Here is a 110,875-nt window from a genome sequence, read left to right on the forward strand (position 1 = left end):
GCGCGGTCACCGACCGGGACTGCGGCGACTTTGCCACCCAGGCGGCCGCCCAGACCTTCTTCCTCGCGCACAGCCCGGGCAGCGACCCGCACCGCCTCGACGCCGACGGGGACGGCATCGCCTGCGACTCCAACCCGTGCCCGTGCTCGACCCGCCGGACGTCCCCCGCGGGAGCGGCCGCGGCGGCGGTCCGCGCGACCGTCGTGCAGCACGCCCGGGTGGCGAGCGTCGCGGACGGGGACACGGTCGACGTCCACCTCGTCGGCGGTGCCTACCGCCGGGTCCGGCTGGTCGGCATCGACACCCCCGAGGTCTACGGCGGCGTCCAGTGCGGCGGCCCGGAGGCGTCCGCGGCGATGAAGCGGATGCTGCCGGTGAGCACCCGCGTGCGGCTGGTCTCGGACCCTACCCAGGCGAGCGTCGACCGCTACGGCCGGCTGCTCCGCTACGTCAGCCGGGTCTCCGACGGCCGGCAGGTGAACCGCGCACAGGTGTACCTCGGCAACGCCCGGGTCTACGTGTACGGCGGGGTGCCGTTCCAGCGCACCCACGAGTTCCGGGTCGCCCAGGCCGCCGCGAAGGCCGCGCCGCGAGGTCTCTGGCGCACCTGCCGCTGAGCCGGAGGCAAGGGCGAGGGATGAGCCGGCCTGTAGGCCGGGTTCTGTCTCCGCGCGCCTCGCGGCGCCACGGTCGGCGACCATCCATCTAGGGCTGCCGTTGCCGACAGCCTCGTGCGGTCTACCCGTGAGCTCGGGCGGGCCGCCCTCGAACGCTCACGCGGGAAGCGAGCTTCCCTTCTTGACCTTGCTCCAGGTGGGGTTTACCGAGCCGCTCCGGTCGCCCGGAGCGCTGGTGGTCTCTTACACCACCGTTTCACCCTTACCACCGTGCAGGCACGGTGGCGGTCTGTTCTCTGTGGCACTGTCCCGCGGGTCACCCCGGGTGGGAGTTACCCACCACCTTGCCCTGTGGAGCCCGGACCTTCCTCGACGAGTCTCCTCGCCGCGGCCGCCCGGCCGGCTCATCCGAGAGCAGTCTAGGGGGCGCGGGGAGTGGTGCCGACACGCTCGACCCGCCGGAGGTCCGGCTCGACCTGTACCCAGGCCCGGGTCGAGGTTCACTTGGGCCCGGGTCGAGGTTCACTTGGGCCCGGGTCGAGGTTCACTTGGGCCCGGGTCGGGGTGTGCTCAGAGCTCGAAGCGGACGGTCCTGCTGGCGATGTCGGCCTGGACCAGGCGGACCTCGACGTCGGTGCCCAGCGGCAGCGCGGCGGCCGAGGTCACGTGCGCCTCGATCGCGGGCTGCTGCACCACCACGTCGCCCCGCTTCGGGTCCTCGTCGTCGACCTGCACCACGACCCCCGGGAAGGTCTGCCCGACGTTGGGGTGCAGGACGGCGGCCTCCACCAGGTCGAGCACCGCGCGCTCGTACTGGTGTGCCCGGCGGCCCGAGTCCTGCAACGTCCGGGGCAGCGCCTCGAGCCGCTCGAGCACCCACGGGGGGCACCTCGGTCCCGGCGCACAGCGCGAGGCAGACCTCGCCGGCGTACCGGTCGCCGAGCCGGCGCAGCGGGGCGGTCACGTGGGCGTACTCCGAGGCGAGCGCGGAGTGCTCGGGCTGCTCGGGGGTCTCGCCGTTGAAGGCCACGTATCCGGACCCGCGCAGCAGCCGGGTGCTGGCCACGATCATCGCGGCGTGGCTGGGCTCCTCGGGGTGCAGGGAGCGGATGAAGTCGGGGTAGAGCAGCTCGGCGGGCCACTCGATGTGCAGCGCCTTGGCGGTGCGGTGCATCCGCTGCAGGTCGCGCGGGTCCGGCGGCGGCAGCGTGCGCAGCAGGCCGACCCGGGCGTAGACCATCAGGGACGCGGCGGCCATCCCGGTGAGCAGGGAGATCTGCGCGTTCCACTCCTCGACCGGGAGCATCCGTCGGAAGGTCAGCGACCACCGCTCGCCGTCGATGTCGATCTCCTGCTCGGGCAGCGGCAGGGACACCCCACCGCGCGCGGCCTCCCGCTTCCGGCGCAGCTCGCCGACCTCGCCCAGCAGCACGAACAGCTCGTCGGCGGTCCCGGCGTCGAGGTCCTTCTGGATGCCGGCGTAGTCGAGCTTGGCCCGGCTGCGGACCACCGCGCGGACCACGTCGACGTCGGTGCCCTCGCCGTCGGCGTCCACCTTGATCGTCCAGAGCAGCGCCGGGCGGTCCTGGTCGGGCAGCAGCGAGGCAGCGGCCTCGGACAGCACCTTGGGGTGCAGCGGGATCTTGGAGTCGGCGGCGTAGAACGTCTCGCCCCGCCGGTTGGCCTCCTCGTCGACCGGGTCGCCCGGGGTCACGAAGGCCGCGACGTCGGCGATCGCGTAGTGCACGACGTACCCGGTCCCGTCACGCTCGATGTGCAGCGCCTGGTCGAGGTCCATCGACGTCTCGGGGTCGATCGTCACGAACGGGATGTCGGTGCGGTCCAGGTCGGGCAGCCGCGGGGAGCTGGCCGCCGCCTGCGCCGCCTGCTCGACCTCGGCCGGGAACTCCGGGTGCACCCCGAGGTCCTGCTGGATGGCGGTGATCCCGGCGCGCAGCGTGTCGCCGTCTGCGTGCAGGACCCTCACGACTCGTCTCGGCACAGCTGGTCACCCCTCGCACGTGTAGGTGCCGGCCAGCATAAGGTGACGCGGTGCTGATCCTGCTGCCCCCGTCGGAGGGGAAGACCTCCCCGCGCCGCGGCAAGCCCCTCGACCTGGCCTCACTGTCGTTCCCCGAGCTGGAGCAGCACCGCGCGGAGGTCCTCGACGCCCTCGTCGCCCTGTGTACGACGGACGTGCCGGCCGACGCGGCCCGGGTGCTCGGGCTCGGCACCACCCAGACCGCCGACGTCGCGGCGAACGCGCGGCTGCCGACGGCCCCGACGGCGCGCGCGGACACGGTCTACAGCGGCGTGCTCTACGAGGCGCTCGGGCTCGGCTCGCTGACCGGTGCGGCGCGCCGGCGGGCCACGTCCTGGCTCGCGGTGACCTCCGGCCTGTTCGGGCTGCTCCGCCCGGCGGACCGGGTCCCGGCCTACCGGCTCTCCGGCGACGTGTCGCTGCCCGGTACTGGCACCGTGTCGACGTACTGGAGCCGGCGGCTCGACGAGAGCGTGCGCGCGGTCGCCGGTCGTGGCCTGGTGGTGGACCTGCGCTCCTCGACGTACGCGTCGTTCTGGCGGCCGGCGCCCGACCTGGCCCGCAAGGTCGTGACGCTGCGCGTGCTGCACGAGGTCGATGGCACCCGCAAGGCGGTCTCGCACTTCAACAAGGCGACCAAGGGCCGCCTCGTGCGCGCGCTGCTGGAGGACGGCACCGCCCCCGCCACCCCGGCCCGGTTCGCCGCGCACCTGCGCGCGCTCGGCTGGACCGTCGAGGAGGGCCCGGCCGGACGGCACGGCACCCAGCTCGACGTGGTCGTCAGCGACCTGTGAACGCGGCGTCCGTCGGGCGCGCGTTGAACATCCGCAGCGCGGCGTTGCCGTCGGCGAAGTAGGACAGCACCGTCACCGACGCCGGAGCCATCTCCATCCGGTAGACCGACTCCAGCGGGGCGCCCAGCGCGTGCGCGACGAGCACCTTGATCGGCGTGACGTGGCTGACCGCGAGGACCGTGCGGCCGCCGTACTCGGCGAGCAGCCGCTCGAGCCCGGCGAGCACCCGCTTCTCCACGACCCGGAACGACTCGCCCCCGCCGGGCGCGTGGTCGAGCGAGCCCAGCCAGGCGTCCAGGTCGTCGGGGTGCCGCTCGCGGATCTCCGCGAAGGTCATCCCGTCCCAGCTCCCGAACTCCATCTCCGCGAGCCCGGGCTCCACGACCAGCGGCTTGTCGAGCCGCTCGGCGAGGATCTCGGCGGACTCCCGTGTGCGGCGGACGGGCGAGGCCACGACCGTGTCGATCTCGCCGGCCAGCGGGGCGAGCCAGTCGCCGGTGGCCCGGACCTGCGCCCGGCCCTCCTCGACGAGGCCGGGGTCGCTGCCGCCGAGACCGCCGGAGAAGCGCTTGTCCAGGGTGTGCCCGGTGACGCCGTGCCGGACCAGCACCAGGGTGGTGGCGGCACCGCCGGGCGACCAGCCGCGCTGCTCGGTGGCCGACGCGGCCGGTGCCTGCGCCGGGGCCTGCGCCTCGACGGCGGTTTGCGCGGGCCGGCCGGACGCCTGCGCGTCGAGCGCCGCGTTGAGGATCCGGTCCGCGTGCTTGTTCTGCTCGCGCGGGATCCAGGTGTACGTCGTCCCGGCCGGCGCCAGCGCACGGGCCCGCTCGGCCAGCGCGCGCATGTCCTGGTGCTTGATCTTCCAGCGTCCCGACATCTGCTCGACGACCAGCTTGGAGTCCATCCGCACCTCGAGCCGCGCGCCGGGGGTGTGCTCCCGGTAGAGCTCGAGGCCGGCGACCAGGCCGGAGTACTCCGCGACGTTGTTGGTCGCGACCCCGAGGTACTCCGCCCGCTCGGCGATCACCTCACGGGTCTCCGCGTCGAGCAGCACGGCGCCGTACGCCGCCGCCCCGGGGTTGCCGCGCGAACCGCCGTCGGCCTCGATCAGGACGGAGCGGGACACCATCAGATGCCGGACTCCGCGGTGCGCACCAGGATCCGGTTGCACTCCTCGCAGCGGATCACCTCGTCGAGCGGCGCCTTGGCGATCACGCCCAGGTCGTGGGCGTTGAGCTGCAGGCTGCAGCCGGTGCACTGCCGGGCCCGCAGCACGGCGGCCCCGACGCCGCCCTTCTGGGCGCGCACCTTCTCGTAGAGCGCGAGCAGGTCGGCCGGCACGCCGGTCGCGGTGACCTTCCGCTCGGCGGTCACGGACTCGGCCTCCCGGGTGATCTCGGCGGCGGCGGCGTCCCGGCTGGTGACCAGCGCGGCCGACCGGGCGTCGATCTCCGCGAGCCGGTCGGCGATCCGGGACTGCTCGGCCTGCGCGGCCTCGAGCTGCTCCATCACGTCGAGCTCGGTGTCCTCGAGCTCGCTGATGCGGCGGGTCAGCGAGACCAGCTCCTGCTGCATGTGCGCGAGGTCCTTGGGGTTGGTGATCAGCCCCTGGTCCATGCGCTCCTGGTCGCGCTTGCGCCGGGTCTTGACCTGCTCCACGTCGGAGTCGGCTTTGCGCTGCTCGCGGGTCAGGTCCTCGACCTTGATGGTGGCGTCGCGACCGTGGTCGACGAGCTCGGCCCGCTCGGCGGCGAGGGTGGCGATCTCCTGCGTCTCCGGGAGGCTGCGCAGCCGGTGCCCCAGCAGGTCGATCCGGGCGTCGAGCTCCTGGACGTCCAGGAGCTTCAGCTGGGAGAAAGCGTCGGCCTTCAGGGTGTTCTCCTCGTATGGAAGTGGGGTGTGCGTCCAGATGGTCTCACCGGCGGGCCGGTCGATCCACCCGGAAGGTCCACGGGTCGGTGACGATGTCGCTGACCCGGGTCTCCACCGTATCCCCCAGCGCTGCCGTGGCCGCCAGCAGTTTGCGCTCGACGACCGGGAGCCAGGTCCACTCCGCGGCCCAGTGCGCCACGTCGACCAGTGCCGGACCGCCGTGCTCGAGGAACTCCCCGGCCCGGTGGTGCCGCAGGTCGGAGGTGAGGTAGACGTCCGCGTCGGTGCCGAGGACGGTGTCGAGCATGAAGTCCCCGGCCCCGCTGCCGACCACCACCGTCTCGACGGTCCGGTCCGGGTCCCCCGCCACGCGGACCCCGTGCGCGGTACCGGGCAGCGCGGCGTCCACCCGGGCCGCGAAGTCCCGCAGCGTGGTGGGTGCGGCCAGCCGGCCGATCCGTCCGTGGCCGCGCGTCGCGCGGCGCTCGTCGGCCGCGGCGCCGTCCTCCTCCACGACCACGCGGGGGTCCACGATCCCGACGGCCCGGGCCAGCGACTCGTTGACCCCGTCGGCGGGGACGTCGGCGTTGGTGTGCGCGGTGAACAGCGCGGTGCCGGACCGGATCAGCCCGTGCAGCACCCGGCCCTTGGGGGTGGTGGCGGCGACGCCGTGCACCGGCGTGAGCAGCAGCGGGTGGTGGCAGACGATCAGGTCGGCACCCCACTCGGCGGCCTCGGCCACCACGGTCGGGGCCGGGTCGACGGCGAGCAGCACCCGCGCGACCGGCTGGTCGGGGTCGCCGCAGACCAGGCCGACCGCGTCCCAGTCCGCGGCCCAGGCCGGGTCGTACCAGCCGTCCAGCAGCGCGGTCAGGTCCGACAGGCGCAGGGTCATGGCGGCGAGCCTAGAGGACCTGTGAGGGTCTTCTGGAGGGAGCGGTGGGCGCAGCAGGGATCGAACCTGCGACCACCTCGTTGTAAGCGAGGTGCTCTACCGCTGAGCTATACGCCCGAGACGCCGGGGACCGGCGAAGCGCGGGTCAGCCTACGCGAGCGCGCGGACCGGCCACAAAAACAAACAACGACCGCTGGCGTCTCGGGTCACCAGCGGTCGTTGCAAGCACTATTCAACTACCCCGGGCCAAGCGGTGTCAGATCTTCGCGGCGATTTCCTTGAAAACTTTACTTACTCCGGCACCAGGAGTTCACTCAGACCACTTCGGTGAGCACCCGTGCCTGCTCGTCGAGGTCGCGGGCGTCCCGCACCGCACTGTGCACCGCCCAGCGCAGCACCCCGTCCCGGTCGACGACGAACGTGGAGCGGTCCGCACAACCGCGCTCCTCGTCGAGGACGTCGTACGCCCGCGCGGTCGCGCCGTGCGGCCAGAAGTCCGAGAGCAGCGGGAAGGTCAGTCCGTCCCGCTCGGCGAACGCCCGCAGCGAGAACATCGGGTCGCAGGAGACCGCGAGCACCTGGACGGTGTCGGACTGGAAGGTCGCCAGGCGGTCCCGCACCCCGCCGAGCTCGCCGGTGCACACCGAGCTGAAGGCGTAGGGGTAGAACATCACCACCACGGCCTTGCGGCCCCGGAACGACGCCAGCGAGACCTGCTGCCCGTGCTGGTCGCGGAGCGTGAACCCGGGCGCCTCCTGGCTGACCTCCAGGGTCACGGCGCGTCCTGCGGGCCGCGCTCGACCAGGTCTCGCTTGAGCACCTTGCCGGTGGCGTTGCGCGGCAGCTCGTCGAGGAACACGATCTCCCGCGGCACCTTGTAGCGCGCGAGGTTCTGCTTCCACGAAGTCCTTGAGCTCGTCCTGCGAGACCTGCGACCCCTCGGTGCGTACGACGAACGCGCGCAGCCGCTTGCCGTAGTCCTCGTCGTCGACCCCGAAGGCCGCCGCCTCCACGACCTGGTCGTGGCGGGACAGGCAGTCCTCGACCTCCTGGGGGAAGACGTTCTCGCCGCCGGACACGATCATGTCGTCGTCGCGGCCCTCGACGATCAGCCGGCCGCCCTCGTCGAACCGCCCGACGTCACCGGTCGCCATCAGGCCGTCGACCAGGTCCTTGCTGCCGCCGCCGGTGTAGCCCTCGAACAGGATGCTGTTGCCGACGAAGATCCGGCCGGCCTCCCCCGCGGGGAGCTCGGCGCCGTCCTCGTCGAGGATCTTCACCACCGTCGCGAACGGCGGCCGGCCCGCCGTACCCGGCGCCTCGCGGAGGTCGTCGGGGCTGGCGACCGTCGCGTAGGCGACCTCGGTGGAGCCGTAGACGTTGAACAGGTGGTCGCCGAACTGGTCCATCCAGGTGGTGCCGAGGTCGCCGGGCAGCGCCGACCCGGACGCGGCGACCACCTTGACGTTCGACAGGTCGTAGCGGTCGAGCGTCTCCTGCGGCAGCTGCATGATCCGCTGCAGCATCACCGGGATCACCACGAGCGAGTCGCAGTCCTCCTCGACCAGGGTCTGCAGGCAGCCCTCGGGGTCGAACCTGCGGCGCAGCACGACGGTGGAGCCGAGCAGCATGGCGAGCGCGAAGTGCGCCCACCCCCAGGTGTGGAACAGCGGGGCGGCCACGTGCGAGCGCCAGCCGGACTTCAGCGGCAGCCGGGACAGCAGCGCCGCGGCGGCCTCGATGCCGGCCTCGCTGCGGGGCGCGCCCTTCGGGGTGCCGGTCGTGCCGGAGGTGAGGATGATGATCCGGCTCTGCCTCGCCGGAGCGGGGTGGTCGCCGGGCGCCCCCTGGGCGATCAGCGACTCCAGGGTGACCCGGTCACCGGTGCCGGCGTCGTCCACCCAGCCGAGCACCCGGTCCCGGGTGCCGGCCTCCTCGAGCATCGCGGTGAACTCCTCGTCGTGCACGACGACCCGGGGCGCCTCGCGCTCCAGCACGTCCACGAGCTGCGGACCGGCGAAGGCGGTGTTCAGGTAGAGGATGTCGGCGCCGAGCTTGGCGGCGGCGATGCTCGCGTCGACGAAGCCGCGGTGGTTGCGGCACATGATCGCGATCCCGTCGCCGGGCCGCACGCCCCGCGAGCGCAGGGCGTCCGCGAGCCGGTTGCTGCGGTCGTGCAGCTCACCGAACGTCAGCGCGCCGAGCTCGTCGACGACCGCGGTCCGGTCGGTCTCCAGGATCGCCATCGCGGCGAAGCCGCCGGCCGGGCCGGTCCCCCACCGCAGCAGGGTCGCGCCGACGCGGGCCAGCTTGAGCGGCGGGTGCAGCCGTACGACGCCTGCGGAGGTGAGCACCCGCAGCAGGGTGGGCGCCTGGCCGAGGAGGCCGAGCCCCTTGGTGACCTTGCTCAACGAGTCCTCCTGAGCCGGGACGGTGCAGGGCTCAGTGCGCGGCCTTGGGAGCCACCAGGCGGGTCGCGGACCAGTCCTGGCTCACCGGCGCGGTCGTGGTCGTGGACAGGCCGGCCACCGGGGCTGCCTCGGCGACGTCGGCGGGGTCCACCGTGCCGGGCCGGCCCACCTTGGGCGTCAGCAGCCAGATCTCGCCGCCGGCCACCAGGTCGGTCAGGGAGTCGACGAGTGCGTCGACGAGGTCGCCGTCGGCCTCGCGCCACCACAGCAGCACGCAGTCCACGACATTGCCGTAGTCACCGTCCACCATGTCGGCGTCGATGGTGTCCTCGATCGAGACGCGCAGGGCGTCGTCGACGTCCTCGTCCCAGCCGAGCTCCTGGACGACCATCCCGGTCTTCAGACCCAGCCGCTCGCCGGCGTTCTGGGTGGCGGTGCCTTCGGGGCCACCCGAGGTCGCGCTCACGTCACTCCTCCACATCTCGAATCTCGTCGTCCGGTCGCCACGGCGTCCGGTGCTGCACTGTTGCGCGTAGTTCATCGGAAGTCGACCCGGCGCGCAAGGCACCGAGACGGGTGCCAGGCTACTGCCATGCACGCCGACCGCTCGCCGAATCCGGTGACTGCGCCCCTGCCGCCCCCGGCACCGGCCGCCCAGCCGCCCCGGGTGGTCGCCGTCGCGGCCAGCGCCGGGCACCGGTTCAGCAAGCAGACGCGGCCGGTCATCCGGCTCGTCGAGGGCCTCGGGGTGGAGGGCGACGCGCACCTCGGGGAGACCGTCCAGCACCGGTCCCGGGTGCGCCGCGACCCCTCGCAGCCCAACCTGCGCCAGGTGCACCTGATCCACGCCGAGCTCTTCGAGGAGGTGCACGGGGACGGCCCGCGGGTGCTCCCCGGCGACCTCGGCGAGAACGTCACCACCTGTGGCGTCGACCTGCTCGCGCTGTCCGCCGGGACCCTGCTGCTGCTCGGCGACACCGCCGAGGTGGTGGTCACCGGGCTCCGCAACCCGTGCGTGCAGATCGACCGCTTCCAGCCCGGTCTCCTCGCACGGGTGGTAGGTCGTGACGCCCAGGGCCGGGTGGTGCGCAAGGCGGGGGTGATGGCCGTCGTACGACGGGGTGGCGAGGTGCGTCCGGGCGACCCGGTGACCGTCGTACCCCCGGACGGGCCGCACCGTCCGCTCGAGGCCGTCTAGGACCGCGGCACGTCGTAGGTCAGGTCGACCATCTGGCCGTTGCGGGCGACGTCGACGAGCCGGAGCCCCTCGATGCGGCGCGGCAGCAGCGGGGCGCCGGACCCCAGCGTCACCGGCGCGACGCTGACGATGACCTGGTCGAGCAGCCCGGCGTCGTGGAACTGGCCCACCAGGTCGCCGCCGCCGACCAGCCACACGTTGCGGTCCCCGGCCGCCGCGACCAGGTCCGGGTGCACGACCGCGACGTCGCCCTGCACGAACCGCAGGTCGGCCCCGGGGATCGGCGTGAGCTCCCGGTGGCTGAACACCCAGGACGGCCGGTCGGCGTAGAACTCCTGCCAGCGTTGGGGGTTCTCCAGCAGGTGCTCGTGGTCGAGCACCCACTGGTACGTCGTCGCGCCCATCGCCATCGCACCGACGCCGGCCAGGAACTCCGCGAACCCGCTGCCCTCGTCCTCGCGCTCGACGGCGAACAGCCAGTCCAGGGAGTTGTCCGCGTCGGCGAGGAAGCCGTCGAGCGTCGTGGCGGTGCAGTACTGGGTGAGCGCCATGCGCTCACCCTAGGCACCGGACGTTCGCTACTGATCGGTAGATTTCCTGCGCGACGCGGGCGTGACACGATGAGCGGGGAACCAGCCCGTGACCCGGGCCGGCTCCCACCACGCAGTGCACACCGAGCACGAGAGCAGAGGAATCGTGGCAACAGGTTCTGAGCAGCAGTCGTCCGAGCTGGCCGCGGAGAAGTCCGCCGAGAAGGAAGCCATGTCGCAGCCCGGCGCTCCCTCGACCCGCGCCGTCGGGCGTCCCCAGGTGATCCACGAGGGGCTGCCCACGCAGCTCCCGGACATCGATCCCGACGAGACCAAGGAGTGGCTCGAGTCGTTCGACTCGATGGTCGACGACCGCGGCCGCAGCCGCGCGCGCTACGTGATGCTCCGCCTGCTGGAGCGAGCCCGCGAGCAGAACGTCGGCGTGCCCGCCCTGCGCAGCACGGACTACATCAACACGATCCCGCCCGAGCGTGAGCCGTGGTTCCCCGGCGACGAGGACATCGAGCGCCGGATCCGCGCCTTCCTGCGCTGGAACGCCGCCGTCACCGTGTCGACCGCGAACCGCAAGGGCCTCGAGGTCGGCGGTCACATCGCGACGTACCAGTCCTCGGCCTCGCTCTACGAGGTCGGCTTCAACCACTTCTTCAGGGGCAAGAACCACGAGGGCGGTGGCGACCAGATCTACATCCAGGGCCACGCCTCCCCCGGCATCTACGCCCGGGCGTTCCTCGAGGGCCGGCTCAACGAGACGCAGCTGTCCCGGTTCCGCCAGGAGGTGCAGCACGGCGTCGGCGAGGGCCTCTCGTCGTACCCGCACCCGCGGCTGATGCCGGACTTCTGGGAGTTCCCGACCGTGTCGATGGGCCTCACCGCCCTGAACGCGATCTACCAGGCCCGGTTCAACCGGTACATGCAGAACCGTGGGATCAAGGACACCAGCCAGCAGCACGTCTGGGCGTTCCTGGGCGACGGCGAGATGGGCGAGCCCGAGTCGCTGGGCGCCATCGGCGTCGCGGCCCGTGAGGAGCTCGACAACCTCACCTTCGTCGTGAACTGCAACCTGCAGCAGCTCGACGGCCCGGTGCGCGGCAACGGCAAGATCATCCAGGAGCTCGAGTCGACCTTCCGGGGCGCGGGCTGGAACGTCATCAAGGTCGTCTGGGGCCGCGAGTGGGACGACCTCCTGGCCCGCGACGTCGACGGCGTGCTGGTCAACAAGATGAACAGCACCCCGGACGGGCAGTTCCAGACCTACTCGGTCGAGAGCGGCGACTACATCCGCAACAACTTCTTCGGCGGCGACCCGCGGCTGCGCAAGATGGTCGAGCACATGACCGACGAGCAGATCGTGAAGCTGCCCCGTGGCGGCCACGACTACCGCAAGGTCTACTCGGCGTTCGACGCGGCGACCAAGCACGTCGGCCAGCCGACCGTGATCCTGGCGCACACCATCAAGGGCTGGACGATCGACGCCCTCGAGGGCAAGAACGCCACGCACCAGATGAAGAAGCTCACCAAGTCCGACCTCAAGAAGTTCCGCGACCGGCTGTACCTGCCGATCAGCGACAAGGAGATCGACGAGTCGGAGATCGCGCCGTTCTTCCACCCCGGCAAGGACTCCCCGGAGATCGAGTACATGCTCGAGCGCCGGCACGCCCTCGGCGGGTCGATCCCGAAGCGCGAGGTGCGCGCCAAGCTGCTCAAGCTGCCCGGCGACGAGGTGTACTCCGAGCTCAAGGCCGGCTCGGGCAAGCAGGCCATCGCCACCACGATGGCGCTGGTCCGGCTGCTCCGCGACCTGATGAAGGACAAGGAGATCGGCCAGCGCATCGTGCCGATCGCGCCGGACGAGTACCGCACGTTCGGCATGGACGGCATGTTCCCGACGGCCAAGGTCTACAACCCGATGGGCCAGCGCTACGAGTCCGTCGACCGCAACATGCTGCTGGCCTACAAGGAGTCCGCGCAGGGCCAGATGCTGCACGAGGGCATCTCCGAGGCGGGCGCGATGGCGTCCGCGACGGCAGCCGGCTCGGCGTACGCCACGCACGGCGAGCACATGATCCCGTTCTACCTGTTCTACTCGATGTTCGGCTTCCAGCGCACCGGTGACTCGATCTGGGCGATGGCCGACCAGTTGGCCAAGGGCTTCCTGATCGGCGCCACCGCGGGCCGCACCACGCTGACCGGCGAGGGGCTGCAGCACGCCGACGGCCACTCCCCGCTGCTCGCGGCGACCAACCCGGCGGTCGTGCACTACGACCCCGCGATGGCCTACGAGCTGAGCCACATCGTCCAGGACGGTCTGCGGCGGATGTACGGCGGCACCGAGAAGGACCCGGACGGCGAGAGCGTCATCTACTACCTGACGGTCTACAACGAGCCGACCGTGCAGCCCAAGGAGCCCGACGACCTCGACGTCGAGGGCCTGCTGCGCGGCATCTACCACGTGGCGACTCCCCCGCCGGTGCAGGGCGAGAAGGTCCCGCGGGTGCAGCTGCTCGCCTCCGGCGTGGGCTTCCCGTGGATCACCGAGGCGGCGAAGCTGCTGGCCGAGGACTGGGGCGTGGCGGCCGACACGTGGTCGGTGACGTCGTGGAACGAGCTGAGCCGCGACGCCGTGGCGTGCGAGGAGTGGAACCTCCTGCACCCCTCGGAGCCGGCCAAGGTCCCCTACATCACCGACAAGCTCAAGGAGGCCGAGGGGCCCGTCGTGGCGGTGAGCGACTACATGCGCGCCGTGCAGAACCAGATCGCCAAGTGGGTCCCCGGCGACTTCCACGCCCTCGGCGCGGACGGCTTCGGCTTCGCGGACACCCGTCCCGCGGCCCGCCGGTTCTTCCACATCGACGCCCAGTCGGTCGTCGTCCAGGCCCTCGCGGCCCTCGCCCAGCGCGGCGAGGTCAAGCCCGAGGTGGTCCAGGAGGCCTTCGACAAGTACCGCATCGACGACCCGACCGCCGTACGCGGCGTCAAGCAGGAGGGCGGCGACGCCTAGCCGACCCGGCGCCTCTGGCGGACGCACGACCGCCGACCCGGCGACTTTGGTGGACGAGCACAGGTGCTCGCCCGCCAGACGCGCCGGGTCGGCGGCTTTCCGGGCGCCAGAGGCGCCGGGTCAGGCGATCTCGGCCTGGCGGACAGGGGTGACCGCCGTGGGCACCGGGACCTGCCGGCCGTTCTTGAGCAGCGACCGCCAGCGGCCGCGGTGGTACGCCGCAGCCGGGTGCGCCCGGATGAACTCGTCGACGATCTTCACGAAGCGCTGCGGGTGGTCCTTGTGCGGGAAGTGGCCGGCGTTCGCGATCACCTCGACGGTGGCGCCGGGCGCGAACTCCGATGCGATCCCCGCGTGCTTGACCGGGATCACCGCGTCCTCGGTCCCCCATATCACGCACATCGGCATCGCCTGGGTGAGGTAGGCCCGGTCCACCATGGTGACGATCTGGCCGCGCCAGTCCACCACCGCGGACACCACGTGCCGGATGGCCCGTCGGGCGCGGGGGTCCTTGAAGGAGTCCACGATCATCGCGACCTCGTCGAGGTCACGGGCCTGCGGCAGCCCGGACGCGGCCAGGGCACGCAGCCCCGCCGTGGTCAGGTGGCGCACGCCGGGCAGGGTGACGACCCCCATCGCCTGGTGGAAGAACGGCAGCGTGATCGCCCGGATCGCCGGCGTCACCTCGGCGCCGAGGCCGCCGGGGGCGACCAGGATCATCCGCTCGGTGCGCTCGGGGAACTGGTAGGCGAACTGCATCGCGACGCCGCCGCCGAAGCTGTGCCCGACCACGGTGACCTTGTCCACGCCCAGGACCGTGAGCAGGTCCCGCATGCCGTTGGCGTAGCCGCCCACGCTGTAGTCCGCGCGCGGCTTGGCCGACCTGCCGTGCCCCAGCAGGTCCGGGGCGATCACGGTGTAGCGGCGCGAGAGCGCGGCGATCACCGGCAGCCAGGTGGTGTGGTCGCAGCCGAGGCCGTGCAGCAGCAGCAGCGCCGGTCCGGTGCCGACCTTGACGTACGCACGCTTGTGCCCGTGGATGGTGAGGTACTGGACCTCGATGGGCTTGGGCATGATGCTCCTGGAGGGACGCTTCGTGGTGACCGGAGTCAGAACACAGGGCTAAATTAGTATGAACCAGCGCCCAGCGGCCCAAACCGACCGTTCGGCCAGGGCTGGACCGGTCAACCGTCCCCGCCGGTGAAATAGGGTCGGGTCATGAGCGGCAGCAGCGAACGCGACCGGGAGCAGATCGCCCGGCGGCTGCAGCGCTCCGTCGGTGCCCTGGCGACCTCCACGGTCACCCGGATGGAGCGGGACATGCCGTGGTTCCGCCGGATGTCGGCCGAGGACCGGTCCTGGATCGGGTTGATCGTGCAGGCCGGCATCACCTCGTTCGTGGAGTGGTACCGCGAACCCGACGGCTCCGCCCCGGTCACCGCCGAGGTCTTCGGGGTGGCACCGCGGGCCCTGACCGGAGTTGTGAGCCTCCACCAAACCGTCGAGATGGTGCGGCTGACCATCGAGGTGGTCGAGGAGAACGTCACCGAGGCGGTCGGGGAGGCCGACGCCGACTCCGTGCGGTACTCGATCGTCCGGTACGCACGGGAGGTCGCGTTCGCCACCGCGGAGGTGTACGCCCGGGCCGCGGAGATGCGGGGCGCGTGGGACGCGCGGCTCGAGGCGCTGGTCGTGGACAGCGTGCTGCGCGCCGAGGCGGACGAGACGGTCCGGTCCCGGGCGAGCGCGCTCGGCTGGGAGTCCAAGGGCGCCGTGATCGTGGTGCTCGGCCGCGTCCCCGACGGCGAGTCCGCCGGCCGGGCCCGCGAGTCCCTCATCGACGACGTACGACGCTCCGCGCGGCACCTCGGGCTGGACGCGCTGTGCGCCATGCAGGGCGACCGGATGGTGGTCGTTCTGGGCGGAGTGGACAACCCGGACAAGGCGGGAGCGGCGGTGGCGGACCACTTCGGGGACGGGCCGGTGGTCGTCGGGCCGGTCGTGCCGGACCTCGTGCACGCGAGCATCTCGGCCCGGGCCGCGACCGCGGGCCTGCGGGCCGCCCCGGGCTGGCCGGACGCCCCGCGCCCGGTGACGAGCGACGACCTGCTGCCCGAGCGGGCGCTGTCCGGCGACGGCCACGCCCGCCGCCAGCTGGTCCAGGAGGTCTACCTCCCGCTCGCCGCGGCGGGCTCGGCGACCATCGAGACGGTGTCGTCGTTCCTGGACCACGGGGGCTCGATCGAGGGCACCGCGCGGGCGATGTTCGTGCACGCCAACACCGTCCGCTACCGGCTCCGGCGGGCCGCCGAGGTGACCGGCCTGACCACCAACGACCCCCGGCACGCCTACACCTACCGGGTGGCGCTGACCCTCGGCCGGCTGGCCCCGCCGGACTCGACGACACCGCCGTCGGTGTAAACGGTCTTTGTAGGGTTCCTACAAGAACACCCCCCGAATCTTCGTGTGCGCCGAGCACGCGGTCCGGGCCCCCGGCGCGACAGAGTTGACCTGTGCTCGCCATCGTTGCTCCCGGCCAAGGTGCCCAGACCCCCGGCTTCCTGACCCCCTGGGTCGAGAACCCGGTCTTCCGCGACCGGCTGACCTGGCTCTCCGCGGTCGCCGGCCTCGATCTCGTCCACTACGGCACGGAGGCCGACGCGGACACGATCCGCGACACCGCGGTGGCCCAGCCGCTGCTGGTCGCCTCCGGCCTGCTGGCCGCGCTCGAGCTGTTCCCGCACCCGGCCGACGCGTTCGACCAGGTCGGCGCGGTCGCCGGGCACAGCGTCGGCGAGCTCACCGCGGCGGCCGGCGCCCGCGCGATCACCGCCGAGCAGGCCATGGTGCTGGTCCGCCAGCGCGGCAACGCGATGGCGGCGGCCGCGCAGCAGACCCCGACCAGCATGACCGCGGTGCTGGGCGGCGACCGCGACGAGGTGCTCGCCAAGCTCGAGCAGCACGGGCTGACCGCGGCCAACGACAACGGCCCCGGCCAGATCGTCGCGGCCGGCACCGTCGAGCAGCTCGCGGCGTTCGCCGAGGACCCGCCGGCCAAGGCCCGCCTGGTCCCGCTGTCGGTCGCCGGCGCGTTCCACACCCAGCACATGGGGCCCGCGGTCGAGGTGCTCGCCGGCCTGGCCCGCTCGGTGTCGACCCACGACGCGCGGATCCCGCTGATCTCCAACCGGGACGGCCAGGTCGTGCACGACGGCCGCGAGGTGCTCAAGCGCATCGTCACCCAGATCAGCTCGCCGGTCCGCTGGGACCTCTGCATGGAGACGATGCTCGACCTCGGCGTCACCGGGATGCTCGAGATGCCGCCGGCCGGCACCCTGACCGGCATCGCCCGGCGGGCGATGAAGGGCGTCGAGACGTTCGCGCTGAAGACCCCCGACCAGCTCGACGACGCCCGCGCGTTCATCGAGAAGCACGGCGGGCGGACGCACCTGGACACCAACCCGACCTGGCGGATGCTCGTCGCCCCCGCGAAGGGCACCTTCCACCAGACCGCCGACCTGCCCGAGGGCAGCTCGATCGCGCCGGACACCCGGGTCGGCGCCGTGCAGGGCCGGCAGGACGAGACCGCGATCACCGCGCCGTACGGCGGCACGATCGTGGAGTGGCTCGTCGAGGACGGCGACCTCGTCTCCCCTGGCCAGCCGTTGATCCGCCTGCACCCGGAAGGGGTGAACGCATGACCACGCTCAACCCGTCCGTCGGCGCCGCACAGTCACGGATCCTCGGGATCGGCACCTACCGTCCCGAGCGCATCGTCCCGAACTCCGAGCTCGTCGAGGCCATCGACTCCAGCGACGAGTGGATCCAGCAGCGCTCGGGCATCAAGGAGCGCCGCTTCGCGGGTCCCGAGGAGACCGTGCAGATGATGTCGGTCGCCGCCTCCCGCCAGGCGCTGGAGCGGGCCGGCATCGACGCCGCGCAGATCGACTGCGTCGTCGTGGCGACCGTCTCCCACATGCTGCAGACCCCGGCGATCGCCACCGCGATCGCGCACGAGCTCGGCACCGACAAGGCGCCGGCCTTCGACATCTCCGCGGCCTGCGCGGGCTTCTGCCACGGCCTCGCGCTGGGCTCTGACATGGTCCGGGCCGGCAGCGCCAAGCACGTGCTGGTGATCGGCGTCGAGCGGCTCACCGACATCACCAGCCTCAACGACCGCGGGACGGCGTTCATCTTCGCCGACGGCGCGGGCGCGGCCGTGATCGGTCCCTCCGAGGAGGTCGGCATCGGCCCGGTCGTCTGGGGCTCCGACGGCGAGCAGTACGACCTGATCCGTCAGGACGAGGACTGGCGCGACGTGCTGGTCCAGGAGAAGCCGACCATGCCGCACCTGATCATGCAGGGCGCCGCGGTGTTCCGCTGGGCGTCGTTCGCGATGGCCAAGATCGCCGAGGCCACCCTGGACAAGGCCGGGATCACCGTCGACGACCTCGACGTGTTCGTGCCGCACCAGGCGAACATGCGGATCATCGACGCGATGGCCCGCTCCATGAAGCTCCCCGCGCACGTCCAGATCGCCCGGGACATCGCCGAGCAGGGCAACACCTCGGCGGCCTCCATCCCGCTGGCGCTCGGCCGGATGATCGACGAGGGCACCGCCAAGAGCGGTGACACCGCGCTGCTGATCGCCTTCGGCGCCGGCCTGGCGTACGCCGCGCAGGTCGTCGTCCTCCCGTAGCCTCCCCCCGAGTTCCCGGCGCCAGACGCGTCCGGGTCACGAGCACCACCCGCAGCACCCACCACCACCCGCAACCTGAAGGAGTTCCCCGCAATGGCAACCACTGAGGAAATCCGCTCCGACCTCGCCGAGATCGTCAACGAGGTCGCCGGCATTCCCGCCGACGACGTCCAGATGGACAAGTCGTTCGTCGACGACCTCGACGTCGACTCGCTGTCCATGGTCGAGGTCGTCGTGGCCGCCGAGGAGAAGTTCGACGTCAAGATCCCCGACGACGAGGTCAAGAACCTCAAGACCGTCGGCGACGCCGTGGCCTTCATCGAGCGCGCCCAGAACGGCTGAGCGAGCCCGTCGTACGGACGGGTTCCTCCGGCATCGGACGCGCACCAGTGACCCCGGGTCACGTCTCGTCACCGATGTCGGAGGACCGTCCACAGCTCGACCTCGCAGCACAGCAGACCAGCAGCACAGCAGCACAGCAGCACAGCAGCACACCGACCACACCGCGGCCGCCCCAGCGCAGCCCGCACGACACCTCTGAGGTGAACAGACCATGAGCGCCACACGCGTCGTCGTGACCGGACTCGGCACGACCTCCCCCGTCGGCGGGGACGTCCCCAGCACCTGGGCCGCCCTGCTCGCCGGCCAGTCCGGCGTCAAGACGCTGCCCTACGACTGGGCCGACCAGATCCCGGTGAAGATCGCCGGCGTCGCCGCGGTCGAGCCCACCGAGGTCCTCGAGCGGGTCAAGGCACGCCGCCTCGACCGCTCCACCCAGTTCGCGCTCGTGGCCGCCATGGAGGCCTGGAAGGACGCCGGCCTCGACGTCTCCCCGCCCGACCCGGAGCGCACCGGCGTCGCGCTGCCCTCGGGCATCGGCGGCGTGCAGACGCTGCTGCAGAACTACGACGTGCTCAAGGAGAAGGGCTACCGCCGCGTCTCCCCGCTCGCGGTCCCGATGCTGATGCCGAACGCGCCGGCCGCGAACGTCGGCCTCTACGTCAACGCCAAGGGCCCCGTGCAGAGCCCGGTCTCGGCCTGCGCGTCGGGCAACGAGGGCGTCGCGCTCGGCGTGGACCAGATCCGGCTGGGCCGCGCGGACGTGGTCGTCGTCGGCGGCACCGAGGCCGCGATCCACCCGCTGCCGATGGCCGCCTTCGGCCAGATGATGGCGCTGTCCAAGCGTGAGGGCGACCCGACCACGGTGTCCCGCCCCTGGGACGTGGGCCGCGACGGGTTCGTGCTCGGCGAGGGCGCGGCCGTGCTGATCCTCGAGTCCGAGGAGCACGCCTTGGCGCGCGGCGCGAGGATCTACGCCGAGGTGAAGGGCGCGGGCCTGACCGACGACTCCCACGACATCGCGCAGCCCGACCCCGCGGGCCGGGGCGGCGCCCGGGCGATCGCCCGCTGCCTGCTGGAGAGCGACCTGTCGGCCACCGACATCCGACACATCAACGCGCACGCCACGTCGACCCCGCAGGGCGACATCGCCGAGGGCCTGATGATCCACGCCACCCTCGGCTCGCACTGGGACCAGGTCGTGGTCACCAGCACCAAGTCGATGACCGGCCACCTGCTCGGCGGTGCCGGGGCGCTCGAGTCGCTGGCCACCGTGCTCGCGGTCTACCACCGGGTCGTCCCGCCGACGATCAACCTCGACGACCAGGACCCCGCCGTGGAGCTCGACATCGCCACCAAGCCGCGCGACCTGCCGGCCGGCGACTTCGCGGCGCTGAACAACTCCTTCGGCTTCGGTGGCTCCAACGTCGCCGTCGCCTTCGCCACCGCCTGACGAGGAGCCCGATGACCCAGGCGCCGGCGGCACCTGTCGCCAAGCCCGCCAAGCTCCCCCGCGAGCAGGACCCCCGCAACCCGAACTTCCGGCTCGCGGCCCTGTTCGACGAGGGCACGCTCGAGCTGATCACCCCCGACGACGGCAGCGGCATGCTGGCCGCCGTCGGCAAGGTGGCCGGCACGCACGTGGTGGCGTTCTGCTCCGACGCCACGGTGATGGGCGGCGCGATGGGCGAGGTCGGCTGCAAGGTCGTCGTGCACGCCTACCAGCGCGCCCTCGCCGACCAGGCCCCGATCGTCGGCCTGTGGCACTCCGGGGGCGCCCGGCTGGCCGAGGGCGTGCTGTCGCTGCACGCCGTCGGTGAGATCTTCCACGCGATGACCCAGGCCTCCGGCAAGGTCCCGCAGATCTCCGTCGTGCTCGGCCCCGCGGCCGGCGGCGCTGCCTACGGCCCGGCGCTGACCGACCTGGTGATCCTCGGCCCGGAGGGCCGGATCTTCGTCACCGGCCCCGACGTGGTCCGCTCCGTCACCGGCGAGGACGTCGACATGCTCCGCCTCGGCGGACCGGAGCCGCACGGCCGCCGCTCGGGCGTCGTGCACATCCTCACCGAGTCCGAGCAGGAGGCCATCGACCGGGCCCGCACGGTCGCGACGCTGCTCGGCGCGCAGGGCACGCTCGACGTGTCCGCGGTCGAGGACGTGGACCTCTCGCAGATGCTGCCGGAGTCCAAGAAGCGGGCGTACGACGTGCACCCGCTCGTCGAGGCGATCCTGGACCGGGGCACCACCCAGGAGGTGCACGCCAAGTGGGCGCCGAACATCGTCACGGCGCTCGGCCGGTTCGGCGGTCGCAGCGTCGGCGTGATCGCCAACAACCCGCTGCGCCTCGGGGGCTGCCTGGACTCGCTGTCCGCCGAGAAGGCGTCCCGGTTCGTGCGGATGTGCGACGCGTTCGGCGTGCCGCTGATCGTCGTGGTCGACGTACCCGGCTACCTTCCCGGCGTCGGCCAGGAGTGGGACGGCGTCGTACGACGCGGGGCGAAGCTGCTGCACGCGTTCGGCGAGGCCGTCGTGCCGCGGGTCACGCTGGTGACGCGCAAGACCTACGGCGGCGCCTACATCGCGATGAACTCCCGCTCGCTCGGCGCCACCAAGGTGTTCGCGTGGCCGGGGGCCGAGGTGGCCGTGATGGGTGCGGTCGCCGCGATCCGGATCCTGCACCGCCGCAAGCTGCTCGAGGTCGCGCCGGACATCCGCCCGCAGGTCGAGGCCGAGCTGGCCGCCGAGCACGAGCGGATCGCCGGCGGCGTCGAGAAGGCCGTGGAGATCGGCGTGGTCGACGAGGTCGTGGAGCCCTCGGCCACCCGCACCGCGCTGGCCAGGGCGATCGCCGGCGCCGGCCTCGTGCACCGCGGGGCGCACGGCAACATCCCGCTCTGACGCGGCCTCAGAGGTTCGCCCGCAGGAAGGCCGTGGTACGGCGCATCGACTGCGGCCACAGCGCGACGAACGCGTGGTCCTCCCCCGGGTAGACGCGCAGCCGGACGTCCACGCCGGCGCGCCTCATCGCCCGCAGGGTGGCCCGGCTCCAGCGCAGCGGGCAGGTCGCGTCCACCGCACCGTGGTGGATCAGCACCGGCTCGGTGATCCGGTCGAAGTACGGCCGCGGGCTGACCTGACGCCAGAACCGCGGGTTCTCGCGCGGATCGCCGTGCCGGCGCAGCAGGAGGTCCGAGAGCGCGCTGCGCCCCGGGTCGTCGCGGATCCAGCGGTCGAAGTTGTCGGCGGTGCGCGAGCTGACCGGCGCGAACACGACCGCGGCGTCGACCAGGCCGGGCCGGGCGACCAGCACGTTGTAGACCACGCCACCGCCCATCGACCGCCCGACCAGCCCCACCCGGTCGTCGTCGACCGCGACCTCGGTCGTGCGGCGCAGCGCGTGCACGGCGTTGACCACGTCGGTCGTGTAGCCGAGCCGCAGCCGGCGCTCGGCGGTCGGGTCCTCGGCGGAGAAGGCGTGGTTGCGGTAGTCGGTGTGCAGCACGACGTAGCCGGCCCGGGCGAGCCAGTCCTGCTCGCGCCGCATGCCCTGACCGTTCACGTAGACCGCCGGGTCGATGTAGCCGTGCGCCAGCACCACCGCCGGGAACGGCTCCCGGCCGCGCGGCACGTCGAGCTTGCCGGAGATCCGCAGACCGTTGCTGCGGTAGGTCACGGAGTACGACGTGTAGGCGTCCGTCCTGGCCAGGGTGCGGCGCAGGGCGAGACCCCGCCCGTCGTACCGGGCGGTGAACAGGGCCGGCACGGAGACCGGGTCGGGAGGCGGCACCGTCCGGGTCGGGGACGGGGAGGCCAGGGCGGGCGACGGCGACGGCGACGGCGACGGGACCGACGGTGTCACGCTCCGGCCGGGCGGGCGTCGGGACTCCTCCGCGCCGGTGCAGGCCGCGAGGACGGCCAGGGCGGCGAGCAGCGCGACCCGGCCGGCGAGACGCCGTCGTCGCGCGAGCACCCGCCCATCATCGCCGCCGCGGACGGGACCGGACCAGGCCCGAGAACCGGTGCCGGCGGACCGGTCAGTCGAGCCGGGCGTGCAGGAACGTCACCGTGCGGTGCATGAACCGCGGCCAGGACCGGTCGAACCGGTGGTCCTCGCCGGGGTACTCGTACAGCGTCACGTCCTTGCCGCGGGCCTCCAGCGCGCGGGTGGTCGCCTCCGACCAGCGCACCGGGCAGACCGGGTCGGCGGTCCCGTGGTCGATCTGCAGGGGCACGTCGATCCGGTCGAGGTAGCTGCGCGAGCTCGCCGACCGCCAGAAGGCGGGCCGCGACGCCGGCGTCCCGAAGGCGCCCTCGACCCGCCGGCGCAGCGCCGGGTCCGGCACCACCCAGCGCCGGTAGTTGTCGGCGGCCAGCGAGCTCACCGGCGAGTAGAGCACCGCCGCCCGGGCGAGGTGCGGGCGGGCGACCAGGGCCTGGAGCACCACGCCGCCGCCCATCGAGCGGCCGAGCAGCCCGATCCGGGAGGCGTCGGCGAACGGCAGTCGCGCCTTCTTCAGGGCGGAGACGGCGTTCACGAGGTCGGCCGGGTAGCCGAGCGGCCGGGCCACCGGGTCCGGGCTCTCCCGCGTCGAGCGGGCGTAGTTGCGGTAGTCGATCTGGAAGGCGACGAAGCCGCTCTGTGCGAGGTAGACCTGCTCGCGCACCAGCATCGAGCCCGACGTGTAGCGGGCCGGGGCGTTGTAGCCGTGCGCGATCACCACGACCGGGTGCCGCCCGGGACGGTTCGGCACCACCAGCACGCCGGTGACGCTGAGCGCGCCGCTGCGGTAGACCACCGCGTAGCGCGTGAACGCGAGCTCGCGCTGGAGCGTGCCGGTGACCCGCAGGCCGTGCCCGTCGTACCGGTGGGTGAGGAGCGCCGGCACCGAGACCAGGTTGAACGGGGTGGAGGTGTCGTTGTGGGCACCGAGGAGGACCGGTGCGGTGCCGGGGACGCCGAGCGTCGTCGAGGAGGCGGGCGCGCACGCGGCGAGGAGGCCCGCCAGGGCGAGCAGCACCAGGAGACGCGCGAGCCGGGATGTCACGCGGAGATTGTCAGGAGGTGGGGGCGCTTCGCGCAGGGGAATACGCGAAGTGCCGCCCGGGCGTGACCGGAGTCTCAGACGACCTGGTGCAGCCAGCGCACCGGAGCGCCGTCGCCGGCGTACCGGAACGTCTCGAGCTCGTCGTCCCACGGCTTGCCGAGGAGCTTGTCGATCTCGTTGTTGAGGGTGGTGTCGCCGAGCGCGGACTTGACCACCGCGGCCTTGAGCCGGTCCTCGGGGATCATGATGTCGCCGTGCACGCCGATCACGGCGTGGAAGACGCCGAGGTCGGGCGTGTAGGAGAACCGGGAGCCCTCGGTGCCGGAGGTCGGCTCCTCGGTCACCTCGAAGCGCAGCTGGTTCCAGCCGCGCAGCGCCGAGGCGATGGCGGCCGCCGTGCCGGCGTCGCCCGCCCAGGAGAACTCGGCGCGGTACGTCCCGGCCTGGGCACCTTGCGGCGTCCAGTCCAGGCTGACGGCGTTGCCGAGCACACCGCCGGCCGCCCACTCGATGTGCGGGCACAGCGCTGACGGCGCAGAGTGGACGTAGAGCACGCCCCGTGTCGCAGTTCGTGTGGTCACCGTGGCCTCCTAGATCCGGCGCGAGATACGCCTTCCCCAGCGGTCTCCGTGGATCTCGAGGTCCTGATCCCTCACGAACAGGTGAAGTTGTGCCCCCATTGTGGCGCAGGATGTGGCTCACGCGCCACATTCGCCTCAATTTTACCTGCAGCCCCGTCGGGGTCGTCCGCGGTCAGGCGGAGCGGCCGCGCGGTTTCAGGCGGGAGTTCGGCATCGGCGGGGCCAGCAGCCGGTCCCCCCTCGAACTCCCGCACCACCCCGAACCGGGGTGGCTCGAAGCCCAGCCCGTCGCCGTTCCAGGCCTCGCGCTGCTCGACGATCTCCTCGTGGCTGCGGCCGATGAAGTTCCACCACATCACGATCTCCTCCTCGAACGGCTCGCCGCCGAGGAGCATCACGATCGTCTCCTCCTCCCCGGTCGCCCGGAACGCCAGCTCGCGCCGCCCGCTGCCGAGGTAGCTCATCGCGTTGCGCTCGATGCCCACGCCGTCGACCTGGACGCCGCCCTGGGCCACCAGGACGCCGTACTCGAAGGACGGGTCGAGCGGCACGGTGGCCTCCGCGCCCGGCTCGAGGGTGATCTCGGCGCCCACGACCGGGGTGTACGTCGGGGCGCTGGACGCCTCACCGGCCAGCGACCCGACCAGCACCCGGAGCCGCACGCCGTGCTCGGTCCAGGTCGGCAGGTCGGCGAGGTGCGTGAAGTCCGGCGGGGTGCGGTCGCGGACGGCGTCGGGGAGGCACACCCACAGCTGGACGCCGTGCAGCAGAGCCGGGGCGTCCGGGGGCGACACCTCGGCGTGGCAGATGCCCGCGCCGGCGGTCATCACGTTGAGCTGGCCGGGGCGGATCAGCTGGTGCGAGCCGAGGCTGTCCGTGTGCAGGCCGGTGCCCTCGAACAGCCAGGTCACTGTCTGCAGCCCGGTGTGCGGGTGCGGCGGCACCCACATGCCGCCGGTCTGCCGGACGTCGTCGGGCCCGTAGTGGTCCAGGAAGCACCAGGCGCCGATCATCCGGCGGGTCTTGTTCGGCACCAGGCGCCGGACGTGGGTGGTCCGCCCGAGCAGGACGTCTCGGGCGACGAGGGGCTCGTGGACGGCCTCGAACGTGCTCACCCTCCCAGTCTGGCAGCGACGTCAAACCACTCTTCGCCTGCCCGAAACACCGTCGTGGTCGATCCGAAACCTCCGTGCCGCACGCTGGGTGGGCATCCACGTGAGTCACGAGAGCCCTGGGAGAACACCGATGACCACCTCGCTGGTCAGGACGCGCTACGCCACGCCGCTGGACGTCGCCGCCGTCACCGACCTGCACGCCCGCTGCTCCCCCACGACGCTGCGCCGCCGGTTCCACGTGCCGGTGACGCACGTGCCCGAGCGGCTGGTCCGCCAGCTCGTCTCGCCGCGCAACGGCTGGAGCGTGCTGGCCGAGCAGTGCGGCGAGGTCGTCGGCCTCGCCTCGGCCGGACCGCTGACCGCCGACCTCCTGGAGGTCGGGCTGATCGTCGAGGACCGGCACCAGGGCAGCGGCGTCGGCTCGCGGATGCTGCGCGACGTGGCCCGCGACGCCCACGAGCGCGGCTACCGGCGGCTGGTCTGCCTGGCCGAGCCCGACAACGACGCGGTCCTGCCGACCGTGCGCCGGGCCGGCCTCGAGGGCGTCCCGGAGCACGTCGACGGCGTCGTCGAGGTCGTCGTGGCGCTTCCCGCGCGTCGCAGGGGGCTCCGCCGGCCCGCCTGAGTCGTACGCTCGGCAGCAACAGTCGTCGAGTGCACCGGGAGCGGTCATGAGCGAGACCTTCGTCGTCGTCGGAGCCGGGCTGGCCGCAGCCAAGGCGGTGGAGGAGCTGCGAGCCTCGGGCTTCGAGGGGGAGGTCGTGGTCTACGGCGCCGAGCACCACCTGCCCTACGAGCGACCGCCGCTGTCCAAGGGCTACCTCCTGGGCAACGACGAGCTCGAGTCGGTCTTCGTGCACGACCCGGACTGGTACGACGAGAACGACGTCGACCTGCGGCTCGGCCAGGAGGTCACCGCGATCGACACCGCCGCGCACCTGGTCCGCACCCGGGACGGCCAGCAGGCCTACGCCCGGCTGCTGCTGGCCACCGGATCGTCCCCGCGGCACCTGCCGATCGCCGACGAGTCCGGCGCCCCGGTGGCCTACCTCCGCACCATCGAGGACAGCCAGCGGCTCAAGGAGGCGTTCACCGACGGCGCCCGGGTCGTGGTCGTCGGCGGTGGCTGGATCGGCCTGGAGACGGCAGCCGCGGCGCGGGAGGCCGGCGCCTCCGTCACGGTCCTCGAGTCGCTGGACCTGCCGCTGCTGCGGGTGCTCGGCCCCGAGGTGGCCCAGGTCTTCGCCGACCTGCACACCGAGCACGGCGTCGACCTGCGCACCGGCGTCGAGGTCTCCGGCGTCGAGAAGAGCCCCTCGACAGGCTCAGGACAAGCGGCGGCCGTCGTACGCCTGGGTGACGGGTCCTCGGTCGAGGCCGACCTGGTGGTGGTCGGCATCGGGGTGGCGCCCAACGTCGAGCTCGCCGAGGCCGCCGGGCTGGCGACCGACAACGGGATCCTGGTCGACGAGCGGCTGGCCAGCTCCGACCCGGACGTGTTCGCCGCCGGAGACGTGGCCAACGCGCAGCACCCGGTGCTGGGGCGGCGGATCCGCGTCGAGCACTGGGACACCGCGATCGAGCAGGGCAAGGCCGCAGCGCACGGCATGCTCGGGCACGACCCGTCCTACGACCGGCTGCCCTACTTCTTCACCGACCAGTACGACCTCGGCATGGAGTACGTCGGCAGCGTCGGCCCCGAGGGCTACGACGAGGTGGTGCTCCGCGGCGACACCAGCGCGGCCGGGGGCCGCACCTTCACCGCGTTCTGGCTGTCCGGGGGCCGGGTGGTCGCCGCGATGCACGCGAACGACTGGGACGCCACCGACCACCTGCACGCGATCGTCGGCACCCGGGCCGACCCCGAGCGGCTGGGTGACGCGTCGACGTCCCTGGAGGACCTGGCGAAGGGCTGACCCGGGTGGTCGTGCGGGTCGGCATCGCGGGGTGGCGCTACCCGGGCTGGCGGGGGGACTTCTACCCCGTCGGCCTGCCCCAGCGCCGCGAGCTCGAGCACGCCTCGCGCCGGCTCACCTCGATCGAGGTCAACGGCTCGTTCTACTCGCTGCAGCGGCCCACCTCGTACGCCGCCTGGCGGGCCGAGACCCCGGATGACTTCGTGTTCTCCGTCAAGGGGCCGCGCTACGTCACCCACCTCAAACGGCTGGTCGACGTGGACACCGCACTGGCGAACTTCTTCGCCTCGGGCGTCCTCGGCCTCGGCCCCAAGCTCGGGCCGGTGCTGTGGCAGCTCCCGGAGACGCTGCGCTTCGACGCGGCCGTGCTGGACGCCTTCCTCGCCGCCCTGCCGCGGACCACGGGCGAGGCGGCCGCCCTGGCGTCGCGGCACGACGACAAGGTCAAGGAGGGCCGCTCGCTCACCGTCACCGAGCGGGACGTCCCGCTGCGGCACGCGCTGGAGTTCCGGAGCACGACGTTCGCCGACGAGGCGGCCTACGAGGTGCTGCGGCGGCACCGCGTGGCCTGCGTGCTCGCCGACACCGCCGGCCGGTGGCCCGCCGTCGAGCAGCTCACCACCGACTTCGTCTACGTCCGGCTGCACGGCGACCGCGAGCTCTACGCCAGCGGCTACACGGACCCGGCGCTCGACGCCTGGGCGGCGAGGTGCCGCGGCTGGGACGCCGACGGCCTCGACGTGTTCGTCTACTTCGACAACGACGCCAAGGGCCGCGCGCCGCACGACGCGATGGCGCTGATCGCCCGGCTCGCCGGGTAGACCGGCGGCCTCCGGCGAGGCGGTAGCGTCACGGCCATGCCGGGTGCCCGTGTCGTCGTCGTGGACCACCACGACTCCTACACCTGGAACCTCGTGCACCTCGTCGCGGCGGTCACCGGCGTGCTCCCGGTCGTCGTGCAGCACGACGAGGTGAGCACAGAGGCCTTGCAGGCAAGGGGGTTCAGCCACATCGTGCTGTCCCCCGGTCCCGGCAGCCCCGAGGACCCGCGGGACTTCTCGCTCGGCCGGGCGGTGTTCGAGCTGGGCGTCCCGGTGCTCGGCGTCTGCCTGGGCATGCAGGCCCTCGTCACGTCGTACGGCGGTCACGTCGGCCAGGTCGAGCCGGCCCACGGGGAGCTGGCCCGGGTCGAGCACGGCGGCACCGACGTGTTCGCGGGGCTGCCGTCCCCGTTCACCGCGGTGCGCTACCACTCGCTCGCCGCCCTGGCGCTGCCCGACGTGCTCACCGCGACGGCCTGGTGCGACGGGGCGGACGGCCGGGTGGTGATGGGGGTCGCGCACCGCGAGAAGCCCTTGTGGGGCGTGCAGTTCCACCCCGAGTCGATCCTCACCGAGCACGGCGAGCAGCTGGTGCGCACGTTCCTGGAGCAGCCGTGAGCGTCGACCCCGCGCAGCGCTTCGTCGAGCTCGCGGCGTCGTACGACCGGATGTTCTGGCTCGACGGCGGCGGGTCGCGGGCCTGGTCCGGGCGCCGGTCGATCCTGGGGTTCCTGCGCGACGAGGACGTCTCCCTGACCTACGACGCCGCCGCGCGGCAGGTGTCGCGGCACCAGCACGGCCGGAGCGAGGTGGTGGGCGACGACGTCTTCGGCGCGCTCGCCGCGGAGGTGGCGCGCGACGGCGGCGACCCGGCGGTCAGCTGGGTCGGCTACCTCGGCTACGCGTGCCGGCCCGACCTGCCGGCACACCGCGGTGGCGGAGCCCCGGACGCCGTGTGGATGCGGGTGCGGGACCCGCTCTTCGTCGACCATCCCCCGGGTCGTCCGGTTGCGGGGGCGCCCCGGCGCGCGCTCGACCGGACGACCCCGGGGTGGTACGTCGACGCCTTCGCCGAGGTGCAGCGCCAGCTCCGGCTCGGCAACAGCTACGAGGTGAACCTGACCTACCGCGAGGCGGTGGCCTCCCCCGTCGACCCGGTCACGGCGTACCTGCGGCTGCGCGCGTCCAGCCCCGCGCCGTACGCCGGGTTCCTGCGGCACCACGGCACGCACCTGCTGTCCTCCAGCCCGGAGCGGTTCGCGCTCGTCGACCGGGACCGGTGGCTGGAGACCAAGCCCATCAAGGGCACCACGCCGCGCGGCGACACCCCGGAGCGGGACGAGGAGATGCGGCACGCACTGGCCACCGACCCGAAGTACCGCGCCGAGAACCTGATGATCGTCGACCTGCTCCGCAACGACCTCTCGATGGTCTGCGACCCCGGCACGGTGACCGTCCCGGTCCTGATGGAGGTCGAGTCCTACGCGTCGGTGCACCAGCTCGTCTCCACCGTGCGCGGCCGGCTGCGTCCCGGGGTCGGCACCGTGGAGGCGCTGCGTGCGCTGTTCCCGGCCGGCTCGATGACCGGCGCCCCCAAGCTGCGCACGATGCAGGTCGTCGAGGACGTCGAGACCTCGCCGCGCGGCCCCTACGCGGGCGCGTTCGGCTGGGTCGGCGCCGACGGCCGGGCGGACCTCGGCGTGGTGATCCGCACCCTGGTCGCGACCCCGGCCGGCGAGCAGTGGCACTACGAGCTCGGCACCGGCGGCGGCATCACGGTCCGCTCCGACGTCGACGAGGAGTACGCCGAGACCCGCTGGAAGGCGGAGCGGCTGCAGTCCGCGCTGGTCCCCGGGAACGACGCGTGAGCGAGGACGAGCTGGTGCTGCGGCTGCGGACGGCCGGCTGCGTGTTCGCCGAGGAGGAGGCCGCGCTGCTGCTCGACGCTGCCGGGTCCCCCGCCGAGCTGGCGGCGATGACCGCCCGCAGGGTCGCCGGCGAGCCCCTGGAGTACGTCGTCGGGTGGGCGGAGTTCTGCGGCGTCCGGATGGTCGTCGAGCCCGGGGTCTTCGTGCCGCGGCACCGCACCGAGCTGCTCGTGGACGAGGCCGGGCGGCTGCTGGACGGGCGGCCCGGTGCGCCCCTGGTGGTCGACCTGTGCTGCGGGTCGGGCGCGCTCGGCGCCGCCCTGGCCGGACGACGCACGGTGCGGCTGTACGCCGCGGACGTCGACGCGGCCGCCGTACGCTGCGCGCGGGTGAACCTCGCGGCGGTCGGGGGCGTGGTCCTCGAGGGCGACCTGTTCGACCCGCTGCCACCGGACCTGCGCGGGCACGTCGAGGTGCTGATGGCCAACGTGCCCTACGTGCCGACCGGTGCGATCACGCTGATGCCGCCCGAGGCCCGCGACCACGAGACCCGGGCCACCCTGGACGGCGGTGCCGACGGGCTCGAGGTGATGCGTCGGGTGGCCGCCGCGGCGCCGCGGTGGCTGGTGGCGGGTGGGACCGTGCTCTTCGAGTCCAGCGAGCGGCAGGCGGTGGCGATGTGCGAGGTGCTCGCCGCCGTCGGCCTCGCCCCGCGGGTGGTGGTGTCCGAGGACCTGGGCGCGACGGTCGTGACGGGACGCCGGGAACCCTGACCGGCGGTGAAGGGCCGACCCCTCCGCGAGGGTTCCGCACGCTTCGCCCGGGTCTGCTGCGGCGCGCCCCGAAGCGCACCGGTCGTCAATAGCGAGACGGGGTGGTTCCGGAGCGCAGACGAACCCGGACGCATGACGTGACAACCACCCCAACTCGTCATGCCGAGGGCCGTGCACGTTCATAGCGTCGGGTACGGCGGCCGCGGGGGCTGGGGGCCGTGGTCACTTAGGGGAGGAACCAGATGAAGTCACGAACCGGCGCGGGCGTGGTCTCGCTCGCCCTCGCTGTCGCCGCCACCGGAGCGGTGAGCGTCGTCCCGGCCGCGTCCGCGGTCGAGGCGCGACCGGCAGCGAGGACCATCACCGCACGGCTGGACGGCCCCTTCGGCCTGCAGCGGTCGGTCGACCACCGCGGGTTCGTGGTGGCCGAGAGCGTCTCCGGCCAGGTCACGCGGGTGTTCCTGGACGGTCGCAAGCGCACCATCATCAACGGCGCGCCCGGTGTCGCCGGCGTCGCGACCGGTCCGCACCGGGTGTTCGCCGTGCTGGGCGGCCCGAACGAGGACGGTCAGGCCCCGGCCGGGAAGTACGGCCCCAGCACGGTCCTGCGCTCGACGTACGACGGCCGCGGGACGAAGGTGATCGCCGACCTCGGCAAGTACGAGCTCGCGCACAACCCCGACGGCCAGGTGCAGTTCGTCGACGGGAAGCCGGTCGACGCGCTGTCCAACCCGTTCGCGATGACCATGTCGCGCTACGGCCTGATCGTCGCCGACGGCGGCGCGAACGACGTGCTCCGGGTCGACCCGCGCAGCGGCCGCGTCTCGACGTTCTTCGTGCCGCACACCGTCACGGACGTGAAGGCCTGCCTGGCCCCCGGCGCCCAGTCGAACCCGGGCACGGTCGGCTGCGACCCGGTGCCCACCGGCGTGGCCGTCTCGCGGGGCAGTGTCTACGTCAGCACCCTCGGTGCCGAGCAGCCGGGCGCGGGGCGGGTCTACAAGCTCGACGAGCGGACCGGCAAGGTGCAGCGGGTCTGGCGCGGACTGACCTCGCCGACCGGCATCGCGGTCCGCGGCGACGGCACGGTCTTCGTCTCCGAGGTGCTGCACGGCGCCCCGGCCGGCGACGGCCCGCCGCCTCCCGGATTCGACCCGCGCAAGGTCGGCCGGATCACCAGGATCAGCCACGGCCGGATCACGCACGCGCAGGTGACGATGCCGACCGGCCTGCTGTACACCCACGGCAACCTGTACTCCACGGCCTGGAGCATCGCCAGCTTCGTCGGCCTCAAGCACAAGGGCCAGGTCGTCCAGGTCCGGCAGAGCGCGTTCCACTGAGCCCGACGGCGAGCGGTGCCCGACCCCCACCGGTCCGGGCACCGCGCCGTCGTGCCCGCCGGGGTTTTCGGATCGGCCGGCGGGGAACGACCTGGGGGTGCAGACACGAGAGATCGGCAATGACCAGGTAGGACGCGTCTCCGTCGGGGCCGTCGGGCTCGGCCTGATGACCTTCGACCAGACCGGGGCCCAGCCCCGCGAGCAGCTCGCCGACACCGTGCGGGCCGCCCTCGACGCGGGCGTGACGCTGTTCGACACGGCGGACGCCTACGGCCCCGGCGATGAGAAGGGCGCCGGCGCCCAGGGGGCCAACGAGCAGCTGATCGCCGGCCTGCTCGACGAGCTCGGGGTGCGCGACCGGGTGCTGCTCGCCACCAAGGGCGGGCACGTCCGCAGCGACGGCGGCGAGTGGGGCCTCGACAGCAGCGCCCGGCACCTCCGCGAGGCCGTCGACGCGAGCCTGCAGCGCCTCGGCGTCGAGCAGATCGCGCTGTGGCAGCACCACCGGCCGGACCCGGAGGTCCCCTACGACGAGGTGATCGGCACGCTGGGCGAGATCCACGCCTCGGGCAAGGTCAAGATGCTCGGCCTGTCCAACGCGAACCCCGACCAGATCCGGGCCGCGCACCGGGCGCTCGGCGGCGCGCTGGTGAGCGTGCAGAACCAGTACTCCCCGGCCTACCGCAGCAGCCGGCCGGAGATCGACGTGTGCGAGGAGCTCGGGCTCGCGTTCCTGCCGTGGAGCCCGCTCGGCGGGCTGTCCGACGCCAAGGCGCTGGCCGAGAAGCACCCCGCCTTCAAGGAGATCGCCGACGAGCGCGGGGTCAGCGCCCAGCAGGTCGCCCTCGCCTGGGAGCTCGCCCAGTCCCCCGTGGTCATCCCGATCCCCGGCGCCAAGCGTCCCCAGTCGATCACCGACTCCGCCGCCGCCGCCGACCTCGAGCTGTCCGACGAGGAGCTCAAGCGCCTCGACGCCAGCTGAGCACCCGGGCCGAGGGCATGCACGTCTTCGACCCGGCGGAGGCGCCGCGCGGACTGGTCCTGCTCGCCCCTGGGGGCGGGCAGGACCACACGTCGCCCGGCGTCGTCGCACGCGCGAGCCGGATGACCGACCGCGGCTACACGGTCGCGGTCGTGCGCTCCCTCTCCGGGGTGCCGGGCCTGCTGGCCGAGCACGCCGGCCCGGTCGGGTTCTGGGGCCTCTCCCAGGGGGCCCGGGTCGGGTTGCCGCTGCTCGCCGCGGAGCCGCGGATCGACGCCGCCGTCCTCGGGCTCGCCGACGGGCCGCTGGGCTCGGCGCCCCTGGTCACCGCCCCGGTGCTGTTCTACGTGCAGTCCGACGACGACCTCGTCGAGCCCGACGCCTGCCGGGCGCTCTTCCACGCGCTGGGCTCGGCCGACAAGACTCTGGTCGAGAACCCCGGTGGTCACCTGGACCTGCCCAGGGCCTCGGTCGAGGAGTCCGCCGCCTGGCTGGACGGACGGCTGGCCGGGCGTCGTACGACGTAGGGCGGGTGGGGCTCGAACCCACGACCCAAGGATTATGAGTCCTCTGCTCTAACCGGCTGAGCTACCGCCCCCGGACCCCGATCGGACCGGGTCCCGCGCGACTCTAGCGTCCCCGCACGGAGTCGGTGGGGCGGGTGGCCCCGGGACGGCCGACGTGACGCACCGCGCGGAACGTCCACAGCTTGTTGGTCACGAAGGACAACGGCGTGACCGCGCAGATCGCGATCAGGTTCGCCCAGGACAGCCGGGAGCGCAGCGCCGAGGAGTCGTCGAAGACGTCGGTGGGCAGCGCGAGCGGCGAGCCGGGGTGCATCAGCACCGTGACGATCAGCAGGTTGAGCACCAGCGCGCCCAGACCAAGCACCAGGAAGGGGACGTACTCCCCCAGCCAGGACGACGAGCTGGCGGCGCTGCGGAAGGTCCAGCCGCGGTTCAGCTGGAAGTTCCAGAGGTTCGCCACCACGAAGGCCCCGGTGATGAACACGTGGTACCAGCGGATGTTGAAGGACGTCGCCGGGAGGTCCAGCCACACCGTGTTGTACGACGGCCCGGCGAGCTCGAACAGCTTCAGCGCGACGAGGTTCACCACCACGCCGGACACGCCGACGACGCCGAAGCGGAGCAGCAGGCCCCAGTTGTGGCGGTGCCGGACGAAGAGGAACTCTAGGAGGCGCGGCACTGCGCTCCTCGGGGGACCGGCTCGCTGCCGGCGCGCTGGTGCCTCATGCCTCCATCGTGCCAGAGGGGGCCAGCAGACCCCGGCAGCGGCGTCCGGCCCGGCTCAGTAGGAGTGCTTGACCGTCATCACGTCGCGGACCGCCGCCTCGTCGAACGGCTCGCCGAGCCACTCGAAGAGACCGGCCAGCGAGCCCGGGTCCGCCACGTAGTCGTCGAAGTGCACCCGGAAGGCGTCGTCGCCGAGCCCGCCGGCGACCTCGAGGATCGACTCCTCGTTGCGCTCGAGGCGGCCGTCGCGGGGCTTGTTGCGCCAGAACTTGCTGGCCAGCACGGCCTCGTGGTCCCGGGTGTTGACGATGAACCGGGCACCGGGGAAGACCGCGCGCAGGAAGTCGACGTACTCCGGGAGGTCCTTCTGGTACCACCGGATCTCCTTGAACCCGGTGACCCGGGTGCCGGCCTCGGGGCGCAGCACGGTGGCCGTCGCGAGCTGGCGGATCCGGTCGAGCGAGACCTCGGTGGAGAAGTCGTCCATCCCGTAGAACGGGTGCGTCACCGGGAGCCGGCTGCCGTCCTCGCGGGTGACCCGCGCGGCCTCCTTCACCAGGGTCTGGTGGTAGGCGAACAGGTGGTGCAGCGCGTCCCGGTTCTCGCCGCGGATCAGGTAGCCCGGGATCGAGTTGAGGATGCCCTGGACGAGCGTGGAGCCCGAGCGGCCGTAGGTCATGATGAACAGGTAGCCGAGCTGGTCGCTGCGCCGCGCGCCGATCCGGCGACGCACCGAGGCGCTCGTCCGTCCGAGCCGTCCACGAGCTCGAGTCACCGCTGGCACTCCCCAGGTCGTCGTCCGCCGCGCGCCGTGACCACGGCGCGCCCGCATCATGTCATCCCACCGGTCGTCGGCGTCCACCCTCACGGTCGTTACGCTCCCTGGGTGCCCGACTCCTCCACGACCGTCGTCGCCATCGTCCCCTGCCTGGACGAGGAGGCCACGGTCGGCGCCGTGGTCCGCGACCTGATCGCCGCGGTCCCCGGCATCACGGTCTACGTCTTCGACAACGGCAGCACCGACCGGACGGTCGAGAGGGCCGCCGAGGCGGGCGCGGTGGTGCGCCACGAGACCCGTCGCGGCAAGGGCAACGTGGTCCGCCGGGCGTTCGGCGACCTGCAGGCCGACGTGTTCGTGCTGATCGACGGCGACGACACCTACGACGTGTCCGCGCTGCCCGGGATGATCGCGCTGTTGCACTCGGGGCCCTACGACCAGGTCGTGGGCGTCCGGCGCGAGGACGGCGCCTCGGCGTACCGGCCGGGACACGCGAGCGGCAACAGCTTCTTCAACGCCGTCGTCAGCCGGCTGTTCGGCGAACCGGTCCAGGACATGCTCACCGGCTACCGGGTGCTGTCCGAGCGCTTCGTGAAGTCCTTCCCGGTGCGCTCGCGCGGCTTCGAGGTGGAGACCGAGATGACCGTGCACTCGGTGGGCCTGCGGGTGCCGACGGTCTACGTCGAGGTCGGCTTCAAGGACCGCCCGCCGGGCAGCGAGAGCAAGCTGCGGACCTACCACGACGGGTTCAGGATCCTGGGGCTGATCCTGCGCCTGGCGCGCTACGAGCGCCCCCAGCCGTTCCACGCCGCGGTCGCCGTGGTGCTCGCGCTGGTCTCGCTGGTGCTCGGCCTGCCGGTGATCCTGGAGTACTTCGACACCGGGCTGGTGCGCCGCTTCCCGACCGCGATCCTGGCCTCGTCGATCGCCGTCATCGCCGTGCTCGCGCTGATCATGGGCATGCTGCTCGAGGCGAACCGCCGGGTGCGCGACGAGGGCGCCCGCCTCGCCTACCTGCGGTTCCCGCCGCCGGAGCACAAGTGAGGCCGCTGGTGCGGCTGGGGGCCCGCCTGCTCGTGCTCGTGGTGCTCCTCCAGCTGCTGTTCGTCGGCCTGCTCGTGGTCGGCGCGGCGGTCCCGGACAAGCCGATCGTGGACCGGCTCAGCGCCGACGCCCGCAGCGGCGCCTACGGGCCCAGCGGCCAGCCGGACGGCCAGGGCGGCCGGGCGACCAGCTTCACCGACTGCGTCGCGGCGGGCACCGGGCTGGGGCTGCCGACGACCTCGGCGTTCGACCGGGCGATCCGCATGCCGCGGCTGGAGAGCTGCACCGAGGGCACCCGGCAGCTCGTGACCCTGCACCGCGGGCAGCGCGTCGACCACCCGCAGGAGTACTTCCGCTACTGGGCCGGCTACACCGTGCTGACCCGCCCGGTCCTCGCGCTCGGCGGCATGGACGCCATGCGGCTGGTCGCGGGCGGGCTGTTCGGGCTGGCCCTGCTGACGATGGCGATGACGCTGTCGCGCGCGCTCGGCACGCCGTACACGCTGGCGCTGCTCGCCCCGCTGCTGCTGTCCTCCAACGTGCTGACGGTGCCCGCGAACGCCTTCAGCCACGCGATCAGCCTGGCGGTGATCTTCGGCGGCGTCGCGTTCGTGACCTGGGCCGCGGCCAGGGAGCGCGGCTGGTCCGTGCTGTACGCCGTGGCCGCGTCGGCCGCCGTGTTCAACTTCGTCGACCTGCTCACCACCCCGACGATCCCGCTCGCGCTGACCGCGGCGGTCACGGCCGCCCTGGCCTACCGGCGGACCGCCTCGGTCCGCGACGCCCTGGTCACCGGCGTGACCGTCTCGGCAGTGTGGACCGTCGCCTACGTCGTTACCTGGGTCAGCCGCTGGCTGATCACCGCGGTGTTCCTCGGCTGGCGCCACACGATGGACGTGGTGACCAACATCGCGAAGTTCCGCATCGACGGCGACTTCGGCACGGTCAGCCACACCTTCGGCGCGGCCGTGCTCAAGAACGGCCGGACCTGGCTGGCGGTGCCGGTGATGCCGGAGCTGGTGCTCGGCGCCGCCCTGGTCGCCGTGGTCGTCTCGCTGGCCCTCGCCTGGCGACGCTTCGGTCCCGGCCGCCTGCTGGCGGCCGCGGTGCTCGCGGCGCCGTCGCTGATCGCGGTGGTCTGGATGCTCGTGCTCAGCAACCACTCCCAGATCCACGACATCTTCGTCTACCGCAACGTGCCGACCTCGATCGGCATCGCGGTGGCCGCCTGCGTGCTGGCCGCCGGCACGCGCCCCGGGACGTCGGGCCTCGAAAACCCACGCACGTCCTTTACCCTCGTCCCGTGACTCGGGTCGGGCGGTGGGCGGCAGCGTCGCTGTGCGCCGCCCTGCTGCCGCTGGTCGGGTGCACCTCGTCGGGCACGACCGACACCCCCGCGGCCGAGGGTACGACGGACCGGCCTGCTCCCACGCCCGCGACCCCGGCCGCTCCCGCGACCTCGACCGGCCCGAGCAGCACCGACGCCCCCTCGGCCGGCTCGATGGACGAGCCCGCCACCTCCTCGGGGCCGCTGTCGAAGCGCTCGTTCCCCGCCCCGAGGCGCCTCGGACCGGGCTGGCGCTACGCCGTCGACCCCGGTGACGCCGAGGAGGGCTACGCCGGCAACGGCACGCCGGCGCTGGCCCGCCGCCCCGAGGAGATCGTGCAGACCGCGGTCCCCTTCGGCTGCGACCGGTCCGCGCCGGTGTCCCCGCCCCGGCACGCGCTCGAGGTCGACTACGCGTACGGCGCCCGGCGGGTCGTCGCGGTCCGCGCGAAGTTCGCCGACGTCCCCACGGCCAGGGCGTTCTTCTACGGTCGTGCCGCCGACCTGCAGGCCTGCGTCGGTCGCTCGGGGAGCCCGGCGATCGGCCCGCTGGTCACCGACCTGGACGTTCCCGCCAGCGGCGCCCTGACGTCGGTCCGCACGCCCCGCTCGGACCCCTACCGCGAGCTCGCGGTGCTCGACCGGGACACCGTCGTGCTGCTCGCCGTCCAGGGCGGCGACGCGCTGACCGCCCGCCAGAACCGCCGACTCGTGGAGGCCTTCCGCTCGTGACCCCGCACCGATCCTCGCGTCCCCGGGCCGGCCGCCGGCTGGCCGTCGCGACGCTCGTGCTGGCGCTGGCCGCGCTGGGCGAGGGCGGCACCGCCCGGGCCGACGGCACCGACCCGACGCCGACGGATCCCCCGTCGGCGACCGACACCCCCACGGCGACTCCCACGCCCACTCCGACGCCCACTCCGACGCCCACGCCGACGCCCACCCCCACCCCCACCCCGACGCCGACGCCGACGCCGACGCCGACGCCGACCCCACCGCCCGCGACCCGCCGGGTCAGCATCACCCTGCCGGGCCAGGTGGTGGCACTCCGGTCCTACGCCGTCCGCGGCTCGGTGAACGTGGTGACCCCCGGACCGGTCGACGTCGTCGTGCAGCGGCTGTCCGGCAAGCGCTGGGTGGCCGGGAAGAAGGACCGCGTCGACGCCTCCGGAGCCTGGTCGGTGCCGTTCACGACCGACGCTCCCGGGCGCCAGGTCCTCCGCGCCGTCGCCACCTGGGGTGACCGGCGGCGCGCCGTGAGCGGCCGGCTCACCCGCACCGTGGTCGCCCGTGTCGACGTCTCCGTGTCCGGGCCGCTGTCGGCTCGCGACGTGCGCTGGTCCTACCGGCCCGGCTGCCCGGTGGCCCCGAGCGGGCTGCGCCGGATCACCCTGAACCGGTGGACCTACGGCCGGGTGGTGGGCCGCGGCACGCTCGTCGTCCGCGCCTCCGCCGTGCCGGACCTGGTGAAGGTCTTCACGAAGTCGTTCGCGGCCCGCTTCCCGCTGCGGTCGATGCGGCCCTCGGACACGTTCTACGCCGGCGGGCGACGTACCCCCACGCAGTCCGACCTGGCCGCGATGCGCGCCGACAACACCTCGGCGTTCAACTGCCGCCCGGTGACCGGCAACCCCTACCGCGTCTCCCAGCACTCCTACGGCAACGCCATCGACATCAACACCGTGCGCAACCCGTACGTCGTGGGCAGCCGGGTCTTCCCCGGGTTCGCGCGGACCTACCTGGACCGGCGGCACGTGCGCACCGGGATGATCACCAGCGGCGGCGTGCTGGCCGGCACGATGCGACGGCTCGGCTGGCCCTGGGGCGCTCGCTGGAGCCATCCGGACTACCAGCACTTCTCCTCCAACGGGGGCTGACGCGGTCCCGGCGGGGGTGCCATGCTCGGGGGCATGACCGAACCCGCACCCGTCCCGCTCGAGCCGCTCACCGAGGACTGGGAGCGCGCGCTGTGCGTGGTCGCGCACCCCGACGACCTGGAGTTCGGGGGCGCCGCGGCGGTCGCCCGCTGGACCAAGCAGGGCAAGCAGGTCGTCTACTGCATGGTCACCAGCGGCGAGGCCGGCATCGACGGGATGACCCCCGACGAGTGCCGCGAGGTCCGCGAGGCCGAGCAGGTGGAGTCCGCGCGCATCGTCGGCGTCGACGAGGTGGACTTCCTCGGGCTGCCCGACGGCATCCTGGAGTACGGCGTCCCGCTGCGCCGCGCGATCGCCGAGGAGGTCCGGCTGCACCGCCCGGACATCGTGATCACCAACAACTTCCGCGACACGTGGGGCGGCCGGAACCTCAACCAGGCCGACCACGTCGCGACCGGCAAGGCGGTCCTGGACGCCGTGCGCGACGCCGGCAACCGCTGGGTGTTCAGCGACCAGCTCGTCGGTGGCCGGGACCCGTGGGGCGGCGTCCGGGAGGTCTGGTGCGCCGGCTCCCCCGACGCGACCCACGCCGTCGACATCACCGACACCTTCGACGTCGGCGTCACGTCCCTGCGCGCGCACCAGGCCTACATCAAGGGGCTGGGCTGGCAGGACTTCGACCCCGCGGAGTTCCTCGAGGGCATGTCGCGGGCGACCGGCCAGCGGCTCGGCGTCCCGCACGCCGTCGGGTTCGAGGTGTTCCCGATGGGCTGGGGCGAGTAGCGACCCGGACAAGGAGAGAGGGCCTGTGCCGCTGACGCGACCAGGCCCTCTGCTGCAGCTCCCCCGATTGGACTCGAACCAATAACCCTCCGGTTAACAGCCGAATGCTCTGCCAATTGAGCTACAGGGGATCGTGCGCGACCGATGTTAGCAAGGACGGCCGCCTGCCGCTAAATCGGGCCGACCTCTTCGCGCGCGCCGCGCAGAGCCGCCTCCGCGGCCTCCACGACGGCCGGATCCGCGGGGTCGACGCCGACGTCGTACTCCACCGCCCAGCTGATCTCCCCGTCGCGGTGCGGCGACCGGCGGGCGACCACCATCAGGCCCTTCCGCGAGCCGGGCAGGCTGATCCGGCGCTGCAGCAGCACGCTCGCGGTCACCCGTTCGCGGACCAGCTGCAGCAGCCGTCCCGGGTCGGCGATCGTGACCTCGTGCACCCTGCGGGGCTGGCCGAACTCGCCGACCTCGGCGACCCGGAGCCGCTCCTCGTCGCGGTCCCAGTCGGCGGTCTCGACCTGCTCCCACGGCAGCCGGACGCCCGGCTGGGCCGCGTCGCCGGGCACCAGCACCAGGGCGTCGCGGGTGCCGAGCAGCCAGGAGCCGTCGGCGGCCTGCGTGTGCGCGAGCACCCGGTCGCCGCGCGGCAGGTCCGCGCGCCCCAGCACGTCGGCGGGCACCTTCGCGGCCCGCGGGAACGGAGACCTCACCCCTCGCCGCCGATCGCCTTCTCGCGGAGCGTGCGGCGGTGCTGCTCGAGGGCGACCAGCTCGCCGAACATCTTGTTGTACTCGCCGGCGTGCTCGACCGGGTTGGTGCGCTGCAGCCGGGACTTGAGGTCGTTGATCCGGCGCATCGCGGTGATCTCCTGCAGCCGGAACACGTGGGCCGCGACGTACGCCGTCGTGGGCTCCTTGCTGGACAGCAGCGGCTCGACGGCCAGCGCGGACAGCGCGGTCACGGCCGCCGGGTCCTCCAGCACGTCGCGCAGCTTGGCGACCCAGACCTCGGCGCCGGGCGCGCTGGCCGGGCCGCCGCAGCCGGTGACCGCCTCCCAGACCGCGCGGAAGGTGGGGTGCGTGAAGTCGGCGGCGTCCACGTCCTTGGCCATCCGGCCGACGGCCTCGGGGTGCTGGACGACGAGCTTGAGCGTCTCCCGCTCGAGCGCGAACCGGGGGTCGCGCAGGTCCGGCAGCGGCGGCGCGGCGGGCCGCTCCGGCGCCGGCTCGGCGGCCGCGGCGCGACGGTCCTCGGGCCGGGTCCGCTGCGCCTCGGCGGGACGGCTCGCCGCGCGGCGCACCTCGGTGCGCGCCTCCTCGATGTCGACGCCGACCATCCCGGACAGCTCGCGGGAGAACGCCTCGACCTTGGACCGGTCGCGGATCGCGGAGACCAGCTTGGCGGCCTCGCGCAGCGCGTCGACCCGGCCGTCCGCCCGGTCCAGGTCGTAGCGCGAGACGACGTTGCCGAGCACGAAGCGGTACAGCGGGATCCGGCGGGCCACCAGCTCGCGCACCGCCGCGTCGCCCTGCTGGAGCCGCAGGTCGCACGGGTCGAGGCCGGTGGGCTCCACCGCGACGTACGTCTGGCCGGCGAAGTTCTGGTCGCCCTCGAACGCCCGCAGCGCCGCCTTCTGGCCGGCCGAGTCGCCGTCGAAGGTGAAGATCACCTCGCCGCGGAACTCGTCGTGGTCCTGCAGCAGCCGGCGCAGCACGCGGCTGTGGTCGTCGCCGAACGCGGTGCCGCAGGTGGCGACGGCGGTGGGCACGCCGGACAGGTGGCAGGCCATCACGTCGGTGTAGCCCTCCACGACGACCGCCTGCGAGGCGCGCGCGATGTCGCGGCGGGCCAGGTCGATGCCGTAGAGCACGTGGCTCTTCTTGTAGATCGGCGTCTCGGAGGTGTTGAGGTACTTCGCCTCGATCCGGTCGTCGTCGAAGATCCGCCGCGCCCCGAAGCCGATCGTGTCGCCGTTGGTCTCCCGGATCGGCCACAGCAGCCGCCCGCGGAACCGGTCGTAGTGCCCGCGCTGACCCTGCCCCACGAGCCCGCCGGTGACCAGCTCGGCGTCGGCGAAGCCCTTCTGGCGGAGGTACTTGTAGAGGTCCTCGCCGCCGCGCGGCGCGAAGCCGACGCCGAACTTCTCGGCCGCGTCCTTGTCGAACCCGCGGCCGGTCAGGAACTCCCGGGCCTGCCGCGCCTCGGCCGTGGCGAGCTGCTCGGCGTAGTAGACCTGGGCGACCTTGTGCGCCTCGAGCATCCGGGGCCGGAGGTTGGTGTCCCGCTTCTGGGGACGGTCGCTGCCCTCCTGGTAGCGCAGCTGGACGCCGTACTTGTCGGCGAGCCGCTCCACCGACTCGGCGAACGACAGGCCGTCGATCTTCATCAGGAAGGCGATCACGTCGCCGCCTTCCTCGCAGCCGAAGCAATGGAAGAATCCGCGGCTCGGGTTCACGTTGAAGGACGGCGACTTCTCGTCGTGGAAGGGGCACAGGCCCTTCTGGGAGCCGCCGCCGGCGTGCTTGAGGGTGACGTAGTCCGAGACCACCTCGTCGATCCGGGCGCGCTCGCGCACGACCGCGATGTCCTCGTCCCGGATCAGCCCTGCCACGGCGGTGAGTCTACGTGCCGCCCGGGCGGGCAGCACCGGCGCGGGAGCGGGCTGTGCACACGGGTCAGCCGAGCCGGGCGTGCCAGTCGACGGCGGAGGCGTCGGTGAGCGAGGCGACCTGGTCCACGACCACCCGCAGCCGGGCCGCGTCGCTGTCCGCGGCCTCGAAGTCGGCCCGGAACACCGGCATCAGCGACTCGGGGCCCCGCATCCGCAGCAGCGCGACCAGCTCGGTGACCACCTCCCGCTGGCGGTGCAGCACCGCGACCCGGTCGTCGGCGCGCATCACGTAGTGCGCGGCCACCCCCTTGAGGGCGGCGACCGCGGTCTCGGTCTCGCGCGGGACCACCACGTCGGCGGCGTAGCGGGTCAGGGGGGCGGTCGCCGTACTTCTCGATGGTGGCGTCGCGGACCTGCGTGCAGAACAGCCCGATCAGCGCGCTGGTCAGGTCCTTGAGCGAGGCCAGGGCCCGCCGGCTGCCGTCGTACGGCGTGCGCGGCCAGGTGACCATCTCCTGGAGCAGCCGCATCGCGGCGTCCATCTCGTCGTCGACCACGTCGGGGAGGTACCAGTCGCGCACGGTCGCCCAGACGTCGGCGCGCTCCCCCGCGTCGGTCAGCCAGGCCAGCTCGATCTTGCCCGAGACGATGCCGTCCTCGAGGTCGTGCACGGAGTAGGCGACGTCGTCGGCGAGGTCCATCACCTGCGCCTCGACGCAGCGGCGGCGGTCCTCGACGCCCTCGCGCAGCCAGTCGAAGACCGGCAGGTCGTCGTCGTACACCCCGAACTTCTTGACCGCCCGGAGGGTGCCGTCGGCGTGCGAGCCGTGCGGGTCGTGGGCGCCGCCGCGGGGCCAGGGGTACTTCGTGCTGGCGTCGAGCGTGGCCCGGGTCAGGTTCAGCCCCACCGAGCGGCCCGCGGGGCCGAAGGTCTTGGCCTCCAGCCGGGTCAGGATCCGCAGGGTCTGCGCGTTGCCCTCGAAGCCGCCGCACGCCGCGCTGACCTCGTCGAGCGCCCGCTCGCCGTTGTGGCCGAAGGGCGGGTGCCCCAGGTCGTGGGCCAGCGCCGCGGTCTCCACGATGTCCGGGTCGCAGCCGAGCGTGCGGCCCAGGTCGCGGGCCACCTGGGCGACCTCGAGCGTGTGGGTGAGCCGGTTGCGGACGAAGTCGTCGGTCTGCGGACCCACCACCTGGGTCTTCGCGGCGAGGCGACGCAGGGCGGCGGAGTGGACCAGACGGGCCCGGTCGCGCTCGAAGGGCGTGCGGCCGTGCGGCGCGGCACGTTTGGGCGGTTCGTCCACCCAGCGTGCGCGCGCGTGCTCGTCGTACTCACCCGTCGACCTCATCGGGGCCGACCCTACTGCCGGGCGCCGACGGGTGCGCACTGTCGGAGGGTGTGGTTAGGCTCGAGCGCATGACCATCCTGGGACGCGACACCTCCGAGCGGCTGGTCGACTGCGCCGCCGTCCGCGGGTTCGTCGAACGCGTGTGCTTCAAGACCGGACCACCCGGGCTCGTCGGCACCGAGCTGGAGTGGCTGGTCGCCTTCGAGGACGACCCCACCGACGCCGTGCCGATCCCGCTGCTCCGTGACCTGCTCGACGCCGTCGGCCCGCCGCCGCGCGGGAGCTCGGTCACCTACGAGCCGGGAGGCCAGCTCGAGCTCAGCTCGCCGGCCTTCCCCGGCGCCACCGCGTGCTGGCAGGCCCTCTCCGAGGACGCCGAGCACGTGCGCCGGCCGCTCGCCGCCGCCGGCATCCGGCTGCTCCCCACCGCGATCGACCCGCACCGGCCCCCGCGCCGGCAGGTCGTCCATCCCCGCTACGACGCGATGGCCGCCTACTTCGCGTCCGCCGGAGCCGACAGCGCCGAGATGGGGCCGGTGATGATGACCAGCACCGCGGCCCTGCAGGTCAACCTCGACATCGGGCACGACGCGGCCGACGGCACCCGGCGCTGGCGGTTGCTGCACACCGTCGGCCCGACGATGGTCGCGGCCTTCGCCAACTCCCCGGTGCACGCCGGCGGGGACACCGGCTGGAAGTCCGGCCGGCAGCGGGTCTGGCAGCACCTCGACCAGCAGCGCACCGCGGTGCCGCCCGGCGAGGACCCGGTGACGGCCTGGGCCGACTACGTGCTCGACGCCCCGCTGATGCTGGAGCGCCGCGAGTCCGGCGACTGGACCGCCCAGCCGGGCCGCACGTTCCGCGCCTGGCTCGAGGACGACGAGCAGCCCACCCCCGACGACCTCGCGGTGCACATGACCACGCTGTTCCCGCCGGTGCGGCCCCGCGGCTGGTTCGAGGTCCGCTACCTCGACGCGCAGCCGTGGCGGTGGTGGCCGGTGCCGGTCGCCGTGCTCACCGCGCTGCTCGACGACCCGGTCGCCTCCGCGGTGGCCGAGCGGGCCTGCGCCGGCCTGGACGACTGGGAGTCCGCGGCCCGCGACGGGCTGGCCTCCCCCGGCCTGCAGGACGCGGCGCTGGCCTGCTTCGACGCCGCGCTGCCCGCCATGGGGCGCAGCGCCGAGGACCCGGCCCTGGTCGCGCTGGTCCGCGCGTTCCGCGACCGCTACGTCTCCCGCGGCCGCAGCCCGGCCGACGACCCCGACGACCCCGACCTGGAGGACTCGTGAGCACCCTGCCCGACGCCCGCCCCGGGCGCCCGTCCGCGCACGACGCGGACGCGCTCAAGCAGTACGTCGCCGACGAGCTCGAGCGCAGCCGCCGGCGCAGCCTCGACCTGACCACCGGCACCCTCGACGACGGCGAGCTGCTGGCCCAGCACTCCCGGCTGATGTCGCCGCTGGTCTGGGACCTCGCGCACATCGGCAACTACGAGGAGCAGTGGCTGCTGCGGGAGGCCGCGGGCGGCGCGGCGCTGCGCCCCGAGCTCGACGACGTGTACGACGCGTTCGAGCACCCGCGCGCTACCCGCCCGACGCTGCCGCTGCTGAAGCCCGGCGAGGCCGGCGACTACATCGGCCAGGTCCGCCGCCGGGTGCTCGACGCCCTCGACGCGCTCACCCTCGACCCGGGCCGCGAGCTGCTCGACGCGGGCTTCGTGTTCGGCATGGTCCTCCAGCACGAGCACCAGCACGACGAGACGATGCTCGCCACCCACCAGCTGCGCCGCGGCGACCCCGTGTTCCCCGCCACCGACGACCTGCCGGCGCCGGCCGCGCTGGTCCGGTCCGCCGAGGTGCGGGTGCCCGCCGGCCCGTTCACGATGGGGACGTCGACCGACAGCTGGTCCCTGGACAACGAGCGGCCCGCCCACCAGGTCGACGTGGCGTCGTACGCCATCGACACGGTGCCGGTGTCGAACGCCGCCTACCGCGCGTTCGTGGAGGCCGGCGGCTACGACGACGAGCGGCTGTGGAGCCCGGCCGGCTGGCGCTGGCGCTGCGAGTCCGGCAAGCGCGCTCCCGCGTTCTGGTTCCGCGAGGGCGGCACCTGGCTGCGGCGGCGCTTCGCGCGGGTCGAGCCGCTGCCCGACGACGAGCCGGTGCAGCACGTCTGCTGGTTCGAGGCGGACGCCTACGCCCGGTGGGCCGGTCGGCGGCTGCCGACGGAGGCCGAGTGGGAGAAGGCCGCCTCCTGGGACCCCGCGACCGGCACCAAGACCCGCTACCCGTGGGGCGAGGACGACCCGACCGAGGAGCACGCCAACCTCGGGCAGTCCCGCTACCACCCGGTCGCGTCCGGGTCCTTCCCCGCCGGCGCCTCGCCGAGCGGCGCGCTGCAGATGATCGGCGACGTGTGGGAGTGGACCGGGTCGGACTTCACCGGCTACCCCGGCTTCCGGTCGTTCCCCTACAGGGAGTACTCCGAGGTCTTCTTCGACCAGGGCTACAAGGTGCTCCGCGGCGGCTGCTGGGCCACCGACCCGCTGGCCTGCCGGACCACGTTCCGCAACTGGGACCACCCGATCCGCCGGCAGATCTTCTCCGGCTTCCGGACGGCCCGCGGTGTGTAGGCACCTGGCCTACCTCGGTGTCCCCCGCACCCTCGCGTCGCTGGTCATCGCCCCGGAGCACGCGCTCTACGAGCAGTCCTGGGCGCCCCGGCAGCAGCGGCACGGCACGGTCAACGTCGACGGCTTCGGCGTCGGCTGGTACGTCGACCGCGTCGAGCCGGTGCGCTACCGGAGGGCCCAGCCGATCTGGACCGACGCGTCTTTCGCCTCGCTGGCGCCGACCGTCGCGACGTCCTGCGCGGTGGCCGCGGTCCGCTCCGCGACGGCCGGCACGTCGGCCGACGAGGGGGCCGCCGCACCGTTCACCCACGACCGCTGGCTGTTCAGCCACAACGGCCGCCTGCACGACTGGACCACGGCCCGCAAGGCCCTCGCAGCGCAGGCGGCCGACGTCCCGGACACCCGGGTCGGCGTCGACTCCGCGCTGCTGTTCGGCCTGGCCCTTGCCCGCTGGCAGGCCGGTCAGCCGCTGGCCGTCGGCCTGGCCGGCGCCGCGCGGGCCGTGCTCGGGCACGGCGGGGGGCGGCTCACCATGCTCGCCTCCGACGGCACCTCGGTGGCCGGTGTGGTGGTCGGGGAGCCGATGCACGTGCTGGCCACCTCCGACGGCACGGTGATCGCCTCCGAGCCGCACGACGACGACCCCGGCTGGCGCGAGGTGGCCGACCTGACCGCCGTACACGTGGGGCCCGAGGGCCTCACCGAGACCCCGATCGAGGAGCTCGCATGACGATCGACCGCCACCTCACGCCCGCGGACCTGGCCGCCTCCCTGCGCGCCGACGTCCGCGCGGGCCTGACCTCGACGCCCAAGACGCTGCCGCCGAAGTACTTCTACGACGGCCAGGGCAGCGAGCTGTTCGAGGACATCACCCGGCTGCCGGAGTACTACCAGACCCGCGCCGAGGCGACGATCCTCGCCGAGCGCGCCGACGAGATCGCCGACGTCACCAAGGCCCGCACCCTCGTCGAGCTGGGGTCGGGCTCCTCGGAGAAGACCCACCTGCTGCTGCGGGCGCTGCGCCGCATCGGCTCCCTGGAGTCCTACGTGCCCGTCGACGTCAGCGCGGACGCGATCGAGTGGGCGATGCCCGGCCTGGTCGCGGACTACCCCGGCCTCGACGTGCACGGCGTGGTCGCGGACTTCGAGCGGCACCTGCACCTGCTGCCCTCCGACGGTCCGCGGCTGGTGGCGTTCCTCGGCGGCACCATCGGCAACTTCGAGCCCGAGCACCGGGCCGCGTTCCTGGCCTCGCTGGGCGAGACCCTGCAGCCCGGTGACGCGCTGCTGCTCGGCACCGACCTGGTCAAGGACCCGGAGCGGCTGGTCCGGGCCTACGACGACACGGCGGGCGTCACCGCGGCGTTCGACCTCAACGTGCTGCACGTGGTCAACCGCGAGCTCGGGGGCACCTTCGACGTCGACCGCTTCGAGCACGTCGCCGTGTGGGACGCCGAGCGCAAGTGGATCGAGATGCGGCTGCGGTCCCGCGGCGAGCAGCGGGTCGACGTACGTGCGCTGGACCTGAGCGTCGACTTCGCGGACGGCGAGGAGATGCGCACGGAGGTCTCCGCGAAGTTCACCGAGCCGCGGGTCGCGGCCGAGCTGACCGGGGCCGGGTTGCGGCTCGCGCACTGGTGGACCGACACGGCCGGCGACTTCGCGCTCTCGCTGGCGACCGCCTGAGCCCGGGCAGTCTCGCGGAGACCAGAACGGGGCCGGCCGGACCCCCGAGGTCCGTCCGGCCCCTCCCCCGGCTGGTTGGTCAGGCGCTCCGCGTGAGGCGGGCGGCCTGGTCCGGGCTCTGGGTGCCGTAGATGCCCTTGGCCCGCAGGACGGGCATGACGCCCTCCGCGAACCAGTAGGCCTCCTCGACGTGCGGGTAGCCGGAGAGGATGAACTCGTCGATGCCGATCCGGTGGTACTCCTCGATCCGGTCGGCGACCTCCTGGTGGCTGCCGACCAGCGCGGTCCCGGCCCCGCCGCGCACCAGGCCGACGCCGGACCACAGGTTCGGGGAGACCTCGAGGTCGTGGGCCGACGCGAACGCCGTACGCCCGGCGTGCAGGGAGCGCATCCGCTGCTGGCCCACCGACTCGCTGGCCGCGAGGGCCTGCTGGGCCTTGGCGATCGTCGCCGGGTCGAGGCCGTCCAGCAGCCACTGCGCCTGCGCCCAGGCCTGCTCGCTGGTGTCCCGTGACAGCGTGTGGATGCGCAGCCCGAACCGCACCGTACGGCCCTGCTCCTCGGCCAGCCCGCGGATCCAGCGGACCTTCTCCGCGACCTGCTCCGGGGGCTCGCCCCAGGTGAGGTAGACGTCCGCGTGCTTGGCCGCGACCGGTCCCGCGGGCCCGGAGGACCCGCCGAAGTAGATGTCGGGGACCGGGTCGATGGTGCCGCGGATCTCGGCGCCCTCGATCTGGTAGTACGTCCCGTCGAAGTCGTACGGCGCCTGCGACCACGCCCCGCGCACGACGGAGAGGAACTCGTCGGTGCGGGCGTAGCGCTCGGCGTGGCCGAGGTGGTCCCCGAACCGCTTCTGCTCGGTCGGGTCGCCGCCGGTCACGACGTTGAGCAGCAGGCGGCCGCGGGAGATCCGCTGGAAGGCGGCGGCCATCTGAGCGGACAGCGTCGGGGAGGTCACGCCGGGCCGGAACGCGACCAGGAACTTGAGGTTCCTGGTCTCCCGGATCAGCGCCGCGGTGACCAGCCAGGCGTCCTCGCACCACGTGCCGGTGGGGGTGAGCACCCCCTCGAAGCCCAGCTGGTCGGCGGTCCGGGCGATCGAGGCGAGGTACTCGATGTCCGGCTCCCGGAACTGGTGGGCCGAGCCGGCGCCGTCGGTGGGGCGTCCGCCGCCCAACGGGACGCTTCCGCCGCCGCCGACGAGTCCGCGGGCGTCGCCCGTGGTCGGTAGGAACCAGTGCAGCTTGATGCTCATCGTCGAGCCTCTCCTCAGGATGCGGGGACGGTGTCGTTGAACGCCGTCGTGAAGTAGTCACCGACGTCGAACCGGTTCGGCAGCAGGTCGGCGTCCGCGAACGCGTCGGCCATCTGCTGCTCGGAGTCGACGACGGGTGCGCCGAGCTTCACCGGCTTGGCGACCCGGCGGTCGACGGCCTTGGTGGTGACCGCCGGCGAGAGCCCGGTCTCCTCCGACCAGACCTTGGCCCAGTCGTCACGGTGCGTGTTCGACCAGATCTGCGCCTGGGCGAGCCGGCCCAGGTAGTCCTTGATCGCCGCGGCGGTCGCCTTGTCGTCGACCGACTCCGGGTTCGCGGCCTGGAACGTCATCCCGTTGACCTTGCCCGAGCCGTCGGCGAGCACCCGCGCACCGGACTCCAGCTCGGCCTGGGAGGTGTAGGGGTCCCAGATCGCCCAGGCGTCCACGTGCCCGCTGGTGAAGGCGGCCAGCGCGTCGGCCGGCTGCAGGTTCTGCACGTCGATGTCGTCGTAGGACAGGCCGACGGCGTCCAGCTGCGCGAGCAGGTTGTAGTTCGCCGAGCTGCCCTCGGCGACCGCCACCTTCTTGCCCTTCAGCTGGGCGACGGAGGTGAGCTTCGAGTCCTGCGGGACGACGATCGCGTCACCCTTGCCGCCCATCGTGGCGCCGGAGACGACGGTGATCTTGCTCTTCGCGGCGGCGGCGAACAGCGGCGGCGTGTTGCCGACGCCCCCGAGGTCGATCGCGCCGGCGTTGAGCGCCTCGAGCAGCGGCGGCCCGGACGTGAAGGAGTGCCAGCTGACCTTGTAGGGCAGCCGGGCGTCCTCGCCGGCCGCCTTCAGCAGCGCCTCCGAGCCGCCCTTCTGGTCGCCGACCCGCAGCGTGACCTTCGACAGGTCGACGGTGCCGTCCTCGCGGACGGCCTCCTCGTTGCCCGACGCCGACGAGCAGGCGGTCAGGGCCGCGAGAGCGGTGAGGGTGAGGGCGGTGCGGACGGTCCAACGGTTTCTCATGCTGCCCCGGTCTCCAGTGCGTGGTGGGTGGTGGTCTCGTGGTGCACCCCGAGGGAGGCGAGCACCTGCTCGCGCACCTCGGCGATCTCCGGGTGCTGCGGCGTCCGTGCGCCGCGGCGCACCTCGACCCGCCACTCCCGGGCGACGCGTCCCTCGTCGAGGACCAGCACGCGGTCGGCGAGGGTGAGCGCCTCGTCGACGTCGTGGGTGACCAGCAGGACGGCCGGCGAGTGCCGGCGCCAGAGCTGGTCGACGAGCCGGTGCATCTCGATCCGGGTCAGTGCGTCGAGCGCGCTGAACGGCTCGTCGAGCAGCAGCAGGTCGGGCTCGCTGACCAGTGCCCGGGCCAGCGAGACCCGCTGCGCCTGTCCCCCGGACAGCGAGAGCGGCCAGGCGTCGATCTTCTCGGTGAGCCCGACCTCCTCGAGCGCCGCGTGGGCCCGCTCCCGCCGTTCCTGGCGCGACGCGGCGCCGTTCAGCAGGGCGAGGGCGACGTTCTCCCCCACCCGCCGCCAGGGCAGCAGGCGGGGTTCCTGGAAGGCCACCGAGGTGCGGCCGTCGACGACGACCTCGCCGGACGGCGACGGGTCCAGGCCCGCCAGGCTGCGCAGCAGCGTCGACTTGCCGGACCCGCTGCGGCCGAGCAGCGCGAGGAACTCGCCGGGGCGGATGGCCAGGTCGACCTCGCGGAGCACCGCGGTCGACCCGAACGAGCGGTTGTGGCGGGACAGCCGGGCGACCGTGTCGGTCCCCCGGGTCCGGTTGTCTACGAGCGCCATGACAGCGCCCTCCTTTCGACGGAGCGGACGAGGGCGTCGGTGAGCAGGCCGAGCAGGCTGTAGACCGCGAGGCCGACGACGATCACGTCGGTCTGCTGGAACTCGCGGGCCTGGTTGATCATGTAGCCGAGGCCGGAGGAGGCGCTGACCGTCTCCGCGACGATCAGCGACAGCCAGGCGACGCCGAGGCTCTGCCGCAGCCCCACCAGCGCCTGGGGCAGCGCCCCGGGCACGATGACGTGCCGCAGCTGCTGGCGGCGCGAGAAGTGCAGCGTCTTGGCCGCCTCGAGGAACTTCCGGTCGATGCTCCGGATGCCCGCGAAGGTGTTGAGGTAGAGCGGGAAGGTCACCCCCAGCGCGATCAGCGCGATCTTCGGCATCTCGCCGATCCCCATCCACACGATGAACAGCGGGATCAGGCCGAAGTGCGGCAGGGTGCGCAGCATCTGCATCGGCGGGTCGACGGCGTCCTCGCCGATCCGGCTCAGGCCCGCGACCACGGACAGCGCCAGCCCGAGGGAGGCGCCGACGGCGAAGCCGACGAGCACCCGCTGCACGGAGACCAGGGTGGCCGCCCCGAGCGTGCCGTCCGAGACCAGGCCGCCGGCAGCGACCGCGATCTGGATCGGCGAGGCGATCTTCTCCTCGGGAAGCACGCCGCTGCTGCTGAGCGCCTGCCACAGGCAGAGCAGCAGCACCGGGCTGACCCAGCGCCGCAGCCAGGACAGCCGGGCGGTTCGACGCCGGGCCGGGACACGTTCACGCGCAGGCCCCGGGGGACGTGCGTCCTCCAGCTGCTGCGTGGGCACGAGAGTGGTCATGTCGAGCCAGCGTGGTGACTTAATAGGACTAAGTCAAGTAAGACACACGACAATGTGAGACAATTACAGTCCTCGTGCCACTTGTTGCACTTCTCGATCAACTTACTAGAGTTATCGAATGCCGTCCTCCGCTGAGACCCCCCTTGCGCACCACCGTCCTGTGCGGCAACCCGCGCCCCGCCTCACGCACCCTCGACGTGGCCCTTAGCGTCGCCGACGCGCTGACCGGCCTGGCACCGGACGGCTCCCCCGAGCCGCAGGTGATCGACCTGGCGCTGCTCGCGCCCGTGCTGTTCGCCGCGGACCGCGACGAGCGGGCCGCCGTGGACGCCGCCCTCGCGGCGGTCAGCGGCAGCGACCTGCTCGTGGTGGCGACACCCGTCTACAAGGGCAGCTACTCCGGGCTGCTCAAGGCGTTCCTCGACTTCCTGCCCTACGGCGCCCTGCGCGGGACGGTCGCCGTCCCGCTCACGGTGATGGCCCAGCCGCACCACGCGCTTGCCGGCGACGTACACCTGCGGCCGCTGCTGGTGGAGCTCGGCGCCGGGGTGCCGACAGCCGGCGTCGTGGTCACCGAGAGCGAACTGGGCGCCGGTCCGGTGGACCGCTGGGTCGCGACGCACGCCGCGACGGCGGTCGGCAGCGCGCTGCTCGCGCACCGGCAGCGAGAGGACGCCCTCGCCTGACCCGGCGCCTCTGGCGCTGAAAGCCCGCCGACCCGGCGCCTCTGGCGGCAGTCCGACGCCAAAGACGCCGGGTGGGCGGGCGTCTGTCCGCCAGAGTCGCCGGGTCAGAGCCAGCCGTTCAGCTCCGCGACCCGGGCGGCCTCCGCCCGGTTGGCGGTGCCGGTCTTGCCGATGGCCGAGGACAGGTGGTTGCGCACGGTCCCCTCGGAGAGCACCAGCGTCCGGGCGATGGTCGCGACGGCCGCGCCGTCCCGGGCCGCCCGCAGCACGTCGGTCTCGCGCACGGTGAGCGGCGAGTCGCCACTGACCAGGCTGTCCGCGGCCAGCCCGGGGTCGACCACCCGCAGCCCCGCGTGCACCCGGCGTACGGCGTCCGCGAGCTGCCGCGCGGGGGTGTCCTTGACGACGAACCCGCCCGCCCCGGCCTGGAGCGCCCGGCGCAGGAAGCCCGGACGGCCGAACGTGGTCACGATCAGCACCCGGACCTCGGGCAGGGCGGCCCGCAGCGCCCGGGTCGCCTCGATGCCGTCCAGGCCGGGCATCTCCACGTCGAGCAGCGCCACGTCGGGCCGGTGCTCGCGGGCGGCCGGCAGCACGGCGTCGCCGCTGCCCACCTCGGCCACCACCTCGAGGTCCGGCTCGAGGTCGAGCAGCGCCGCCAGGGCGCCGCGCACGAGGGCCTGGTCGTCGGCCAGCAGCAGCCGGATCGTCATCGGGCGCTCACCGACAGCGCGAACCCGCGCGGGTCGAGGGTGCGGGTGACCAGCACCGCGCCGGCCGCGGTGGCCCGCTCGCGCAGGCCCTCGAGCCCGGTGCCGGCCCGCACCCCGTCGTCGCGGGGGCCCGCACCGTCGTCGCTGACCTCCACGGCCGAGGCGCCCAGCCGGACCGTGCAGCGGGTCGCGCCGCTGTGCCGGATGACGTTCGTGACGCCCTCGCGCACCGTCCACGCGAACAGCTCCCGCAGCTCGGAGGGCACCTCGTCGGTGCTGTTCGGCAGGTCGGCGTCGATCTCCGCCGCGCGCAGCGCCTCCCGCGCCCGCGCCAGCTCGCCCGGCAGCGTCAGGTCGCGGTAGCCCTCCACCGCCCGGCGGACGTCGGCCAGGGCGTCCCGGCTGAGCCGCTCGAGGTCGAGCAGCTCGGCGCGGGCCCGTTCGGGGTCGACGTCGAGGAGCCGGTTGGCCAGCTCGGCCTTCACGGTGATGACGGTGAGCGAGTGGCCCAGGATGTCGTGCAGGTCGCGGGCGAACCGGTTGCGCTCGTCGGCCACCGCGAGCCGGGCGTTCGCCTCCTCGGCGCGGATCAGCTCCACGTTGCGCGCCATCAGCTGGCTGACGCCCCACATCGCGAACGCCGCCGTGCAGATGGCGAAGGTCAGGCCGGCCGGGCTGGACCAGCCCGCCAGCGTGTGGCCCAGCACCTCGGTCACCAGCGCCAGCACCCCGGTGAGCACGGCCGCCCACCGGGCCGGCAGGCAGAGCACGCCGAGCACCGCGACGTACACCAGGCCGGAGGCGCCGGCCTCGCCCACGCAGACGCACATGACCACCGTGAGCGCGAGCAGCGTGCCGAGGACCGCCACGGCCGCGGCCGGCTCGACGCCCAGCTGCATCCGCTGCCGGCGCCGCCGCACCCAGGTGAACGACGCCACGTAGACCGAGGCGAAGGACAGGGTCGCCAGCAGCCCCACCCAGCCGCGCAGCGGGTCCGTGCCCTGCCAGGCCAGGTCCCACGCCGCCCGGAACGCGTCGGCCAGGAAGACCAGCCAGACCGCGGCGAACAGCACGCCGAGGCGCCCGGGCCGGCCGTCACGGCTGGTCCAGGCACCCGTCGGGGTCAGCGAGCTCACGAGGGTCACGGTAGTGCGCTCAGACCCGGGCCGTGTCCTTGCTCATCCGCCACGCGGCGCCGGCCACGAACAGCGCCAGCCAGACCACGGCGTTCAGCACGGCGTACCACGGCAGCTCGCCGGTGAGCGGGGCCCGGCTGACCTCGGCCACCCCGAACATCGGGGTCCAGGCCGCGACGTTCCACAGCGTGCTGCCCTGGTCGATCGGGATGAACACGTTGCCGAGGAACGACAGCAGCGCCAGGCCGGGGCCGAGGATCTGCATGGCGTTCTCGCCCGGGACGAGGTAGCCGACGAAGACGCCGAGCGCCGCGAACACCATCGTGCAGACCAGCGTCAGCACCGCGCTGGCGATCCAGAGGTGGGTCGGCATCGCGGCCCGGCCCTGGAGGATCGCGACGACGTTGACGACCGAGATCGCCACCGCCCCCAGGATCAGCGCGATCAGCGCCTTCATGCCGATGTAGACGGCCGGGTTGAGCGGGGTGAGGCGCAGCTGCCGAGACCACCCGAGAGCGCGCTCGGTGGCCACCATCGCGCCCGCGGAGGCGGCGGTCAGCGCGGCGCCGTACAACGCCATCGAGACCATGACGTAGGCCGCGACGTTCCCGTGGCCGACCTTCTCCTGCCACCCGGTGCCCGAGCCGATCGCGAAGAACAGCGCGGCCGGGAAGATCAGCGTGAAGATGATCGTGCGCCGGTTGCGGAGCATCCGCCGGACCTCGATGCCGAGGACGGTGAGGTTGAAGCCGCCCAGCGGCGGCACCCGCCGGGTGGTCGGGTCGATCGTGCTGCTCATCGGTCGCCTCCTTCGAGGGCGTCGTGCGTGTCGTCGGGGTCGCCGGCGTCGTCGCCGGTCAGCGACAGGAACGCCTCCTCGATGCCGCGGGCGGTGATCTCCAGGTCCCGGGCGTCGGTCTGGGTCAGCAGGTAGCGCGCGATCGCGTCGGTGTCCGAGGCGTGCAGCAGGACCGTGTCGCCGCGCACCTCCAGCGACTCGACACCGGGAAGGCCGGCGAGGGCGTGGTGGTCGGGACGGTCCAGCGTCGCGCGGACCGTGCGCCCGGCGGCCAGCGCCTTGATCTCCGAGCCGGTGCCGTCGGCGACGATCCGGCCCTTGCGCATCAGCACGATCCGGTCGGCGTACTGGTCGGCCTCCTCCAGGTAGTGGGTGGCGAAGAGCACCGTGCGGCCCTTCTCGGCGTCCGCGCGGATCGCCGACCAGAACGTACGGCGCCCCTCGACGTCCATCCCGGTCGTCGGCTCGTCGAGGAGCAGCAGCGCCGGGTCGGGCAGCAGCGCCATCGCGAAGCGCAGCCGCTGCTGCTCACCGCCCGAGCACTTGCCGACGCGGCGGTCGGCGAGCCCGGTGATCCCGGCGTGCGCGAGCACCTCGTCGACCGGCCGGGTGTCCGCGAACAGGCTCGCGGTGTAGCGCACCGTCTCCCGGACCGTGAGGTCCTTGAGCAGCCCGCCGGTCTGCATCACCGCGGACACCAGCCCGCGGGCGATCGCCTGGCGGGGCCGGTAGCCGAGCACGTCGACGGTGCCGCCGGTGGGCTGCGAGAGGCCGAGCACCATGTCGATCGCGGTGGTCTTGCCGGCGCCGTTGGGGCCCAGGAAGGCGACGATCTCGCCCTGCTCGACCTCGAGGTCGATGCCGCGCACGGCCCGGACCGGTCCGAAGCTCTTGGTGAGGCCGGTGAGGCTGATCGCGGGCACCGGCGAGCCCGCTGCGCGACGGGGAGCCGCCTGCTCGAGAGGTGTGGAGGTCATGCGCCCAGCCTGGCGCCACCCCGTCCGTCGTACCCGGCCGCTCCGTCACGACCTGAAGGTGACAAATGTCAGGTCAGTTGACCGAGATGTGCACGTGGTCGTAGTGGTTCGCCGTCGACGAGCCGCGGTCCGGCATCGAGCGCCAGCCCTCGGCGGAGCGGACCGGCGTCCAGATGTGCTGCGACCACAGCACGTCGTACAGGTCGAGCTCGGAGGCGTGCGCCCGGGCCCAGTCCGCGACCGCCTGGCCGAGGGCCGGGTCGCTGGTCATGAAGTCGACCGCCCGGCCGGAGCTGTGCTCGCCGTGCGCGTCGTAGCCGCCGAAGCTGGACAGCGCCGGGAAGGCGTTGCAGACCGCCCGGAACATCCGCACGGCCGAGGAGGTCAGCCCGGACTCGGTGGCGGTGCCGTCCGCGCAGGGCGCGAAGGAGACCGAGCCGGCGCCCGCACCGGAGGTGCCCGTCGCGGCGGGCTCCGGGGCGACGGGCTTCTTCTCCGAGAGGTAGTCGTCGTTGACCCAGCGGACCTGGCCGTCGAGCAGGATCTGGGCGAACCCGCGCTTGACCAGGCCGGTGACGCCGACCGTGTCGCCCGCGTCGAGGACGTCGAGCGGCTTGCCCTTCTCGCGGGGAGCGTCCCAGAGGTTCAGGTCGCTGGTCATGTACTCGCGATCCCTGACCTCGGGCTTCTTGTGCAGCGTGACCCGCTTGGCCGAGCGCGAGAAGGAGCTGACCCGGCCGGCGAGGTACGGCGAGCGGTCCCCGCTGGCGGTGCCGTTCATGGGGCCGGTCGTGGGGCCGGTCGAGGTGCCCGTCGAGGTGCCCGTCGAGCCGCCGACGGCGGGACCCGTGCCGGTCCTGGCCGCACCGGTGGCGGCGTCGAGGTCCACGGTCATCGGATCGGCCGCGGCGCCGACGGAGGCACCGGCCTGCGAGGTGTCCGCCCCGGCGCCCGCGCCGACGGCCAGGCCGACGACCGTGCCGGTGAGCAGGGTCGCCGCGGCTGCGGGAAGAGCCAGTCGGACGAAGCGGCGGCGGGTCGAGTGCTGCACGACCTGCCGGTGGCGTGCCGAGGTCACGGAGGAATCACCAAACAGTTGATCGGGGGGCAAACGGACACGAAACGACGAGTGAAGCACAAGGCTTCAACCATCGTCACATCCGGACCAGACAGTTCGGGCGGGTTTGTCGTAACTTGCCCGGGTTGTCACGCGTGTCGTGCGCGGAGCGTCACTCCCAGAGCTCGGCGAGCTCCTCGATCCCGCTCACCGTGTACGTCGCCTCGCGGAACGTCGCGGGGAACGGTCCGCCGGACCGGTTCACCCAGGCGCTCTGCAGCCCGGCGCGGGAGGCCCCGTCCACGTCCCAGGGGTGCACCGCGACGAGCAGCACCTCCTCGGGCTTCACCTCGCAGACCTGCGCGGCGTACTCGTAGGGGCGGGCGGAGGGCTTCCACGAGCCGGCGTCCTCGACCGAGAGCAGCCGCTCGAACCGGTCCCGGATGTTCGCCGAGGTCAGCAGACGGTCGGCCACCGAGGCGGCGCCGTTGCTGAGCGTGACCAGCCGGAAGCCGTCCTCGTGCAGCCGGTCGACGCCGTTCGCGACGTCGGGGTGCAGCTCGAGGGCCGCGAACCCCTCCATCACGTGCTGTGCGGCGTCCTCGAGGGGCCGGTTGAGCTGGGCCTCGGACAGCGAGGTGAGCAGCAGCTCGCGGGCCACCCCGGCGAACGTCGGGTTCTCCCCGGCGGCGGTCAGCGCGAACCCGTCGCGCAGCACGCTGGCGAACCACAGCGGGGCGGCGCTGGCCGAGGCCCCCACCTCGACGAACCTCGCACCGAGCGGCGAGAGGTCGGAGAGGGTCTCGTTGACATCGAAGGCGATCACCGAGGGACGCATGTCCCCACACTGCCCCTGCCGGGCAAACTCATGCCAGTCCCGGCCGCCGCCGGCAGCCGTCAGCCGCCCGAGTGCATGTCCTCCGCGACCGCGCACCCGGTGCCGTCGGTGTCGTCGAGCCAGCCCTGCGGCAGCACCACCCGCCGGGGGCTGCCCTGCCGGCCGCGCGGCGTGCCGAGCGCGGCGAGCGGGAACGGCTCGTCCGGGTCGAGCCGCGACAGCAGGTCGTCCAGGGCCGCCAGGGACGAGACCAGCGCCAGGTTGTTGCGCAGCTCGCCGCCTGCGGCGAACCCCTTGAGGTACCACGCGACGTGCTTGCGGAACTCCTTGCAGCCCTGCACCTCGCCCATGTGGCGGCAGAGCAGCTCGGCGTGCCGGCGCATCATCGACGCCACCTCGCCGAGGGCGGGAAGGGTGGCGACCTGCTCCCCCGCGAACGCCGCGGCGAGGTCGCGGAACAGCCACGGACGGCCCAGGCAGCCCCGGCCGACGACGACGCCGGCGGCCCCGGTCTGCTGCACCATCGCGATCGCGTCGGACGCCTCCCAGATGTCGCCGTTGCCGAGCACCGGGATGTCGACGTGCGCGACGAGCTCGCCGATCGCGGACCAGTCGGCCTGCCCGGAGTAGGCCTGGTCGACGGTGCGCCCGTGCAGCGCGATGGCCGCGCAGCCGGCCTCCTGGGCGATCCGGCCGGCGTCGAGGAACGTGAGGTGCTCGGCGTCGATGCCCTTGCGGGTCTTCATGGTCACCGGGACGTCGTACGGCGCGGCCGCCCGGACCGCGGCCTCGAGGATGTCGCCGAGCAGTCGGCGCTTCCAGGGCAGCGCGCCGCCGCCGCCCTTGCGGGTCACCTTGGGCACCGGGCAGCCGAAGTTCAGGTCGATGTGCGCGACGCCGTGCTCCGCGGCGAGGATCTCGGCGGCCTTGCCGACGTACACCGGGTCGGTGCCGTAGAGCTGCACCGACCGGACCGTCTCGGTCTCGTCGAAGGTCAGCATCCGCAGCGTGGTCTCGTCGCGCTCGACGATGCCGCGCGAGGTGATCATCTCGCAGACGTAGAGGCCCGCGCCCTGCTCGGCGCAGAGCCGCCGGTACGCCGCGTTGGTGATCCCGGCCATCGGCGCGAGCACGACGGGCGTGTCGACGCGCAGCGGGCCGAGACGCAGCTCACGGGGCACGGGAAAGGTCATGCGCCCCATTGTGAACGGCGGGCCCCTTCGCCCCCAAATGCCGCCACCGCCCCCGCTCCTAGCCCTTCTTGTTCTTCCTCTTGCTCTTCGCCGTCGGCGCGGGCTTCGGGGTGGTGAGGTCCCCGGTCCAGGTGACCGGGTTGAACTCCTGGCTCGGCCGGTAGCTCACCGCCTCCAGCGTGCCGCGGTCCGGCGAGAGGAAGACCAGGCAGGTGCTCAGCGAGGCACCGGTCGCGAACTTCTTGGGCAGCGGCTTGGACGGGCAGGGCTTGAAGCTGGTGGTGAAGTTCACAGGGGGCAGCAGGGTGTTCGCCGCGTTGACGCCCCAGAGCGGCACCCCGATGCCGCCCACGTCCCCCTCGCCGACGTTCTTCACCGAGACGTTCGCGTAGTAGTAGGACGCCTTCTGCTTGTAGGCGTCGTCGAGGATGAAGCCCTTGAAGTCGGCGAGGCTGCCCTTGCGGACGCTCTTCACGGTCAGCTGCAGCACGGTGCCCGGCCCCTGGGCCGACTCGTAGATCACCGTAGCCGGGTCGCCGTAGGACAGCTTGCTGCCCTGGGCGGTCAGCTCGGCCCCGTCGGGGACGGCCACCGTGGACGACGGGGACGGCGAGGCGGGGGTCGACCCCGAGCCGGACGCCGCGGCCCCCCGAGGAGCCCGAGAAGCCCGAGCCGGTCTCGTCGCCCGCCGAGTCCGAGCTGCACCCGGACAGCGCCAGGGCGCCTGCGGTGGTCAGGGCAGCGAGGGACAGGGCGGCACGGGAGACGGAAGGCACCCGCACATTCTGCACTCCGCCGACCGCCGATCGGCGCAGGACCCGGCGGTTCAGCAGCCGAGCAGGCGCTCCGCGAAGTACGAGCGCACCTGCGCGAGGGAGACCCGCTCCTGCTTCCATGGTGTCCCGCTCGCGGACCGTGACCGCGTCGTCCTCCAGGGTGTCGAAGTCCACCGTCACGCAGTACGGCGTGCCGATCTCGTCCTGGCGGCGGTAGCGGCGGCCGATCGCGCCGGCGTCGTCGAACTCGACGTTCCAGCTCTGCCGGAGCTCGGCGGCCAGGCCCTTGGCCTTGGGCGAGAGGTCCGCGTTGCGGGAGAGCGGCAGCACCGCCACCTTGACCGGGGCCAGCCGCGGGTCGAGCCGCAGCACCGTGCGCTTGTCGACCCCGCCCTTGGTGTTCGGCGCCTCGTCCTCGGTGTAGGCGTCGACCAGGAACGTCATCAGCGAGCGGGACAGGCCGGCTGCCGGCTCGATGACGTAGGGCATGTAGCGCTCGTTGGCGGCCTGGTCGAAGTACGACAGGTCCTGGCCGGAGTGCTCGGAGTGCGTCTTGAGGTCGAAGTCCGTGCGGTTCGCGATGCCCTCGAGCTCGCCCCACTCGGAGCCGGTGAAGTTGAAGCGGTACTCGATGTCGACCGTGCGCTTGGAGTAGTGCGACAGCTTCTCCTGCGCGTGCTCGTAGTGCCGCAGGTTGTCGGGGTTGATGCCGAGGTCGGTGTACCAGCGGGTGCGCTCGTCGATCCAGTACTGGTGCCAGTCCTCGTCGGTGCCGGGCACGACGAAGAACTCCATCTCCATCTGCTCGAACTCCCGCGTCCGGAAGATGAAGTTGCCCGGCGTGATCTCGTTGCGGAAGCTCTTGCCGATCTGGGCGATGCCGAACGGTGGCTTCTTGCGCGAGGACGTCACCACGTTGGTGAAGTTCAAGAAGATGCCCTGGGCGGTCTCGGGGCGCAGGTAGTGCAGGCCGGACTCGTCCTCGGTCACCCCGAGGTAGGTCTTCAGAAGGCCGGAGAACTGCCGGGGCTCGGTCCAGGCGCCGCGGGTGCCGCAGTTCGGGCAGGCCAGCGTGGCGAGGTCGACGGAGTCCGGGTCCTCGATGCCCTTCTTCTCGGCGTAGGCCTCCTGCAGGTGGTCCGCGCGGAACCGCTTGTGGCAGGACTGGCACTCGGTGAGCGGGTCGCTGAACGTCGCGACGTGGCCCGAGGCCTCCCAGGTCTGGCGGGGCAGGATCACCGAGGAGTCCAGGCCGACGACGTCCTCGCGCGACTGCACCATCGAGCGCCACCACTGGCGCTTGATGTTCTCCTTCAGCTCGACGCCGAGAGGGCCGTAGTCCCAGGCCGACTTCGTGCCGCCGTAGATCTCACCGCACGGGTAGACGAACCCCCGGCGCTTGGCGAGGGAGACGACGCTGTCAACGGTCGAGGGGGCCTTGTTTGCCACGGGATCAGGCTTTCTGGTCGAGTGCGCCGGCTGGCTGACGGCGAAGCGTCCAGACTATCGGCACCCGTCAACGCAGTTCGCGGGGCACCTGCTCGTTCAGCTCCGCGCCCGGCTGGTCGCAGGCGTAGGCCGACGGCTCGTCGACCGCCCGGGACAGCAGGGGTACGGCGGTCATCTTCACCTCGAACGCCGACAGGGCCCGGCGGTAGCTCCCCACGTTGACCCAGGTCGTGGTCAGCAGCCACAGCTCCGGCTCGTCCACGTTGCGACCGATCCGCCCGTCGACGTACCCGGGTCGCGCGGCCAGCGCGGCCAGCGCGGCGTGCACGTCGACCCGGAACGACGCGACCTCGGCCTCGTCGACGCGGAACCTGTTCACCACCACCAGCTCGTGCACGCCGCGACCCTATGCCTCCGCCCCGGCACCGGCTTGACAATGGTTGTCATTAGTATTGAGAATCATTCTCATGAAGCGGCCGTCCCTCCCCCACTCCCTGGTGCTCGCCGGGGTGCTGGCCCTGACCGCGCCGCTGCTGGCCGGGTGCGGGGCCGGGGGTGCCGACGCCGGCCCGGGGACCACGGTCGTGACGTCGTTCTACCCGCTGCAGTACGTCGCGCAGCGGGTGGTGGGCGACCGGGCCGACGTCGTCAACCTGACCCAGCCCGGCAAGGAGCCGCACGACCTCGAGCTGGACTTCCGGCAGACCGCCGCGGTCGCGGACGCCGACGTGCTGCTCTACGAGCGGGGGTTCCAGGCCGCGGTGGACGACGCCGTCGACCAGAGCCACCCGGCCCACGTCGTGGACGCCGCGCAGGCCGCGCACCTGTCCGGCGACGACCCGCACTTCTGGCTCGACCCGACCAAGCTCTCGCAGGTGGCCGCAGCGGTCGAGGAGCAGCTCGCCGCCGCCGACCCGGCCCACCGCGCGGCGTACTCCCGCAACCTCGCCGGCCTGCAGTCCGACCTCGCCACCCTGGACCGGGACTTCCGGACCGGACTGGCGCACTGCGCGACCTCGACGATCGTGGTCAGCCACGACGCGTTCGGCTACCTCGGTCGGCGCTACGGCCTCCAGGTGGTCGGCATCAACGGCCTCTCCCCCGACGCCGAGCCCTCGCCCGCGCACATCCGCGAGCTGCAGGACCTGATCCGGTCCGACAAGATCACCACGGTCTTCTCCGAGCGGCTCGGCAGCCCGAAGTTCGCCGACAGCCTGGCGAGCGACCTCGGCATCCGCGCCGCGGTGCTCGACCCGCTCGAGGGCCTGAGCGACGCGACCGCGGACCAGGACTACCTGTCCCTCATGCGGTCGAACCTGGCCGCACTCCAGAAGGCGAACACCTGCTCATGAGCACTCCCGCCGTGACCGTCACCGACGGCGCCGTCGAGCTCGGCGGCCGTCCCGTCCTGCGCGGCATCGACATCTCGGTCGGCACCGGCGAGGTACTGGCCGTGCTCGGTGCCAACGGGTCGGGCAAGTCCACGCTGGTCCGCACGATGATGGGGTTGGTGCCGACCTGCCGCGGCGAGGTCCGGCTGTTCGGCACCCCGCTCGCCGACTTCGAGGACTGGCAGCGGGTCGGGTTCGTGCCGCAGCGGACCAGCGCCGCCTCCGGGGTGCCCGCCTCGGTGCGCGAGGTCGTCGCCTCCGGCCGGCTGTCGCGCCGCCGGCCGTTCGTCCCGCAGCGCCGTGCCGACCGCGAGGCCGTCGAGGGTGCGATCGGGGCCGTCGGGCTGGCCGGCAAGGCCCGGGACGGCGTCTCCACGCTCTCCGGCGGGCAGCAGCAGCGGGTGCTCATCGCCCGCGCCCTGGCCGGCGTGCCCGACCTGCTCGTCCTCGACGAGCCCACCGCCGGAGTGGACGTGCAGAGCCAGCAGACCTTCGCCGACGCGCTGCGCACGCTGGTGGTCCGCGGCGCGACGATCGTGCTGGTCGCCCACGAGCTCGGCCCGCTCGGCGACCTCGTCGACCGTGCGCTGGTGATGCGCGACGGCCGGGTGGCGTACGACGGGCCGCCGATCGCCGCGTTCACCGACGCCGACACCACCCACGACCACCACCACGCCGACCTGGACCGCGCCCCCGGCGACCACGCGCCGACCGTGGCCTCACCGCTGGACCGGCAGGGAGGACGCCGATGAACCTGCTCAGCTACGACTTCATGGTCCGCGCGCTGCTCGGCGCCCTGTTCACCGGGCTCGCGGCCCCCGCCGTCGGCACCTACCTCGTGCAGCGTCGTCTCGCGCTGATGGGCGACGGCATCGGCCACATCGCCGTCACCGGCGTGGCGCTCGGCCTGCTCACCGGCACCTCCCCCACGATCACCGCGGTGGTGGTCGCGGTGATCGGCGCGGTCGTGATCGAGGTGATCCGGGAGAGCGGCCGCACCAGCGGTGACGTGGCCCTCGCGCTGCTGTTCTACGGTGGCATCGCGGGCGGCGTGCTGATCACCGGCATCGCCGGCCAGAGCGCGGCGACCCTGAACAGCTACCTGTTCGGGTCGATCACCACGATCTCCGCCTCCGACGTCTGGGTGACGCTCGTGCTCGCCGCCGTCGTGGTCGCGATCGCGGTCGGCCTCTCGCCCCAGCTGTTCGCGGTCTCCCAGGACGAGGAGTTCGCCAAGGTCGCCGGGCTCAACGTCCGGGTCTACAACCTGCTGGTCTCGGTGATGGCCGCGGTGACGGTCACGGTCGCGATGCGCACGGTCGGCCTGCTCCTGGTCAGCGCCCTGATGGTGGTGCCGGTCGCGACCTCCCAGCAGCTCACCCGGACGTTCCGCACCACGCTGTTCGCGGCGATGGGCCTCGGCATGCTGGCCTCGGTCGGCGGTGTCACCGTCTCGGCCTACGTCGACGCCGCTCCCGGCGCGACGATCGTCCTGCTCGCCCTGGCCGGGTTCGTGGCGGCGTACCCCGTCGGGGTCTGGCTGCGCCGACGCCAGCGCCTCGCCCGGCCGTTCGTCGAGCCCGGGGACGAGCCGTCCTTCGGCGGGCTCGGCCCGGAGCACACCGCCGTGCCCGAGGACCACTCGCACGCGCACGGCGAGGCGTGCGGGCACACCGCCGTCCCGCACGGCGACCACGTCGACTACGTCCACGACGGGCACCGGCACGCCGTCCACGGAGGCCACTATGACGAGCACTGAGCCCACGCTGCCGCAGGGCGCGCGTCCCACCCGGCAGCGCCGTGCGGTCGCCTCCGCGCTGCAGAGCTTCGAGGACTTCCGCAGCGCGCAGGACATCCACGAGCTGCTGCGCCGCAGCGGGGAGAACGTCGGGCTGTCCACCGTCTACCGGACGCTGCAGGCCCTGGCCGACGGCGGCGAGGTGGACATGCTGCGCACCGAGGACGGCGAGGCGGTCTACCGGCGCTGCTCGGCGACCCACCACCACCACCTGGTCTGCCGGGCCTGCGGCCGGACCGTCGAGGTCGAGGGCCCGACCGTCGAGCGGTGGGCGGACGGGGTCGCCGGCCAGCACGGGTTCGTCGACGTCAGCCACACGCTGGAGATCTTCGGGACCTGCCCCGACTGCTGAGCCGTCGCGCCGCCGGCTCAGGCGTTCGGCTCGGCCCCGCCGTACCTGCGGTCGCGGGCGGCGTAGATCTCGATCGCGTTCCACAGCGCCAGCCGGTCCACGTCCGGCCACAGGACGTCGGTGAAGACCATCTCGGAGTACGCCGCCTGCCAGAGCATGAAGTTCGAGAGCCGCTGCTCGCCCGAGGTGCGCCAGACCAGGTCGGCGTCCGCCAGCTCGGGGACGTACAGGTGCTTGGCGAAGGTCTTCTCGTCGACCTTCTCGGGGTTCAGCCGGCCCGCCGCGACCTCCCGGGCGATCGACCGGGCCGCGTCGGCCAGCTCGGAGCGGCCGCCGTAGTTGACGCACATCGTCAGCGTCAGCACGTCGTTGTCGCGGGTCAGCTCCTCGGCCACCTGGAGCTCCTTGACGACCGAGCGCCACAACCGGGGAGCCCGGCCGGCCCAGCGGACCCGGACGCCGAGCTCGTGCATCTCGTCGCGCCGGCGGCGGATCACGTCGCGGTTGAAGCCCATCAGGAACCGCACCTCGTCCGGCGAGCGGCTCCAGTTCTCGGTGGAGAAGGCGTAGGCCGAGACCGCCTTCACGCCGATCTCGATGGCGCCCTCGACGACGTCGAACAGCGAGGCCTCGCCCCGCTCGTGGCCGGCCGTGCGGGGCAGGCCGCGCTGCTTGGCCCAGCGGCCGTTGCCGTCCATGACGATCGCGACGTGCCGCGGGACGAGCGCCGCCGGGATCTGGGGCGGTTGCGCACCCGAGGGGTGGGGTGTGGGTCGACGTACCTCGCGTCGCGGCGTTCTGCGCGCCATCTCGCCTCCTCCGGAACCTGTGCGTCTCGGGGCTCGTTGTAGCAGGCACAGAGCTGAGCGACCCCTAGACTCATCCAACACGACCGGAGACGGCGCCCGGAGGGCAGGCGACATGGATACGGCCAACAAGCAGATCGAGCAGCAGATCACGGTGCTCCTGCGCCGCGTGCAACGGATCCACCTGTCCACCACCTCCGGCGACGTGAACCTCGAGCGGTCCGCCTACGGGATCATGTGCAAGCTGGCCGACGAGGGCCCCCAGCGCCTCGGCGCGCTCGCCGTGGCGTTCGGCCTGGACCCCTCCACGATCACCCGGCAGGTGCAGGCGCTCGAGGAGATCGGGCTCGCCGACCGCAAGACCGACCCCTCGGACCGCAGAGCGTCGATCCTCGACCTGACGGCCACCGGTCGCCAGGTCCTCGACGAGACCCGGGCCCGGCGCCGCAGCCGCCTCCAGTCGGCGCTGTCGGACTGGCCCGAGGCGGACCTCACCGACTTCGGCCGGCTGCTCAAGGAGTTCAACGCCTCCCTGGACCGCCTCCTCGAGGAGTCCACCCCTCCCCGCTGACCGGAGCCAGCCCGACCCGGGCCCTGGCCCACCTCCACCCGGGCCTCGTGCACGGCCCCGCCTGCGCGCCACCGCTTCGGGTCCGGGGGACAATGGCCGCGTGGGTCTTTACCGTGACGAGGCGATCGTGCTGCGCACCCAGAAGCTGGGTGAGGCGGACCGCATCATCACGCTCCTGACCCGCAGCTCGGGCCGCGTCCGTGCGGTCGCCAAGGGCGTACGACGGACCACCTCCCGCTTCGGGTCCCGGCTCGAGCCGTTCACCCACGTCGACCTGCAGCTCGCCGAGGGCCGGTCGCTCGACGTCGTCACCCAGGCGGTGACGCTGGACCCGTTCGCGGGGCGCCTCGGGTCGAGCTACGAGCAGTACACCGCCGGCACGGTGATGCTGGAGACCGCCGAGCGGCTGGTCATCGAGGACAAGGAGCCGGCCCTCCAGCAGTTCCTGCTGCTCGTCGGGGCGCTGCGTGCGATGTGCGACACCGGCCGCCCGCCCCACCAGGTGCTCGACTCGTTCCTGCTGCGGTCGCTGTCGGTCGCGGGGTACGCCCCGACCTTCGAGGCCTGCGCCCGGTGCGGCCTGATGGGGCCGCACCGCTCCTTCAGCCCGGCGGCCGGCGGGATGCTCTGCTCGACGTGCCGGGTGCCCGGTGCGATGAACCCGGCGCCGGAGACCGTCGTGCTCCTCGGCGCGTTGCTGGCCGGGGACTGGGGGGCCGTCGAGGCGAGCGAGGCGCGGCACCGCAAGGAGGCGACCGGGATGGTCGCGGCCTACCTGCAGTGGCACCTCGAGCGCGGGCTCAAGTCGCTGGCCCACGTCGACCGCTGACTGGCCGGTGACCGGGCCCGGGTCGAGGTGAACCGACCCCCGGGTCGACCGGGGCTAACCCCCGGCTCGGCGGGAGTCCCGGTCCGGCTCGGCGTCCTCGACGGCCCAGCACCGGCTGACGAAGGCGACGGCCTCGGCGTCGAGGCGGGCCGGGCTGACCCGCCACTCGGCGTAGGAGCGGGCCTCGACGAACCGGGCGTTCGGCATCTCGTCGGCCAGCATCGCGGCGTCCGCGGCCGGGTGGATCGGGTCGCGGGGGTGGCCGACGACCAGCGCGGGAGCCTGGATCAGCCGGCGGCGCCGGCTCGACGGCGCGATCCGGCCGAAGAAGATGCCGTGGATGGTGGCCGCCATCGGGGCGGGCTGCTGGTCCAGGGTGTCCAGCGCGACCCCCGCCCAGAACGGGAGGACACCGCGCGGCACCAGCCGGGAGAGCCGACGGGTCAGGGACACCGAGACCGGGACGAACCGGGCCAGGAACATCAGCGGCCCGAAGGCGATCAGTCCGGCCTCGAGGGCGTTGTCGAGCACCGGCATCTCCAGCAGCAGCCCGCGGACCCGGTCGGGTGCGACGTCGGCGACCTCGAGCGAGACGTTCGAGCCCAGCGACGTACCCCCGATCACCGCCTCCTCGGCGCCGAGGTGGTCCAGCAGCGCGAGGACCTGCTCGCCGAACGCCGTCATGGAGTACTCCTTGGGGTCCAGCGGCCGGTCGGAGCGGCCGTGCCCCAGCAGGTCGAGGGTCACCACGTGGAAGCCGGCACCCGCGATCGTCCGGGCCAGCGGCTGGTGCATCCGGCGCGGCATCAGCTGGCCGTGGACCAGCACCACCCAGCGGTCGCCGTGGCCGTACTCCGTGTACTCCAGGCGGGCGCCGTCGATGAAGAACTGGTCGATGCGCTCCGACACGAGAGTGGTCACACGATTCCTTCCGCCGAGGTGCCGCCGACGATAGCCGCCGGACGTGGTTGGGTGGGCCCATGTCCGGTTCGCGTCGCATCCTCAAGCACGTCGTGGTCATGGGCGTGTCCGCGACCGGGAAGACCACGGTGGCCGAGGAGCTGGCCGAGGAGCTCGGCTGCGAGTTCATCGAGGGCGACGCCCTGCACCCGGCCTCGAACATCGCCAAGATGTCCGAGGGCGTCCCGCTCACCGACGAGGACCGCTGGCCCTGGCTGCAGGCGATCGCGGACCTGGTCGCGGCCAAGGCCGCCCAGGGTACGTCGACCGTCGTCACCTGCTCGGCGCTGAAGCGGAGCTACCGCGACGTGCTGCGCGGCGCGGCGCCGACCTTCTTCGTGCACCTTGAGGCGCCGTTCTCGGTGCTCGAGCAGCGGATGCAGCTGCGCACCAAGCACTTCATGCCCACCGGCCTGCTGAAGTCGCAGTTCGACACCCTCGAGCCGCTCGACGACGACGAGTCCGGTGCCGTCATCGACGTGACGCCCCCGATCGACGAGGTCGTCGAGGAGTCCGTCAACGCGGTGCGGGTGCACTACACCGAGTGACGCCGGCCGGCTCACGCGTCCTCGACGGGCCGGCCCCACGTCACGGCGGCGCTGACCGGCTCCGGCAGCCCGTCGACCACGGCCCGGTCCGGTCGGCACCCCAGGGCGTCGTTGACCGTGGAGAACGCCAGCCGCAGCGCGACGAACGCGGTCACCGCGAGGATCCGCGCGTCGTCGAACCCGGCGTCCCGCAGCACCTGCACGTCCTCGGCGGTCGTGGCGTTCGGGTCCCGCGCGACCCGCCGCGCCCAGCCGGCCAGCGCACGCTCGGACGCGTCGATGCCGGCGCACGTGGCTCCCCGGGCGGCGGCCAGCTCGAGGGCGAGTCCGGCCCCGCAGGCGACGTCGAGCACCGAGTCGCCGTCCCCGACGCCGAGACGCTGGTGCAGCGCGACGTACTCCCGGACGTTGGCCGGCTCGGAGAGCGTCGCGAAGTCCACGGCGCGGCGGCCCCAGCCCTCGTCGACCCCGCGCCACTGCTGCTGGTCGTCCCCGGTGCCCGCCATCGCCACCTCCTGGTCGGAGGGTAGGACCAGGAGGCGTCCGGGTCGATAGCCCGTCGGTCAGCGCTTCACGACGACCGTGCCGCGCATGCCCATGTTGTCGTGCAGGGCGCACACGTAGTGGAAGGTGCCGACCTTGGTGAACCGGACCGTGAAGGAGCCGTGCGGCCCGATGATCCCGGAGTTCAGCTGCCCACCGGAGTAGCGCCCCGGGGTCCCGGACGGCGAGAACAGCCCGGGCGGCGGCGGCTCGCGCCCGAAGGTGACCGTGTGCGGGGCGCCCTCGCCCGGGTTGCGGAACACCACCCGCTCGCCGCGGTGCACCACGGCGGTGCGGCGCACGAACCGCATGACCGCGACGGCGCCGTTGTCGTCGCCCATGAAGACCCGGTGGGCGGTGCTGCGGCGCACCAGGTCGTGGCGCAGGTGCTTGCCCATCGCGGCCATCCCGGCGCGGGCGATGCGGGCCTGGTCGTTGTAGTCCGCCTGGGTGTAGGGGTACGCCGTCCCGGCGGGCTGCACGTGCACCACGCCGACCATCATCTTCCCGTGCACGAGGCAGTAGTAGGTGAACGTGCCGGCCGCGGGGAACGTCAGGCTGTAGCTCTGGACGTGCGGCACCGGCGGCAGCGGACCCGCGTCGCCCTTGGTGGGCACCGTGGTCATCAGCCCGGAGTTGAACCCGGTCTTGGGGTCGTAGACCGAGCCGCCCTGGCGGGTCAGCTGGGTCATGTCTGCGGGGTTGAAGTCCGGCAGCGTCGCCTGCGGCCCTCCGCCCGGGAAGAACGTGACCGTGTGGATCTCGGTCGAGCGGGCCACCCACCGCACGGTGTCACCGGCGTCGATCGTCACGTCACCGGGCAGGAAACGCATGCCCTGGAAGGCTTCGTCGGAGGCCTGCGAACCGACCTGCACGGTCCAGCCGACGGGAGCCGCCGCAGCAGCCTGGGCCGGGCCGAGGGCGGTGAGAGGACCGACCACCGCGGCCACGAGGGCGAGGACGGCGACGAGCACACGTGCGGACGTGAGGCGCATGACGGCTGCTCCAGACCGGTCCCGGGCGGGACCCAGGTCCCCAGACCTACCCCCGCCGGGCGGCCTGCGGCCATAGCCCTGCGGGGCCGGTCTAGTGACCCGGACGGACGGGTCAGCGGAAGGCGCGGATCCCGGTGATGGCGGCGCCCATGCTCAGCATGTGCATCTCCTCGGTGCCCTCGTAGGTCATCACCGTCTCGAGGTTGTTCATGTGCCGCATGATCGAGTGGTCCAGGGTGATGCCGGCGCCGCCGAGCATCGTCCGCGCGCTGCGCGACACGTCGAGCGCCGCACGCACGTTGCCGAGCTTGCCGTAGGACACCTGCGCCGGGTCGAGCGTGCCGGCGTCCTTGAGGCGGCCGATGTGGATCGCGGCGAGCGAGGCGTTGTTGATCGCGATCACCATCTCGGCCAGCTTCTTCTGCGACAGCTGGAAGGACGCCAGAGGCTTGCCGAACTGCGAGCGCTCCAGCGAGTAGGCAAGCGCCTCCTCGTAGCAGGCGCGGGCGGCGCCGACCGCGCCCCAGAGGATGCCGTACCGCGCCTCGTTGAGGCAGCTCAGCGGGCCCTTCAGGCCGCGGACGTCGGGGAACACCGCGTCACCGGGGAGCCGCAGGTCGTCGAAGGACAGCTCGGCGGTGACCGACGCGCGCAGCGAGAGCTTGCGCTGGATCTTCGTGGCGGTGAAGCCCGGCGTGTCCGTGGGGACCACGAACCCGCGGATGGCCGGTCCCGGCCCTGCCGAGGGCTCGTCGGTCTGTGCCCAGACCACCGCGACGCCGGCGAGCGTGCCGTTGGTGATCCACATCTTGCCGCCGTTCAGCACCCAGTCGTCGCCGTCACGCTTGGCCCGGGTGCGCATCGACGCCGGGTCGCTGCCGGCGTCCGGCTCGGTCAGCCCGAAGCAGCCGAGCACCTCTCCGGTCGCCATCCGCGGGAGCCACTCCTCGCGGTGCGCCTCGGTGCCCCAACGGTGGATCGCGTACATCGCCAGCGAGCCCTGCACCGACACGAAGCTGCGCAGCCCCGAGTCGACGGCCTCCAGCTCGCGGCAGGCGATGCCGTACGCCGTCGCGGACATCCCCGCGCAGCCGTAGCCCTCGAGGTGCATGCCGAGCAGCCCGAGCGCGCCGAGCTTGGGCCCGAGGTCGTCGGGCAGCGTGCCCGCGTCGTACCAGTCGGCGACGTGCGGGGCGAGCTCGGCGGCCGCGAAGGCGCGCACCGTGTCGCGGACGTCGCGCTCCTCGGTGCTCAGCAGTCCGTCCACGGCGAGGAAGTCATGGGGGTCGATGGCCATGCGGCCAGCGTACGGCGACCCCGGGAGGCTCCCTCGCCGTGGGCGGCTCAGGCCCGGTTGACCGCCGAGATGACGGCCTTCAGCGACGCGGTCACGATGTTCGGGTCGACGCCGACGCCCCACAGGATCTGGTCGCCGACCGCGCACTCGACGTACGCCGCGGCGAGCGCGTCACCGCCCGAGGACAGCGCGTGCTCGTGGTAGTCGAGGACCCGGATGTCGTTGCGGTTCTCGAACAGCACGCTGCCCTTGGACACCTCGTCGTCCGCCAGGTCGCCGATGGCGCTGACGAACGCCGCGATCGGGCCGTTGCCGGACCCGCTCAGCGACCGCATCTCGCCGTCGACGTACACGTTCACGTCGAGGGCGTCCTTCTCCCCCGCCGCGCTCGAGGTGTGCACGGAGTCGAGCTTGAGCGGGGTCTCGCGGTCGAGGTACTCCGCCCGGAACGCCGACCAGATGTCGGTCGGCGACATCTCGCCGCCCTCGTCGTCGGTGTGCCGCTGCACGGAGCGGCTGAACTCGATCTGCAGCCGGCGGGGCAGGTCCAGCTTGTGCTCGGACTTGAGGATGTAGGCGACGCCGCCCTTGCCGGACTGGCTGTTCACCCGGATCACGGCCTCGTAGGTGCGGCCCACGTCGTGCGGGTCGATCGGGAGGTACGGCGCCTCCCACGGCAGCTCGGCGACGGGACGACCCGCCTCGGCGGAGATCTCGTCGAGCGCCTCCAGGCCCTTCTTGATCGCGTCCTGGTGGGACCCGCTGAACGCCGTGTAGACCAGGTCGCCGGCGTAGGGGTGCCGCGGGTGGACCGGCAGCTGCGTGCAGTACTCCACCGTGCGCCGGATCTCGTCGATGTCGGAGAAGTCGATCTGCGGGTCGACGCCCTGGCTGAACAGGTTCATGCCCAGCGTCACCAGGTCCACGTTGCCGGTGCGCTCGCCGTGCCCGAACAGGCAGCCCTCGACGCGGTCGGCGCCGGCCATCATCGCCAGCTCGGTCGCCGCGACCGCCGTACCCCGGTCGTTGTGGGGGTGCAGCGAGATCGTGGTGTTCTCGCGCCGGGTCAGCTGGCGGGAGAACCACTCGATCTGGTCGGCGTAGACGTTGGGCGTGGCCATCTCGACGGTCGCCGGGAGGTTCAGGATGATCTCCCGGCCGTCCTCCGGCTGCCACACGTCGGAGACCGCCTCGCACACGTCCACCGAGAAGGGCAGCTCGGTGCCGGTGAAGATCTCCGGGGAGTACTCGTAGCCGATGACGGTCTTGTCGAGGTAGGACTCGGCGAACTTCATCACCATCTCGGTGCCGCGCACGGCGATCGAGCGGATCTCGTCCTTGCCCGCGTGGAACACCACGCGCCGGAACAGCGGCGCGAGGGCGTTGTACAGGTGGATGTTCGCCCGGGGTACGCCGACCAGCGACTGGACGCTGCGCTCGATGAGGTCCTCACGAGCCTGCGTCAGCACGGAGATCGTCACGTCCTCGGGCACCCGGTCGCCCTCGACCAGCTGGCGCACGAAGTTGAAGTCGGTCTCGCTGGCCGACGGGAAACCGACCTCGATCTCCTTGTAGCCCATCCGGACCAGGAGGTCGAACATCGCCATCTTGCGGGTCGGCGACATCGGGTCGATCAGCGCCTGGTTCCCGTCGCGGAGGTCGGTCGACAGCCAGCGCGGAGCCTGGGTGATGGTCGCGCTCGGCCAGGTGCGGTCCGGCAGGTCGACCGGCGGGAAGGCGCGGTACCGGTGGAACGGCATCGGGCTGGTCTTCTGCTCGTGGGTGTCGCGGTGGAGCGTCATGGCATCTCTCGCTGTTCGTCGTGGGGATCGTGTTCCCGGCGCACCACAGAACCCCGCAGCGAGGAGGTCCGGGTCAGTGAACCTCGCTGCGGCAGCGAAGGAGGAGGCCGCTGGGCCTCGTGACGGGCTGCATGACCCGACCACCATAGCCCCGCCCGCAGGGAGCCGGGACCCCGCGCCCGAGAAGTGGACGCGCCGGACCCGGGGCCGAGCTCGACCCGGCCCTCGGACAAGGCCGACCCGGGCCTTACGCAAGGCCGACCCGGGCCCTACGTCACACCGACCCGGGCCTCACGTCACACCGACCCGGGCCTCACGTCACACCGACCCGGGTCTCCGGTCATCTCGACCCGGCCCGTGTGTCATGTCGACCCGGGTCTCCGGTCATGACGACCCGGGACTCGCGCCAGCCCTGTGCCGGCTTCCTGCTCTGCTGAGGGTGGCTGGATCCCTGTCGTGGGCGTCGTCCACAGATCTCGTTCGGCCATCGATCCTGTCGGCGGGCCCGTCTAGAATCGAACACATGATCGAAGACCGTTCGACATTGAAGCCCGAGCAGGGAAGCCCGGTTCCCGGGCTGCTGGAGGCTGCTGTGCCCGACTCCCGGGTGCTGTCCGGCTGGGTGCAGGCGCTGGGCTCGCTGGGTGCCGACAACCAGCTGGACGGCACCGACGACGCCGACGACGGCACCCACGATGGCGGCGGTGGCATGGGCGCCGGGGGTGTCGTCTCGGATGCGGAGCGGGTCGAGCAGCTGGTGGTGCTGGAGCGGTTGAAGGCGGCTGCGGCGGCGGCGCAGGCGCGGGTCACGGTCGGGTTCGAGGCCTCCCAGCGGGCCGCCCAGCGGGCCGCCGGGGTGCCGGAGCGGCGGGTCGGCGCGGGGGTCGCGGCGCAGGTCGGGCTGGCCCGCCGCGACAGCCCGGTCAAGGGCGCCCGGCACCTGGGGCTGGCCCGGTCCCTGGTCGGCGAGCTGCCGCACACCCTGGCCGCCCTGGCGGCCGGGCAGACCTCGGAGTGGCGGGCCACCCTGATCGCCCGGGAGACCGCCTGCCTGTCCGGTGCGGACCGGGTCCGGGTGGACGCCGAGCTGGCCGCCCGACCCGGCGGGATCGGGGCGCTGGGAGACCGCGAGGCGGCCGCGGAGGCCCGCCGGATCGGCTACCGGCTCGACCCGCACGCGCTCACCGACCGGGCCGCCCGCGCGCACCACGAGCGCCGGGTCACCCTGCGCCCGGCGCCGGACACGATGGCCTGCCTGTCCGGGCTGCTGCCCGCGGTCCAGGGCGTCGCGCTCTACGCCGCGCTGACCCGGCACGCCGACACCCTGCGCTCGGGCGGGGACGCCCGCAGCCGCGGGCAGATCATGGCCGACACCCTGGTCGAACGGGTCACCGGCCAGACCACCGCCGCCGCGGTCCCGGTCGAGATCGCCCTGGTGATGACCGACACCACCCTGCTCGGCACCCACCGGACCCCTGCGGACGACCCGCACGATCCGGTGGAGGCGGTGGAGGCGGTGGACGTGCCGGTGCAGCTCGCGGGCTACGGACCGCTGCCCGCCCCCTGGGTCCGGGACTGGCTGCGCACCACCGGCACCGGCACCGGCACCGGCACCGGCACCGTTACCGGCACCGAGGCCCAGGTCTGGGTACGCCGCCTCTACACCAGCCCGGAGACCGGGCAGCTGGTCGCGATGGACTCCCGGCGCCGCCGGTTCACCGGACTCCTGCGCCGGTTCCTGGTGCTGCGCGACCAGCACTGCCGCACCCCCTGGTGCAACGCCCCGATCCGACACCTGGACCACCCCCACCCGGCCCGCACCGGCGGACCCACCACCGCCGGCAACGCCCAGGGGCTCTGCGCGGCCTGCAACTACGCCAAGGAAGCCCCCGGCTGGACCACCCACACCACCAACCCCCACACCAACCCCCACACCAGCCCCCACGCCAGCACCAGGACCGGGACCGGTCCGGCAGTGGAGACCACCACCCCCACCGGACACCAGCACCACACCCGACCACCCCTGCCCCCCCGGACCCACCCGACCACCCCGCACCACCCGACACCGACAACCCAGCCACGCCGAGCTCTCCTTCCGCCACGACCTCCACGTCGTCCTCGCCCGCTGACGGCCCGCCCGGCCACCCCACGACGGAATACCTGGGCCCGGAGGCGCCTTGGGACCAGGTCGGACCTGACCCGACGCACCGACCCAGACGAGGAGCACACGTGAGCAGCAAGATCTGGTTCATCACCGGCACGTCCCGCGGCTTCGGCCGTGAGTGGACCGCCGCCGCTCTGGAGCGTGGCGACAAGGTCGCCGCGACCGCCCGCAACACCGACAGCCTCGACGACCTCGTGCAGAAGTACGGCGACGCCCTGCTGCCGATCACGCTCGACGTGACCGACCGCGACGCCGACTTCGCCGCCGTCAAGCAGGCCCACGACCACTTCGGCCGTCTCGACGTGGTGGTCAACAACGCCGGCTACGGGCACTTCGGCCTGGTCGAGGAGCTCAGCGAGTCCGACGCCCGCAACCAGCTGGAGACCAACCTGTTCGGCGCCCTGTGGGTGACGCAGGCGGCCCTGCCGTACCTCCGCGAGCAGGGCAGCGGCCACATCATCCAGGTGTCCTCGATCGGCGGCATCTCGGCGTTCCCGCTCGTCGGCATCTACCACGCCTCCAAGTGGGCGCTCGAGGGCCTGAGCCAGTCGCTGGCCCAGGAGGTCGCCGACTTCGGCATCAAGGTGACGCTGGTCGAGCCCGGTGGCTTCTCCACGGACTGGAGCGGGGACTCCGCCAAGCGCTCCGAGCAGCTCGCGGCCTACGACGACGTGCGCGCCCGGATCATGGAGCAGCGCGCCTCCCGCAACGCCGAGCCCGGCGACCCGGCCGCGAGCGCCGAGGCGATCCTGCAGATCGTGGACGCCGAGGAGCCGCCGCTGCGGGTCTTCTTCGGGGCCGGCCCGCTCGGCATCGCGACGGCGGACTACGAGTCCCGCCTGAAGACCTGGAACGACTGGCAGCACGTGGCGCTCGTCGCCCAGGGCTCCCCGCGGCAGGGCTGACCTCAGCGCGCTGGGGCCGTCGCGTCGAGCCGGTAGACGACGTGCGGCCTCAGTGGGTGCCCGCGCGGGACCCGGGGATGCTCGAAGAACCCGTGCTCGCGCATCCCGAGGCGTTGCATCACCGCCTGCGACGGCGTGTTCGTGACGGCGGTCATCGACCACACCCGCGGCAGACGCAGCGGGCCGAGGCCGGCGTCGACGGCTGCGCGACCGGCCTCGGTGGCGTAGCCCTGGTGCCAGGCGTGCCGCGCCAGCCGCCAGCCGACCTCCTGGTCCCCCTCCCCCGGCACCCCCTCGGGCATCGGGTTCAGCCCGGTGAACCCCAGGAAGGCGCCGTCGTCGAGCCGCTCGAGCGCCCAGAGGCCGAACCCGTTCTGCTCGAACAGGTCCTCGAAGCGGTCCACGGCCGTGTCGCTCGCGACCCGGTCCAGCGGCGAGGGGAAGTAGCGCATCACCTCCGGGTCGGCGTTCAGTGCCGCGAACGGCGCGCGGTCCCAGTGCCGCCAGCGGCGCATCAGCAGCCGGTCGGTGCGGATCTCGTAGACGTTGGGCACGGGCCGACCCTAGGCCAGTCCCGGTGGCCCTGGCTGGAAGGATGACGGCCATGACGGCTCGACGCCCCACCCGGCAGGCCCTGGCCGTCGTGCTGCTCGTCCTCGCCTGGGGCTCGACGTTCGCCGCGGTGAAGGTCGGCCTCGACAGCGCACCACCGATCCTGTTCGGCGGTCTGCGGTCGATCCTCGGCGGCGCGGTGATGGTGGTCCTCGCCCTGGCGCGCTCCGGGCGGCCCGCGCTGCGCACCACCTGGCCGGCGTACGCCGTGCTCACCCTGCTCAACGTGGTGCTGTTCTTCAGCCTGCAGACGCTGGCGATCCTCGAGCTGCCCTCGGGCCTGGCGGCGGTGCTGATCTACCTCCAGCCGGTGCTGGTCGGCGTGCTGGCCGCGCCGCTGCTCGGGGAGTCCCTCACCGGCCTGAAGATCGCCGGCCTGCTGCTCGGCTTCGCCGGCATCGTGGTGGTCAGCGCGGGCGCCTTCCAGGGGCACACGTCCCTGGTCGGCGTGGGGTACGCCGTGGTCGGCGCGCTGATCTGGGCACTCGGCACGATCGCGTTCAAGCGGTACGCCGACCGGGTGGACGTCTGGTGGTCGGTGGCGATCCCGTTCCTGGTGGGCGGGGTCGTGCTCAGCCTCGGCGGCGCGGCCGTCGAGGGCACACACATCACCTGGTCCGGCGAGTTCGTGGTCGCCTTCCTGTACGCCTCCCTCGTCGGCACCGCGCTGTCCTGGTCCCTGTGGTTCGGCCTCGTCGGCTCGGGCGAGGCGGGCCGTGCGGCGTCGTACATCTTCTTCGTGCCGCTGGTCTCGCTGTCCATCGGCGCGGTGTTCCTGCACGAGACCCTCGGGCTGTCGCTGCTGGCGGGTGCCGCGCTGGTGGTGCTTGGGGTCTACCTCGTCAACCGTCGCCCGGCCGGTGGCGTTGAATAGCCCGATGCACATCGAGCGCGTCGACCCGCTGGACCTCGACCTGGACACCGCCGACGCCCTCGCCGAGGTGTTCACCGCGAGCGAGCGGGCGGACGGCCCGGACCTCCCCGTGAGGACCGGGCCGGACCTGCTCACCGCGCTGCAGCTGGGCTCCGACTCGCGCCCGGTCACCGCGCTGTGGGTCGCCCGCGACGGCGACCGGGTGGTCGCCCAGGCCACCGCCGACCTCCCGTGGCGCGACAACACCGACAGGGCCGACGTGCACGTCCGGGTGCACCCCGACGTGCGCGGGCGCGGCGTCGGCGGCGACCTGTGGCGGACCGCCCTGTCGTTCGTCGACGGCGCCGGCCGCTCCCGGCTCCACTCGGGCGCCTGGGTCGGCAGTCCTGGCGTCGCGGTCCTCGAGCGCTGGGGCCTGACCCGCACCAGCCGCGGCGTGATCCGCCGCCTCGACGTGCACGCCACCCCCCGCTCCACCTGGGACCGCCTGTACGTCGAGGCGCTCGGCCACGCCGGCGACTACGAGCTGCTGCGTCAGGTCGGCCGCACCCCGGCGGACCGGGTCGAGGCGATGGTCGAGCTGCACGCGTCGATGAACGACGCACCGCGCAGCGACGCGGACGACGAGCCCGACCGGTGGGACGCCCAGCGGCTGGGCGACTACGAGGGCGCGATGGCCGGGCGCCGGCAGACGCTCTACCGGGTGATGGCCCGGCACCGCGGCACCGGGGAGTGGGCCGGCCAGTCGATGCTCGCGTTCAACGAGTTCTCCCCGTCCTCGGCGTTCCAGGAGGACACCACCGTCGTCCGAGCCCACCGGGGCCACCGGCTCGGCCTGCTGATGAAGGCGACGATGCTCGCCTGGATCACCGAGGAGCGCCCCGAGCTGGCGACCGTCGACACCTGGAACGACGCCACCAACCACCACATGATCGCGATCAACGAGCGGCTGGGGTCGACCGTGGTGGCCACCCGTCAGGGGTTCCGGGCGGACCGCTGACGGCCGGTACCATCGCTGCACTGCAAAGTCATCGATTCGTGAGGTCGTCGTTCGTGCTCCGCACCGTCTGCACCGCCCTGCTCCTGCTTGCCCTGAGCGGGTGCACCCAGGGGGCGTCCGACGGCGGCGGCAGCAGCAAGGCCGACCGGGCGGCGCCGGCGCTGGGCGCCTGCCGGTCCCTCACCCCCGAGGACATCGCCCAGGCCAGCAACACCTCCCCCCGTCGTCGACTGCGCCGCCAAGCACACCGCCGAGACGTTCACCGTCGGCACCTTCCCCGCCGACCTGGCGAAGCACGACCCGGACGACCCGGCGCTCGGCGCCTACGTCTTCGAGCGCTGCCAGCGCCGCTTCGGCTCGTTCCTGGGCGGTGACGTCAGCCTCGTGCTGCGCTCGACGATGACCTGGGCGTGGTTCCGCCCCAGCAAGGCCGCCTGGGCCGACGGCGCGCACTGGTTCCGCTGCGACGTGGTCGGCGGCGGCGAGCAGTCCAAGTCCTTCGTGTCGCTGCCCAAGACCGCCAAGGGGCTGCTCCTCGGCCGGCCCGACGACCGCTGGCAGGTGTGCGTCGACGGCCCCAGCGTCAGTGGCTCGGTGAAGATCGCGTGCAGCTCCCCGCACACCTGGCGCGCGGTCACCACGATCGCGGTCGGCAAGCCCGCCGACGCCTATCCCGGGGACCGGGTCGCCGAGACCCGCACCCGCGACTTCTGCTCCAAGTCGGTCGGGGCCTGGCTGAACTACCCGGTCGACTACGACTACGGCTACACGTGGTTCCACGAGGCCGAGTGGAAGGCCGGCAACCGCCGCTCGATCTGCTGGGCCAAGACGAAGGAGTGAGCGCCGTGCTCCGCCGGATCACCGCCGCCCTCGCCTGCGCCGCGCTGCTGGCCGGGTGCAGCGGCTCGCCCTCGCCCTCCCCCGCTGCGGACACGTCCCCCGCCGGCTCGACCTCCGCGGCGAGCACGCCGAGCGAGGCGGCCACCCCGGCCACCCCGGCTGCCGTACCCCGGGCCCCGCGGGCGAAGGCGTGCTACCGCCTCACCGCCAGCCAGCTCACCAAGCCCACGAACGCCTCGACGCCGGTGCCCTGCTCCGCGCGGCACACCGCCCAGACGATCTACGTCGGCACCCTGGACACGGTCGTCGACGGCCACTCGGTCGCCGTCGACTCGGCGACGGTGCAGAAGCAGCTGAGCACCACCTGCCCCCGCCGGCTGGCGGCGTACGTCGGGGGGTCGGCGACCGCGCGCAACCTGAGCCGCTTCAACGTGGTCTGGTACAGCCCCACGCTCGAGCAGTCCGACCAGGGCGCGGACTGGTTCCGCTGCGACGTCATCGCGTTCGCCGGGCAGGACCAGCTGGCCTCGTTGCCCGGGCCGGCCCGGCTTCAAGGCGTGCTCGGCTCGGCGGCCGCCCTCGACGAGTTCGGGCTGTGCGGGACGTCGGCGCCCGGCGCGCGGGGCTTCCAGCGGGTGATCTGCGGACGCAGCCACTCCTGGCGGGCCATCGACACGATCGGTCTGCCGGGCGGCGCGAAGTACCCCGGCACGGCGACCGTGCGCAAGGCCGGGGACAGCGACTGCAAGGACCTGGCCCAGGCACGGTCGGACAACTCGCTGAAGTACCGCTACGGCTGGGAGTGGCCGACCCGCGAGCAGTGGGACCGCGGTCAGCGGTTCGGCTACTGCTGGGTCCCCGACTGACGTCCGTTCAGAAGCCGAGCTTGCGCAGCTGCTTCGGGTCGCGCTGCCAGTCCTTGGCGATCTTGACGTGCAGGTCGAGGTAGACGGGCGTGCCGAGCAGCGCCTCGATCTGCCTGCGCGCCTCGGTGCCGACCGCCTTGAGGCGGGAGCCCTGGTGGCCGATGATGATGCCCTTCTGCGAGGACCGCTCCACGTAGAGGTTCGCGTGGATGTCCAGCAGCGGCCGGTCCTCCGAGCGTCCCTCGCGCAGCCCCATCTCCTCGACGAGCACCGCGATGGAGTGCGGCAGCTCGTCGCGCACGCCCTCGAGTGCCGCTTCGCGGATCAGCTCGGCGACGATCGCCTCCTCCGGGGAGTCGCTCAGCTCGCCGTCCGGGTAGAGCGCCGGGCCCTCGGGCAGCTGCGCGACCAGCAGCTCCTCGAGCAGCGCGACCTGGTCGCCGGAGTGCGCCGAGACCGGCACGATCTCCTGCCACACCGTGTTGGTCTCCTCGCCAAGCGCCGCGACGGAGAGCAGGTGCTGGCCGAGCACCTCGGGGGTCACGAGGTCGGTCTTGGTGACGATCGCGAACTTCGTGGTACGACGGACCTTGCCGAGCTCGTTGACGATGAACCGGTCACCGGGCCCGACCTTCTCGTTGGCCGGGAAGCACACCGCGACCACGTCGACCTCGGACCAGGTCGACCTGACCAGGTCGTTGAGCCGCTCGCCGAGCAGCGTGCGCGGCCGGTGCAGGCCGGGGGTGTCGACGAGGATGAGCTGCGCGTCGGGACGGTGCACGATGCCGCGCACGACGGTCCGGGTGGTCTGTGGCCGCGACGACGTGATCACGACCTTGCTGCCGACCAGGGCGTTGGTCAGGGTCGACTTGCCGGCGTTGGGCCGACCGACGAAGGACGCGAAACCGCTGCGGAACTCGGGCACCCGTGGATTGTGTCACCACCGGGCCCGGGCGGGGACCGCGCGCCCGGCTAGGGGGTGGGCGTGGCCGGGACCGTGGAGCCGACGGTGGTCGGGGCCGCCGAGCCGGCGGTGCCCGGGTCGGTCACGACGTCGGCCGCGGGGCTGCCGCCCGAGCCGACCGCGGGGGTGCCGGGCGAGGTGTCCGGCGACGCGCTGACCTGGCCGGCCGGCTGGCTCCCGCCCTGGTCGGTCGGGCCGCCCGGAGCGGTGGTCGTCGTTCGGCCGGTCCCGGGCGTGGTGTCCGGCCCGAACGTCGGGTTCGTCTTCCCGCCCGCCGGGTCCGACCCGGTCGCCGGGGACGTGCCGGACTCCGGGGTCGTCGACGGCTGCGACCCCGAGGACGTGATCGGGCTCGGCGGCTCGGACGCCGGAGCGGACGGCGAGCCGGACGCCGGGTCGGTGGACGCGGCCGGCGTCGGGGCCGGCGTCGGGGCGGGGTCGGCGGAGGGCGGTCCGGTCGTCGCCCCGCTCGGCGTCACCTGCGAGTCGACCGGCGACCCCGTGGGCGAGCCCGTGGGCGAGCCGGTGGGCGAGCCGGTGGGACCGGCGACCGGCTCCGAGGCCTGCGCGGGCGGCGCGGCCGGCGTCATCGTCAGCGCCGACGCCCCGGTGTCCGGCTCGACCGTCGACGGCCCGAAGGGGCCGGTGTCGGGCAGCACCGGGGCGGGGGGTGGCGCGGCGGACGGACGGGCCACCGGGGTCGTGGGCAACGGCTGCCGGAGCAGCCGTCCGTCGGCCCGGTCGGTGGGGCTGCCGGTGGACGGGCTGACCGGGACGGCACCGGACTGCGCGACCGCCGACGGGTCGTTGCCGGGGGTCGCGGCACCGGACGAACGGGCACCCGCACCCCGGGGGGTGGCGTGCTGCGGGGCCGGCGGGTCGCCGAGCGGGCGCGGGAACGTGAACGGCAGGTAGTCCTCGGAGAGGTGGGCGACCACGCGCTGCATCGACGGCGGCAGCTCGTTGGCGTAGGCGGCCGTCCCGGTCAGCGTGACGCCGGCCACCGCAGCGGCGGCGAGCCCGCCGAGCACGGGGGCGAGACGCCGGTGGCTCCGGGCGGGGACCCACCGACCCGACGCGGTACGACGGGCCGGGCGGTGCGCCTTGGCCGGGCGACCGGCCAGCAGCAGCGCCAGCTCGGGACTGGGGGTCGGCGCCTCGACGTCGCCGAGGGCGGCGATCTCCTCCAGGACGGCGACCAGGTCGTCGAGGGGTCCGTCGAACAGCTCGGCGGCGTCGTCGACGAGGTCGTCCACGACCCAGGACGTGCTCATCGGGCCACCTCCTCACGGTCGACGAGGCTGCGCAGGGCGAGCAGGCCGCGGCGCTGGAGCTGCTTCACCGCGCCAGAGGTCTTGCCGAGGATGTCGGCGGTCTGCTCGATGGTGAGGTCACCGAGGACCCGCAGGGTGATCACCGAGCGCTGGTCCTCGTTGAGCCGGCCGAGCAGCTCGCGCAGGTGCTCCCCGTCGACGTCGGCCAGTGCGGCGGACTCGGCCGACGGGACCCGCCGGTCATCGAGCTCCGCGTCGTAGGCGTGCTCCACGGGGTGCCGGGCCCGGCGACGTACGTCGTCGACCAGTCGGGCGTGCGCCACCGAGAACACGAAGGTCCGCAGACCAGTCGTACCGCCCACCAGACCTCCCAATCGACGCATCACGTGCAGGAAGACCTCGTTGGTGAGGCCTTCGGGATCCTCGGCGCCGTGCGCGCGGAGGTAGCCGAGAACCTGGGGCGCCAGGACCGTGTAGACGGTGCCGAGGGCGTCTGAGTCACCGGCGACGGCCGCGGCGACGACCTCGTCGTTCAGCTGGTGCATCGGTACCCCCCGGGGTCCGCCGCGAGGTCGGGAGCCGGACCGGTGGACGGGGGTTCCACCGGACCGGTCCCCAGGGCCATGCGTCGGTGGAGGGTGAGGGGTTGCCTCCGCCGTGCCAGACGTTGACCTGACACAGGACTCATGCACCCTCCCATCCGTGGACGAGTCCTCAGGCACGTAATCGCCGAGGGCCCGGAAAAGGTTACGCAGGGGGTCACGAATCTACGCGCTGGCCGTCCGTCGGGTCCAGAGGTGAGGCGGGTCAGCCCAGCCAGGTCGGGCGCAGCGGGAACCGGGCGTTGCCGTCCCGGTCGGGCTTGACCGCGAGCACCTGGTGCAGCTGGATCTCGTTGCGCTCGAAGGACAGCCGGGAGCCGGCCATGTAGAGGCCCCAGACCTTCGCGGTGCCCTCGCCGACCTCGCGGACGCACTCGTCCCAGTTGGCCTCGAGGTTCTCGCACCAGCCCTTGAGGGTGAGCGCGTAGTGCTCGCGGAGGTTCTCCTCGTGCCGGACCTCGAGACCGAGGTTCTGGATCTCGGTGATGATCCGGCCCGACCCGGTGAGCTCGCCGTCGGGGAACACGTAGCGGTCGATGAACGCGCCGGTGTCGGTGACGGAGTTGTCTGGACGGGTGATGCAGTGGTTCAGCAGCCGTCCGCCCGGAACGAGCTTGTCCTGCATGAACGCGAAGTACGACGGGTAGTTCCGGATCCCGATGTGCTCGGTGAGGCCGATCGAGCTGACCGCGTCGAAGCCGGTGTCGCGGACGTCGCGGTAGTCGCCGAAGCGCACCTCGGCGACCTCGTCGAGCCCGTCGCGCTTGATCGCGTCCTGCGCCCAGGCGGCCTGCTCGCGCGAGAGGGTCACGCCGACCACCTCGGCGCCGTAGTGCTTCGCGGCGTGCCGGACCATGCCGCCCCAGCCCGAGCCGATGTCGAGCAGCCTCATGCCGGGCTGGAGCCCGAGCTTGCGGCACACGAGGTCGTACTTCGCGAACTGGGCGTCCTCGAGGCTGGCGTCCTCGGTCGGGAAGACCGCGCACGTGTAGGTCATCGAGGGACCGAGGACCACCTCGTAGAACCGGTTCGAGACGTCGTAGTGGTGGTGGATCGCCTCGGCGTCACGGCCCTTGGAGTGCCGGAACCCCTCGAGGAGCCGGCGCCACTTGGGCAGCGCCTCCTGGGGCGGCGGCGGCGGGGGCTTGAGGTGGCTCCAGCCCAGGCCGCGGACGATCGCGAACGCCTCGGCGGGGGGCGGGATCTTGAAGCCCGACTCGCGCTGCAGCAGCAGCATCGCCTCGTAGGGGTCGCCCGGGTGGACGCCGTCGAGGGTCAGGTCGCCGGAGACGTAGGCGCGGGCCATGCCCAGGTCGCCGGGAGCGGTGAGCAGGTAGGACAGCCCGCGCTCGTTGTTCAGGTGCAGGTGGATCGGGGAGTCCGCGGGACCCGCGGTGCTGCCGTCGTACGCCGTGAAGCGGAACGGCACGCCGGCCGGCATCAGCCGGGTGATCGCCTCACCGATGGTGATCTGGGCGTCCGTGCGGTTGAGCGTGCTCGTCATCGACGATTCACCGCCTTCTCGTAGAGGCCCGTGAGCCTGTTGTCCGGGTCGGTCTGCTGCTTGACCCTGTCCTGGTTGGCGACGCCGTAGAGCCGGTCGAACGTCTCCCGGTCGTAGTAAGCGTCGGAGTACAGCGACTTATGCCCGCCGAGCCGGGTCACCTCGGCCTCCACGGCGCGGTTGACGTCCCCGTCGGCGGCGCCGGGCGCGATCGGGACGGTCCCCCAGAAGCCCACGTTGACGTAGGTCTCGCCCGGCGCCAGGGGGTACGACGGCCAGTCCCGCGCCGCGCGCAGCGGGCACAGCCAGACCGGCCGCATCCCGACGTGCGCGTCGAACCAGCGCACGAAGTCCGCCGTGCGGCCCACCGGGACCTCGATGTCCTGGATCACCCGCTCGCGCTCGGGCTTGCCGCGCCAGCGGTCGACCCGCGCGGCGACGCCGAAGCGGTTCTCCAGGTGGATGATCCGGCTGTAGACGTCGCTGCGCCGCCACCGTCGCGGCCAGAGCCGGCGGATCCGCGGGTTCTGCAGGCCGAACGCGCCCGAGCACCAGAACCAGTCGGTGTCCCAGCGCCAGAGGTAGTCGTACATCGTCAGGGTGTCGGTCTCGCGCTGCTGCAGCGACCGGAAGTAGAGGTCCATGCCGGTGTAGTCCGACGCCGCCGGCCGGTCGGCCGAGCCGGTCGGGGCCTGGTCGGTCCAGGTGGCCAGCGTGAGGTAGGCCTCCCCCGGCTCGAACACCACGCCGTCGAGGCCGTCGACCCGGACGCCGTCGTGCCCGCCCTGCTCGACGATCGTCTCGATCGTCTTGGCCAGCACGTCGAGGTCCGTGGAAGCGCAGGTGCCGCAGGTCGACGTACGCGGGGGCCTTCTCGAGCCGGATCCGCAGCCGGGTGGCGTAGCCGAGCGAGCCGTAGGAGTTGGGGAACGCGTCGAACAGGTCCTCGCCGGGGGTGGTGGTGACCACCTCGCCGGCGCCGGTGAAGACGTCCATCTCCAGCACGGACTCGTGCGGCAGGCCGTTGCGGAAGGACGTCGACTCGATGCCGAGGCCGGTGACCGCGCCGCCGAGGGTGATGCTGCGCAGCTGCGGGACGACGTACGGGACGAACCCGCGCGCCAGCGTCACGTCGACGAGGTCCTCGTAGGTGCACATGCCCTGGACGTCCGCGGTGGCGCTGCCGTCGGCGGCGACGTCGACCGACACCACCCCGGACAGCCCGGAGACGTCCAGCCCCGGGACGTCCACCTTCGACCGCGCCCGGAACAGGTTCGAGGTCCGCTTGGCCAGCCGCACGGTCGCACCCGGAGGAATCGCGTCGTACGACGCCTTCAACCGGGCCACCGCGTCGACGTGGGTGGCCCACCCCACCACATCGCTCACAGGGACAACCTATCGCTGCACATTGGTTGTAGGTTACACCTGTCTCCCCCCGGTGGAACCCCAGGGTCCGGAAGGCCGCTCGCGTCTAGGACTCGACGGTGGCGACGAGCGTGCCGTCGGGGGCGGCCAGGTGCACCGGGACCGCCGCACCGGACAGGTCGCGTACGACCGACAGGTCGGCCTCGTTCACCACGGCGGCGTCCCCGAGCACCACGACGGCCTCCAGGGACCGCGCGCCGCTGGTGACCGCCATCGCGACCGCGACCTGGACCGCGGTGAGCCGCAGGGTCGGCAGGTCGACGGTCGCGCCCGCGTAGGTGCGGCCGTCCTGGTCCCGCACGCAGGCGCCCTCGAGGGCCCGGGTCCGGGCCCGGGTCGACCGGGCCAGCGTGACGAGCTTGAGGTCCTCGGGGTCGGTGAGCTCAGCCGGCATGGTGCTCAGGGTAGGGCTCCTCGGCGGGGCCCTCGCTCTCCGGCTCGATCTTGCTGACCAGCACGGTGCCGATCCGGTTGCGGCGGCCCGCGGGGGTCTCGGCCTCGAACCGCAGGCCGTGCAGCTCGACGACCGAGCCCGCGATCGGCACCCGGCCGAGGTGCTTGGCCATCAGGCCGCCGACGCTGTCCACGTCGTCGTCCTCGATCCGCACCCCGCAGATGTCCTCGAGGTCGTCGACCGGGTAGCGCGAGCTGACCCGGGTGCGGCCGTCCTCGAGCGTCTCGACCTCGACCCGCGCGACGTCGTACTCGTCGGTGATCTCGCCGACGATCTCCTCCAGCACGTCCTCGATGGTGACCAGGCCGGCCGTGCCGCCGTACTCGTCGACGACCACGCCGACGTGCTTGCGCTCGGCCTGCATCTCGCGCAGCAGCGCGTCGATGGGCTTGGAGTCGGGCACGTAGAGGACCGGCCGCATCACCGACTCGACCCGCTCGGTGGTCTCGGCCTCGTGCCGGTCGAAGACCCGCTTGGTGAGGTCCTTGAGGTAGGCGAAGCCGACGATGTCGTCGAGGTTCTCCCCCACGACCGGGATCCGGGAGTAGCCGCTGCGCAGCGCGAGCGACATCGCCTGGCGCAGCGTCTTGCTGCGCTCGATGAACACCACGTCGGTGCGCGGCACCATCACCTCGCGCACGAGGGTGTCGCCGAGCTCGAAGACGGAGTGGATCATCTGCCGCTCGCCGGACTCGATGACGCTGCTCGCCTCGGCGAGGTCGACCAGCTCGCGCAGCTCGGCCTCGGAGGCGAACGGGCCCTCGCTGAAGCCGCGGCCGGGGGTGATCGCGTTGCCGACCATGATCAGCAGCCGCGGGACCGGGCCGAGCACCTTGGTGAAGGCGATCAACGGCCCCGCGGACAGCAGCGCCACCCGCTCGGAGTGCTGGCGGCCCAGGGTCCGGGGCGCGACGCCGATCACGACGAACGAGACGACCAGCATGATCGCCAGCGAGGCGAGCATCGCCCACCAGCGGTTGCCGTCGGTCTCCGGACCGGACTCGGCGCCACCACGCGGCACGATCAGGTCGAGCATCACCACGGTGACCAGGATGATCGCGGCGATCTCGGTCAGCATCCGCAGGAACAGCGCGGTGTTGAGGTAGCGCGGCGGGTCCTCGACGATGACCAGCAGCCGGGCGGCGCCGGACGCGCCCTCGCCGTTGATCTCCTCGGCGCGGGCCTTGGAGAACGACGAGAGCGCGGCGTCGGCGCTGCTGAACAGGCCGGCGACCAGCACGAAGACCGCTGCCACGACGAGCAGCCAGATATCGACGCCGCTCACTCCTGCACGCCCTGCCACTGGGTCAGCAGCTCGGCCTGGAGACCGAACATCTCGGCGTGCTCGTCGGGCTCGGCGTGGTCGTAGCCCAGCAGGTGCAGGATGCCGTGCACGGTGAGCAGGTCGACCTCGTCGCGCACCGAGTGGCCGGCGTCCTTGGCCTGCCGGGCGGCGACCGCCGGGCAGAGCACGAGGTCGCCGAGGACACCCTCCTCAGGCTCCTCGTTGACCAGCCCCGGGCGCAGCTCGTCCATCGGGAAGGCGAGCACGTCGGTCGGCCCCTCCTTCTCCATCCACTGCTCGTTGAGCTCGGCGATGGTGGCCTCGTCGACGACCTTGATGCACAGCTCCGCCAGCGGGTGCACGTGCATCTTGTCCATCACGAAGCGCGAGAGCTTCGAGAGCTCGTGGGCGTCGACATCGGTCCCGGACTCGTTGAGGACCTCGATACTCACGCCTGCGTTCTCCTGGGTCTGGGGTCCCGGCGCCGTCCGTCGGCCCCGGGGTCGCCCGCTTCCTCGCGGGCGTCGTACTCGTCGTAGGCCGCCACGATGTGCCCGACCAGCCGGTGCCGCACCACGTCCTGGGCGGTCAGCCGGTTGAAGGACACGTCCTCGATGCCGAGCAGGATGTCCTCGACGATCCGCAGGCCGCTGCGGGTGCCCGAGGGCAGGTCGACCTGGGTGACGTCGCCGGTGACGACCATCTTGGAGCCGAAGCCGAGCCGGGTGAGGAACATCTTCATCTGCTCGGGCGAGGTGTTCTGCGCCTCGTCGAGGATGATGAACGCGTCGTTGAGGGTGCGGCCGCGCATGTAGGCCAGCGGGGCGACCTCGATGACGTTGGAGGCCAGCAGCTTCGGCACCGTCTCCGGGTCGAGCATGTCGTGCAGCGCGTCGTACAGCGGGCGCAGGTAGGGGTCGATCTTCTCGCTGAGCGTGCCGGGCAGGAACCCGAGCCGCTCCCCCGCCTCGACCGCCGGCCGGGTCAGGATGATCCGGTTGACGCTCTTGGACTGCAGCGCCTGCACGGCCTTGGCCATCGCGAGGTAGGTCTTGCCGGTGCCGGCCGGGCCGATCCCGAACGTGATCGTGTGCTTGTCGATCGACTCGACGTACCGCTTCTGGTTCAGCGTCTTGGGGCGGATCGTCCGGCCGCGGTTGGACAGGATGTTCAGGCTCAGCACGTCCGCGGGACGCTCGGTGGTCTCGGTGCGCAGGATCCCGATCGCCCGCTCGACCGTCTCGCCGGTGACGCCCTGGCCGGTGCGGATGATCGTGACCAGCTCGTCGAGGAGCCGTTCGATGAGGGCCACCTCGGCGCTCGCCCCGCGCAGGGTGATCTGGTTGCCGCGGACGTGCACGTCGGCGGTGAAGGCCTTCTCGATCAAGGTGAGGTGCTCGTCGCCGGCGCCCAGCAGCGCGACCATCGGGATGCTGTTGGGCACCACGATCGCGTGCGCGGGCCGTTCGATCTGCTCGTCGGGTCCGGTCGTGACCCCGGTGTCAGGCTCTGTCATGGGCGGCGCTGGGGCCGACCTCCCGCTCTGTGCTCGATGCGCCCTCCAGGGGCCGTTTGATCCAGTTTACGGGAGCGTCCCCGGTCCTGCGCCAGTGCGTTTCCGGCCGGGCCGCACCGGGCCGGGGATACAGTGCCTGCATGCAGGAGCACGACGAGCCTGAGCACCCCGAGGACAGCGGGGTGGAGCTCGTCGAGCCCGAGGACTTCCTGCCCGCCAACCCGTTCCCGCTGGACGCGCAGCGGATGGGCATCGACCGGTGGAGCGACAACGCCGGGATGATCGCCGTCGCCTCCTCCCTGGACTCCCGCAAGCTCTCCCACAAGATCGTCGCCTGGGTGATGCTGCTGTCGATCACCGCCTGGCTGGCCTTCCAGCTGTGGGTCCAGATGACCTGACCCCGGCCGCCCGTCCGGGGTTCCTCCGGTACGGCGGTCAGGGGCGCGTGACGAGCAGGATCCCGAGGCACATCTCGTCGGTCGTGCCCTCGCCCCACACGACGTAGCGCTCGGGTCGGCCGCGGAACGCCGGCAGCCGGTCGCGCAGCCGCTGGTCGTGCCGGCAGGTGACCCGGACCGTGTCCCCGCGACGCAGCGGGACCGGCCTGACCGCCTTCGCGCCCTGGTTGTCGAAGTCCCAGACCGGCACGTCGAGCACGGTCCGCGCCCGCGGCGTGCCCGGGTCGACCTCGATCCGGATCGACCGGCCGAGCAGGTGCATGTGCCCGGCGACCGCGCGGATCGTCGCGGGCTCGGTGACCTTCCGGTCGCAGGCCTGCACCGGCCCGGCCTGCACCTGCCCGCACAGGAGGTGCAGGTAGTTCGCGGTCTGCCCGACCTCGTCGCCGAACCGCTTCTGCACGTCGGCCACCGCGGTCGCCCGGTCGCACAGCAGGGACTGGGTGTGCCCGGAGCGGCAGGGCAGCTCGACCGGCGCGGGCAGCAGCATGGTCTCGAGCGGGTGGAGGCCCGCCGATGCCGGGGCGAGCCGCAGCTGGGTCGCGGACACGTCCGGGCGGGGACCGGCGAGCAGGTTGTAGTGCACCTGCATGATCACCCGCGACCCCTTCCGGACCGGGACGCCGACGTCGGGGGCCATGACCTGTTCGGAGCCACCCGGCGCCCAGGCACCCAGCCAGGGCGCGTCGTCGAGGCTGCCCCCGGGTGAGTCCAGGCCGGTGCCGCCGAAGCAGGTCCAGCCCTGGCCCTTCTCGGACGCGTCCTGCGCCTGGACCGCCGGCACCGACTCCGGGGGGACCCTGAACAGGATCACGTGATGCACGACGTCGGGGGTGCCCGGCAGGATGTTCAGGCCGGTGATGAACGCGTCCTGCCGCAGGTGCGGGTCGAGCACGAAGCAGCGGTAGTCGTCGGTGCCGGTGCCGTAGGGCGCGGACGGCGTGTACGCCGCGGGCATCGCCAGCGTGACGCGGCGCTCACCGGCCCGCAGCGGCTTCGGGCGGGCACTTGGCGAGGCGACGGCCGCGTGCGTGGCGTGCGGCGCGGCGCTCGCGGACGCGGGGGCTGCCGGGGTCGAGGCGTCCCGCGGCGCGGTGCTGCAGCCGGCCACCGCCAGCGCGAGCACCAGGAGCGCGGCCGCCGTACGCCCCGGGCGGCTCATCCCGGGGGCCAGCCCAACGGGCGCCCGCCGAGGACGTGCAGGTGCGCGTGGAACACGGTCTGGTGGGCGGCGGCGCCGGTGTTGAACACCAGGCGGTACCCCTCGCCGAGGCCCTCCTGGTCCGCCACCGAGGCCGCGGCCTCGACCAGGTCGACCAGGTCGGTGGGCGCGGCGGCGGCGAGCGACGCGGCGTCCGGCTCGTGCCGGCGCGGCACCACCAGGACGTGCGTGGGCGCCTGCGGCTCGATGTCGCGGAAGGCGAGGGTGGTCCCGGTCTCGTGCACCACGTCGGCCGGGATGTCGCCGGCGACGATCGAGCAGAACAAGCAGTCGGCCATGGCGACACTCTAGGCGTGTCAACCGGACGGCGGACCTGCGCGTGAAACTAGCGTGAGGACCGACGTGCTCAGCCCAGCCGCCCGAGGAGGTGCGATGACCGTCTCCCGGTGGGACGCCGACACCGCGGTCGAGCAGCTCTACGCGACGCACTACCGCCGGCTGGTCCGGCTCGCGGTGCTGCTGGTCCGCGACCCCGAGACCGCCGAGGAGGTCGTGCAGGACGCGTTCGTGGCGATGCACGGCACCTGGCGGACCCTGAGCGAGCCCGAGAAGGGCCTGGCCTACCTCCGGCAGACGGTGGTGAACCGGTCGCGCTCGGTGCTGCGGCACCGCGGCGTCCGAGCGAGGTACGCCGACCGGGCGGCCGTCTCGACCGGGCGGGAGCGGCGCGACCTGCCCGGGGCCGACGAGCACGTGGTGGCCGCGGAGCACCGGACCGCGGTCCTCGACGCGCTGCGCACGCTGCCCGACCGGCAGCGCGAGGTCCTCGCCCTGCGCTACTACCTCGACCTCTCCGAGGCGGACATCGCCTCCACGCTCGGCATCAGCCGCGGCGCCGTGAAGAGCCATTCCTCGCGAGGCGTCGCCGCCCTGCGCATCCTGATGGAGGACCCCGCATGAACGACGACCAGCTCCGCGCGCTGCTCGAGGACGCCGTGTCCGACGTCGAGCCCCGCGGCTCCCTCGACGACATCCGCTCCCGGACCACGCCGTCGCGCAGCCGCCGGCCGTGGGTGTGGGGGGCCGGCGGCGCGGTCCTCGCCACCGCCGCGACGATCGCCGCGGTCGCCCTGCTCTCCGGCCCCCCTGGTACGACGGACGCGGGACCCGGACCGGCCGGGACGACCCAGGCCACCGGGCCGCAGACGTCGGCCACCGAGCGTCCGGCGCGGGCGGTGACGGCCTACTTCGTGGTCCAGACCAAGCGCGGACCGCTGCTCTACCCCGAGACCTACGCCGTGGTGGGCGACATCCAGGCGGAGCAGGTCGTCGAGCGCTCGGTGACGGGTCAGGCCGGCGACCCGGACTACGGCACCGCCTGGCCGGCCGGCACCACGCTGCAGAAGGCGCAGCTGTCGGACGGCGTGCTGTCGGTGGACCTCGCCGGGGCGCCGGTGGACCGGCCCGCCGGGATGTCGCAGGCGCAGGCGGAGCTCGCGCTCGACCAGGCGGTCCGCTCGGCGCAGAGCGCGTTCGGCTCGAAGCTGCCGGTGACGTTCCTGCTCGACGGCCGGCCGACGCCGACGCTGCTCGGCCTGGGCACCGGCCAGCCGGTGCCGGCCGCCACCGACGAGCAGCTGTCGCCCGTGCAGGTGGACGCGCCAGCGGACGGCGCGACGGTCGACAGCCCGTTCACGGTGACCGGACGCGCCGCCGCCTTCGAGGCCAACGTCCAGTGGGAGCTGGTGCAGGGCAGCACCGTGGTGAAGCAGGGGTTCACCACCGCCGAGGAGTGCTGCACCCTGTCGCCGTACTCCTTCGAGGTCACCGCTCCTCCCGGCAGCTACACGCTCGTCGTGCACGACGAGGACGCCTCCGGCGGCGCCGAGGGCACCGGGCAGGTCGAGGACACCAAGCGGGTCGTCGTCCGCTGACGGAACAAGTCGCGGGAGCTCGCGGTTGAGACCGGCATGACAACGATCGGGCTCATCGGAGCGGGCAACATCGGGCAGGCCGTCGCACGGCTCGCCGTGGACCACGGGTACGACGTCGTGCTCAGCAACTCGCGCGGGCCGGAGACCCTGGCCGACGTGGTCGCCGGGCTCGGCGAGCACGCGGTGGCGGACACGGCCGAAGGGGCGGCCGAGCGCGGGGACATCGTGGTGGTGACGATCCCGATGCACGCCTACCGGGACGTGCCGGTGGCACCGCTGGCCGGCAAGGTCGTCATCGACACGAACAACTACTACCCGGAGCGGGACGGCCAGATCGCCGCGCTCGACGCGCACGAGACGACGTCGGCCTCGCTGCTGCAGGAGCACCTGCCGGAGTCGCAGGTCGTCAAGGCGTTCAACCACATCCAGTCCGGGCACCTCCTCGAGCACGCCCAGGAGGCCGGGACCGCGGACCGTCGCGCGCTCGCGATCGCCGGCGACCACGACGAGGCCAAGGCCACCGTGGCGAAGCTCATCGACGAGCTCGGCTTCGACGTCGTCGACGTCGGCCCGCTCGCGGAGTCCTGGCGGATCGAGCCCGGCACACCCGGCTACGGCCCGCGGCTCGACGCCGACGCGATGCGCGAAGCGCTGGCCTCGGCCCGGCACTGGCGGCTCGCCTAGTCTGGGCCGGGTGCTGAGCACCCGGGCCCTGAACCGCACGCTGCTGCTGCGCCAGCATCTCCTCGGGCGCTCCACGATGCCCGCCCTGTCGATGGTCGAGCACCTCGTCGGCCTGCAGGCGCAGGACAACCCTCCGCCGTACCTCTCGCTGGCTGCGCGCCTCGAGGACTTCGACCCCGCCGAGCTGTCGGGTGCCCTCGAGCGCGGGGACGCGGTGCGGCTGCTGACGATGCGCGGCACGATCCACGTGCTGACCCCCGACGACGCGCTGGCGCTACGGCCGTGGGTGCAGCCCGCGCTCGACCAGCAGAGCAGTGGCAACCAGATGAGCCGGCCGGCCCGCGACGTGCCGGTCGGCGAGCTCGTGGCCGCGTGTCGGCGGCTGCTCGCGGACGGCCCGCTCCCGGTGAAGCAGCTCGGCGAGCGGCTGGCCGCCGAGTTCCCCGCCGTGCCCGCCGCGGCGCTGGCGCACACGGCCCGCGAGCGCGCGCCGCTGGTGCAGGTGCCGCCCCGCGGCCTGTGGAAGCGGTCCGGCGGCGTGGTCTACCAGACCGTGGAGAACCACCTCGGCCGCGACCTCACGACCCTCGACGTGCCGGCCCTGGTCCGCCGCTACCTCCGGGCCTTCGGGCCGGCGACCCCGTCCGACATGACCACCTGGTCGCGGGTGACCCGGCTCGGCCCGGTGTTCGCGGGCATGCGCGACGAGCTCGTGCCGGTCGCGTGCGAGGACGGCCGGACCCGGTACGACGTCCCGGGTGCGCCGTACGCGACGGAGGACACCCCGGCCCCGGTGCGGCTCCTCGGTGGCTACGACAACGTCTGGCTCTCGCACGCCGACCGCGCGCACATCGTGACCGCCGAGGCGCGCGCCCGGTGGGCCGGCAGCAACGGCGGGATCGGCAACACGGTGTTCGTCGACGGGTTCATGGCCGGGCTCTGGTGGGACCGCGACGGCCGCGTGGACCTGCGGATGTTCCGCGAGCTCACCCGCGCCGAGCGCGCCGACCTCGACGTCGAGGTCGCCCGCACCGAGGCGTTCCTGGCGCGGTAGCAGTGGACCGGCTGGTTAGGGTCGCGGTATGAGCGAGCACACCACCCCGCACCTGCCCACCGACTCCGTGACGCTGACCAGCGGAGCCGCGATGCCCCTGCTCGGGTTCGGCACCTGGCAGATCAAGGGCTCCCAGGCCACCGACGCGGCGGCCGCCGCCCTCGAGGCGGGCTACCGGCACCTCGACACGGCCACCGTCTACGGCAACGAGGGCGAGGTCGGCAAGGCCCTGGCCGAGAGCGGCGTGGCCCGCGACGACGTCTTCGTGACCACCAAGTGCCCGCCGAGCAAGCCCGGCCTGGCCACCCTGCGCGAGAGCCTGGACCTCCTCGGCACCGACCACGTGGACCTGTGGCTGATCCACTGGCCCGGCAGCGACGGCGACGTCGCCCTGTGGAAGGACTTCGTCGCGGCCCGGGAGGGCGGGCTGGCCCGCGACATCGGGGTCAGCAACTTCGACGCCGCGATGATCGACCGGCTCACCTCCGAGACCGGCGTGACCCCGGCGGTCAACCAGATCGAGTGGAGCCCGCTGCTCCACGACCGCGACGTCGTCGAGCAGCACCGCTCCCGCGGCGTCGTCCTCGAGGGCTACAGCGCGCTGCGCGGCGGCACCCTCGAGCACCCGGTGATCGTCGAGATCGCCGACCGGCTGGGCCGGACGCCGGCCCAGGTCATCGTCCGCTGGCACCTGCAGCACGGCATCGTGGTGATCCCGAAGTCACGCCAGGCCGACCGGATCCGCTCGAACGCCGACGTGGGCGACTTCGAGCTGACCGTCGCCGACCTCCGGGCCATCGACGCCCTGGGCCCGAACCCCTGAGCCCGACCCGGCCGGCTACTTCCAGCGGGTGCGGGCCAGCAGCGCTGCGGTGGCCGCGACGCCCGCGGTCGAGGTGCGCAGCACGGACGTGCCCATCCGGACCGGCTCGGCGCCCACGGTGGCGAACGCCGCGAGCTCCTCGTCGCTGATGCCGCCTTCCGGCCCGACGACGATCACGATCTCGCCGCGGCCGGGCAGCGGCAGGTCGGCCAGGGGCCCGGAGGCCGCCTCGTGGAGCACGACGGGCACGGACGCGTTGCGCAGCAGGTCGACCACCTCGGCGGTGCCGACCACGTCGGTGACCTCGGGGAACCACGAGCGGCGCGACTGCTTCGCGGCCTCGCGGGCCGTCGAGCGCCACTTCGCCAGCGCCTTGGCCTGCTTGTCGCCCCGCCACACCGACACCGAGCGGGACGCGGCCCAGGGCACGATGACGTCGACGCCGACCTCGGTGAGCATCTCGACGGCGAGCTCGCCCCGGTCTCCCTTGGGGATGGCCTGCACCACGACGATCCGCGGCATCTCGGGCTCGGTGGACGCGACCGCGTCGACGGTGGCGGACAGCGACGACTTCGCGGTCGCGGTCACGGTGCAGGTGGCCGCCGTACCGGAGCCGTCGGTCAGCGTGACCCGCTCACCGACGCGGATCCGCTTCACGACGACCGCGTGCCGGGCCTCGTCGCCGAGGACCTCGACGGCGTCGCCGACCGCGGCCCCGGCCAGCGCCGGGTGCACGAAGACCGGCAGGCTCATCGCTGGCCGAAGGTCTTGCGGAGCCGGTCGAAGACCGACTGGTGGTGCGCGTTGAGCTGACCGTCGGGCGACTCCTCGTCGCGCAGCGCGGCCAGCTCGCGGAGCAGCTCCTGCTGCCGGTCGTCGAGGCGCGAGGGCGTCTCCACGACGATCCGGACGACCAGGTCGCCGCGGCCGGTGCCCCGCAGGGACGGCACGCCCCGACCGCCGAGCACCGTCTCGGTGCCGGACTGGGTGCCGGGCGGGATGGTGAACGGGATGGCGGTCTCGACGTCGGACTCCGCCGAGGCGATGTCCGCCTCGAGGGTCGGCAACGAGATCGTGGTGCCGAGCGCGGCAGCCGTCATCGGGACCGTCACCTGGCAGAGCAGGTCGGCGTTGTGCCGGGTGAAGACCGGGTGGTCGTTGACGTGCATCTCGACGTACAGGTCGCCGGCCGGGCCGCCGCCGGGGCCGACCTCGCCCTGGCCGGTGAGCTGGACCCGGGTGCCGGTGTCGACGCCGGCGGGGATCTTCACCGTCAGGGTGCGGCGCGAGCGGACCCGGCCGTCGCCGGAGCACTCGCGGCACGGCTCGGGGATGATCGTGCCGAAGCCGCGGCAGGCCGCGCAGGGTCGCATCGTGCGGATCTCGCCGAGGAACGAGCGCTGCAGGTGCACGGTCTCCCCGCGACCGCCGCAGGTCTCGCACGGCACCGGGTGCGACCCGGGGGCCGCGCCCTCGCCGTTGCAGACGGTGCACAGCACGGCCGTGTCGACCTTGAGCTCGTGGGTGGTGCCGAAGGCCGCCTCGGCGAGGTCGACGTCGAGGCGGATCAGCGCGTCCTGCCCGCGACGGGCGCGCGGTCGGGGACCGCGACCGCTTCCCGCGGCGCCGCCGGCACCGCCCTGGCCGCCGAAGAAGGCGTCCATGATGTCGGTGAAGGAGAACCCCTGCCCGGCGCCCGCGCTGCCGAAGCCGCCGCCGTTGAAGGGGTCGCCGCCGAGGTCGTACATCCGGCGCTTCTCGGGGTCGGAGAGCACCTCGTAGGCGCGCGTGACCTCCTTGAACTGCTCCTGCGTGGCCGGGTCTGGGTTCACGTCGGGGTGCAGCTGCCGGGCAAGCCTGCGGTAGGCCTTCTTGATCACGTCACCGTCGGCATCGCGCGAGACCCCGAGGGTCTCGTACAGGTCCTGGCTCACAGCTGAGGCTCTCTCATCCTTCGTCGAGGATCCGGGAGACGTAGCGCGCGACCGCGCGCACCGCCGCCATGGATCCGGGGTAGTCCATGCGGGTCGGCCCCACGATGCCCAGGGTGGCCAGCGCCTCGTCGCCCGGGCCGTAGCCCGTGGAGACGACCGAGGTGGAGGCGAGCTCCTGGTAGGGGCCCTCGTGCCCGATGCGCACCGTCACCGTGGAGGGCGACGACGCCTCGCCGAGCAGCTTGAGCAGCACGACGTGCTCCTCGAGCGCCTCGAGCATCGGCCGGATGGCGAGGTCGAAACCGTCGCCGAAGCGTGCAAGGTTGGCGGTGCCGCCGACGACCACGCGCTCGTCGGAGCGGTGGTCGGACATCGCCTCGACCAGGGCCGCGACGAGCACCGCCACCGGACCGCGCTGGTCGGGCTCGTACTCGTCGGGGAGCACCACCAGGGATGCGGAGGCGTCGGCGAGCCGCTCCCCCACGATGGTCCGGTTCAGCCGGCTGCGCAGGTCCGCGACCCGCTCCTCGTCGAGCGGGGCGGGCAGCTCGACCACCCGCTGCTCGACGCGGCCGGTGGAGAGGATCAGCACCACCAGCACGCGCGCGGCGGTCAGCGGGACCACCTCGACGTGCCGGACCGTGGAGCGCGAGAGCGTGGGGTACTGCACGATCGCGACCTGCCGGGTCAGCTGGGCGAGCAGCCGGACGCTGCGCTGCACCACGTCGTCGAGGTCGATGGCGCCCTCGAGCAGGGTCGCGATGGCCCGCTTCTCCGCGGCGTTGAGCGGCTTGACCTGGCTGAGCCGGTCCACGAACAGCCGGTAGCCCTTGTCGGTGGGGATCCGCCCGGCGCTGGTGTGCGGCTGGGTGATGAACCCCTCCTCCTCCAGCGCGGCCATGTCGTTGCGGACGGTGGCCGGGGAGACGCCGAGCTTGTGCCGGTCGACCAGCGACTTGGAGCCCACCGGCTCCTGGGTCGAGACGTAGTCCTCCACGATCGCGCGCAGGACGGCCAGCTTGCGATCCTCGACCATCTGACTCGCCTCCTCCGGCGTCCTCGGTGCTTCCACGTGCTCCTGGCACTCCCCTGTACCGAGTGCCAAGCCTACCGTCCCGCCGTAGCCTGGCCCGCATGCCCGACCTTCCGCGTGACATCCCCCACGACCACGGCTTCGTCGAGATCGGCGACCGCTGCTGGGTGGCCCGCTTCGAGTCCTTCGACGTCAACGTCGGGGTCGTCGCCGGCGACCGGGGGCTGCTGGTCGTCGACACCCGCGCCTCGGAGGTCGAGGGCCGGGTCGCGCTCGAGCTCGTGCGCCGGCTCGGCCTCGGCGACGTCGTCGCGGTCGTCAACACCCACCAGCACTTCGACCACACCTTCGGCAACGTGGTCTTCACCGAGGCGTACGACGGGCTGCCGGTGATCGCCCACGACGCGGCGGCCGCGGCGCTGGCGGCCACCGCCCCGGCGCTCCAGGAGTTCGCCCGCACCGACACCGAGACGCCGCAGGCGGCCGACATCGCGGCCGCCCGGGTGGTGCTGCCCACCGAGACGTTCTCCTCGGCCCGGGTCGTCGACCTCGGCGACCGGTTCGTGGAGCTGGTGCACCCCGGACGGGGGCACACCGCCGGCGACGTGATCGTCCGGGTCGGCGACGCGGACGTCGTGTTCGCCGGTGACCTGGTCGAGGAGTCCGCGCAGCGCTCGGCCGTCCCGGGCTACGGCGACGACTGCTACCCGATGGAGTGGCCGGCCAGTCTGGACCTGGTGATCGGCCTGCTCACCCCGGGGAGCGTGGTCGTGCCCGGGCACGGCCTGCCCGTCGACAAGGACTTCGTCGACGAGCAGCGCAGCGCGATCGGCGTGGTCGCCGAGACGATCCGGCACCTCGCCTCGCAGGGCGTCCCGGTCCGCGACGCGCTGGCCGCGACCGAGTGGCCCTACCCCGCGGAGCAGCTCGCGCTCGCCGTGCAGCGGGGCTACGAGCAGCTGCCGCGCGCGGCCAGGTCGCTGCCGCTCATCTGACCCAGCCGTGCCCGTGCGGCCCGGACCACTGCCGCGGGTGGCGGCTGCGCGCCCAGTGCCGGCCCGACCGGACGAGGAAGAACCAGGCGACCAGGAGCAGCAGGATCAGCGGCAGGTGCGTGAGCACCACCAGACCCACCACCACGAGCAGCAGCGGTCCCATCCAGGCGCCCGACCACCAGCCGGGGTGGCCGCGACCGGGCACCGGGCGCGCCGGCTGCGCGGCCCGGGCGGCCTGCGGGCGGGGCAGGTCGGCGAACAGCGGCATCAGCTCCGAGGCCGTCCGCGCCGACCACGCCCGCTCGGCGCGCTCGTCGTACTCCTCCTTGGTCAGCCGGCCGGCGGCGTAGTGCTCGCCGAGCGCGGTGACCGCGGCCTCCCGGTCGTCGTCACCGATCCGCAGCTCGGGGCCGTTCATGACGGGTCTCCTTCCGTCCCCTCGTCCCCCTCGGCGAGCAGGCCGTAGAGCTTGCGGCGCGTGTCGGCGAGGATCTCGGCGGCCTCGGCCTGCTGCTGCTTGGTGCCGGAGACGACCACCTGCCACACCGCGCCCATCACCTGCCCGATGACGGGCTTGAGGTCACCGGGACCCTCGACCTCGTCGGGGGCGTCGAACGCGTGCCAGGTGCGGGCCAGCTCGTCGGGATGCTCCTCGACGTAGCGGCGGCCGTCGTCGGTCAGCTGCAGCAGCCGGCGCCCCTCGCCCTCGCGGCCCTCGACGAGGCCCTCGTCCTCGAGCTGCTGGACGGTCGGGTAGACCGAGCCGGGGCTCGGCTTCCACGCGCCGCCGCTGCGCTCGGCGATCTGCTGGATGATCTGGTAGCCGTTCATCGGCTCCACGGCGAGCACGTCGAGGATCGCGGCGCGGACGTCACCGCGGCGCACCTTCGGTCCCCGCGGGCCGCGCGACCCGAACTCGCCAGGCCCGCCCGACTGCGCCAGGTTGATCAGGCCCTGCACCCACGGCGGCGGACCGCCGCTCCACGAGCCGCCGCGCGGCCCCCGGCGCGAGCCGCCCCACGGCTGGTCCCACGGACTGTTGTGTTCCATGTCGGTACTCCCTCCCGGTCAGTGAACATCACGACCGCTCTCGATAGGTCGACGATATATCGCGAACGGTCGGCGCTCAAGGGCTTTCCGGTCGTCCGGCGCGTCCGCCCGGCTCCGTCGGGACACCGCACTAGCGTTGCCGGATGCCTTCCCACGACCGCTACGGCTCCGACGTCCTGAACACCGACTGGCGCGCGCCGCGCCGGGGCCGCGCCGTGGAGATCTCCGCCGACAAGGGCCTGGTCGTCGAGGAGGTCACCACCGACTGGTGCGGCGAGATCGTCGCCGTCGAGCGGGACCTCGGCACGGTGACCCTCGAGGACCGGCGCGGCAAGCGACGTACCTTCCCGATCGGCACCGGCTTCCTGCTCGAGGGCGTCCCGGTGATCCTGGTCCCGCCGGCCCGCTCCGGCCCCGCGGTCAAGACGCGGACGGCGTCCGGGTCGGTCGCCGTGCCCGGCACCACGGCCCGCGTCGCGCGCGCCAGCCGGATCTTCGTCGAGGGCCGGCACGACGCGGAGCTGGTGGAGAAGGTCTGGGGCGACGACCTGCGGGTCGAGGGCGTCGTCGTGGAGTACCTCGAGGGTGTCGACGACCTCGCCGAGCACCTGCGCGACTTCCGGCCCGGCCCGGAGCGCAAGGTCGGCGTGCTGGTCGACCACCTCGTGGCCGGCTCCAAGGAGAGCCGGATCGCCGCGTCGGTGGCCAAGAGCCCGGTCGGCAAGCACGTGCTGATCGTCGGCCACCCCTTCATCGACATCTGGGCAGCGGTCAAGCCGGCCCGGCTCGGCATCAAGGCCTGGCCGACCGTGCCGCGCAACATCGAGTGGAAGCACGGCGTGTGCCAGCAGCTCGGCTGGCCGCACCGCGACCAGGCCGACATCGCCCGGGCCTGGAAGCACATCCTCGGCGGCGTGCGGTCCTTCGCCGACCTCGACCCGAGCCTGCTCGGCCGGGTCGAGGAGCTGATCGACTTCGTGACCAGCCCCGAAGGTCACTGAGAACCACCTCATCGGACCCTGTCGCCGACGGGGCCCGAGTGGTTGCGTCGGCACATGAGCACCGACCCGGGCCCGCCTCCCCCGCCGCCGTACGTCGCCGGTCCGCCGCCGATGCGCCCCGACGAGGAGAAGCTCTGGGCGATCGGCGCGCACCTCGGCCCGCTGGTCATCGGCGTCTTCGCGCCGCTGATCGTGTGGCTGGTGTTCCGGGACCGCAGCGCCTACCTCGACCGGCAGGGCAAGGAGGCGCTGAACATGCAGATCTCGTTCCTGATCTACTTCATCGTCGCCGGCTTCTCGGTGATCCTGCTGGTCGGCCTGGTGCTGCTGCCGGTGGTCGGCATCACCTGGCTGGTGCTGATGATCGTGGCCACGGTCAAGGTCGCGAACCTCGAGGACTACCGCTACCCGCTGATCTTCCGGCTGGTCACGTGAGCAGGTCGCGGACCACGGCGTCGGCGAGCAGCCGGCCCCGGGTGGTCAGCACCACGCGTCCCTGATCGAGCCCGTCCTGCTCGACGAGCCCGCGGGCGACCTGGTCGGGCAGCGCCGCGCGGCCGGCGTCGTCGAGGACGTCGACCGGCAGCCCCTGGCGCAGCCGGGTCTCGAGGAGCACCCGCTCGACCCGGCGCGTCTCGTCGTCGAGCTGCTCGCGGCCGTGCGCCGGGCTGACGCCCTCGCCGACCCGCAGGGCGTACGGCGTCGGGTGCTTGACGTTCCACCAGCGGACCCCGCCGACGTGCGCGTGCGCCCCGGGGCCGACGCCCCACCAGTCGCCGCCGGTCCAGTACAGGACGTTGTGCCGGCAGGCCGCCTGCGGCGTGCGCGCCCAGTTCGAGACCTCGTACCAGCCCAGGCCGGCGCGCTCGAACGCCGCGTCGGCGAGGAGGTACTTGTCGGCCAGGTCGTCGTCGTCGGTCATCGGCACGACGCCGCGCCGGACCTGCCGGGCCAGGGCGGTGCCCTCCTCGACGATCAGCGCGTAGGCCGAGACGTGGTCCGGCTCGCAGTCGAGGGCCGCCGTGATCGACGTACGCCAGTCGTCGAGGGACTCCCCAGGCGTGCCGTAGATCAGGTCCAGGCTGACCTGGTCGAAGCCCGCCTCACGGGCCCAGCGCACCACCTGGGGCACCCGTAGCGGGTCGTGGGTGCGGTCCAGGACGCGCAGCACGTCGGTCACCGCGGACTGCATCCCGAACGACACCCGGTTCACGCCGCCCTCGCGCAGCCGCGCCAGGTCGTCGGCGTCCACGCTGTCCGGGTTGGACTCGGTGGTCACCTCGGCGCCCGGCGCGAGGCCGAACTCCGAGTCGATCGCCGCGACGATGCGGGTCAGGTCCTGCGGCGGCAGCAGGGTGGGCGTGCCGCCGCCGAAGAACACCGTCTCGACGGGCACGTCGACGTCGCCGAGCACCCGCCGGGCGAACCGGATCTCGGCGATCGCCGCGTCGGCGTACGACGCACGCGAGGCGCCGGGCACGTCCCCGAGCTCGGTCGCGGTGTAGGTGTTGAAGTCGCAGTAGCCGCACCGCACCCGGCAGAACGGGACGTGCACGTAGAACCCGAACGGCCGCGTCCCGAGCGAGTGCAGCGCCGACGGAGGGAGCGAGCCGTCGGGGGGGCGCGGGGTCCCCGGACGGCAGGGCGGAGGGCATGCGGCAACCCTAAGCGGGTCGTCCGCTTGCGCGAGCGCCGGACGGCCCCCTCAACCGGACGACCGGGGGCTGTGGAGAGGCTCGCGCGCCCTCCCCTCCTCGCGAGCACGATGTCTCCCGTGGAGGACGAACCTTGGCGGCTGACGGCCGCGCGACAGCTCGGACTGGTCACCCGCGAGCAGCTGCAGCTCCTCGGGGTCGACCGGCACCGGGTCCGCAACCAGCTGCGGGCCGAGCGGTGGCGCGCGGTGAGCCCGACGGTGCTGTGCACGACGACCGGGACGCTGACACCCGGGCAGCGGCTCTGGGCGGGCGTGCTGCACGCCGGTCCCCCCGGCCGCCGTCGGAGGACTGACCTGCGCCGCGACCCACGGGTTGAGGAACTGGGACCGCGAGGAGGTCACGGTCGTCGTCCCCAAGTCCGACAGCCTCCCCGTGCTGCCCGGGGTGCACTTCGTCGAGACCCGCCGCGACATCGTCGCGATGACGTCCCCGCGCCCCGGTCCCCCGCACCTGCTCCTTGAGCCGGCGCTCCTCCTGTTCGCGGCCTACACGCGTTCCGAGCGGACCGCCGCAGGTGTGCTGGCCGCAGCCGTCCAGCAACGACTGACGACACCGGCCGCACTGGACGTCTGGCTGCCCCGGATGCGCCCGTTGCGGCGCTCGAAGATGTTCGCCGCGCTGCTGGTCGACCTCGTCGGTGGAGCGCAGTCCGTGGCCGAGGTCGACGTCGGCCGGCTGTGCCGCCGCGGCGGCCTGGTGCCGCCGACCCGCCAGGTCCTCCGCCCCGACCGGCAGGGCCGGCGCCGCTACACCGACTGCGAGTGGGCCCTGCCGGACGGCCGGACGGTGGTGCTCGAGGTCGACGGCGGGCTGCACATGGAGGCGGAGTCGTGGTGGCACGACATGGCGCGCGAGCGGGAGCTCGTGATCGCGGGCAAGGTCCTCGTCCGCTGCTCCACGACGGAGCTCCGGCACGACCCGACCCGCATCGTGCGCGACCTGCTCGCGCTCGGCGTACCTCGTGCTCGTCCGGTTGAGCGCGGCGCGGAGCGCACCCTCAACCGGACGACCCGGGGCTAGCGGTAGAGGCCGTTGATCTCGGACTTGTAGTTGTCCTCGACGACCTTGCGCTTCACCTTGAGCGACGGGGTGAGTTCGCCGGACTCCACGGTCAGGTCGTGGTCGAGCAGGATCCACTTCTTGATGGTCTCCCAGCGGTTCAGCCGGGCGTTCAGCGTCTCGACGTACCCCGCGACCATGTCCTTGACCTGCTGGGAGGCGACGAGCTCGGCGTAGGACTTGCCGGCCATCCCGTTCTCGGCGGCCCAGCCCTCCATCGCGTCGGGGTCCAGGGTGATCAGCGCGACCACGAAGTTGCGCTCCGCGCCGTGCACCAGGAACTGGCTGCCGTAGGGGCAGATCGCCTTGAACTGCGACTCGATCGCCGAGGGGGCGATGTACTTGCCGCCGGAGGTCTTGAACAGGTCCTTCTTGCGGTCGGTGATCCGCAGGAAGCCCTGCGCGTCGACGTCGCCGATGTCACCGGTGTGCAGCCAGCCGTCCTCGGTCAGCGCCTCGGCGGTCAGCTCGGGGAGGTTGTGGTAGCCCTCCATGACACCCGGGCCCTTGATCAGGATCTCGCCGTCCTCGGCGATCTTGAGCTCGCTGCCGGGGAAGATCAGGCCGACGCTGCCGAAGCGGTAGTCGTCGGGGTGGTTGACGACCGAGCCGGCCGAGGACTCGGTCATCCCGTAGCCCTCGAGGATCACGATGCCGGCGGCGTGGAACCACTCGGCGATCTCCTGGTTCAGCGCGGCGGCGCCGGAGATGAAGAACCGGACGCGTCCGCCGAAGCGGTCCCGGATCTTGCTGAACACCAGCTTGTCGAACAGCGCCCGCTGCTTGGCCAGCAGGAACGGGACCGGCTTGCCCTCCCGCTCGAGCCGGTCCACCTGGAGGCCGACCTTGAAGGCCTGGTTGAAGATCTTCTCCTTCAGGCCGCCCTCGGAGGCCTGCATGGTGACGATCCGACCGTGCGCCTTCTCGAAGATCCGAGGGGCGGCCCCCATGAAGGTGGGGCGTACGACGGCCAGGTTGTCGATGATCTTGTCCACGCGGCCGTCGACGGCGGTGGCGAAGCCGCACGCGAGCTGGGTGGAGAGCAGCACCTTGCCGAACGAGTGCGCCATCGGCAGCCACAGGAACTGCAGGTCGGTCTCGTCGAGGATGCCCTGGGCCTGGATCGCTGCACCCTCGTAGGTCCAGGACTTGTGCTGGAGCCGCACGCCCTTGGGCCGGCCGGTGGTGCCGGAGGTGTAGATCAGGGTGGCCAGGGAGTCCGGCCGCGTGGCGTCGATGCGCTCCTCGACGACGTGCGGGTTGCCGGCCAGCAGCTCGTCGCCGAGCTTCTCGAGGTCGGCCATCCCGATCACCCAGTCGCCGTCGGTGGCGCCGTCGAAGGTGATCACCTTGGCCAGGTGCGGCAGCTCGGACTTGCGCTCGAGCAGCTTGGCGATCTGGCTGTCGTCCTCGGCGAACACCACCCGGCACTCGGAGTCGGCGAGGATGTAGCCGACGTCGTCGGCCATCGTGGAGGGGTACACCGTCGTGGTCGCCCCACCCGCGGACATGATCGCGAGGTCCGCCAAGATCCACTCGAACCGTGTCCCGGCCGCGATGCCCACCCGCTGCTCGGGCTCGATGCCCAGCGCCACCAGACCGGCAGCGAGCTTGGTGACGTGGTCACCGGTCTCCTGCCAGGTCTGCGACTCCCAGCTGTCGCCCTTCGGGTAGCGGTAGGCCTCGCGGTTCGGCGTGGCGCGGACCCGGTCGAAGAACTGCCGGCCGACGTTGGGCGCGCGGTCGTCGATGGCGGTCATGTCGTAGGTGACGGCGGTGGTGGCGGACATCGCTCTCCTGGGATCGGGTGTGCAGCACAAGGTAGATCACACGGCTACCGAACGGTAGGTTAGCGGGCCGTTTCGCGCGACGGATCAGACCGTCTGCGGCGCCGTGCGCCTGCGTGCCACCGCGTAGACCGGCTCGGGCAGTCCGGGTACGTCGAGCAGCCCGGGCAGCAACGACGGGTCGGTCGTCAGCGCGCGGAACATCATCGACACCGTGAACCCGTGCTCGGGACGGTGCTCGACCACGATCTCGTCACCGGCCTGCAGGACACCCTCCTCGAGGACGCGCAGGTAGGGCCCCGGGCGACCTTCCGCGGTGAACCGCTTGGCCCACTCGGCGTTGTCGAGGAGGTGCCGGCCGAGCCAGTTCTTGAACACCGAGCACGGGATCCGCACCTCGACCGGCGAGAGCAGGGCGGTGCCGATCCGCCAGTGCTCGCCGAGGACGGCCTCGTTGACGTCGAGCCCGCCGGTGGTGAGGTTCTCCCCGAACATCGCCGGCCCCAGAGGCCCACCGATCCGCTGCGCCCAGAGGTCCAGGTCCTCCTGGGCGAAGGCGTAGACCGCCTGGAACACCCCACCGTGGTGCTTGGTGTCGGCGACCTGGTCACCTTCGAGCCCCAGCTCGTGGACACGGACCGGTCCGTCCACGCTGTGCTTGCGGAAGGACGTACGGCGCTTGCTGCCCGCCCAGGTCGCGGTCACGGGCCTGCCGACGTTGACGGAGAGGACACGGGGACTGCTCATCGCCCCAGTCTCGCGTGTCCTCGGCCCGCGCGCAGCGGGTTTCCGCCGGGCGGGTCGAGGACGCAGGACACCCGCCCCGGAAGCCGGGGCGGGTGTAGCGCTGCTGGTCTTCGCTCGCCGGACGCTCAGCCGACCAGGAGAGGCGGCAGGACCGGAGCGGTGTTGTTCCCACCGTTCCCGGCACCACCGTTCCCGGCACCACCGTTCCCGGCACCACCGTTCCCGGCACCACCGTTGCCTGCGCCACCGGAGGTCCCAGTGGTGCTAGTGGTCCCGGCGCCGCCGTTGCTTCCACCGTTCCCGGAGCCGCCGTTCCCGCCGTTGCCGGAGCCGCCACCGTTCCCGGTGGTCCCGGAGGTGCTGGAAGTCCCGCCGGTGCCGTGGGTCCCGGCACCGCCGTTGGTCCCACCGTTCCCGGAGCCACCGCTGTTCCCGGAGGTCCCGGAGCTGCCGGACGTGCTGGAGGTCCCGCTACTGCTGCCGCCGTTCCCCGAGCCGCCGTTGCTCCCACCGTTCCCGGAGCCGCCGCTGTTCCCGGAGGTCCCGGAGGTCCCGGACGTGCTGGAGGTCCCGCTACTGCTGCCGCCGTTCCCCGAGCCGCCGTTGCTCCCACCGTTCCCAGAGCCGCCGCTGTTCCCGGAGGTCCCGGAGCTGCCGGACGTGCTGGAGGTCCCGCTGCTGCTGCCGCCGTTCCCCGAGCCGCCGTTGGTCCCGCCGTTCCCAGAGCCGCCGCTGTTCCCGGAGGTCCCGGAGCTGCCGGACGTGCTGGAGGTCCCGCTACTGCTGCCGCCGTTCCCGGAGCCGCCGTTGCTCCCACCGTTCCCGGAGCCGCCGTTGCTCCCACCGTTCCCGGAGCCGCCGCTGTTCCCGGAGGTCCCGGAGGTCCCGGAGGTGCTGGAGGTCCCGCTGCTGCTGCCGCCGTTCCCGGAGCCACCGTTGCTCCCGCCGTTCCCGGACGTCCCAGTGCTGCCCGAGGTTCCGGAAGTCCCGGTGGGGCCGCTGTGGGTCCCGGTGTTCCCAGTGCTGCCGTCGTTGCCGTTGTTGTTGGTGCCGTGGTCCTGGTTGTTGCTGGTGCTGTGGTCCTGGTTGTTGCTGTGGTCCTGGTTGTTGTTGGTGCTGTGGTCCTGGTTGTTGTTGGTGCTGTGGTCCTGGTTGTTGCTGTGGTCGTGGCTGCCGTGGTCCTGGTTGTCGCTGTGGTCGTGGCTGCCGTGGTTGTTGTTGTTGCCGTGCTCGTGGTCACCGTGGTCGTTGTTGTTTCCGTGGTCCCCGTGGTGGTCACCGTGGTCGTGGTTGTCCCCGTGGTGGTCACCGTGGTGGTCACCGTGGTCGTGGTTGTCCCCGTGGTGGTCACCGTGGTCGTGGTTGTCCCCGTGGTGGTCACCGTGGTGGTCACCGTGGTGGTCACCGTGGTCGTGGTTGTCCCCGTGGTCCCCGTGGTCGCGCTCGTTGATCACCTTGACGTGCAGGCTCGGGTCGTTGTTGTCGTCGAACCGGACCCTCAGCTTGTTGCCGTCGGTGCTGGTGTCCTCGTCGTCACCCCACACCTTGAAGCGCACGTCGAACCCGTTGTCGTCCGTCTCCTCGAGCCAGAACTTGTTGTTGTCGAACTTGAGGTCGACGTTCTCGCAGTCCCCGTCCTTGAGGCTGAAGTGCTCCCTGTCCTTGTCGGTCCAGGCCTTGAAGTCGAAGCTGTCGTCCTTGTGACTCTTGCGTTTCTGCCACCGGTCATGGTTGTCCTTGACCTCCTTGCAGACCGTCACGTCGAGGACGTCGGACCTGTGGTGCCTGGCGCTCGCCACCGCGGCCGAGCTGAGACTCGTCGAGACCAGCGCGGCACTCATCAACGTGGCCCCCGCGAAGCGAAGCGTTCGGTGCTGCATGGGTTCCTCCCCTGTGTGATTGATCAACTGTGATGTCCACCCCCGCTCACTCAACTCCGGTATGCGTACCTGTGCCATGACGCGATGTGCGGGCACGCCCACCCCTCGGAGAGGCGGCGTGGACGCGGGTGCGCGACCCCCCGTTCGAACCTGACCCGGACTCAGGAAAACGCCAGGTGGGCCATAGGTTTCAAGGCATTGCACGACATAGTCGATGCATCCGGCGCCGCTCTCCGGGCCCTCATCCGCGCAGGTTCCCAATAAAGGTTGCCATCCCGGAAAGTGATCTTTATGGTTTCCGTCATGGAAAGTTTCTCTGATCCTCGCCAGGACCTCGCGGACGCGGAGCGGGCGGCGGCCGCGCCGTACGTCGACTACCCCACGACACCGGCGTGGTACCCGCCGGCCGTCGGCGTCTGGGCGGCCGCACTGGTGGCGGTACTCGGCTTCGACGGGCACGCCCTGCGGTCCGCGGGGCTGGCGGTGCTGATCGTGCTCGAGGTGCTGTTCATCGCGTGGTACCGCCGCAAGCGCGGGGTGATGCCGAACCTGCGAGGAGCGCCGCGCGAGATCGCCCGCGAGATGCGGTGGTACGTCGTGGGGGTCGTCGTGGTGGTGGCCGTCGTCGGCGCCGCCTTCGCGGTCAGCAGCCTGCTGGCCGCGGTGGTCGCCCTGGTGCTCGTCACCGCGGGGGTCGCGGCCTACGAGCGCCGTTACGAGGTCGCGGCGGCCCGCACCCGCGAACGGCTCTCATGAGCCTGGATCGCCTCGACCCGGTCATTCACGCCCCCAAGCGGCTCGCCACGATGGCCGTGCTGGCGCACGCGACGTCGAGCGACTTCTCCTTCCTGCGCGAGCACCTCGGCGTCAGCGACTCCGACCTGTCCAAGCAGATGGCGGCGCTGGAGAAGGCGGGGTACGTCGCGGTGACCAAGAGCAGCCGCGGTCGGGGCGGCGTGACGACCTACCGGATCACCCGGGCCGGGGCAGCGGCCTACCGGCGGCACGTGCAGGCGCTGCGCGACATCGTGGGCGCGCCGACCGACGTGCAGCCCTGACCCTCAGTCCTGCACGGCCTTGGCGATGGTGACGGCGGCGGTCAGGGCGGCCCGGTCGTCGGCGTCCAGGGCCCGCCGGGCGGTCACCGCGTCCTCGATCACCCAGAGCGCGTTGTGCATCTCCCGGACCACGACCCACGCACGCGCCCGCTGCTCGTCGAGCCCGGCCGCGTCGACCAGCGTGAAGAACCGCCGCCGCACGGCGTCGCGCACGTGGCCGGAGGCGACCACGTCGTCCCACCGGTTCCACAGCATCGGCGCCGGCTCGTAGTGCGGGTCGCCGGCCATCGGCTTCGGGTCGATCGCCAACCAGGGCTCGCGATCGGCAGCCAGCACGTTCTCGTAGTGCAGGTCGCCGTGGATCGTCCGGGCGTCGGTGGCGGGGTCGCCGACGAGGTCACGGCCGAGCGACACGGCCTGCTCGACGAGCCGGCGCGGGAGCGGGGCGTCGACCGGCAGGTCCGCCAGCCGCGTCGTCCACCGGTCGACGTACGACGAGAGCCGGCGCAGCTGCGGCAGGGCCGGGACGTGCAGCCGCTGGTACAGACCGCCGACGATCTCGCAGGCCTCGACGTCCCACAGCGGCGTCAGGTCCTCCTCGGCGTGCAGCCGCTCGAGCAGCAGCGCCCACCGCCGGGG

At 72.8% G+C, this 110,875-nt stretch carries 110 protein-coding genes, 3 tRNA genes, 1 other RNA gene and 4 pseudogenes (2 of these 118 running past the window's edge); 54 read left to right on the forward strand and 64 right to left on the reverse strand.

The window, feature by feature from the left end; all coding sequences use genetic code 11:
- On the forward strand, window positions 1–617 hold the 3' portion of the coding sequence (locus KRR39_RS12615) for a thermonuclease family protein (protein ID WP_216937354.1). The gene continues 94 nt to the left of window position 1, outside the view; 617 of the gene's 711 nt are visible here — the last part of the coding sequence; its start codon lies off the left edge, out of view; the stop codon is at window positions 615–617.
- Window positions 618–634: 17 nt separating this feature from the next.
- On the opposite strand, the gene rnpB is transcribed toward KRR39_RS12615, so the two are convergent.
- Both rnpB and KRR39_RS26540 read right to left on the reverse strand, forming a co-directional pair.
- Window positions 635–1,024, reverse strand: an RNA gene (gene rnpB / locus KRR39_RS12620) — RNase P RNA component class A.
- A gap of 137 nt (window positions 1,025–1,161) precedes the next feature.
- Window positions 1,162–2,604 (reverse strand): ribonuclease catalytic domain-containing protein, encoded by a 1,443-nt coding sequence (locus tag KRR39_RS26540; RefSeq protein ID WP_436971978.1) that lies wholly within the window; start codon window positions 2,602–2,604, stop codon window positions 1,162–1,164.
- A 65-nt stretch (window positions 2,605–2,669) separates the two neighbouring features.
- Between KRR39_RS26540 and KRR39_RS12630 the strand changes: the two genes are divergently transcribed.
- Window positions 2,670–3,452, forward strand: a complete 783-nt coding sequence (locus KRR39_RS12630) for a YaaA family protein (RefSeq protein ID WP_216937356.1) — start codon at window positions 2,670–2,672, stop codon at window positions 3,450–3,452.
- Here the strand turns inward: KRR39_RS12630 and KRR39_RS12635 are convergent.
- From KRR39_RS12635 to KRR39_RS12665, 6 genes are all read right to left on the reverse strand, one after another.
- Entirely contained in the window at window positions 3,439–4,581 is a 1,143-nt protein-coding gene (locus KRR39_RS12635) for a bifunctional RNase H/acid phosphatase (protein WP_216937358.1), read from the reverse strand. The two genes, KRR39_RS12630 and KRR39_RS12635, sit on opposite strands and share 14 nt — an antisense overlap.
- On the reverse strand, window positions 4,581–5,444 hold the full coding sequence (locus tag KRR39_RS26545) for a zinc ribbon domain-containing protein (protein WP_436972056.1): 864 nt from the start codon (window positions 5,442–5,444) through the stop codon (window positions 4,581–4,583). Before KRR39_RS26545 ends, KRR39_RS12635 begins: the two co-directional genes overlap by 1 nt.
- Window positions 5,368–6,219 carry a Nif3-like dinuclear metal center hexameric protein gene (locus KRR39_RS12645; RefSeq protein WP_216937360.1) on the reverse strand — a complete coding sequence of 284 codons (852 nt, stop codon included), beginning with the start codon at window positions 6,217–6,219 and terminating at the stop codon, window positions 5,368–5,370. The genes KRR39_RS26545 and KRR39_RS12645 overlap by 77 nt, the downstream gene beginning before the upstream one ends.
- 45 nt (window positions 6,220–6,264) lie before the next feature.
- Window positions 6,265–6,336 (reverse strand) — tRNA-Val (locus KRR39_RS12650).
- Between the two features lie 197 nt (window positions 6,337–6,533).
- A complete protein-coding gene (locus tag KRR39_RS26125; RefSeq protein WP_367303665.1) occupies window positions 6,534–8,630 on the reverse strand; it encodes an AMP-binding protein in 2,097 nt (698 codons plus the stop codon).
- Between the two features lie 31 nt (window positions 8,631–8,661).
- The gene (locus KRR39_RS12665; RefSeq protein ID WP_254185110.1) at window positions 8,662–9,096 is read right to left on the reverse strand and encodes a DUF3052 domain-containing protein; all 435 of its coding nucleotides are present in this window, start codon (window positions 9,094–9,096) and stop codon (window positions 8,662–8,664) included.
- A gap of 126 nt (window positions 9,097–9,222) precedes the next feature.
- On the opposite strand from KRR39_RS12665, the gene KRR39_RS12670 reads away from it, so the two are divergent.
- The gene (locus tag KRR39_RS12670; protein WP_216937365.1) at window positions 9,223–9,828 is read left to right on the forward strand and encodes an MOSC domain-containing protein; all 606 of its coding nucleotides are present in this window, start codon (window positions 9,223–9,225) and stop codon (window positions 9,826–9,828) included.
- Here the strand turns inward: KRR39_RS12670 and KRR39_RS12675 are convergent.
- Entirely contained in the window at window positions 9,825–10,379 is a 555-nt protein-coding gene (locus tag KRR39_RS12675; protein WP_216937367.1) for a dihydrofolate reductase family protein, read from the reverse strand. The two genes, KRR39_RS12670 and KRR39_RS12675, sit on opposite strands and share 4 nt — an antisense overlap.
- 211 nt (window positions 10,380–10,590) lie before the next feature.
- Here KRR39_RS12675 and aceE point away from each other — a divergent pair, with 211 nt between their 5' ends.
- Entirely contained in the window at window positions 10,591–13,377 is a 2,787-nt protein-coding gene (gene aceE / locus KRR39_RS12680; RefSeq protein WP_216942603.1) for a pyruvate dehydrogenase (acetyl-transferring), homodimeric type, read from the forward strand.
- 120 nt (window positions 13,378–13,497) lie between these two features.
- On the opposite strand, the gene KRR39_RS12685 is transcribed toward aceE, so the two are convergent.
- The gene (locus tag KRR39_RS12685; RefSeq protein WP_216937368.1) at window positions 13,498–14,451 is read right to left on the reverse strand and encodes an alpha/beta fold hydrolase; all 954 of its coding nucleotides are present in this window, start codon (window positions 14,449–14,451) and stop codon (window positions 13,498–13,500) included.
- Between the two features lie 144 nt (window positions 14,452–14,595).
- Here KRR39_RS12685 and KRR39_RS12690 point away from each other — a divergent pair, with 144 nt between their 5' ends.
- The 6 genes from KRR39_RS12690 (at window position 14,596) to KRR39_RS12715 (ending at window position 21,313) form a co-directional block, all read left to right on the forward strand.
- Window positions 14,596–15,798, forward strand: coding sequence for a PucR family transcriptional regulator (locus KRR39_RS12690; RefSeq protein WP_216937369.1), 1,203 nt, complete (start codon window positions 14,596–14,598; stop codon window positions 15,796–15,798).
- Between the two features lie 92 nt (window positions 15,799–15,890).
- On the forward strand, window positions 15,891–17,078 hold the full coding sequence (locus KRR39_RS12695) for an acyltransferase domain-containing protein (protein ID WP_216937370.1): 1,188 nt from the start codon (window positions 15,891–15,893) through the stop codon (window positions 17,076–17,078).
- Window positions 17,075–18,076 (forward strand): beta-ketoacyl-ACP synthase III, encoded by a 1,002-nt coding sequence (locus KRR39_RS12700; RefSeq protein ID WP_216937371.1) that lies wholly within the window; start codon window positions 17,075–17,077, stop codon window positions 18,074–18,076. Before KRR39_RS12695 ends, KRR39_RS12700 begins: the two co-directional genes overlap by 4 nt.
- 93 nt (window positions 18,077–18,169) lie before the next feature.
- Window positions 18,170–18,418, forward strand: a complete 249-nt coding sequence (locus KRR39_RS12705) for an acyl carrier protein (RefSeq protein WP_216937372.1) — start codon at window positions 18,170–18,172, stop codon at window positions 18,416–18,418.
- Between the two features lie 211 nt (window positions 18,419–18,629).
- Window positions 18,630–19,868: a beta-ketoacyl-[acyl-carrier-protein] synthase family protein gene (locus KRR39_RS12710; RefSeq protein WP_216937373.1), complete on the forward strand. Its 1,239-nt coding sequence runs from the start codon at window positions 18,630–18,632 to the stop codon at window positions 19,866–19,868.
- An 11-nt stretch (window positions 19,869–19,879) separates the two neighbouring features.
- Window positions 19,880–21,313, forward strand: coding sequence for an acyl-CoA carboxylase subunit beta (locus KRR39_RS12715; protein WP_216937375.1), 1,434 nt, complete (start codon window positions 19,880–19,882; stop codon window positions 21,311–21,313).
- Window positions 21,314–21,320: 7 nt separating this feature from the next.
- Here the strand turns inward: KRR39_RS12715 and KRR39_RS12720 are convergent, their stop codons facing one another.
- From KRR39_RS12720 to KRR39_RS12735, 4 genes are all read right to left on the reverse strand, one after another.
- On the reverse strand, window positions 21,321–22,385 hold the full coding sequence (locus KRR39_RS12720; protein ID WP_216937377.1) for an alpha/beta hydrolase family protein: 1,065 nt from the start codon (window positions 22,383–22,385) through the stop codon (window positions 21,321–21,323).
- A 64-nt stretch (window positions 22,386–22,449) separates the two neighbouring features.
- On the reverse strand, window positions 22,450–23,460 hold the full coding sequence (locus KRR39_RS12725) for an alpha/beta hydrolase family protein (RefSeq protein WP_216937379.1): 1,011 nt from the start codon (window positions 23,458–23,460) through the stop codon (window positions 22,450–22,452).
- 74 nt (window positions 23,461–23,534) lie between these two features.
- On the reverse strand, window positions 23,535–24,041 hold the full coding sequence (locus KRR39_RS12730) for a DUF3145 domain-containing protein (protein WP_216937381.1): 507 nt from the start codon (window positions 24,039–24,041) through the stop codon (window positions 23,535–23,537).
- A gap of 71 nt (window positions 24,042–24,112) precedes the next feature.
- Window positions 24,113–25,156: a pirin family protein gene (locus KRR39_RS12735; protein ID WP_216937383.1), complete on the reverse strand. Its 1,044-nt coding sequence runs from the start codon at window positions 25,154–25,156 to the stop codon at window positions 24,113–24,115.
- Window positions 25,157–25,286: 130 nt separating this feature from the next.
- Between KRR39_RS12735 and KRR39_RS12740 the strand changes: the two genes are divergently transcribed.
- From KRR39_RS12740 to KRR39_RS12780, 9 genes are all read left to right on the forward strand, one after another.
- Window positions 25,287–25,781, forward strand: coding sequence for a GNAT family N-acetyltransferase (locus tag KRR39_RS12740; RefSeq protein WP_216937384.1), 495 nt, complete (start codon window positions 25,287–25,289; stop codon window positions 25,779–25,781).
- A 46-nt stretch (window positions 25,782–25,827) separates the two neighbouring features.
- A complete protein-coding gene (locus tag KRR39_RS12745) occupies window positions 25,828–27,072 on the forward strand; it encodes an NAD(P)/FAD-dependent oxidoreductase (RefSeq protein ID WP_216937386.1) in 1,245 nt (414 codons plus the stop codon).
- 5 nt (window positions 27,073–27,077) lie between these two features.
- Window positions 27,078–27,893 (forward strand): DUF72 domain-containing protein, encoded by an 816-nt coding sequence (locus KRR39_RS12750; protein ID WP_254185111.1) that lies wholly within the window; start codon window positions 27,078–27,080, stop codon window positions 27,891–27,893.
- Window positions 27,894–27,929: 36 nt separating this feature from the next.
- Window positions 27,930–28,511, forward strand: coding sequence for an anthranilate synthase component II (locus KRR39_RS12755; RefSeq protein ID WP_216937388.1), 582 nt, complete (start codon window positions 27,930–27,932; stop codon window positions 28,509–28,511).
- Window positions 28,508–29,761, forward strand: a complete 1,254-nt coding sequence (locus KRR39_RS12760; RefSeq protein WP_254185112.1) for an anthranilate synthase component I family protein — start codon at window positions 28,508–28,510, stop codon at window positions 29,759–29,761. The genes KRR39_RS12755 and KRR39_RS12760 overlap by 4 nt, the downstream gene beginning before the upstream one ends.
- A complete protein-coding gene (locus KRR39_RS12765; protein WP_216937390.1) occupies window positions 29,758–30,534 on the forward strand; it encodes a putative protein N(5)-glutamine methyltransferase in 777 nt (258 codons plus the stop codon). The genes KRR39_RS12760 and KRR39_RS12765 overlap by 4 nt, the downstream gene beginning before the upstream one ends.
- Window positions 30,535–30,776: 242 nt before the next feature.
- Window positions 30,777–31,874 (forward strand): ScyD/ScyE family protein, encoded by a 1,098-nt coding sequence (locus KRR39_RS12770; RefSeq protein ID WP_216937392.1) that lies wholly within the window; start codon window positions 30,777–30,779, stop codon window positions 31,872–31,874.
- A 97-nt stretch (window positions 31,875–31,971) separates the two neighbouring features.
- Entirely contained in the window at window positions 31,972–32,856 is an 885-nt protein-coding gene (locus KRR39_RS12775) for an aldo/keto reductase (RefSeq protein WP_216937393.1), read from the forward strand.
- A gap of 17 nt (window positions 32,857–32,873) precedes the next feature.
- Window positions 32,874–33,383, forward strand: coding sequence for an alpha/beta fold hydrolase (locus tag KRR39_RS12780; RefSeq protein ID WP_216937395.1), 510 nt, complete (start codon window positions 32,874–32,876; stop codon window positions 33,381–33,383).
- On the opposite strand, the gene KRR39_RS12785 is transcribed toward KRR39_RS12780, so the two are convergent.
- The 3 genes from KRR39_RS12785 to KRR39_RS12795 form a co-directional block, all read right to left on the reverse strand.
- A tRNA-Ile gene (locus KRR39_RS12785) sits at window positions 33,381–33,454 on the reverse strand. The genes KRR39_RS12780 and KRR39_RS12785 overlap by 3 nt on opposite strands.
- Window positions 33,455–33,486: 32 nt before the next feature.
- A complete protein-coding gene (locus tag KRR39_RS12790) occupies window positions 33,487–34,062 on the reverse strand; it encodes a GtrA family protein (RefSeq protein ID WP_216937397.1) in 576 nt (191 codons plus the stop codon).
- A 102-nt stretch (window positions 34,063–34,164) separates the two neighbouring features.
- On the reverse strand, window positions 34,165–34,842 hold the full coding sequence (locus KRR39_RS12795; protein ID WP_216937399.1) for a sulfotransferase: 678 nt from the start codon (window positions 34,840–34,842) through the stop codon (window positions 34,165–34,167).
- A gap of 153 nt (window positions 34,843–34,995) precedes the next feature.
- On the opposite strand from KRR39_RS12795, the gene KRR39_RS12800 reads away from it, so the two are divergent.
- From KRR39_RS12800 to KRR39_RS12820, 5 genes are read left to right on the forward strand one after another with little or no spacing between them, the layout of a single operon-like run.
- The gene (locus KRR39_RS12800) at window positions 34,996–35,931 is read left to right on the forward strand and encodes a glycosyltransferase family 2 protein (protein WP_216937401.1); all 936 of its coding nucleotides are present in this window, start codon (window positions 34,996–34,998) and stop codon (window positions 35,929–35,931) included.
- Complete coding sequence (locus KRR39_RS12805) at window positions 35,928–37,238, forward strand: hypothetical protein (protein ID WP_216937403.1); 1,311 nt, start codon at window positions 35,928–35,930, stop codon at window positions 37,236–37,238. The genes KRR39_RS12800 and KRR39_RS12805 overlap by 4 nt, the downstream gene beginning before the upstream one ends.
- Entirely contained in the window at window positions 37,235–37,990 is a 756-nt protein-coding gene (locus KRR39_RS12810; RefSeq protein WP_216937405.1) for a hypothetical protein, read from the forward strand. Before KRR39_RS12805 ends, KRR39_RS12810 begins: the two co-directional genes overlap by 4 nt.
- Window positions 37,987–39,132 (forward strand): M15 family metallopeptidase, encoded by a 1,146-nt coding sequence (locus tag KRR39_RS12815; RefSeq protein WP_216937407.1) that lies wholly within the window; start codon window positions 37,987–37,989, stop codon window positions 39,130–39,132. Before KRR39_RS12810 ends, KRR39_RS12815 begins: the two co-directional genes overlap by 4 nt.
- A gap of 33 nt (window positions 39,133–39,165) precedes the next feature.
- Window positions 39,166–39,915 carry a PIG-L deacetylase family protein gene (locus KRR39_RS12820; protein WP_216937409.1) on the forward strand — a complete coding sequence of 250 codons (750 nt, stop codon included), beginning with the start codon at window positions 39,166–39,168 and terminating at the stop codon, window positions 39,913–39,915.
- Window positions 39,916–39,973: 58 nt separating this feature from the next.
- On the opposite strand, the gene KRR39_RS12825 is transcribed toward KRR39_RS12820, so the two are convergent.
- The 4 genes from KRR39_RS12825 to KRR39_RS12840 all read right to left on the reverse strand — a co-directional run bounded on the left by KRR39_RS12825 (window position 39,974) and on the right by KRR39_RS12840 (window position 43,869).
- Window positions 39,974–40,046: transfer RNA gene (locus KRR39_RS12825), tRNA-Asn, on the reverse strand.
- A 39-nt stretch (window positions 40,047–40,085) separates the two neighbouring features.
- Complete coding sequence (locus tag KRR39_RS12830; protein ID WP_216937411.1) at window positions 40,086–40,622, reverse strand: hypothetical protein; 537 nt, start codon at window positions 40,620–40,622, stop codon at window positions 40,086–40,088.
- The gene (gene dnaG / locus KRR39_RS12835) at window positions 40,619–42,523 is read right to left on the reverse strand and encodes a DNA primase (protein WP_216937412.1); all 1,905 of its coding nucleotides are present in this window, start codon (window positions 42,521–42,523) and stop codon (window positions 40,619–40,621) included. The genes KRR39_RS12830 and dnaG overlap by 4 nt, the downstream gene beginning before the upstream one ends.
- Window positions 42,511–43,869 (reverse strand): deoxyguanosinetriphosphate triphosphohydrolase, encoded by a 1,359-nt coding sequence (locus KRR39_RS12840; protein ID WP_436971979.1) that lies wholly within the window; start codon window positions 43,867–43,869, stop codon window positions 42,511–42,513. Before KRR39_RS12840 ends, dnaG begins: the two co-directional genes overlap by 13 nt.
- Before the next feature lie 68 nt (window positions 43,870–43,937).
- On the opposite strand from KRR39_RS12840, the gene egtA reads away from it, so the two are divergent.
- From egtA to egtD, 4 genes are read left to right on the forward strand one after another with little or no spacing between them, the layout of a single operon-like run.
- Window positions 43,938–45,158 carry an ergothioneine biosynthesis glutamate--cysteine ligase EgtA gene (gene egtA, locus KRR39_RS12845; RefSeq protein WP_216937414.1) on the forward strand — a complete coding sequence of 407 codons (1,221 nt, stop codon included), beginning with the start codon at window positions 43,938–43,940 and terminating at the stop codon, window positions 45,156–45,158.
- Entirely contained in the window at window positions 45,155–46,501 is a 1,347-nt protein-coding gene (egtB, locus tag KRR39_RS12850; protein WP_254185113.1) for an ergothioneine biosynthesis protein EgtB, read from the forward strand. The genes egtA and egtB overlap by 4 nt, the downstream gene beginning before the upstream one ends.
- Window positions 46,494–47,231: an ergothioneine biosynthesis protein EgtC gene (egtC, locus tag KRR39_RS12855; protein WP_216937416.1), complete on the forward strand. Its 738-nt coding sequence runs from the start codon at window positions 46,494–46,496 to the stop codon at window positions 47,229–47,231. Before egtB ends, egtC begins: the two co-directional genes overlap by 8 nt.
- Entirely contained in the window at window positions 47,228–48,187 is a 960-nt protein-coding gene (gene egtD, locus KRR39_RS12860; RefSeq protein WP_216937417.1) for an L-histidine N(alpha)-methyltransferase, read from the forward strand. The genes egtC and egtD overlap by 4 nt, the downstream gene beginning before the upstream one ends.
- A gap of 79 nt (window positions 48,188–48,266) precedes the next feature.
- Here the strand turns inward: egtD and KRR39_RS12865 are convergent, their stop codons facing one another.
- From KRR39_RS12865 to KRR39_RS12880, 4 genes are read right to left on the reverse strand one after another with little or no spacing between them, the layout of a single operon-like run.
- Window positions 48,267–49,442: an LLM class flavin-dependent oxidoreductase gene (locus tag KRR39_RS12865; RefSeq protein ID WP_216937419.1), complete on the reverse strand. Its 1,176-nt coding sequence runs from the start codon at window positions 49,440–49,442 to the stop codon at window positions 48,267–48,269.
- Window positions 49,443–49,456: 14 nt separating this feature from the next.
- Window positions 49,457–50,458, reverse strand: coding sequence for an ABC transporter substrate-binding protein (locus KRR39_RS12870; RefSeq protein ID WP_216937421.1), 1,002 nt, complete (start codon window positions 50,456–50,458; stop codon window positions 49,457–49,459).
- Entirely contained in the window at window positions 50,455–51,237 is a 783-nt protein-coding gene (locus tag KRR39_RS12875) for an ABC transporter ATP-binding protein (RefSeq protein ID WP_216937423.1), read from the reverse strand. Before KRR39_RS12875 ends, KRR39_RS12870 begins: the two co-directional genes overlap by 4 nt.
- Window positions 51,225–52,058, reverse strand: a complete 834-nt coding sequence (locus tag KRR39_RS12880) for an ABC transporter permease (RefSeq protein ID WP_216937425.1) — start codon at window positions 52,056–52,058, stop codon at window positions 51,225–51,227. Before KRR39_RS12880 ends, KRR39_RS12875 begins: the two co-directional genes overlap by 13 nt.
- Before the next feature lie 143 nt (window positions 52,059–52,201).
- On the opposite strand from KRR39_RS12880, the gene KRR39_RS12885 reads away from it, so the two are divergent.
- Complete coding sequence (locus tag KRR39_RS12885) at window positions 52,202–52,744, forward strand: NADPH-dependent FMN reductase (RefSeq protein WP_216937426.1); 543 nt, start codon at window positions 52,202–52,204, stop codon at window positions 52,742–52,744.
- 104 nt (window positions 52,745–52,848) lie between these two features.
- Here KRR39_RS12885 and KRR39_RS12890 read toward each other — a convergent pair whose 3' ends face one another.
- The 10 genes and pseudogenes from KRR39_RS12890 to KRR39_RS12935 form a co-directional block, all read right to left on the reverse strand.
- Window positions 52,849–53,457: a response regulator transcription factor gene (locus KRR39_RS12890; protein WP_216937428.1), complete on the reverse strand. Its 609-nt coding sequence runs from the start codon at window positions 53,455–53,457 to the stop codon at window positions 52,849–52,851.
- Entirely contained in the window at window positions 53,454–54,593 is a 1,140-nt protein-coding gene (locus KRR39_RS12895; RefSeq protein ID WP_216937430.1) for a sensor histidine kinase, read from the reverse strand. The genes KRR39_RS12890 and KRR39_RS12895 overlap by 4 nt, the downstream gene beginning before the upstream one ends.
- A gap of 19 nt (window positions 54,594–54,612) precedes the next feature.
- Window positions 54,613–55,392 (reverse strand): ABC transporter permease, encoded by a 780-nt coding sequence (locus KRR39_RS12900; protein ID WP_216937432.1) that lies wholly within the window; start codon window positions 55,390–55,392, stop codon window positions 54,613–54,615.
- On the reverse strand, window positions 55,389–56,369 hold the full coding sequence (locus KRR39_RS12905; protein ID WP_254185114.1) for an ABC transporter ATP-binding protein: 981 nt from the start codon (window positions 56,367–56,369) through the stop codon (window positions 55,389–55,391). Before KRR39_RS12905 ends, KRR39_RS12900 begins: the two co-directional genes overlap by 4 nt.
- A gap of 73 nt (window positions 56,370–56,442) precedes the next feature.
- Window positions 56,443–57,447 (reverse strand): VldE C-terminal domain-containing protein, encoded by a 1,005-nt coding sequence (locus KRR39_RS12910; RefSeq protein WP_216937435.1) that lies wholly within the window; start codon window positions 57,445–57,447, stop codon window positions 56,443–56,445.
- Between the two features lie 151 nt (window positions 57,448–57,598).
- The gene (locus KRR39_RS12915) at window positions 57,599–58,264 is read right to left on the reverse strand and encodes a haloacid dehalogenase type II (protein ID WP_216937436.1); all 666 of its coding nucleotides are present in this window, start codon (window positions 58,262–58,264) and stop codon (window positions 57,599–57,601) included.
- Window positions 58,265–58,323: 59 nt separating this feature from the next.
- Window positions 58,324–59,457 carry a tRNA dihydrouridine synthase DusB gene (gene dusB, locus KRR39_RS12920; RefSeq protein WP_216937439.1) on the reverse strand — a complete coding sequence of 378 codons (1,134 nt, stop codon included), beginning with the start codon at window positions 59,455–59,457 and terminating at the stop codon, window positions 58,324–58,326.
- 58 nt (window positions 59,458–59,515) lie between these two features.
- Window positions 59,516–60,049: a hypothetical protein gene (locus tag KRR39_RS12925; RefSeq protein ID WP_216937441.1), complete on the reverse strand. Its 534-nt coding sequence runs from the start codon at window positions 60,047–60,049 to the stop codon at window positions 59,516–59,518.
- A gap of 234 nt (window positions 60,050–60,283) precedes the next feature.
- Window positions 60,284–61,682: pseudogene (locus tag KRR39_RS12930) on the reverse strand (glycine--tRNA ligase).
- 67 nt (window positions 61,683–61,749) lie between these two features.
- Window positions 61,750–62,079: an antibiotic biosynthesis monooxygenase gene (locus tag KRR39_RS12935; protein WP_254185115.1), complete on the reverse strand. Its 330-nt coding sequence runs from the start codon at window positions 62,077–62,079 to the stop codon at window positions 61,750–61,752.
- Window positions 62,080–62,149: 70 nt separating this feature from the next.
- Between KRR39_RS12935 and KRR39_RS12940 the strand changes: the two genes are divergently transcribed.
- From KRR39_RS12940 to KRR39_RS12955, 4 genes are read left to right on the forward strand one after another with little or no spacing between them, the layout of a single operon-like run.
- A complete protein-coding gene (locus KRR39_RS12940; RefSeq protein ID WP_216937443.1) occupies window positions 62,150–63,034 on the forward strand; it encodes a metal ABC transporter substrate-binding protein in 885 nt (294 codons plus the stop codon).
- On the forward strand, window positions 63,031–63,825 hold the full coding sequence (locus KRR39_RS12945; RefSeq protein WP_216937445.1) for a metal ABC transporter ATP-binding protein: 795 nt from the start codon (window positions 63,031–63,033) through the stop codon (window positions 63,823–63,825). The genes KRR39_RS12940 and KRR39_RS12945 overlap by 4 nt, the downstream gene beginning before the upstream one ends.
- Entirely contained in the window at window positions 63,822–64,832 is a 1,011-nt protein-coding gene (locus tag KRR39_RS12950) for a metal ABC transporter permease (protein WP_216937447.1), read from the forward strand. The genes KRR39_RS12945 and KRR39_RS12950 overlap by 4 nt, the downstream gene beginning before the upstream one ends.
- Window positions 64,819–65,223: a Fur family transcriptional regulator gene (locus KRR39_RS12955; RefSeq protein WP_216937449.1), complete on the forward strand. Its 405-nt coding sequence runs from the start codon at window positions 64,819–64,821 to the stop codon at window positions 65,221–65,223. Before KRR39_RS12950 ends, KRR39_RS12955 begins: the two co-directional genes overlap by 14 nt.
- Window positions 65,224–65,240: 17 nt before the next feature.
- On the opposite strand, the gene KRR39_RS12960 is transcribed toward KRR39_RS12955, so the two are convergent.
- Window positions 65,241–66,032, reverse strand: coding sequence for an isoprenyl transferase (locus KRR39_RS12960; RefSeq protein ID WP_216937451.1), 792 nt, complete (start codon window positions 66,030–66,032; stop codon window positions 65,241–65,243).
- Between the two features lie 112 nt (window positions 66,033–66,144).
- Here KRR39_RS12960 and KRR39_RS12965 point away from each other — a divergent pair, with 112 nt between their 5' ends.
- Window positions 66,145–66,600 (forward strand): MarR family winged helix-turn-helix transcriptional regulator, encoded by a 456-nt coding sequence (locus KRR39_RS12965; protein WP_216937453.1) that lies wholly within the window; start codon window positions 66,145–66,147, stop codon window positions 66,598–66,600.
- A gap of 100 nt (window positions 66,601–66,700) precedes the next feature.
- Window positions 66,701–67,429, forward strand: coding sequence for a DNA repair protein RecO (gene recO, locus KRR39_RS12970; RefSeq protein ID WP_216937455.1), 729 nt, complete (start codon window positions 66,701–66,703; stop codon window positions 67,427–67,429).
- A gap of 54 nt (window positions 67,430–67,483) precedes the next feature.
- Here the strand turns inward: recO and KRR39_RS12975 are convergent, their stop codons facing one another.
- Window positions 67,484–68,350: an alpha/beta fold hydrolase gene (locus KRR39_RS12975; protein WP_254185116.1), complete on the reverse strand. Its 867-nt coding sequence runs from the start codon at window positions 68,348–68,350 to the stop codon at window positions 67,484–67,486.
- Window positions 68,351–68,409: 59 nt separating this feature from the next.
- Here KRR39_RS12975 and KRR39_RS12980 point away from each other — a divergent pair, with 59 nt between their 5' ends.
- Complete coding sequence (locus KRR39_RS12980) at window positions 68,410–68,937, forward strand: gluconokinase (protein ID WP_216937456.1); 528 nt, start codon at window positions 68,410–68,412, stop codon at window positions 68,935–68,937.
- Window positions 68,938–68,948: 11 nt separating this feature from the next.
- Here the strand turns inward: KRR39_RS12980 and KRR39_RS12985 are convergent, their stop codons facing one another.
- The 4 genes from KRR39_RS12985 to leuA form a co-directional block, all read right to left on the reverse strand.
- Window positions 68,949–69,443 (reverse strand): methyltransferase domain-containing protein, encoded by a 495-nt coding sequence (locus tag KRR39_RS12985; RefSeq protein ID WP_216937457.1) that lies wholly within the window; start codon window positions 69,441–69,443, stop codon window positions 68,949–68,951.
- 57 nt (window positions 69,444–69,500) lie between these two features.
- Window positions 69,501–70,475, reverse strand: coding sequence for a cupredoxin domain-containing protein (locus KRR39_RS12990; RefSeq protein ID WP_216937458.1), 975 nt, complete (start codon window positions 70,473–70,475; stop codon window positions 69,501–69,503).
- 112 nt (window positions 70,476–70,587) lie between these two features.
- Window positions 70,588–71,772 carry an acyl-CoA dehydrogenase family protein gene (locus tag KRR39_RS12995; protein WP_216937459.1) on the reverse strand — a complete coding sequence of 395 codons (1,185 nt, stop codon included), beginning with the start codon at window positions 71,770–71,772 and terminating at the stop codon, window positions 70,588–70,590.
- A gap of 47 nt (window positions 71,773–71,819) precedes the next feature.
- Complete coding sequence (gene leuA, locus KRR39_RS13000) at window positions 71,820–73,574, reverse strand: 2-isopropylmalate synthase (protein WP_216937460.1); 1,755 nt, start codon at window positions 73,572–73,574, stop codon at window positions 71,820–71,822.
- A 523-nt stretch (window positions 73,575–74,097) separates the two neighbouring features.
- Here leuA and KRR39_RS13005 point away from each other — a divergent pair.
- Together KRR39_RS13005 and KRR39_RS13010 are read left to right on the forward strand one after the other, a co-directional pair.
- Window positions 74,098–75,807: an HNH endonuclease gene (locus KRR39_RS13005; protein WP_216937461.1), complete on the forward strand. Its 1,710-nt coding sequence runs from the start codon at window positions 74,098–74,100 to the stop codon at window positions 75,805–75,807.
- The gene (locus KRR39_RS13010) at window positions 75,804–76,643 is read left to right on the forward strand and encodes an SDR family oxidoreductase (protein WP_216937462.1); all 840 of its coding nucleotides are present in this window, start codon (window positions 75,804–75,806) and stop codon (window positions 76,641–76,643) included. The genes KRR39_RS13005 and KRR39_RS13010 overlap by 4 nt, the downstream gene beginning before the upstream one ends.
- Before the next feature lie 2 nt (window positions 76,644–76,645).
- On the opposite strand, the gene KRR39_RS13015 is transcribed toward KRR39_RS13010, so the two are convergent.
- Window positions 76,646–77,197 carry a GNAT family N-acetyltransferase gene (locus KRR39_RS13015; RefSeq protein ID WP_254185117.1) on the reverse strand — a complete coding sequence of 184 codons (552 nt, stop codon included), beginning with the start codon at window positions 77,195–77,197 and terminating at the stop codon, window positions 76,646–76,648.
- Between the two features lie 50 nt (window positions 77,198–77,247).
- On the opposite strand from KRR39_RS13015, the gene KRR39_RS13020 reads away from it, so the two are divergent.
- The 4 genes and pseudogenes from KRR39_RS13020 to KRR39_RS13035 all read left to right on the forward strand — a co-directional run bounded on the left by KRR39_RS13020 (window position 77,248) and on the right by KRR39_RS13035 (window position 80,835).
- Window positions 77,248–78,129 carry a DMT family transporter gene (locus KRR39_RS13020; protein ID WP_216937463.1) on the forward strand — a complete coding sequence of 294 codons (882 nt, stop codon included), beginning with the start codon at window positions 77,248–77,250 and terminating at the stop codon, window positions 78,127–78,129.
- 4 nt (window positions 78,130–78,133) lie between these two features.
- Window positions 78,134–79,129: a GNAT family N-acetyltransferase gene (locus tag KRR39_RS13025; protein WP_216937465.1), complete on the forward strand. Its 996-nt coding sequence runs from the start codon at window positions 78,134–78,136 to the stop codon at window positions 79,127–79,129.
- A 282-nt stretch (window positions 79,130–79,411) separates the two neighbouring features.
- A pseudogene (locus tag KRR39_RS13030) lies at window positions 79,412–79,969 on the forward strand (septum formation family protein); the annotation flags it as partial.
- Window positions 79,966–80,835, forward strand: a complete 870-nt coding sequence (locus KRR39_RS13035) for a septum formation family protein (RefSeq protein ID WP_216937466.1) — start codon at window positions 79,966–79,968, stop codon at window positions 80,833–80,835. The pseudogene KRR39_RS13030 and the gene KRR39_RS13035, both read left to right, overlap by 4 nt.
- Window positions 80,836–80,842: 7 nt before the next feature.
- Here the strand turns inward: KRR39_RS13035 and era are convergent, their stop codons facing one another.
- From era to KRR39_RS13080, 10 genes and pseudogenes are all read right to left on the reverse strand, one after another.
- Complete coding sequence (era, locus tag KRR39_RS13040; RefSeq protein WP_216937469.1) at window positions 80,843–81,760, reverse strand: GTPase Era; 918 nt, start codon at window positions 81,758–81,760, stop codon at window positions 80,843–80,845.
- A gap of 47 nt (window positions 81,761–81,807) precedes the next feature.
- Window positions 81,808–83,073 carry a hypothetical protein gene (locus tag KRR39_RS13045; protein ID WP_216937471.1) on the reverse strand — a complete coding sequence of 422 codons (1,266 nt, stop codon included), beginning with the start codon at window positions 83,071–83,073 and terminating at the stop codon, window positions 81,808–81,810.
- The gene (locus tag KRR39_RS13050) at window positions 83,070–83,618 is read right to left on the reverse strand and encodes an RNA polymerase sigma factor (protein WP_216937473.1); all 549 of its coding nucleotides are present in this window, start codon (window positions 83,616–83,618) and stop codon (window positions 83,070–83,072) included. Before KRR39_RS13050 ends, KRR39_RS13045 begins: the two co-directional genes overlap by 4 nt.
- Before the next feature lie 262 nt (window positions 83,619–83,880).
- Entirely contained in the window at window positions 83,881–85,179 is a 1,299-nt protein-coding gene (locus KRR39_RS13055; RefSeq protein WP_216937474.1) for an SAM-dependent methyltransferase, read from the reverse strand.
- A complete protein-coding gene (locus KRR39_RS24850; protein ID WP_254185118.1) occupies window positions 85,176–86,000 on the reverse strand; it encodes an FAD-binding oxidoreductase in 825 nt (274 codons plus the stop codon). The genes KRR39_RS13055 and KRR39_RS24850 overlap by 4 nt, the downstream gene beginning before the upstream one ends.
- 196 nt (window positions 86,001–86,196) lie before the next feature.
- Window positions 86,197–86,565, reverse strand: a pseudogene (locus KRR39_RS26135) (FAD-binding protein); the annotation flags it as partial.
- An 85-nt stretch (window positions 86,566–86,650) separates the two neighbouring features.
- The gene (locus KRR39_RS13065; RefSeq protein ID WP_216937475.1) at window positions 86,651–86,998 is read right to left on the reverse strand and encodes a cytidine deaminase-like protein; all 348 of its coding nucleotides are present in this window, start codon (window positions 86,996–86,998) and stop codon (window positions 86,651–86,653) included.
- Window positions 86,988–88,343: a hemolysin family protein gene (locus KRR39_RS13070; protein ID WP_216937476.1), complete on the reverse strand. Its 1,356-nt coding sequence runs from the start codon at window positions 88,341–88,343 to the stop codon at window positions 86,988–86,990. Before KRR39_RS13070 ends, KRR39_RS13065 begins: the two co-directional genes overlap by 11 nt.
- Window positions 88,340–88,795: an rRNA maturation RNase YbeY gene (gene ybeY / locus KRR39_RS13075; protein WP_216937477.1), complete on the reverse strand. Its 456-nt coding sequence runs from the start codon at window positions 88,793–88,795 to the stop codon at window positions 88,340–88,342. The genes KRR39_RS13070 and ybeY overlap by 4 nt, the downstream gene beginning before the upstream one ends.
- Window positions 88,792–89,859 carry a PhoH family protein gene (locus KRR39_RS13080; protein WP_216937478.1) on the reverse strand — a complete coding sequence of 356 codons (1,068 nt, stop codon included), beginning with the start codon at window positions 89,857–89,859 and terminating at the stop codon, window positions 88,792–88,794. The genes ybeY and KRR39_RS13080 overlap by 4 nt, the downstream gene beginning before the upstream one ends.
- Before the next feature lie 140 nt (window positions 89,860–89,999).
- On the opposite strand from KRR39_RS13080, the gene KRR39_RS13085 reads away from it, so the two are divergent.
- On the forward strand, window positions 90,000–90,257 hold the full coding sequence (locus KRR39_RS13085) for a hypothetical protein (RefSeq protein ID WP_216937479.1): 258 nt from the start codon (window positions 90,000–90,002) through the stop codon (window positions 90,255–90,257).
- A 37-nt stretch (window positions 90,258–90,294) separates the two neighbouring features.
- Here KRR39_RS13085 and KRR39_RS13090 read toward each other — a convergent pair whose 3' ends face one another.
- Complete coding sequence (locus tag KRR39_RS13090; protein ID WP_254185119.1) at window positions 90,295–91,479, reverse strand: hypothetical protein; 1,185 nt, start codon at window positions 91,477–91,479, stop codon at window positions 90,295–90,297.
- A complete protein-coding gene (locus tag KRR39_RS13095; protein ID WP_216942619.1) occupies window positions 91,476–91,817 on the reverse strand; it encodes an HIT domain-containing protein in 342 nt (113 codons plus the stop codon). The genes KRR39_RS13090 and KRR39_RS13095 overlap by 4 nt, the downstream gene beginning before the upstream one ends.
- Window positions 91,818–91,911: 94 nt before the next feature.
- Here KRR39_RS13095 and KRR39_RS13100 point away from each other — a divergent pair, with 94 nt between their 5' ends.
- The 5 genes and pseudogenes from KRR39_RS13100 (at window position 91,912) to KRR39_RS13120 (ending at window position 95,974) form a co-directional block, all read left to right on the forward strand.
- Window positions 91,912–92,439 (forward strand): SigE family RNA polymerase sigma factor, encoded by a 528-nt coding sequence (locus tag KRR39_RS13100; RefSeq protein ID WP_216937480.1) that lies wholly within the window; start codon window positions 91,912–91,914, stop codon window positions 92,437–92,439.
- A complete protein-coding gene (locus KRR39_RS13105) occupies window positions 92,436–93,413 on the forward strand; it encodes a Gmad2 immunoglobulin-like domain-containing protein (protein WP_216937482.1) in 978 nt (325 codons plus the stop codon). Before KRR39_RS13100 ends, KRR39_RS13105 begins: the two co-directional genes overlap by 4 nt.
- A gap of 24 nt (window positions 93,414–93,437) precedes the next feature.
- Window positions 93,438–94,097 (forward strand): annotated as a pseudogene (locus KRR39_RS13110) (NADPH-dependent F420 reductase); the annotation flags it as partial.
- Window positions 94,098–94,107: 10 nt separating this feature from the next.
- On the forward strand, window positions 94,108–95,151 hold the full coding sequence (locus KRR39_RS13115; RefSeq protein WP_216937486.1) for a winged helix DNA-binding domain-containing protein: 1,044 nt from the start codon (window positions 94,108–94,110) through the stop codon (window positions 95,149–95,151).
- Between the two features lie 28 nt (window positions 95,152–95,179).
- The gene (locus tag KRR39_RS13120) at window positions 95,180–95,974 is read left to right on the forward strand and encodes an aldo/keto reductase (RefSeq protein ID WP_216937488.1); all 795 of its coding nucleotides are present in this window, start codon (window positions 95,180–95,182) and stop codon (window positions 95,972–95,974) included.
- A 15-nt stretch (window positions 95,975–95,989) separates the two neighbouring features.
- Here the strand turns inward: KRR39_RS13120 and KRR39_RS13125 are convergent, their stop codons facing one another.
- The 3 genes from KRR39_RS13125 to hrcA are packed head-to-tail and all read right to left on the reverse strand — an operon-like array spanning window position 95,990 to window position 98,944.
- Window positions 95,990–96,727, reverse strand: a complete 738-nt coding sequence (locus KRR39_RS13125) for a 16S rRNA (uracil(1498)-N(3))-methyltransferase (protein ID WP_216937489.1) — start codon at window positions 96,725–96,727, stop codon at window positions 95,990–95,992.
- The gene (dnaJ, locus tag KRR39_RS13130; RefSeq protein ID WP_216937491.1) at window positions 96,724–97,908 is read right to left on the reverse strand and encodes a molecular chaperone DnaJ; all 1,185 of its coding nucleotides are present in this window, start codon (window positions 97,906–97,908) and stop codon (window positions 96,724–96,726) included. The genes KRR39_RS13125 and dnaJ overlap by 4 nt, the downstream gene beginning before the upstream one ends.
- A 13-nt stretch (window positions 97,909–97,921) precedes the next feature.
- A complete protein-coding gene (gene hrcA / locus KRR39_RS13135) occupies window positions 97,922–98,944 on the reverse strand; it encodes a heat-inducible transcriptional repressor HrcA (protein ID WP_216937492.1) in 1,023 nt (340 codons plus the stop codon).
- Between the two features lie 98 nt (window positions 98,945–99,042).
- On the opposite strand from hrcA, the gene KRR39_RS13140 reads away from it, so the two are divergent.
- Window positions 99,043–99,936 carry an MBL fold metallo-hydrolase gene (locus tag KRR39_RS13140; RefSeq protein ID WP_216937494.1) on the forward strand — a complete coding sequence of 298 codons (894 nt, stop codon included), beginning with the start codon at window positions 99,043–99,045 and terminating at the stop codon, window positions 99,934–99,936.
- Here KRR39_RS13140 and KRR39_RS13145 read toward each other — a convergent pair.
- Window positions 99,929–100,354, reverse strand: a complete 426-nt coding sequence (locus KRR39_RS13145) for a DUF1707 SHOCT-like domain-containing protein (RefSeq protein WP_216937496.1) — start codon at window positions 100,352–100,354, stop codon at window positions 99,929–99,931. The two genes, KRR39_RS13140 and KRR39_RS13145, sit on opposite strands and share 8 nt — an antisense overlap.
- Window positions 100,351–100,986, reverse strand: coding sequence for a PadR family transcriptional regulator (locus tag KRR39_RS13150; protein ID WP_216937498.1), 636 nt, complete (start codon window positions 100,984–100,986; stop codon window positions 100,351–100,353). The genes KRR39_RS13145 and KRR39_RS13150 overlap by 4 nt, the downstream gene beginning before the upstream one ends.
- A gap of 143 nt (window positions 100,987–101,129) precedes the next feature.
- Between KRR39_RS13150 and KRR39_RS13155 the strand changes: the two genes are divergently transcribed.
- Window positions 101,130–101,987 (forward strand): DUF3097 domain-containing protein, encoded by an 858-nt coding sequence (locus tag KRR39_RS13155; RefSeq protein ID WP_216937499.1) that lies wholly within the window; start codon window positions 101,130–101,132, stop codon window positions 101,985–101,987.
- 54 nt (window positions 101,988–102,041) lie between these two features.
- Window positions 102,042–102,422, forward strand: a complete 381-nt coding sequence (locus KRR39_RS13160) for a DUF4870 domain-containing protein (protein ID WP_216937501.1) — start codon at window positions 102,042–102,044, stop codon at window positions 102,420–102,422.
- Here the strand turns inward: KRR39_RS13160 and hemW are convergent.
- Window positions 102,415–103,542 (reverse strand): radical SAM family heme chaperone HemW, encoded by a 1,128-nt coding sequence (gene hemW / locus KRR39_RS13165; protein ID WP_367303666.1) that lies wholly within the window; start codon window positions 103,540–103,542, stop codon window positions 102,415–102,417. The two genes, KRR39_RS13160 and hemW, sit on opposite strands and share 8 nt — an antisense overlap.
- A gap of 475 nt (window positions 103,543–104,017) precedes the next feature.
- Between hemW and KRR39_RS13170 the strand changes: the two genes are divergently transcribed.
- Entirely contained in the window at window positions 104,018–104,725 is a 708-nt protein-coding gene (locus KRR39_RS13170; protein WP_216937503.1) for an endonuclease domain-containing protein, read from the forward strand.
- Here KRR39_RS13170 and KRR39_RS13175 read toward each other — a convergent pair.
- The 3 genes from KRR39_RS13175 to KRR39_RS13185 all read right to left on the reverse strand — a co-directional run bounded on the left by KRR39_RS13175 (window position 104,722) and on the right by KRR39_RS13185 (window position 109,178).
- Entirely contained in the window at window positions 104,722–106,554 is a 1,833-nt protein-coding gene (locus tag KRR39_RS13175; protein ID WP_216937505.1) for an AMP-dependent synthetase/ligase, read from the reverse strand. The genes KRR39_RS13170 and KRR39_RS13175 overlap by 4 nt on opposite strands.
- Before the next feature lie 84 nt (window positions 106,555–106,638).
- Window positions 106,639–107,298: an MOSC domain-containing protein gene (locus tag KRR39_RS13180; protein WP_216937507.1), complete on the reverse strand. Its 660-nt coding sequence runs from the start codon at window positions 107,296–107,298 to the stop codon at window positions 106,639–106,641.
- Window positions 107,299–107,423: 125 nt separating this feature from the next.
- Window positions 107,424–109,178: a hypothetical protein gene (locus KRR39_RS13185; protein WP_216937509.1), complete on the reverse strand. Its 1,755-nt coding sequence runs from the start codon at window positions 109,176–109,178 to the stop codon at window positions 107,424–107,426.
- 303 nt (window positions 109,179–109,481) lie between these two features.
- Between KRR39_RS13185 and KRR39_RS13190 the strand changes: the two genes are divergently transcribed.
- Window positions 109,482–109,934: a hypothetical protein gene (locus KRR39_RS13190; protein ID WP_216937511.1), complete on the forward strand. Its 453-nt coding sequence runs from the start codon at window positions 109,482–109,484 to the stop codon at window positions 109,932–109,934.
- Window positions 109,931–110,236: a winged helix-turn-helix domain-containing protein gene (locus tag KRR39_RS13195; protein ID WP_216937513.1), complete on the forward strand. Its 306-nt coding sequence runs from the start codon at window positions 109,931–109,933 to the stop codon at window positions 110,234–110,236. The genes KRR39_RS13190 and KRR39_RS13195 overlap by 4 nt, the downstream gene beginning before the upstream one ends.
- Before the next feature lie 3 nt (window positions 110,237–110,239).
- Here KRR39_RS13195 and KRR39_RS13200 read toward each other — a convergent pair whose 3' ends face one another.
- Window positions 110,240–110,875 carry the 3' portion of an aminoglycoside phosphotransferase family protein gene (locus KRR39_RS13200; RefSeq protein WP_254185120.1) on the reverse strand. It continues 297 nt past the right edge of the window, so 636 of the gene's 933 nt are visible here — the last part of the coding sequence; its start codon lies beyond the right edge, outside the window; it ends in the stop codon at window positions 110,240–110,242.

The organism is Nocardioides panacis, assembly GCF_019039255.1.
GTDB lineage: Bacteria > Actinomycetota > Actinomycetes > Propionibacteriales > Nocardioidaceae > Nocardioides_B > Nocardioides_B panacis.

What these genes read in the sequence shown, in the direction of transcription:
- KRR39_RS13120 (WP_216937488.1), top strand. Translation starts at nt 95,180, where the DNA reads ATGAGCGAGCACACCACCCCGCACCTGCCCACCGACTCCGTGACGCTG.
- KRR39_RS12995 (WP_216937459.1), bottom strand. Translation starts at nt 71,772, where the DNA reads ATGGCCATCGACCCCCATGACTTCCTCGCCGTGGACGGACTGCTGAGC.
- KRR39_RS13095 (WP_216942619.1), bottom strand. Translation starts at nt 91,817, where the DNA reads ATGGCCGACTGCTTGTTCTGCTCGATCGTCGCCGGCGACATCCCGGCC.
- KRR39_RS12715 (WP_216937375.1), top strand. Translation starts at nt 19,880, where the DNA reads ATGACCCAGGCGCCGGCGGCACCTGTCGCCAAGCCCGCCAAGCTCCCC.
- KRR39_RS13150 (WP_216937498.1), bottom strand. Translation starts at nt 100,986, where the DNA reads ATGGAACACAACAGTCCGTGGGACCAGCCGTGGGGCGGCTCGCGCCGG.
- KRR39_RS12865 (WP_216937419.1), bottom strand. Translation starts at nt 49,442, where the DNA reads ATGAGCATCAAGCTGCACTGGTTCCTACCGACCACGGGCGACGCCCGC.
- leuA (WP_216937460.1), bottom strand. Translation starts at nt 73,574, where the DNA reads ATGACGCTCCACCGCGACACCCACGAGCAGAAGACCAGCCCGATGCCG.
- KRR39_RS13155 (WP_216937499.1), top strand. Translation starts at nt 101,130, where the DNA reads ATGCCTTCCCACGACCGCTACGGCTCCGACGTCCTGAACACCGACTGG.
- KRR39_RS13080 (WP_216937478.1), bottom strand. Translation starts at nt 89,859, where the DNA reads ATGACAGAGCCTGACACCGGGGTCACGACCGGACCCGACGAGCAGATC.
- KRR39_RS12980 (WP_216937456.1), top strand. Translation starts at nt 68,410, where the DNA reads ATGTCCGGTTCGCGTCGCATCCTCAAGCACGTCGTGGTCATGGGCGTG.
- KRR39_RS12700 (WP_216937371.1), top strand. Translation starts at nt 17,075, where the DNA reads ATGACCACGCTCAACCCGTCCGTCGGCGCCGCACAGTCACGGATCCTC.
- KRR39_RS12755 (WP_216937388.1), top strand. Translation starts at nt 27,930, where the DNA reads ATGCCGGGTGCCCGTGTCGTCGTCGTGGACCACCACGACTCCTACACC.
- KRR39_RS13175 (WP_216937505.1), bottom strand. Translation starts at nt 106,554, where the DNA reads ATGTCCGCCACCACCGCCGTCACCTACGACATGACCGCCATCGACGAC.
- KRR39_RS12960 (WP_216937451.1), bottom strand. Translation starts at nt 66,032, where the DNA reads ATGGCGCGCAGAACGCCGCGACGCGAGGTACGTCGACCCACACCCCAC.
- KRR39_RS13105 (WP_216937482.1), top strand. Translation starts at nt 92,436, where the DNA reads ATGAACGACGACCAGCTCCGCGCGCTGCTCGAGGACGCCGTGTCCGAC.
- KRR39_RS12840 (WP_436971979.1), bottom strand. Translation starts at nt 43,869, where the DNA reads ATGAGGTCGACGGGTGAGTACGACGAGCACGCGCGCGCACGCTGGGTG.
- KRR39_RS13055 (WP_216937474.1), bottom strand. Translation starts at nt 85,179, where the DNA reads ATGACGAGCACGCTCAACCGCACGGACGCCCAGATCACCATCGGTGAG.
- KRR39_RS12645 (WP_216937360.1), bottom strand. Translation starts at nt 6,219, where the DNA reads ATGACCCTGCGCCTGTCGGACCTGACCGCGCTGCTGGACGGCTGGTAC.
- KRR39_RS12915 (WP_216937436.1), bottom strand. Translation starts at nt 58,264, where the DNA reads ATGCGTCCCTCGGTGATCGCCTTCGATGTCAACGAGACCCTCTCCGAC.
- KRR39_RS12945 (WP_216937445.1), top strand. Translation starts at nt 63,031, where the DNA reads ATGAGCACTCCCGCCGTGACCGTCACCGACGGCGCCGTCGAGCTCGGC.
- KRR39_RS13100 (WP_216937480.1), top strand. Translation starts at nt 91,912, where the DNA reads ATGACCGTCTCCCGGTGGGACGCCGACACCGCGGTCGAGCAGCTCTAC.
- KRR39_RS12905 (WP_254185114.1), bottom strand. Translation starts at nt 56,369, where the DNA reads ATGACCTCCACACCTCTCGAGCAGGCGGCTCCCCGTCGCGCAGCGGGC.
- KRR39_RS12690 (WP_216937369.1), top strand. Translation starts at nt 14,596, where the DNA reads ATGAGCGGCAGCAGCGAACGCGACCGGGAGCAGATCGCCCGGCGGCTG.
- KRR39_RS12955 (WP_216937449.1), top strand. Translation starts at nt 64,819, where the DNA reads ATGACGAGCACTGAGCCCACGCTGCCGCAGGGCGCGCGTCCCACCCGG.
- KRR39_RS12990 (WP_216937458.1), bottom strand. Translation starts at nt 70,475, where the DNA reads ATGCGCCTCACGTCCGCACGTGTGCTCGTCGCCGTCCTCGCCCTCGTG.
- egtD (WP_216937417.1), top strand. Translation starts at nt 47,228, where the DNA reads ATGACGATCGACCGCCACCTCACGCCCGCGGACCTGGCCGCCTCCCTG.
- KRR39_RS12890 (WP_216937428.1), bottom strand. Translation starts at nt 53,457, where the DNA reads ATGACGATCCGGCTGCTGCTGGCCGACGACCAGGCCCTCGTGCGCGGC.
- KRR39_RS13005 (WP_216937461.1), top strand. Translation starts at nt 74,098, where the DNA reads ATGATCGAAGACCGTTCGACATTGAAGCCCGAGCAGGGAAGCCCGGTT.
- dusB (WP_216937439.1), bottom strand. Translation starts at nt 59,457, where the DNA reads ATGACCTTTCCCGTGCCCCGTGAGCTGCGTCTCGGCCCGCTGCGCGTC.
- KRR39_RS13125 (WP_216937489.1), bottom strand. Translation starts at nt 96,727, where the DNA reads ATGAGCCTGCCGGTCTTCGTGCACCCGGCGCTGGCCGGGGCCGCGGTC.
- KRR39_RS12880 (WP_216937425.1), bottom strand. Translation starts at nt 52,058, where the DNA reads ATGACCACTCTCGTGCCCACGCAGCAGCTGGAGGACGCACGTCCCCCG.
- KRR39_RS13090 (WP_254185119.1), bottom strand. Translation starts at nt 91,479, where the DNA reads ATGAGCCGCCCGGGGCGTACGGCGGCCGCGCTCCTGGTGCTCGCGCTG.
- KRR39_RS12745 (WP_216937386.1), top strand. Translation starts at nt 25,828, where the DNA reads ATGAGCGAGACCTTCGTCGTCGTCGGAGCCGGGCTGGCCGCAGCCAAG.
- KRR39_RS13050 (WP_216937473.1), bottom strand. Translation starts at nt 83,618, where the DNA reads ATGCACCAGCTGAACGACGAGGTCGTCGCCGCGGCCGTCGCCGGTGAC.
- KRR39_RS12965 (WP_216937453.1), top strand. Translation starts at nt 66,145, where the DNA reads ATGGATACGGCCAACAAGCAGATCGAGCAGCAGATCACGGTGCTCCTG.
- hrcA (WP_216937492.1), bottom strand. Translation starts at nt 98,944, where the DNA reads ATGGTCGAGGATCGCAAGCTGGCCGTCCTGCGCGCGATCGTGGAGGAC.
- KRR39_RS13025 (WP_216937465.1), top strand. Translation starts at nt 78,134, where the DNA reads ATGCACATCGAGCGCGTCGACCCGCTGGACCTCGACCTGGACACCGCC.
- KRR39_RS12780 (WP_216937395.1), top strand. Translation starts at nt 32,874, where the DNA reads ATGCACGTCTTCGACCCGGCGGAGGCGCCGCGCGGACTGGTCCTGCTC.
- KRR39_RS13065 (WP_216937475.1), bottom strand. Translation starts at nt 86,998, where the DNA reads ATGCCGGCTGAGCTCACCGACCCCGAGGACCTCAAGCTCGTCACGCTG.
- KRR39_RS12875 (WP_216937423.1), bottom strand. Translation starts at nt 51,237, where the DNA reads ATGGCGCTCGTAGACAACCGGACCCGGGGGACCGACACGGTCGCCCGG.
- KRR39_RS12635 (WP_216937358.1), bottom strand. Translation starts at nt 4,581, where the DNA reads ATGGTGTCCCGCTCCGTCCTGATCGAGGCCGACGGCGGTTCGCGCGGC.
- KRR39_RS12705 (WP_216937372.1), top strand. Translation starts at nt 18,170, where the DNA reads ATGGCAACCACTGAGGAAATCCGCTCCGACCTCGCCGAGATCGTCAAC.
- KRR39_RS13140 (WP_216937494.1), top strand. Translation starts at nt 99,043, where the DNA reads ATGCCCGACCTTCCGCGTGACATCCCCCACGACCACGGCTTCGTCGAG.
- KRR39_RS13160 (WP_216937501.1), top strand. Translation starts at nt 102,042, where the DNA reads ATGAGCACCGACCCGGGCCCGCCTCCCCCGCCGCCGTACGTCGCCGGT.
- aceE (WP_216942603.1), top strand. Translation starts at nt 10,591, where the DNA reads ATGTCGCAGCCCGGCGCTCCCTCGACCCGCGCCGTCGGGCGTCCCCAG.
- KRR39_RS13190 (WP_216937511.1), top strand. Translation starts at nt 109,482, where the DNA reads ATGGAAAGTTTCTCTGATCCTCGCCAGGACCTCGCGGACGCGGAGCGG.
- KRR39_RS13145 (WP_216937496.1), bottom strand. Translation starts at nt 100,354, where the DNA reads ATGAACGGCCCCGAGCTGCGGATCGGTGACGACGACCGGGAGGCCGCG.
- KRR39_RS12675 (WP_216937367.1), bottom strand. Translation starts at nt 10,379, where the DNA reads ATGGCGCTCACCCAGTACTGCACCGCCACGACGCTCGACGGCTTCCTC.
- KRR39_RS12950 (WP_216937447.1), top strand. Translation starts at nt 63,822, where the DNA reads ATGAACCTGCTCAGCTACGACTTCATGGTCCGCGCGCTGCTCGGCGCC.
- KRR39_RS12820 (WP_216937409.1), top strand. Translation starts at nt 39,166, where the DNA reads ATGACCGAACCCGCACCCGTCCCGCTCGAGCCGCTCACCGAGGACTGG.
- KRR39_RS13180 (WP_216937507.1), bottom strand. Translation starts at nt 107,298, where the DNA reads ATGAGCAGTCCCCGTGTCCTCTCCGTCAACGTCGGCAGGCCCGTGACC.
- KRR39_RS12900 (WP_216937432.1), bottom strand. Translation starts at nt 55,392, where the DNA reads ATGAGCAGCACGATCGACCCGACCACCCGGCGGGTGCCGCCGCTGGGC.
- KRR39_RS12710 (WP_216937373.1), top strand. Translation starts at nt 18,630, where the DNA reads ATGAGCGCCACACGCGTCGTCGTGACCGGACTCGGCACGACCTCCCCC.
- KRR39_RS12940 (WP_216937443.1), top strand. Translation starts at nt 62,150, where the DNA reads ATGAAGCGGCCGTCCCTCCCCCACTCCCTGGTGCTCGCCGGGGTGCTG.
- KRR39_RS13085 (WP_216937479.1), top strand. Translation starts at nt 90,000, where the DNA reads ATGCAGGAGCACGACGAGCCTGAGCACCCCGAGGACAGCGGGGTGGAG.
- KRR39_RS13195 (WP_216937513.1), top strand. Translation starts at nt 109,931, where the DNA reads ATGAGCCTGGATCGCCTCGACCCGGTCATTCACGCCCCCAAGCGGCTC.
- egtA (WP_216937414.1), top strand. Translation starts at nt 43,938, where the DNA reads ATGACCATCCTGGGACGCGACACCTCCGAGCGGCTGGTCGACTGCGCC.
- KRR39_RS12740 (WP_216937384.1), top strand. Translation starts at nt 25,287, where the DNA reads ATGACCACCTCGCTGGTCAGGACGCGCTACGCCACGCCGCTGGACGTC.
- KRR39_RS13185 (WP_216937509.1), bottom strand. Translation starts at nt 109,178, where the DNA reads ATGCAGCACCGAACGCTTCGCTTCGCGGGGGCCACGTTGATGAGTGCC.
- KRR39_RS12770 (WP_216937392.1), top strand. Translation starts at nt 30,777, where the DNA reads ATGAAGTCACGAACCGGCGCGGGCGTGGTCTCGCTCGCCCTCGCTGTC.
- KRR39_RS13045 (WP_216937471.1), bottom strand. Translation starts at nt 83,073, where the DNA reads ATGAGCACGTCCTGGGTCGTGGACGACCTCGTCGACGACGCCGCCGAG.
- KRR39_RS13020 (WP_216937463.1), top strand. Translation starts at nt 77,248, where the DNA reads ATGACGGCTCGACGCCCCACCCGGCAGGCCCTGGCCGTCGTGCTGCTC.
- KRR39_RS12870 (WP_216937421.1), bottom strand. Translation starts at nt 50,458, where the DNA reads ATGAGAAACCGTTGGACCGTCCGCACCGCCCTCACCCTCACCGCTCTC.
- KRR39_RS12670 (WP_216937365.1), top strand. Translation starts at nt 9,223, where the DNA reads ATGCACGCCGACCGCTCGCCGAATCCGGTGACTGCGCCCCTGCCGCCC.
- KRR39_RS12985 (WP_216937457.1), bottom strand. Translation starts at nt 69,443, where the DNA reads ATGGCGGGCACCGGGGACGACCAGCAGCAGTGGCGCGGGGTCGACGAG.
- KRR39_RS12685 (WP_216937368.1), bottom strand. Translation starts at nt 14,451, where the DNA reads ATGCCCAAGCCCATCGAGGTCCAGTACCTCACCATCCACGGGCACAAG.